The organism is Bradyrhizobium sp. HKCCYLS3013 (assembly GCF_051167615.1).
Taxonomy (GTDB): Bacteria; Pseudomonadota; Alphaproteobacteria; order Rhizobiales; family Xanthobacteraceae; genus Bradyrhizobium.
On sequence record NZ_JBNPTK010000002.1, the window covers coordinates 281,596 to 395,682 of the forward strand.

The following is a 114,087-nucleotide window of genomic DNA, read 5'->3' on the forward strand; positions in this document are numbered from 1 at the left end:
GCGCGGAAATCGTGCATCACCGGGATATGGACGGACTTGGCGAGCGCGGCGGCATCGCCGATCTGCACCGTCAGGCGGCGTTCCGGGCGGTGCAGCACGGTCTGCCCATGGAAGCCGATGATGTCGATGTCCTCAGGCTTGAGCCGGTGCTGCGCCAGGAACGCGGCGATCGCCTCGGCGTGCGCCACCGTCACGGCGCGCTCGGCATCGCGTACCCGCCCGGGACGCGCCTCGCGCCGCTCGATCTGCACCGCATCGGCGAGCGCCTCGCGCAGCAGGCTGCGCTCGGCGGCGCCATAGGCCCGGTAGCCCGTGGGGCCGAGCCTCTTGATCTGCCGCCCGTCGGTCTCGATCAGGGCCACGTCCACCCCGTCGAGCGAGGTGCCACTCATGAGGCCAAGTGCGGTCAGAATCATTGCAGTCGAACCCGAAAACCCTGCCCTGCTTGCCAAGTACGGCCGATTTGAGGTCCCGCCCGGGCCGCGCCCATGCTTGTACAAGCCCGGCGCATCTTATAATGCCACAACGCCCGTATCCGCGGCATGTGCCCTACCGCACCCCACCGCGACATCAGGTCAATACCGTAAACAAATGCTCAGAGTCGCCGACAATGACTGGCTTCAAGTCTGATTTCCTGAACGTGCTGCAGAGCCGCGGCTTCATCCATCAGTGCTCGGATTTCGAGGGCCTGGATGCGCTCGCCGCCAAGGGCCAGGCGACCGCCTATGTCGGCTATGACTGCACCGCACGCTCGCTGCACATCGGCAACTTCCTGACCATGATGATGCTGTACTGGCTGCAGCAGACCGGGAACAAGCCGATCACCCTGATGGGCGGCGGCACCACCATGGTCGGCGATCCCTCCGGCAAGGACGAGACCCGCGCGATGCGCACCGTCGAGGAGATCGAGGCCAACAAGGCCTCGATCCGCGGCGTGTTCGCCAAGGTGCTGCGCTACGGCGACGGCGCGACAGACGCCATCATGCTCGACAACGCCGAATGGCTGACCCAGCTCAAGTGGATCGAGATGCTGCGCGACATCGGCCGGCACTTCTCGGTCAACCGCATGCTGACCATGGACTCGGTGAAGCTGCGGCTCGAGCGCGAGCAGGAGATGAGCTTCATCGAGTTCAACTACATGGTCTGCCAGGCGTACGACTTCGTCGAGCTGGCGCGCCGCACCGGCTGCCGGCTGCAGATGGGCGGCTCGGACCAGTGGGGCAACATCGTCAACGGCGTCGAGCTCGGCCGTCGCATGGGTACCGAGCAGCTGTTCGCGCTGACGACACCGCTGCTGACCACCGCCTCGGGCGCCAAGATGGGCAAGACCGCGCAGGGTGCGATCTGGCTCAATGCCGACCAGTGCAGCCCGTATGATTTCTGGCAGTACTGGCGCAACACCGAGGACGCCGACGTCGTCAAGTTCCTCAAGCTGTTCACGACGCTGCCGCTGTCGGAGATCGAAAAGCTCGGCGCGCTCCAGGGCGCCGAGATCAACGAGGCCAAGAAGGCGCTGGCGGATGCGGCGACCACCTTGCTGCACGGCAAAGAAGCGGCCGACACCGCGGCCGAGACCGCGCGCCGCACCTTCGAGGAAGGTGCGATCGCCGAGAATCTGCCGACGGTCGAGGTCGCCAGGGGCGAGCTCGATGCCGGGCTCGGCGTGCTCAGCGCCTTCGTCAAGGCCGGGCTCGTCGCTTCCAATGGCGAGGCGCGGCGGCAGATCAAGGGGGGCGGCCTGCGCGTCAACGACGTCGCGGTCACCGACGAGAAGATGGCGCTGACACAGGCGGAGCTCACCAGCGAGGGCGTGATCAAGCTGTCGTTGGGCAAGAAGCGCCATGTGCTGGTGAAGCCTGCATAGCCGCATTCGCTTTTGCCTGCTTGTCAGGGAACGCCGAAAGGCGCTCCCATGACGGCATGACGATCAGCGCGCCGCAAGAGCCTGCGCAAGCCGAGGAAAGCCCGACAGCTCGACCACGAACGCACCTGGCGTTCGTGGTGCTGGGCCTGTGCTTCGCGCTGTCGGTGCTCGGCCGCGGGCTGGGAGAAAGCTTTACCGTCTTCCTCAAGCCGATCTCCGACGGCTTTGGCTGGGACCGCTCCGAGGTGGTCTCGATCTATTCGCTGACGGCGCTCGCCGGCGGCCTCGCCGCGCCGCTGATCGGACGGTTGTTCGACCACTCCGGACCACGCGCCGTCTATGCGCTCGGTCTCCTGCTACTCGGCTCCGCCTTCACGGCCGCCGCGCACGCGCGGGCGCTGTGGCAGTTCCAGATCAGCATCGGCCTGTGCGTCGGCATCGCCATCGCGCTGATCGGCAACGTCCCCAACTCGATCCTGCTCGGCCGCTGGTTCGGCAAGAAGCTGCCGACCGCGATGGCGGTGATCTATTCGGCGACCGGCGCCGGCGTACTGATCCTGCTGCCGGGCTCGCAACTGCTGATCGACGCGATCGGCTGGCGCAGCACCTATCAGGCGTTCGGCGCTGCAGCCTTCAGTCTGCTGGTGCCGCTGGCGCTGCTACCGTGGCGGCTATTCGCCGCCGGCGCGCCTCACATCACCAGGCCGATCAGCGACGAGCTCGCTGACGACGCCTGGACGTTGTCGCGCGCGCTGCGCCACCACGCCTTCTGGGCGCTGTTCTCGACCTTCTTCTTCACCGCCATCGGCATGTATGCGATCGCGCCGCAGGTCGTCGCCTATCTGATCGATGCGGGCTTTGCGCCGCTGCAGGCCGCCACCGCCTGGGGCTTCTCCGGCGTGGTGCTGCTGTTCGGCATGCTCGGCGTCTCCGCGCTCGACGGGCTGATCGGGCGGCGGCCGTCGGTGCTGTTCTCCTACGCGGTATCGATCGCAGGAATCCTGATGCTGTGGGCGCTGCAATTTGCGCCGAACATCTTCCTGCTCACCGGCTTCGTCGTCTGCTTCGGCAGCATGATCGGCTCGCGCGGGCCGCTGTTGTCGGCCACCGCGATGAAGATCTTCCGCGGCAGGCGGCTCGGCACCATCTACGGCACCATCACGATCGGCAGCGGGCTCGGCTCGGCGCTGGGCTCATGGAGCGGCGGCGTCATCCACGATCTCACCCACGGCTATGATGCCGTCATTCTGCTCGCGCTCGTCAGCGTCGTCATCGGCATGATCCCGTTCCTGGTCGTTCCAGCCCTTCGCACGTAGTTGGCGGGCGGTCCAAATACGACGTGCTTGCGCGCTCCGAGTGCCGCCCGTCCACATAGTGGACGGCGCGTAACGACCACGCGTTCATGATTAGTAAGCAGCTTGATGATAGTTGTTTCGGCAACAAGAACGACGAGGACGCCGTGACACTGCTCAGCCGCATGAAGTTCCGCACCAAGCTCGCGAGCATGGTGATCCTTGCGATCGCGACGGTGATCGCGATCGTGGCCGTCTCCGGCTGGCTCAGCCGCGCGCGGATGCTGGAAGACCGCATCACCCAGATGCATACCGCGGTGGACCTCGTCTACGGTCTCGCAGAGACGCTGCAGACGGAGGTCGCGGCAGGAAAGATGTCGGTGGACGAGGCCAAGAACAAGTTCCGCTATCTTGCGCGACGAATGACGTTCAACAACGGCCAGGGCTATCCGATCGCCTACAACGCGGCCGATTCGGCGCTTCTGCTGAATGCCGCCAACGAGAAACTGGAGGGCAAGATCCTCGGCACCAAGGACGCCAACGGCGTCATGATCGCCGATGCACAGATCAAGGCCGCCCAGCAGAAACCCGAAGGCAGCACGACCTCCTACCTCTATCCGCGGCCCGGCCAGACCGAGCCGCTGCGGAAGGTCGTCTTCGTCCGCGCCTTCGCGCCGTGGAACATCGTCATGAGCTACGGGCTCTATGTCGACGACATCGAGGCGGACGTCTATGCGCTGCTGATGCGGCTCGCCGGCATCGGCGCGGCGCTGCTCGTGCTGCTCGGCCTCCTGTCCTTCCTGATCTCGCACAACGTGGTCGGCGGGCTGCATCGGCTGAAGGATCGCATGCAGGACATCGCCGGCGGGCGGCTCGAGCAGCCGGTCGCCGAGACCGAACGCGGCGACGAGATCGGCCGCATGGCCGAGACCCTGGAGGTACTGCGCAAGACCGCGATCACCGCCCGCATGCTCGAGCATGAGCAGGCCGCATCCAAGCAGCGCAGCGAAGCGGACAAGCGCGACGCGCTGATCGCGATGGCCGACCGCTTCGATGCCTCCGTCGGCCAGCTCGTGGCCCTGATGGCGTCCGGCGCCGGAGAGCTCGAGGCCACGGCGAAATCGATGACCGGCACCGCCGAGAGCACCAATGCGCGCGCGACCGCCGTCAGCTCCGCCGCGAATGAAGCGAGCTCGCGCGTCCAGACGGTCGCCACCGCCGCCGAGGAATTGACCTCGTCGATCACCGAGATCAGCCGTCAGGTCGCCCAATCGGCCGAGGTTACCGGACGCGCCGTCGAAAGCGCGCGCCATACCGACGGGATCGTCCGCGCCCTGGCCGACGGCGCCAAGCAGATCGAGCACGTCGCCGAGCTGATCTCCAGCATCGCGGGCCAGACCAACCTGCTGGCGCTCAACGCCACGATCGAGGCCGCGCGCGCCGGCGAAGCCGGGCGCGGCTTCGCGGTGGTCGCAGCGGAGGTGAAGAGCCTGGCCAGCCAGACCGCACAGGCCACGCAGGAGATCGGCGACCGCATCGCCCAGATCCAGAACGCGACGCGGGAAGCGGTCGGCGCGCTCGACGGCATCACCCTGACCATCGAGGAGGTGTCCGCGATCGCGGCCACGATCGGATCGGCGATCGAGGAACAGGGAACGGCCACCGCGGAGATCGCGCGCAACGTCACCCAGACCGCGCAGGCCACCCGCGAGGTCACCGCTAATATCGGCGGCGTCTCGACGGCGGCCAACGAGACCGGCGGCGCCGCGAGCCACGTGCTGATCGCCGCCGGCAACCTCTCCAAGCAGGCCGAGCAGCTCTCCCGCGAGGTCGACACCTTCCTTGCTGGCGTCAGAGCGGCCTGACCGCATCGATCCGCTCTGTTGACGTCGCCGACGCGACGGCCGGCAGCATCAATTGTTCGGCGGCAGCTCCGCCGGCGGGTATTGCTGCTTGCCGGTATTGAAATCCATGATCTTGCGCGTCACGCCCGGCAGCATGGCCGAGATCGGATTGATGCGCACCACCGGCTGGCTCGGCGTGCCGACGACCTCGTAGGTCACGCCGAACAGACCTTCATTGCTGCCGCCGAGGAACAGGCCGACGATCGGGATCTGGTTGAACATGTTGTTCAGCCCGTACAGCGGCACGATCGTGCCGGAGGCGCGGACCTGGTTGACGTTGTAGTCGATGCTGCCCTCGATGGTCAGGCCGAGCGTCGGCCCCTTGACCACGCCGTCGCGGATCGAGAGCAGCCCGTTCTGCCGCGTGAACTCGGCGCGCAGCATCGTGAAGGCGATGCCCTGTGACGCGCCCTGGGCCGCACCGGAAGCGGCGCGGTCCAGCGCCTGCTCACCCCTGACGGTGAAGTTGCGAACGATCGCGAGGCCTTCCTTGGGGCTGGAATCGGCCGTCGGCGGCTCCATGGCCAGCTCCAGCTCGCCGCCGGCCATCTTGGAATAGGTGTCGGCGAAGCGCAGCAGCGCACCTGCATCGTTGGTCACGAGATAGATCACCTCGCGGCCCTGGCGGCGCGCGCGCGGATCAGAGCTGGGCGCCTCGCGGCCGACGCGGATGTCGGCCGTGACCGGCGTGTCGCGGCCGACCTTGCCGGTCAGGTTGAAGCTCTTGAAGGCGCCGCCGCGCCGGGAGAGCTTGACGTCGACGCTGCGCAGCGCCTCGCCGTTGAAGCCGGCGACGGCGCCGAGCTTGACCTCGGCGTCGAAGTCGAGATTCGAGCGCGCCTTGTTCTTGTCGGCATCCTTGTTGGTCCCGGAGATGGCGGACTTCAGGAAGCCGCGGCCGTCGAACACGTCGCCGCGCATCGACAGCTTCAGCACGCCGTCCTGGCCGCGCTCGGCCTTGAGCTGCGTCTTGTCGCCTTCCGACGGCGAATAGGTCGGGAAGTTGGCGTTCATCAGGTCGCCGTTCTGGTCGACTTCCAGCGAGCCCTTGATGGAGACGCCACCGCCTTCGATGTTGATGTCCTCGAAGCGGGTCGACTGCTGCTTGGCGACCACGTTGAAGGTGGCCTTGCTCGCCTTGCCCGGATTCTTCACCCAGCCCGGCAGCAAATTGTCGAGCTTGAGCTGGGTCAGATCGGCCTCGACACCGAGCCGGCTGTCACGATCGGCGGAGCCCGCGATCTTGCCGTTGAGCTTGAGCGGCACGTTGCCGGTGATCGCGGTGCCCAGATCCATGCCGAGCCGGGCGCGGCTCGCATCATCGAGGATCGCCTGCATCTTGATGTCGGCGTCGCCCTCGGTCGGCTTGCGATAGTCGAGCGTGGCCGGCTGGCCGTTGATCTTGACGTCGCCCTTCACCTGATAGCCGGCGGTGTTGGCCACGATCTTGAGCGTGTTGGCCTCCAGCTTCTGGTTCATCACCAGCTTGTCGGCGGCAAAGCCGTTGAGATCGGCCGTGACCGCGTAGCTGGTGTCGGCCTTGGTCAGCTCGCCCTTGACCGGCATCGCGAGATTGACGCTGGCCTGGAACGTTCCCTTGGTCTGGTTGGGATCGATCGGCATCGACGACAGATCGTTGAGCCGGTCGGAGGCGAGGATCTCGGCGGCCGCGGCGACCTGGCCCTCGACGCGCATGCGCACCCGCGACGGCGACGGCTTCGGCGCCATGTCCGGCACTTCGAACACGACGTCGGAGAAGTTGAGCTTGCGCCCGGCCGGCGTATCCGCGACGCCCTGCCCGATCGTCACCGTCGCGGTGCGGCCGGTGACATGCGCCTTCACGTCGGCATCGCGCACCGACGGCAGGCCGTCGACCGGATGCACGGTGACATTGGTGGCGACGATGTTGACGTCGAGACCATCGTCGGGAATCGGCGGCCCCTTGCGCGGCAGGTTGCGCGTCGGCGAATTGACCGCGACGTCGATCCGCTGCACCGAGCCGCGCTCGATGCGCTCGATGATCCAGGCCCGCACCTCCGGCACGATCAGCGCCGGCCAGATCCGTTTCATCGCCAGCGCGGGCATCGGCGTCGCGGCGAAGCCGAGCTTCAGCCGCGGCTCTCCGGCATACTCGACGCTGCCGGTGCCGGCGACGCCGATTTCACCGTTGGACACCTCGGCCTGCGTCAGCAGCACGCGCTTGCCCTCGGTGTCGAAGCGGAAGTTGATCGAGATGCGGTTGAAGATCAGCGGTGGCTCGTTTTCGATGGCGCCGAGCAGAATGGTGCCGCCGTTGAGACCCAGCCGCCAGTCGTTCGCGGTGTCGTTCGGCGGCTCGAGATTGGCGTTGAGCGTGATGCGGTTGGCGCCAGAGATCACCTTCAACGGCGCGATCAGCACGCGGCGTCCGGCGTCCCATTCCATGCTGATCTCGGCGGAATCGATCGCCATCGGATAGTCGGGCGTATCGGTGTCGATGATCTTGCCCGCGCCGATGTTGATCTTGCCGCGCAGATAGGTCGGCAACCCGTCGCGCGCGAGCTCGCCCTTGATCTCGCCGGTCATGGGCAGGTCCGCCATGTAGGTGAGATCCTTGAGTCGCATCGCCAGCAGGATGTTGCTGGTGGAAACCTTGTCAGCCTTGATGTCCACCGTGCGCACGCCGTTGGCCTGGGGCCCGACCAGAATGCGCAGCGACCACGGCCTGGCGCCCTCTTCGCCGAGGCTCAGCGCCACCCCGCCGCCGGACGGCCGGCGGAGGCTGAGGCTGATGTTCTCGAACGTCCATTTGTTGCCGCGCTGCTGGTCGTCGACGACCAGCACGCCGTTCTTCAACCCGATCTCGTTCAGGTTCTGGCCATCGAGCCCGGTCAGGCTGAGGCTGTCGAGCCAGTCCAGGCCGGCGAGCAGGCCGTTCGGCGCGGCGGTCGCCGGCAAAGTCGAAGTGGCCGCCGACGGCAGCGGGCCGGCCTGCGGTCCCGGTGCACCAGGCGATGGCGCGGCCTGTCCCGGCCGCGGGAATGTCGGCGGCAGGCCGGCGTCGCGCTTGGAGGCGACGCCCGTCGCCAGCGGCTTGTTGGTCTCACCCGTCGACACCGTGACGGTGCCGTCCGGCGTGATGCGAATCGCGAGCTCGGCGTCGACCAGCTTGAGGCTTTCGGCGCGCAGCTGGCCCATCAGCAGCGCGGCGCCGGACAGCCGCACCTCGGCCTTGGGCGCGCTGGCGACGATGGCGTGATCCTGATCGCGCACGATGATGTCGCGGATCCGGACCGCGATCCTGATCCGGCCGGCGCGCTCGATCTGAGTGCCGCCGACCTCGACGGTGTTGCCGTGGCCGATATTGTCCTCGATCGCCGCCGCGAGCCATGGCGTCGCTATGTCGAGGCTGATCGGGCCCGCACCGAGCCGCAGCCACAGGCCGGCAAATCCGAGCCCGACGAGCAGCATGAGCGATGCCAGCGTGATGACGACCCGCTTGGCCACCCGGCCGCCCGGCAGACGCGGGCGCGCCCCGCCGAATCGACCGGTGCTCCCGCTCGAATCGGGCCGCGACAACAGGCTCCGGGCGCGCTGCCCGACCATCTCGTCGTGCTCGGCGGCAGCCTCATACTGGTCGGCCACATCCCAGTCGGCCTCATCCCACTGCTGGCCCTGGGTGTCCGCTTGCAGATGGGGCCGCTGGGGTGATGTCTGTCTTGCCATTGCCTCTCGGTGCCGGCCCCTCGTGTCCGAAATAGTCGTGCCAATCTGGCCTCGGCCAGATTGGTCGCCGGTGTAGCCCCGCCCGTTCACGCAGCGCGCGTGCTCACTGCCGGCAGGAGTCGATGCCCCAATGATCCCGTCACGCTTCGGCGGGTGCTGTCAACACGCCCGCTGGCGCTTCGCCGGCGGCGCGGACGACGCGCGGAATCCTCGTCACTATACCCCGCCGCCGTCAGGTTTGCCCACCTGCTCGCGCCAGCGGACCGGCGCCTCTCCACCGCCGGACGAAATTTGTGGCGGGGACGTCTGATCCGGAGACGGTACGAGAGTCGTCATTGCACTGTGCTCAACTGCGCTGGTGCTCACGCCTGCTGGTAGCCATGATCTTCGCTTCATCGCAAGAGGCGCAATCCCCTGCGCGCCGCGAAGCACGGATGCCAGATCGATCCCGGGACACCGGACAAGAACCGAGATACTTTCATTTTTGAGCCGCCGAAAGCGACGAAAGGAAGGCGTATGTCGAAGGAATCACGAAAGAAATCCTCCAACCCGGCGTCCTACGGGACGATTGACGGGAACCGGCTCGCCACCGCGGCCAAGAAGGCCACCAAGAAGACGGCCAAACCGGCCGTGACGAAAGCCGCCAAGACGACCTCCGCCAAGACGCCGACCACCAAGACGCCGACCACGAAGGCCGCCGCTGCGAAGGCCAAGCCCGCGGCGCCGGCTGCCAGCGGAACGGGCCTTGCCGAGGGCGCCAAGGCACCCGCGTTCAAGCTGCCGCGCGATGGCGGCGGAACCGTCTCGCTCGCCGACTACAGCGGCCAGAAGCTCGTGCTGTTCTTCTATCCCAAGGCCAATACGCCCGGCTGCACCAAGGAGGCGATCGACTTCACCCGCCTGTCGAAGGACTTCGCCGCTGCCGGCGCCGCAGTGCTCGGCGTCTCCGCCGATTCGGTCAAGGCGCAGGACAATTTCCGCGACAAGCACGATCTCGCGGTACCCCTGATCTCGGACGAGAAGCATGAGATGCTGGAGGCCTACGGCGCCTGGGGCGAGAAGTCGCTCTATGGCCGCAAGTTTCTCGGCATCATCCGAAGCACCGTCTTGATCGGCGCCGACGGCCGCGTCGCCAAGGTGTGGCGCAACGTCAAGGTCGACGGCCACGCCGACGCGGTGCTGGCGGCGGCGCGCGCGCTCTGAGAATGCGCCGGAGAGCGTTGGGGGAAAATTAACCATGCAGGGGTCAAATCGCTCCCGTAAATGACGCCGCCGGAATGACGATCTCCGGCCGGCGCGGGAGTGCCGATGTCGTATCGTTCCGGCCATCACGCCGAATATCCCCAGCACCATCCTCATGACCGCGGGCACGCCCACCATCATCGGCGCGCACCCGCCAGCCATCCGGCGCCGGTCGCGGCCGCATCGCAGAGCGACTACACGCTGGTGCATGCCGGCAAGCAGGTGCGCATCGGCCCGGTGGTGTTCTGGATCGTGGTCGGCACCGTCAGCCTGCTCGGGCTGTGGTCGGCGGCGACTGCGACCTATTTCGCGTTCCGCGACGACGTGTTGACGCGGCTGATCGCGCGCCAGGCCGAGATGCAATACGCCTATGAGGACCGCATCGCCGAGCTGCGCGCCAAGGTCGACCGCGCCACCAGCCGGCAACTGCTCGACCAGGAGCAGTTCGACCAGAAGCTCGACCAGATCCTCAAGCGCCAGACCGCGCTCGAGGGACGTGCCACCGCGCTCGGCAGCATGCCCGACATCACCGGCTCGATCCGCGCCCCGGCGCGTGCGCCGGTCGCGATCGAGCCGCCATCGGCGACAGCCGCGCCAAAACCGTCGCCGATCAGCGACACCGTGATCTTCACCGCGCCGCCGGACCGCGAGGCCCGGCTCGAATCGCGCAGCCCCGTGATGGCGAATGCGCAGCCCAACCCATCGACCAAGCTCGCCGGTGTCGACAACGTGCTGACGCGGCTGACGCGCTCGCTCGACCAGGTCGAGGCGCGGCAGGTCGCGATGCTGTCCTCGGCCGAGGAGACGCTGGAATCGAAGCTGCGCCGGATGCGCGGCGTCATCACCGATCTCGGCCTGGACATGGGCCAGCTCGAAGCGGCCGCGCCAAAGGGCGGCATGGGCGGCCCGTTCGTTCCGGTCAAGCTCGGCGCCGAATCCGGTCCGTTCGAACGCCAGCTCTACCGCATCAACATCACCCGCGCGCAGGTCGAGAAGATGAACCGCACGCTGTCGCTGGTGCCCTATCGCAAGCCGGTGATCGGCGAGGTCGAGTTCACCTCCGGCTTCGGCGTGCGCTCCGATCCATTCCTCGGCCGCCCCGCGATGCACACCGGCCTCGACTTCCGTGCTGCCACCGGCGATCCGGTCCGCGTCACCGCCAACGGCAAGGTGGTGAATGCCGGCTGGGCCGGCGGCTACGGCCGCATGGTCGAGGTCGATCACGGCAACGGCCTCTCCACCCGCTACGGCCATCTCTCCGAAATCAACGTCAAGGTCGGCCAGCAGGTGAAGATCGGCGACATCATCGGCGAGGTCGGCTCGACCGGCCGTTCGACCGGCCCGCATCTGCACTACGAGACCCGCATCGACGGCGAAGCCGTCGACCCGCAGAAATTCCTGCGCGCCGGCGTGCGGCTGAGCGCCGGGTAAGATCGCTCATCCGGCAAGCCGACGCGCGACCAACGCGCAACGGCATTGCGCGATCGCAATTGGTGCTGTTCCGCAGACATGCTAAGCATGCTGCGGGGATTTCAGGGCCGTGCGTCGCATTTCATCACACAGCAAACATCTGACGGGCGCCGTCGCCTGTGCGATGGCCTATGTGCTGGCGCTGCAGGTCACGCTGGCGGTGAGCCTGAACGCCTGGCTGCCGCCGAGCTTCGCCTTCGTATTCGGTGAGATCTGTCACGAGCGAATCGACAACGCTCGAGGGGGCGCCGACAGCTCGGAAGCGCCGGCTGCGGCGTCAGCGGCGCATTGTCCGCTCTGCGTCACCCCGGCTTTCGCACTGCTGCCGCCGCCCGACGCACCCACGGTCAGCCTCCGGCGCGTCCTTGGCGTTGCGTTCGAACCGATCGCGCCCTTGTGGCGCGCGACTGCCGAGGTCGACGCCGGGCACCGGGCGCGCGCGCCACCTCGGCTCGCCTGAGCGGCGGTCGCCGCATCTTCAGACACATCGCTGCGCCACATGCCGCCTCCGCTCTCACGGAGCCGCAGCGTGATGGCACGCACATCTCGGCATCATCAGCCGGGCGCCGTTGGCGCGTGCCCAGCTCCCGATCTCATCCGCAGATATCTGCGCAGCATTCTCCAGAGTTCTCCATGTCGAACGTCCTTTCAGGCTCAAAGCCGCCCACTGCCTCTTTACCTCCGCGACCGATGTCGTCGGCGCTGCTCGCGGCGACAGCCTTGCTGTGCTCCGCCGCTGAACCCGCCAGCGCGCGCCCCGCGGCGTCGCTGCCGACCGTCACCGTCGACCCCGCGCGTCAGCGCACGGCCAAGCCTCGTCCCCGGCCTGCGGCAAGCCGCGAGACTCACGCACCGGCCCCACACGCCACGGAAGCCGCCACGCAGCAGAAAGACACCGGCCCAACAGCTGCAAGCCGCACGCTGCCGCCGCAGGCCGGCTTCGAGCGCGGTCTCTCCTCGAGCGATTCGGCAGGCCTCGTCACCGACCTGCCGGGCGGCGCAGCCTGGGGCGCCGGCGGCGTCTCCAGCCTGCCCGCGATCAACGGCATGGGCGCCGACCGGCTCCAGGTCGCGATCAACTCGATGCTGATCTCGCCGGCCTGCCCGAACGAGATGAATCCGCCGCTGTCCTTCGTCAATCCGGCGATGATCGCGAAGATGCGCGCCTATCTCGGCATCGGCCCGGTCTCGGTCGGCGGCGACTACATCGGCAGCCGCGTCGACGTCACCACCGCACCGCCCGCCTTCGCGGCGACCGACGGCTGGATCGCCAGCACCCGCGTCTCCAGCTTCTTCCGCAGCAACGGCAACGCCTATGGCGTCGATGCGACGGCCACGGCCGCCAACCGCGACACCAGCGTTACCTACACCGGCGGCTGGGTCAGGTCCGGCAACTACAAGGCCGGCGACGGCACCACCGTGAAGTCGACGCTGTACGAGACGCAGAACCACGCCATCAGCATCTCCAAGCGCAGCTTCGGCAACCTGTTCACGTTCCAGGTGGGCGGCCAGTTCATCCCCTACCAGGGCTATGTGAACCAGTACATGGACATGGTCTACAACCGCGGCCTGTTCGCCAACGGCCGCTACGAAGGCACGTTCGACTGGGGCCTGATCGAGGCGTCCGCCTTCGTGCATCAGATCCGGCACACGATGGGCTTCATCGCGCCCGACAAGGTCGCCTCGATGCCGATGGACACCAAGGGCCTCGACGGCGGCTACGCGATCAAGGCGACGCTGCCGGTGTCGGGCCAGGACCTCCTGCGCGTCGGCAACGAGCTTGCGCTCAACCGGCTCGACGACTGGTGGAGCCCGGTTGCCGGGTCGATGATGATGGGGCCGAACAGCTTCATCAACATCAACGGCGGACAGCGCGACCGCATCGGCACCTTCGTCGAATGGGAGCGGCACTGGGATCGGCAGTGGACGTCGATCGTCGGCCTGCGCAACGACATCGTGCGGATGAACACCGGCAACGTCTCGGGCTACAACGCGATGATGTACGGCGCCGATGCCGCGGCGTTCAACGCCGCCGACCATGCCCGGACCGACGTGCATCTCGACGGCTCCGCGCTCGTCCGCTACGAGCCCGACGCGATCAGCCAGTTCGAGCTCGGCTTCGCGCGCAAGACGCGCTCGCCGAACCTGTATGAGCGCTACGCCTGGTCGACCAATGCGATGGCGATGCAGATGATCGGCTGGTTCGGCGACGGCAACGGCTATGTCGGCAACCTCGACCTCAAGCCGGAGAAGGCGCACACCGTGAGCTTCACCGCCGGCTGGCACGATCCGGCGCAGAAGCTGTGGGACGTCAAAGTGACGCCCTATGCCAGCTACGTGCAGGACTACATCGACGTCGACCGCTGCAAAACGGCGAGCTGCCTCGCCAGCAACCCCGCCAACCTGGCGACAAATACCGGCTTCGTCTATCTGCAGTTCGCCAACCACGACGCCACGCTGGTCGGCGTCAATGTCGAAGGGCGCCTGACGGTCTGGGACGACCTGACCTACGGCCACGGCCAGATCCGTGGCCTGATCGGCTACGTCAGGGGCTACCGCACCGACGGCGTCGACCTCTACCACATGATGCCGGTCAACGCGAAGCTCGCGCTCGATCATCATCTCGGCGGCTGGAGCAATTCGGTCGAGCTGCAGCTCGTCGGCTCCAAGAATGTCGTGAGCCAGGTCCGCAACGAGCTGACCACGCCGTCCTACGCGCTGGTCAACCTGCGCACCGGCTACCAGTGGCAGCACGTGCGGCTCGATCTCGGCGTCGACAACCTGTTCAACCGGACCTATGACCTGCCGCTCGGCGGCGCCGATCTGGTCGACTATCAAGTGGTGTCGATGATGGGCTCATCCGCGGCCTACGGCTACGCCGTCAAGGGCCCTGGCCGGTCGCTGAATGCGCGGCTTAGCGTGAACTTCTGACGACGGGCCGGCCCGCGGCGCGAACACCGCGGGCCGGCATGTCTCAGGAGGTTTCGAGCGCGTCGAGGAATCGCGACAGGTCCTCCCACAGATCGCCCGGCTCCTCCAGCCCGATGCTCAGCCGCACCAATCCCTCCGCGGCATTCCATGCGCGCACCGTGCGATCGGCCGTGACATCCATCGGCGCAATCAGGCTGTGGGTGCCGCCCCAGGAGGCGCCGATGGCGAACAGACTGAGATGTCCGAGCGCCGGATAGATCCGCGCGGTAAACTCCGGCCTGATGACGACGCTGAACACCGTGCTCGCAGCCTTGAAGTCGCGCGCGAAGATTTCGTGGCCGGGACAGGACGGCAACGCCGGATGCAGCACGCGCGCGACCGCCGGCGACTGTTGCAGCAGCTCGGCAAACTCACGCGCGACGCGTCCCGAATGCGCCATGCGGACTCCCATGGTCTCGATGCCGCGCAGCGCCAGCGCCGCCTCATCCGGCGACACGCCGATACCGAGAACGCCCAGCACGTCCTTGAGCGCCTTGCGCAAGCTCAGGTCCTTGACGGTGATCGAGCCGAGCAGCAGGTCGGAATGACCGCCGACATATTTGGTCAGCGCCTCCACCGCGAAATCGACGCCATGCGCCAGCGGCTTGAACAACAGCGGGCTCGCCCAGGTGTTGTCGCAGCCGGTGAGCACGCCGCGCACCTTTGCGGCCCGCGCGATGGCCGGAACGTCCTGCACCTCCATCGTTCCCGAGCCCGGCGATTCCAGCCAGATCAGCTTCGTGCTGGCATCGATGAGATCGCTGATGCCGCCGCCGATCAGCGGGTCGTAGACCTCATGCGAAATCCCGCGCGCGGCGAGATAGTTCGCGCACAGATGACGCACCGGCGGATAGACGTGATCGGGGATCAGCACCTTGTCGCCGGGCTTGAGCACGGCGAGCATCGTGATCGCGACCGCGGCCTGTCCGGACGGGACCAGCACGGTGCGCTCGCCACCATGCAGCGCGCTGATCTGCGCCTCCAGGGTCCGCGTCGTCGGCGTGCCATGCAGGCCATAAGTGTAACCGTCGAGACCACGCTCGGCGCGCCGCGCAAAGTCCTGCGGCTCGTCATAGACGATCGTCGAGGCGCGATGGGTCGGAACCGCCAGCGACTTGAAGCCGTCGTGCGACACGGCGGGGTGCTGAACGCAGCGGGTGAGATCGTGCATGGAAACCTCGTGAGACAATGCTGACGGCCATCTTAGCGCAACGGCGCGAGCAGCGCGCTCAGGTGCAAGCACGTACAGAAGTCAAAATCCTTTGTGCTGCGCAGCTAGCGCTTCGCCGGCAGCACGAACACCTGGCCCGGATAGATCAGATCCGGCCGGCGGATCTGCTCGCGATTGGCGCGGTAGATGACTGCGTAGCGCGTGCCCTCGCCGAGGAGCCGGCGGCTGATGTGCCACAGGCTGTCGCCGCGTGACACGGTGATCGTCCTCGCGCCGCTGCGCGCGGGTGACGCGGCAACGTCCTTCAGGTCGGCCGGCGACGCCGATGCAAGCTGCGTGCGCGCGCCGGGAGCACCGCCGCTTCCCTGCCTCTGGCCCCCCGCCGCAGGCAGCGAGGCCGTGGTCAGCGCCTCCGGCACATTCAACGGCACCTCGGCCCGCGCCTGCACGGCGCCGGTCTTGGCATCCACCTCGTCGAGCCGCAGCCGGTCCTTGCCGGCCCAGGCGGCATCCTTGATGGTCGTCGCGACGCGGCCATCTGCACCGGCCGTCGCGGTGTCGACCAGCCGGTCGTTGAGATAGATCCGGACGGTGGCCCCGGGCCGTGCGCGGCCGCCGACGCGCAGATTGCCGTTCGGCTCGAAGTCGACGGCCTCGACCGCGACCGCCAGCGGCACCGATGCGGCCGGCTTCGACAGCACGCGTGTCGGCTGGTCCGGCGCGATCACCGCGACGGTGGCCGGGCGCTTGCCGGCCTCGACCACCACCGCGACGCTCTGCTTGGACGAGATCTCGTGACCATCCGGCTGCTTGGCCCGCAACGTCAACTCGAACGTCCCGGCGGGCAGCGGCGGCGGCACCATGGAAAATTGCCCCGAGCGATCGGCCACCACTCGCGCATGCGGCTCGCCGTTGCGCAGCAACTCGACAGTGGCGCCGGGCGCCGCACGGCCGGCAACGACGGTGTCGCCCGACGGCTCCACGCTGACGACGTCGAACGACGGCCCATCGCTCTCGGCCGCCGGCGGCGCCACCGGCGCCAGCAGCGAAGCCAGTCCGCTGGCCTGTTGCTGCGCGCTGGCGAGCGCTGCCGCGGCTTGGCTCGCGCCGCCCTTGTCTGCCGCACCCGGCTCAGCCGCCGCAGCGCGCTGCGGAGCAGCGGGCGGACCGTCTGTCGGAGCGCTCGGCGCGGTCGCGCCAGTCCGGCTCGCAGACGTCCCCTCACGCTTGAAGATCGGGAGGTCGAGACCGAAGCCCTGAGCGAACGCAATGGCCAGGCCCGCGATCGCGAGCGCCGCAACGGCGCCGCCACCCCAGATCAATCGTCCGCCGTTTCCGATGCTCATGCGGTGATCCGTCCTGTGCAAACGAGGCGCGGAGACGACGGCTCCGTCAGCGGGAATCTTGCTTTGCACATAGCATCATACAGGGCGGAATGCCATTGCCCCCGCGGCTGGGGGCAGCGATCGAGCCGCCCAACTTCCCAGTCAACTTGCGAGGTGTGACTTCCCCGCGCATCGGCAAAGCGCCAATCAGCCGCGAGCCCGCAGTGTCGAACCAGGCCCCCGTTGCAGAGCATGTCTGAGAATGCGGCAGAGCCCGACAATCACAAACTTTCCTATTTCTTTTTTCCAGAAGTCGTGTATGATCCGCGCATCCCGCCTCGTTGCGAGGGGCGTACGCGTCGTCACGGACGTTGGGGCGGGATGCGGTGGACGTGGGCTGCGATGCACGACGGGCATGGCGGCCGCGAACGATGAAGTCGCGTGGTCCTGACCTCCCGATGCTGAGGCCAAGTTCGTGCCGGTGCAGATGCGCTGGTGCGGATGACGGGGCAAGAAAGCCCGGTCCCCGGGGAGATCGCGTATAAATCGTTAAAACCATCGCGCAGGGAATGCCGGTTACGGCTTTGCCTGTGGTACCTGCCGCCTGCATTTTTTTCGCAGGCGGGCCATGGGTGAGGCCTTCACCCGGCATTCCCTGCGCCCTCGTCTCGAGGGCTCGCTGCCGAAAGCTCGGACGCCCGTGCGTCACGAGGGATTTCGCATGCTCTATTGCTGATTGTTTGAGACGGTATCCGGCTCTCGAACCATCGCAATGCACAACGCGTAGTCCTACGGTGCCCATCTTTTACGCAACATTTAACGATCGGACCGCCTTCTCGCGTTCGTCCGAAGTTCAAATTCCGAATCCGATTCAATGGGCAGGTGGAGTTCATATCCGTGCGCAAGAATCTACCGGTCACGACACATGAATACCCGATCACCGACGAGACGCTCATCGTCTCGCGCACCGATCTGAAGGGCAAGCTGACCTATTTCAACGAGCAGTTCGTCGATGCCGCCGGCTTCACTCCCGACGAGCTGATGGGCCAGCCGCACAACATCATCCGCCATCCCGACATGCCGGAGGCGGCTTTCGCCAACCTCTGGGACACGCTGAAGCAAGGAAAGCCGTGGGCCGGCGCCGTCAAGAACCGCCGCAAGAACGGTGACTTCTACTGGGTGCAGGCGACCGCGTCGGCCATCCGCGAGAATGGCGAGATCACCGGCTACACCTCGATCCGCACCAAGCTGCCGGCTGAGCAGCGCGCCGAGGCCGAGAAGGTGTACGGGCTTCTCAACCAGAACAAGGCGCAGGACTACACCATCAGCGCGGGCATCATCCGCCGCCGCTCGGTGTTCGACCGCCTGTCGCTGTTCACGGGTACGCTCAAAGCGCGCCTGACGACCTTGGCCGCGGTGCTGGGCGTGTTCATGTTGATCATCGGCGCAGCCGGCCTGATTTCGACCCGCTCCACCAATGTCGCCATGAAGTCGCTGTACGAGGATCGCACGATTCCGCTGGCGCAATTGTTCGAGATCAACGATCGCACCTTGCAGAACATGTCGTCGCAACAGTCCGCGGCGGCGAACGGCAAGGCCGGAAAGCCGATTGACGGCATCAGGGCGCTGGTGGACGGAAACAGCGCCAGGATCACCAAGGTCTGGGCCGACTACATGGCGAGCTACCTGACCCCGGAGGAGAAGATCGTCGCCGATGCCTTCGCGATCAGGCGCAAGGCCTATCTGGAGGAAGGCATCAGGCCAGGCCTGGCTCTGCTCGAGCAGGGCAAGTTCGACGAAGCGAGCCAGCATATCGCCACCAAGGGGCATGATCTGTTCGAGGCCGCCAAGCACGAGCTCGACAAGCTCGTCGAGATCCAGGTGAAGGAAGGCAAGGCGCTCTACGAGGAGGCCGAGAGTCAATATCTGGTCGTGCTCGCGATCATTTCGGTGATGATCCTGGCGGGCATCGGAATCGGCGCCACGTTCAGCCTGCAGAGCATCCGCGCGGTGCTGCGGCCGCTCAAGGTGCTCAACGACGCGATGCAGAACATCAGCCAGGGCAAGCTCGACAACCGCATTCCGGTAGAGCGCGACGACGAGATCGGCGAGGCGCTGCGCAACCTGCAGACCGTGCAGGCCATCGTCCGCTTCAACAGCGAGGAAGTGAAGGCTGTGCAGCACTCGGCCGAGGTCAAGCGCAAGGCCGGAATGAACAAGCTCGCCAGCGAATTCGAAAGCGCGATCGGCGGCATCGTGCAGACGGTGTCCTCGGCCTCGTCCCAGCTCGAGACGTCCGCCGGCACGCTGACCTCGAACGCGACGCGCTCGCAGGAGCTCGCCACCACCGTGGCCGCCGCGTCCGAGCAGGCCGCGACGAACGTGCAGTCGGTCGCCTCGGCCACCGAGGAGCTGACCTCGTCGGTGACCGAGATCAGCCGGCAAGTCCAGGAATCGGCGCGCATCGCCAACGGCGCCGTCGATCAGGCGCGCACCACCAACGACCGCGTCAACGAGCTGTCGAAGGCGGCCGCGCGGATCGGCGACGTGGTCGAGCTGATCAACACCATCGCCGGCCAGACCAACCTGCTGGCGCTGAACGCCACCATCGAGGCGGCGCGCGCCGGCGATGCCGGCCGCGGCTTCGCGGTGGTTGCGTCCGAGGTCAAGGCGCTCGCCGAGCAGACCTCGAAGGCGACCGGCGAGATCGCCCAGCAGATCTCGGGCATCCAGGCGGCGACGCAGGAATCGGTGTCGGCGATCCGGGAGATCAGCACGACCATCGAGCGGCTGTCGGAAATCTCCTCGACCATCGCCGCCGCCGTCGAGCAGCAGGGCGCGGCGACGCAGGAGATCTCGCGCAACATCCAGGAGGCGTCGCGGGGCACCACCGAGGTCAACACCAACATCGTCGACGTCCAGCGCGGCGCCTCGCAGACCGGCTCCGCGTCGGGAAGCGTGCTGTCGGCGGCGCAGTCGCTGTCGCAGGAGAGCGACCGGCTGCGGCAGGAGGTCGACAGATTCCTCGACAACGTGCGGGCGGCCTGAGCCGTCCCGCTCTCATCGCCCGGTCAGCCGGATCGGGCGCCCCTGACTGATGAAGGCGTAGTGGCCGGCGCCGATGCCGCCGACCATCAGCGCCTCGACGACGGGCTCGGCGATCTCACCGGTCGCGGCCCAGTCGACGACGAAATTGGCGCCGGTGCCGCCGCGGGTGTCCTTGACGGGCACGAAGATCTCGACGGTCGCGAACGGCCTCAAGGCGACGGGCTCGCGCAGATGCGCCTCCACCAGCGTGCCGGCCGTGTCGTAATAGTTGATGCGCCGGACGATCAGAGGCCGCTGCTCGGAGGCGTTGTGGATGCTCAGCGTCACCGAGAAATCGGCCTGGACCCGGCCCGGGGTCATCGCGACGCTGGAATAGACGGGGACGTAGACGGCGCCCGTGACCGTGACGGGCTGCGCCGGAACTGGCGTCAGCGAGCTCGCGAAAGTCGTGGTCACGTCGTCGGCCGCCTGCGCCGCGCCGGCCGCAACAGCTGCGATGAGCAGCAGCGCGAATGCGCCGGTCCGGATGTGACAGATTGCGGGTTTCCTTGCGCGGCGGCCCGACATAAGTTGCCGCCTCGGGGGTTGCTTCATGCATGAACTGATCGGCGACATCACGCTCTGCATCCTGTTTGCGTGGGTGCTTGGACTGGCGGCGCACAGATGGCGCCAGCCCTCGATTCTCGCTTATCTGGTCGCGGGCTTCGCCATTGGCCCCTTCGGCACCGGCTGGGTCAAGTCCCAGGAGTCGATTTCCGTGATCTCGGAACTCGGCCTGATCTTCATGCTGTTCATGATCGGGCTCGAGATCGACCTCAAGAAGATCATCCGCGCCGGCCCGGTGATTCTGATTGCCGGCGGGGTCCAGCTGCTCGGCGGCGCCGCGCTCGGCATCCTGTTCTTCGTCGCGATCGGCATGCGGATGGGCGCCGAGAGCTACGACGCGCTCTATCTCTGCGTCGCCTGCGCGCTGTCCTCGACCGTCATCATCGTCAAGGTGCTGTACGAGAAGCGCGAGCTCGACACCCTGCCCGGCCGCATCACGCTCGGCGTGCTGGTTCTGCAGGACGTGTTCGCGATCCTGTTTCTGGCGGTGCAGCCGAGCCTCGACGACCTCCATGTCAGCGTGATCCTGCTGTCTTTCGCCCGCGCCGGCACGCTGGTCGCGATCGCCCTGTTGCTCAGCCGCTACGTCTTGCCGCCGGTGTTCCACCGCATCGCGCGCACCCCCGAGCTGATCCTGCTCGGCGCGCTGGCCTGGTGCTTCCTGATCGGCGAGATCGCGGAAAGGCTGCACCTGTCGCGCGAGATGGGCTCGCTGGTTGCGGGCGTCTCGCTGTCGACCTTCCCCTACGCGCTCGACGTCACCGCCAAGGTCACGACGCTGCGCGATTTCTTCATCACGCTGTTCTTCGTCGCGCTCGGCATGACCATCCCGATCCCGACACTGTCCGTGGTCGGGCTGGCGCTGGTGATCGCGCTCTTCACGGTGGCGAGCCGGCTGCTCACCACCTTTACGCCGCTCTACATGATGCGGCAGGGCCTGCGCGCCAGCCTGCTGCCGGCGCTCAACCTTGCCCAGATCAGCGAATTCTCGCTGGTGGTGATCCAGACCGGCGCCGCCGCCGGCCACCTCAAGAACGGCACGTCGAGCGCGGCGTCCTTCGCCTTCGTGCTGCTCGCGGTGCTCTCGACCTTCGTCATCGTGCGCTCCGACCCGATCGCGCGGCGAAGCATCCCGCTGCTCAAGCGGATCGGCCTGCGCGACCTCGATTCGAGCAAGGACGGCGAGGCCGGCCATGAGGGCGGGCACGGCGCCGGACGGCCGATCGTTCTCCTCGGTTTCTTCCGCACGGCCAGCGCCCTGCTGAGCGAGATCGAGCGCAACGAGCCGGCGCTGCTGGAACAGATCGGCGTGGTCGATTTCAACCCGGTCGTCTTCCGCACCCTGTCCGATCGTGGCATCCAGGTGACCTATGGCGACATCAGCAATGTCGACACGCTGATCCACGCGGGGGTCGGCCAGGCCGAGTTGATCATCCTGAGCATCCCGGACTCGCTGCTCAAGGGCGCCAACAACGAGAAGCTGGTGCGCCACGTGCGCAGCATCAATGCAACGGCCAAGATCGTCGCGACCGCCGACCTGCTCGCCGACGTCAACGACCTCTACGATGCCGGCGCCGACTATGTGACCGTGCCGCGGCTCAGCGATGCGCAGGTGCTGCTCAACCTGATCCAGGACGCCAGCGCCGGGCTCCTCTCCGAGCGCCGCAGCCAGGCCGAGGCGATGCTCGCCGACCGCCGCGAGGTGCTGCCATGAGCCGGGCGCGTATCCATCTCCGACACAATCTCTGATCCCGCTGGACTTGAATCATGGCAAACACGAGCGTTCACGTCGTCGATCACCCGCTGGTCCAGCACAAGCTCTCCTTGATGCGCGAGCGTGACCGCTCGACCAAGGGCTTCCGTGAGCTCCTGAACGAGATCGGCATGCTGCTCGCCTATGAGGTCACGCGCGACCTGCCGCTCGAGCTCGTCGACATCGAAACGCCGATCGCCCCGATGAAGGCGCCGAAGATCGCCGGCAAGAAGCTCACCCTGGCGCCGATCCTGCGCGCCGGCGTCGGCTTCCTCGACGGCATGCTGGCGCTGATGCCGTCCGCGCGCATCGCCCATATCGGGCTCTACCGCGATCCCAACACGCTGCAGGCCGTCGAGTACTACTTCAAGGCGCCCCAGGATCTGAGCGACCGCACCGTGATCCTGATGGACCCGATGCTCGCGACCGGCAACTCCGCCTGCGCGGCTGCCGAGCTGCTCAAGACGCGGGGCGCCCGCGACATCCGTTTCGTCTGCCTGCTGGCGGCCCCGGAAGGCATCGCCAAGTTCGAGAAGGAGCATCCGGACATCCCGATCTGGACCGCAGCGATCGACGAGAAGCTGAATGACCACGCCTACATCGTGCCCGGTCTCGGCGATGCCGGCGATCGGATGTTCGGCACGAAGTGATCGTGAACGGTTCAGCAGGACGGTCGCGGTGAAAGGCGAATGACACTGAGGATGCGACCATCGATCACCAGCAGCGCACTCCCGATCACCAGCGCACCGCTGATCTCCCGCAACGAGATGCTTTCGCCGAGCACCAGCGACCCGAGGAGGATCGTCGTCAACGGGATCAACAAGGTCACCAGCATCACGTTGGTCGCCCCGGAGCGGCGCAGTATCTGGAAGAACACGATATAGGCGAATGCCGTCGACAGCGCCGCAAGGCCGATGACCGCGAGCCACGTCTGCAGCCCGGGAAGCGGGAGACGCCAGGGCTGGTCGACCGCGCCGGCGATGACCAGCATCATCACGCTCGAAGCCGAGAGCTGGAAGGTGGCGGTTGCGAGCGGCGGCGATTGGGCGAGATGGCGGCGCACCAGCAGCGCGGCGATGCCGTAGCTGAGCGATGCGCCAAGACCGAACAGAATGCCGTAGCCGCCGGCCGAGCCGCCGAGCCCCGATCCGCCTCGCAGGATTACGACGCCGACGAGGCCCACGATCAGGCCCGCAGCCCGCCGGACCGACAGCCTTTCCTCCCCCGCGGCAGCCATTACCACGATGGTGAACAGCGGCGTGGTCGCGTTGAGCACCGCGGCAAGACCGGAGGTGATGAACGTCTGGCCGATCACGATCAAGCAGAACGGCACGACATTGTTGAACAGCGCCACGGCGAGGAACGGCAGCCAACCGACAATCCCCCTGGGAAAACCGAGCCCGCGCAGGCGCGCCACCGGCAGCAGAATAGCAGCCGCCAGCACGATGCGCAGCAGCACCAGCGTCAGCGGCGGCAATTCCTTCAAGGCGAGGCCGTTGAAGATGAACGATCCGCTCCACAGCAGCGAGAGCAGGCCGAGCAGCGACCAGTCCCGCGCGTCCATGCTCTCGTTCTGGGATGTCATCACGGCAACCGTGGTTCAATGTCGGCGTGAACGTTGCAAACAAGGCGGAGCGTGATCCACCCGCTTTCCGTCAGCGTCGCGCTCTACGGCGGGTCTTTCGGCCGCGAGATCAGCTCGATCATGCGGCCTTCGTCCTCATCCGGCATCGCCGCCTTCGCCCGCGCATAGGCGTCGACGGCCGCCTGGGCCATGACTGGGCGCTCACCGAGCAGTTCCTCGGCGAGCTGCAGCGCATAGGCTGCATCCTTGTGACGGAGTGCTGCGGTGAAGCTCGCGTCGGCGAAGTTGCGCGCGACCATGCGCGGGGCGTGGCGCAGCACCTGCGGGCTCGCCGCGACGCCGCCCTGGATCGCCTCGAGCACGAGATTCATGTCGAGCCCGGCCTGCTCGGCGATCGCGAGCCCTTCGGCGAGACCCGCGATCTGCATCGCGCCAAGCAGGTTGTTGATCAGCTTGTAGACGGTCCCGGTGCCCACCGGTCCGAAATGGCGAATGGTCGAGCCGATCGGCGCCAGATAGGGCCGGGCGCGGTCGAGATCGGCGGCGTCGGCGCCGATCAGCAGGGTCAGCTTGCCGCTTGCGGCCGCGTCGGGCAGCCCGGTCACCGGACAGTCGAGATATGTCACGCCGCGCGCATTCAGCTCGCGCGACAGGCGCAGCGTATGATCACGCGATACGGTCGAGCATTCGATCGCAATCGTGCCGACCCGCATGGTGGCGGCGGCGCCATCCGGCCCGAGCCACACCGCGCGCGAGGCGTCGTCATCCGCAACCATGGTGACGACGGCGACGGCATCGATCGCCGCATCGGCCGGCGAGGTCGACCAGCGCGCGCCGCGCGCGATCAGATCCTCGGCCTTTGCCTTGTTGCGATTCCAGACCGCCACGGAATAGCCGGCATCGAGATAGCGACCGGCCATGCCGTGGCCCATCCGCCCGAGCCCGATGAAGGCAACGCGCGCCGCGCTCAATCCACGTCCTCGATTGCGGCGCCCGGCGTCGTGCCGAACGCGCGCTGTGCCAGCGTCGCGGCCATGAACTCGTCGAGATCGCCGTCGAGCACGCCTGCGGTGTCCGACGTCTGCACGCCGGTGCGCAGATCCTTCACCATCTGATAGGGCTGCAGCACGTAGGAGCGGATCTGGTGGCCCCAGCCGATCTCGGTCTTGGCCGCCTGATCCGCCGCCGCCTTCTCCTCGCGCTTCTTCAGCTCGATCTCGTAGAGCCGCGCGCGCAACATGTCCCAGGCCTGGGCCCGGTTCTTGTGCTGTGAGCGGCCGGCCTGGCAGACCACCGCGACACCGGTCGGGATGTGCGTCAGCCGCACCGCCGATTCGGTCTTGTTGACGTGCTGGCCGCCGGCGCCGCCCGACCGCATCGTGTCGACACGGACGTCGGACTCCTTGATGTCGATCTTGATGCTGTCATCGATGACCGGGAAGATCTGCACCGAAGAGAACGAGGTGTGGCGCCGCGCATTCGAATCGAACGGCGAGATCCGGACCAGGCGATGCACGCCGGCTTCCGTCTTCAGCCAGCCATAAGCGTTGTGCCCGGAGATCTGGATGGTCGCGGACTTGATGCCCGCCTCTTCACCCAGCGATTCCTCGAGATACTCGACCTTGAAGCCGTGGGTCTCGGCCCAGCGTGTGTACATGCGCAGCAGCATCTGCGCCCAGTCCTGGCTCTCGGTGCCGCCGGCGCCGGCATGGACCTCGAGATAGGTGTCGAACTTGTCGGCCTCGCCGGACAGGAGCGCCTCGAGCTCGCGCCGCGCGACCTCCTTCTTCAGCTCCTTCAGCGCATTCTCGGCTTCAGTGACGACGCCGGGATCGTTCTCGGCCTCGCCAAGCTCGATCATCTCGATGTTGTCGCTGAGCTCACGCTCGACCTTGCCAATGCCGGTGAGCGAGTCCTCCAGCGAGGTCCGCTCCTGCATCAGCCGCTGAGCTTTTTGGGGGTCGTTCCAGAGATTGGGGTCTTCGGCGAGCTTATTCAGCTCGGCCAGCCTTGCCGTCGATGTCTCGACGTCAAAGATGCCTCCTCAGCAGCCCGACCGACTGCTTGATCTCTTCTACGATTTTCTCGATTTCCGCGCGCATGTCGCTCTCTTCAGGCCGCGGCTCCAAGCGCCGCAGCATCGTCTCTCACAGGGGGATGTAACGGCGCTCGGCGCAAAGCGCAATCGCTCCGCGCCGCAACGGCATCAGTTTCAGCCGGCCCAATAGCCTAATAGAGGCTTCCCGTGCCTGGACGGATGATGAAGCTGCCAGCATCAGGCTGGCCGCCGCTCTGCGACGGCATCACGCGTCCATCGGCGTCGGCGACACCGATGACGGAGTAGTTGTCCGGCGGCGCCGTACCCGGCTTGAATGCTTCCATGATCGTGCGGCCGCCGTCGCCAGGGCTTGCGCGCATGCCCGTCTTGGCATCGACACGGACCAGCTTGATGCCGGCCGGGATCTTGAAGGGCGTGGCCGGCTTGTCGGCCAGCGCGAGCTTCATGAAGTCTTTTGCGATCGGTGCGGCCAGATGACCGCCGGTTGCAGCGTTACCCCGACCGAGCGGCCGCGGCTTGTCGTAACCCATGTAGATCGCGACGGCGAGGTCGGGCGAGAAGCCGACGAACCATGCGTCCTTGGCCTCGTTGGTGGTGCCGGTCTTGCCGGCGATCGGCTTGCCGACCTCCTTCAGCACGGTCGCCGTGCCCGCCTGCACCACGCCCTCGAGCATCGAGGTGATCTGGTAGGCCGTCATCGTATCCAGAACCTGCTCCCGGCGGTCGACCAGCTGCGGCTCGCTCTGGTTCTTCCAGCCGTCCGGGGCGTCGCAGCCGCGGCACTCCCGGGCATCATGCTTGAAGATGGTGTGGCCGTAGCGGTCCTGGATGCGGTCGATCAAGGTCGGCTTCACCCGACGGCCGCCATTGGCGATCATCGAATAGGCGGTGACCATGCGCATGGCCGTGGTTTCGCCGGCGCCGAGGGCGTAGGACAAGTAATTCGGCAGCTCGTCATAGACTCCGAACCGCTTGGCGTATTCGGAAATCAGCGGCATGCCGACGTCCTGCGCGAGACGCACGGTCACCGTGTTCAGCGACAGACGCAGCGCGTTGCGCAAGGTCGTGGGCCCGAGATATTTCCCGTTGGAGAAGTTGTCGGGGCGCCAGACCTGCCCGCCCTGCCCCTGGTCGATCTCGATCGGTGCGTCGACGACCTGGGTCGACGGCGTATAGCCGTTGTCGAGCGCCGAAGAATAGACGATCGGCTTGAATGACGATCCGGGCTGCCGGTAGGCCTGCGTTGCGCGGTTGAACTGGCTCTGGTCGAAGGAGAAGCCGCCGACCATCGCGAGCACACGGCCGGTGTTCGGGTCCATGGCAACCATCGCGCCGGACACTTCGGGCAGTTGCTCGAGGCGATACTGGCCTTCGACCGGATTGCCTTCCTTGTACAGCGGATCGGCATAGATCACGTCGCCCGGCTGCAGCACCTGGGCGACCGACGTCGGCACCTTGCCGCGGCCGTTGGCCGTCGCAGCCCGCGCCCATTTCACGCCGTCAAGCGTGATCAGGCCGGTCTGGCGTTCCTTGCTGACGGCGCCGCCGAGTTCGCGCGGCGGCTGGAAGCCGATGCGGGCGGACTGGTCACTGGTCTCGAGCACTACGGCCATCCGCCAGGGCGAGATGTCGGAGAGCGACTTGATATCGGCGAGCTTCACACCCCAATCACCCGACGTGTCGAGCTTGGAGACGGCTCCGCGATAGCCCTGCTCCTGGTCGTACCTCACGAGTCCGGCGACCATGGCCTTGCGCGCCATGACCTGGATCTTCGGATCGAGCGTCGTCCGGACCGACAGGCCGCCCTCGTAGAGCTTCTTCTCGCCATAGCGCTCGAAGATGTCACGGCGCACTTCCTCGGCGAAATATTCACCCGCGAAGATGTGGGCGCCGGTGTTGCGGCTCGCGATCGTCAGCGGATCCTTGCGCGCCTTGTCGGCGTCGGCCTGCTTGATCCAGCCGTTCTCGAGCAGACGATCGACGACGTAGTTGCGGCGCTCGATGGCACGGTCGCGGTTCCGGATCGGATGCAGGCTGCCCGGCATCTTCGGCAGAGCCGCCAGATAGGCGGCCTCGGCCACCGTCAGTTCGTTGACCGACTTGTCGAAATAGACCAGCGACGCCGCGGCGATGCCGTAGGCGCCGGAGCCGAGATAGATCTCGTTGAGATAGAGCTCGAGAATCTTGTCCTTCGAGTAGGTGCGCTCGATGCGCATCGCCAGCAGCGCTTCCTTGATCTTGCGGGCGAACGACACCTCGTTGGTCAACAGGAAGTTCTTGGCGACCTGCTGGGTGATGGTGGAGGCGCCCTGCGGCCGGCGATTCGAACCGAAGTTCTGGGCGTAGACCACGGCAGCGCGCGCCATGCCGGTGAAATCGATGCCGCCATGCTCATAGAAGTTCTTGTCCTCGGCGGCGAGGAACGCGTTGATCACGAGCTTGGGAACCGCCTGGATCGGCAGGTACAGCCGGCGCTCCCGGGCATATTCACCGACCAGCGAGCCGTCGACCGCGTGCACGCGCGTCATCACCGGCGGCTCATAATCCTGCAGCTGGGAGTAGTCAGGCAGATCCTTGGAAAAATGCCAGATCAGGCCGGCCGCTGCTGCCACACCGACCAGGAACAAGACGGTACCGGCCGCGAACAGGAAGCCCAAAAACCGCACCAGAAAGCGCATCGGCGAATATCCGTTCCAACTCTTGTTTCGTCTCTCGGCTCGGACGCGGCGCACCCACGGGCGCTACCGCCAAAAATCACACGGTCGGCTGCAATGCCGCGTGACCCATGCCAGAGAAACGCATGGTCAAGCCTATCAGCGGTCAAGCCTATCACAAGTCTGCCGAGAAGGAATCCTCACTGATTCCGGGTGCCTCGCAGCACGTTTATACGGATGTTGCTGTGGCCAAACTAGGGCTTTGCGCGTACCGCCATCGGCTTGTCCGGCCTCTCGGGGCCCGCATTGGCAATGCGCTTGGCCAGAAAGGCATCGATCGCCCGCGCCATTGCATCCGCCGTGCGCGACCGCCATGCGTCGGAGACCAGGTTCCCCATATCGCCCTTATTGGAGACATAGCCGAGTTCGACCAGCACGGATGGCACGTCGGGCGCCTTGAGGACGCGGAAACCGGCCGATTTCAGCGGGCGCTTATGCATATGCACCGCCGTCTTCATGTCGTTCATCAGCACACGGGCGAACCTGTTGGAAAACGTGCGTGTTTCCCGGCGGGCCAGATCGATCAGGATGTCGGCGACGTCGGCCGGCTCCTCGGTCAGATTGACCCCGCCGATCTGGTCGGCGCGGTTCTCGGTCTCGGCCAGCCGTTCCGCCTCGACGTCGGACGCCTTGTCCGACAGCGTGTAGATGGTCGCGCCCTGCGCAGTGCCCTCACCCCGCGGCAGCGCGTCGGCGTGGATGGAGACGAACAGAGCCGCCGATTGCTTCTGGGCGATGCGGACCCGGTCTCCGAGCGGGATGAAGGTGTCGTCGTCGCGGGTCATGACCACGCGGAACTTGCCCGACCGTTCCAGCCGGTCGCGCAGCGCCTGGCCGAAGGCGAGCACCAGATTCTTCTCCGGCACCTCGCCGCCCTGCGTGCCGTAGTCGATACCTCCATGACCGGGGTCGATCACGACCACGGGCCGGGTGTCCGGCGGGCCATCCGTCGGAGGGGTGGCGATGGCGACCGTCGTCGGCGGCGGCCGGACTGCCGGCGCGGGGTTCCCTGCGACCGCGACGGACGCCGTCGCGGAACCCGAATCGGCAGGCCTGGCCCGGCTGTCGCTGCCGATGGCGCGGGCGAAAGTCGCCTCGTCGACCTCCTCCAGTTCGAGCACCAGCCGCGGCGGCTGGCCGTTGGCGGCATCCAGCACCGTGGAGTTGGCGATTCGGGCCGGGCCGGTGAGATCGAAGACGATGCGGGACCCACCAGGCATCACCATCCCATAGCGGAACGCCTTCACCAGACCACGGCCGCTGGTCCCGGCTCCCGTGGGCAGATGAAAGCTGACCTGGGGCAGGTCGACGACGACGCGATAGGGTTCGCTGAGCAGGAAGGCTCGAAACGGCACCGTCCGGTCGAGATCGAGCACGAATCGGGTCTGTCGGGAATCGCCGGCGACCCGTGCATCGGTGGCGATCGGGAACCCGGGCCCGACTACGGCAGGCGGAACCTGGCCGACCGGCCCGCTCTGGGCGCGGGCCGGAATGGCGGCCGCGCATAACATTTGCGTGACGCACAGTGACGCGCATCCCAGCAAGGAAAGGTAATTCGCCCGGCCAACTGCCAAATCGATGCCTCCGCGGGATCGTCTTACCGCAACCAATCCCAGGGGTTAATCGCCAAATTTTGTCATTTTCGTTAAAGGCCACCGATTGTTGCGGTTCCGCGACGCTTCGCTTGCGCGACCTGACCATTCCTCGTATGTACGAAGGGCTGAAGGCTAATCCTTACTGCCGGTTGTGTCGCGTTCAACCTCCGGTGAAACGCCGGAAGCTTCGTGATCGGGGTGCTCGGTATCGAGTCCTTGATCGTGGCGGAGATTCCAGCGCCTTTCCGACGCTCCACCAAAGCCTGCGCGATCCCGCGCGGCCGCAACGGAGAGCGGTCACGAGCCGAGTGGCGCCTGTCAGGGCGCCTCCTCGCAGAGACCGCCCGGGCACCAGGTCAGACACGGTATAGCCTGATACCGCGCCCGTGACAGGGTGGGTATTCGATCCAGGCAAGCGTTTCGGCGCAATCTGGCCTTCGGCAACAGAGAAGGCGGCACCCGCTGCCGCCCACATATTCCAGACGGGCCGACGCTTGATGCGCCAGACTGAGTTGCCAACCACGACCAGCGGACGATCCGCGCCGATGCGGGGCCAGACCCCCGCCCGGCCAATCGCCCCGCCGGCATCAGGGTTGGCGCGGCGCGACCAGCTGCGTTTAGGCCTTCCCCTCACCCCCGAATCAGGTGGACCGTCGCGTCATCCGACAGCGCGCCACGCGCTCGCGGCCAATCGCGCCCGTCGCCTCCAAGAGTTCCAATATGCCCAACAAGATGTTGATCGATGCTACCCACCCGGAAGAGACCCGGGTCGTTGTCGTCCGCGGCAACCGCGTCGAGGAATTTGATTTCGAAACGGCCCAACGCAAGCAGCTCCGCGGCAACATCTACCTCGCCAAGGTTACCCGCGTTGAGCCCTCGCTGCAGGCCGCCTTCGTCGAGTATGGCGGCAACCGCCACGGCTTCCTCGCCTTCAGCGAAATCCATCCGGACTACTATCAGATCCCAGTCGCCGACCGGCAGGCTCTGATCGAAGCCGAGGAGCGCGCGCACCGCGAAGCCGAAGAGGAAAGCGAGAACCGCTCCAATCGCCGCCGCAACCGGCACCGCAGTTCACGGCGCCGCGGCAGCGGCGAACGCGTCCAGAGCGAGATCGTCGAGGCCGCCGAGGCGGGCCTCCCTGCCCAGACCGAGGGGCATGAGGCCGACCACGAGGCGCCTGAGCACCACGCCTATGCGCAGGACGATCAGCCGCACGCCGACGCGACCGAGGCGCAAGGCTTCTCCGAGGGCCCGGTCGAGACCCACGACCAGGACGCGCCGGGCGAAGCTCAACAAGGCGCAGCCGACGAATCGCACGGCCATGCCGAAGAACCGCATGATGCCGTCGCCGCGCAGGCCCACGACGCCGCCGAGCAGCCCACTGGCGAAGTCGCGCAGACCGGCGACGCGCCCGCCACCGAGGCAGCCAGCCCCGTCCTCGGAGCGGACGAGCACGCCGACGAGCATGACCATGAGAGCCACGGTCATGACGAGCATCATGATGGCGAGCACGAGCATGATGAGCTCGATCATCACGAGCACGACCATCACGAGCATGATCACGATGAGCACGATCACGACGATGACGTCGCTCCCATGGCCGAGCACGCGGATCACGGCGTCACCATCGTGCCCGGCGACGAGAACGGCTCTGAGGCCGTGTCCGGCGACCACGAGGACGACGAGGACGACGGCGAGGAGATCGAGGAAGAGCTCGTCGAATCCGTCGGCGGCGACGACGTGCTGGAAGAAGTGCCGGAGCGCACCTTCCGTCCGCGCCGGCAGTACAAGATCCAGGAGGTCATCAAGCGCCGCCAGGTGATGCTGGTGCAGGTCGTGAAGGAGGAGCGCGGCAACAAGGGCGCCGCGCTGACGACCTATCTGTCGCTCGCCGGCCGCTACGCCGTGCTGATGCCCAACACCGCCCGCGGCGGCGGCATAAGCCGCAAGATCACCTCCGCGCAGGACCGCTCGCGCTTGAAGGAAGTGGTGCAGGACCTCGACGTGCCCGAGGGCATGGGCGTGATCCTGCGCACCGCCGGCGCCAACCGCACCAAGCCCGAGATCAAGCGCGACTTCGAATATCTGCTGCGGCTGTGGGAAACGGTCCGCGACATGACCTTGAAGTCGCAGGCGCCGACGCTGGTCTACGAGGAAGGCTCGCTGATCAAGCGCTCGCTGCGCGACCTCTACAACAAGGAGATCGACGAGATCCTGGTGGCCGGTGAAGACGGCTACCGCGAGGCGCACGACTTCATGAAGATGCTGATGCCGACCAACGTCCGGGCGGTGAAACAGTATCGCGACGGCCAGCCGCTGTTCTCGCGGATGGGCGTCGAGAGCCAGCTCGACGCGATGTTCTCTCCGACCGTGCAGCTGCGCTCCGGCGGCTATATCGTGCTCAACCAGACCGAGGCGCTGGTCTCGATCGACGTGAACTCCGGCCGCGCCACGCGCGAGCATCACATCGAGGACACCGCTCTCAAGACCAATATGGAGGCGGCCGAGGAAGTGGCGCGGCAGCTCCGTTTGCGCGACCTCGCCGGGCTGATCGTCATCGACTTCATCGACATGGACGAGAAGCGCAACAACCGCTCCGTCGAGCGCAAGCTGTCGGACTGCCTGCGGCAGGATCGCGCGCGCATCCAGGTCGGCCGGATCTCGCACTTCGGCCTGTTGGAGATGTCGCGCCAGCGCATCCGTGCCAGCGTGCTGGAAAGCTCGACCGAGCCGTGCGCGCATTGCGGCGGCACCGGCCATGTGCGCTCGGTATCCTCGGTGGCGCTGCAACTGCTGCGCAGCCTCGAAGAAACGCTGATGAAGGGCGCGACCCACAACCTCGTGGTCCGCACCCGCACCGAGGTGGCGCTCTACGTGCTGAACCACAAGCGCGGCCATCTGCGCGACCTCGAGAACAGCTTCAAGGTCTCGCTCGCCGTCATCGCCGACCCGAGCGTGAGCGGCCAGCAATCCTTCATCATCGATCGCGGCGAGCAGGTGCATACGCTCGAGGCCGCCAAGGCGCTGCTCGCGGCGCAGGCCTCCGCCCCGCCGCTGGTGGCCGAGGACATCTACGACGAGGAAGAACCGTTCGACATCGAGACGGAATCCGAGGTCGAGACCGAGGAGACCGAAGGCCTGTCCGAGGACACGGCCGACGGCAGCGCTGTCGAAGGCGAGCGGGACGGCGCGCGTCGCAAGCGGCGCCGGCGCCGGCGCGGCCGCGGCGGCGAGACCCGCGAGGGCGCGCTGCCTGAAGGAACGGCCGGACTGCAGCCCGCGGAGCCGGGCCCTGCCGCCGACCAGTCAGCCGAGGACTCCGACGGCGAAGACGACGAGTCGGAGGAACAGCCTGCGTTCGCCCAAGGCGAGCAGACGGATCAGCCTGGCGGCGAGCGGCGTCCGCGCCGGCGTGGACGTCGCGGCGGTCGCCGTCGGCGCGGTGGCGCGGAAGAAGGTCTCGCCGCGTCGATCGGCGACGAGCTCGCGCCAGCTTCGGCATCGGAGGCAGAAGCCGCCGTGGCCGATTTCGACGGCAACGGCGCTTCCCACCACGACGAGGAAGAGCCGGCAGAACCCGCGGCGCCGGTCCAGGCGTCGGCCGCAACCGAGGCCGATGAGCCCCTCGCTGGCGCCTCCGCGCCAATGCCCCAGGCTGCTCCCGGTCAACCCGAAGTGCAGCAGACCGAGGCTCCGAAGACGGAATCCGAGAAGACCCCGCGGCGTTCGACGGTTCGCGAGAAGGTCAGCTTCCTCACCGAGCCCAGGCCGGAGAGCGCGGTTTCGGCCGTCAACGTCGCCGAGAGCAGCACGCCCGCTCCGGCTGCCGACGTCGCGGCGTCCGAATCGGTTGCCACCGAGCCGGCGGCCACCGATTCCTCGTCCCCTGCGGCCCCGCGCCGGGCCGGCTGGTGGTCCCGCCGTTTCGGTGGCGGGCAGTAGCCCCCGCTCTCCGACGCTTCAATGCAAAACGCCCGGCCAGATGGCCGGGCGTTTTTCATATGGCGTATGGCGATCGTTCCTGGCCGTGACGACCGGAGGCCGCTCAAGCCACGTCACGGCCGTCTCGACATCCGACGGATCGATCTGCTGATTGAGCCGTCTCTGCAGGAGATCATGGTCGCGTTCGTCTTCCCGCCACGAGACGAACACGGCGGCCGTGCCGTTGCCGGTGATGTTGGTCGGCGCACGCGGCTCGCGCATGAACTCGTCGGTCGAGCACACGATCGCCATGCCCGGAACCAGGGCCGGCTTCACGACCGACAGCGTTGCGGCCAAGGTGACGAAGACGGCAACGTCAACGCCGCTCGTGCCCTTCAATGACGAAGGGTGCACAACCGACCTCACCCGCGCCCTAGCCTAGCCAGCGCGCGATCCGGGCCACCGCCTCGCGCATGTCCTCGGCCGAACGCGCATAGGAAAAGCGCACGAAGCTGCGGCCGTGGATCGGATCGAAGTCGACGCCCGGCGTGGCGGCCACATGGGTCTCCTCCAGCATCCGCTTGGCGAAGTCGAAACTGTCGGAGGTGAAGTCGGACACGTCGGCATAGAGGTAGAAGGCGCCGTCGGCCGGCAGGAACCGGGTCAGGCCGGCCTTCGGGAAACCCTCGATCAGGATGCGGCGGTTCTCCTGGTAACCGTGCTTGATGGCCTCCATCTCGGCCCGGCCGTCGAACGCCGCTTCCGCCGCGATCTGCGACAGGGTCGGAACCGAGATCGCGAGGTTCTGCTGCAGACGCTCGATCGGCCGCACCAGCGCATCCGGCACCACCATCCAGCCGATGCGCCAGCCCGTCATGCAGAAGTACTTCGAGAACGAGTTGATGATCAGGGCCTCGCTCGACAGCTCCGCCGCCGTCACCGCCGGAAACGCGTAGTCCAGACCGTGATAGATCTCGTCGGAGATGAAGCGGATGCCGGCATCGCGTGCGGCTGCAATGACGCCGCCCAGCGCCTCGCGCGACATCATGGTGCCGGTCGGATTGGCAGGGCTTGCCACCAGCACGCCCTTCAGCGGCGTCTTGCGGTGCGCGGCGAGCAGCGCCTCGCCGGTCAAAGCGTGACGGTTCTCCGCCGTGGTCTCGATCAGCACCGGCTCGCAGCCCAGCGCCGTCAGGATGTGGCGATAGGGCGGATAGCCCGGCACGGTCACGGCCACGCGGTCACCGGGCTCGAACATCGCCAGGAACGCCAGGATGAATCCGGCGGAGGATCCCGTCGTGATCACGATCCGCGCCGGATCGATCTCGCAAGCATGCGTCTCGCGATAGTGCCGTGCGATTCGCTGCCGCAGCGACAGCAAACCCAGCGCCGAGGTGTAGTCGATGCGGGCCTGATCGAGCGCGGCATGCGCGGCCGCGATGGCCGCTCGTGGCGCAGCCGCCGCCGGTTGGCCGACCTCCATGTGGATGACATGTCCGCCGCCCGACTCGATCCGCTCGGCCGCAGCCATCACGTCCATCACCATGAACGGTGGAACATTGCTGCGCGCGGACGGCGCCGTCAGGTTGGCGATCCGCTGTTCCAATGTCGGTATCACTGTCGCATCCACCATCGATATCTGCTATTGACCCCGGCTGTCCGGACCCGCTCCGTGAACCGGTCGAGGTCAGCCCATGGGCCTCGTTCGCCGCAGATGAGCCGCATTCCGCCGTTTGGTGGGCAATAGCCCGTCTCGCGCCTCGCGCCAATTGCAAAGATCGCCTGATGTCGCTCCGTATCGTTCTTCGCAAGAAACTGTCCGGCGGGCTTGCCGCGGTCGTCGCGGCGGCCGTGACGCTGGCGCCGCTCGCGCCTGCGTCGGCGCAGCAGGGCAAGGGACCGCCGATCCTGCGCGACACCGAGACCGAGGTGCTGCTGCGCGAATATACGCGGCCGATCCTGCGCGTCGCTGGGCTCGAAAAGCAGAACATCCAGATGGTCATCATCAACGATGCGTCCTTCAACGCGTTCGTTGCCGACGGCCGCCGCATCTTCGTCAATTACGGCGCGATCCTGCAGTCGGAAAATCCGAATCAGCTGATCGGCGTGCTCGCGCACGAGACGGGCCATCTCGCCGGCGGTCATCTCGCCAAGCTGCGCCAGCAGCTCGCCACCGCGCAGACCCAGATGATCATCGCCACCATTCTCGGGGCCGGCGCCCTCGCCGTTGGCGCGCGCGGCGGCGGCAGCGGCCTGGCCAATGCCGGCGCCGCGACGCTGTCGGCCCCGGGCGAGGTCATCCGCCGATCGCTGTTGTCGTATCAGCGCCAGCAGGAGGAGAACGCCGACCGTGCCGGGGTGAAATTCCTCACCGCGACAGCGCAATCGCCGAAGGGCATGTACGAGACGTTCAAGCGCTTCACCAATGAGAGCCTGTTCGCCGCGCGCGGCGCCGACCCCTATCTGCAATCACATCCGATGCCGGCCGATCGCGTCGAGGCGCTCGAGGGCCTCGCGCGCCAAAGCCCCTATTGGGACAAGAAGGACGACCCCGCACTGCAGCTCCGCCACGACATGGTCCGTGCCAAGATCTCGGCCTTCATGGAACGGCCGGACACGGTGGCACGGCGCTATCCATTGTCGGACACCGGCCTGCCCGCCCGCTACGCCAGGGCAATCTCCACCTACCTGCATGGCGACCTGCGCAGCGCCCTGAGCCAGATCGATGGCCTGATCCAGGTGCAGCCCAACAACCCCTATTTCTACGAGGTCCGCGGCCAGGCCCTGCTGGAGGGCGGCCGCCCCACTGAGGCGATCGCCCCGCTGCGCAAGGCGGTGCACCTGTCCAATAACGCCCCGCTCATCGAGATGTTACTTGGTCAGGCCTTGGTGGCATCCGAGAACAAAGCCTACACTGACGAGGCGATCTCGATCTTGCGCGCGGCGGTCGCGCGCGAATCCGAGGCGCCGCTCGGCTATTCCCAGCTCGCGATGGCCTACGGTCGCAAGGGCGATTATGCGGAGGCGGATCTGGCCTCGGCGCAGGCCGCCTTCCTGCGTGGCGACAACAAGACGGCGCGCGAGCTTGCCTCGCGTGCAAAAACCCGCTTCGCGGTCGGCTCGCCGGGCTGGGTCAGGGCCGACGACATCGTCACGGCAAAGCCGCTTTCCGGCCAGTAGGGTGTCGGACAGCGGGGGGTTGGCGCCCGCTGAAGGTTTGAACTACTGCTATCATCCGATCCAGAATATCAGAATACCGTCACGACCATCGACAAGGACCCGATCATTTGACCCAGAGGACCTCCTTCATGCCGTCAGTCCGCACGCTCATTCCCGCGATGTTGCTCGCGCTTTCGCTCTGCGGCGTGCCTCAGCTCGCGTCGGCGGAGAGCTTCTCCGACAGCCAGCGGGGCGAGATCGAGACCATCGTCCGAAACTATTTGATCGCGCATCCCGAGGTGCTCGAAGAGGCGATGGCCGAGCTGCAGAAGCGTCAGACGGCGGCCGAGGCGGCCAAGCACGAGGCCAGCGTCAGCAAGAACGCCGAGACCATCTTCAACTCGCCGCGCGGCGTCGTGCTCGGCAACAAGGATGGCGACGTCACCTTCGTCGAGTTCTTCGATTACAATTGCGGCTACTGCAAGCGCGCGATGGCCGACATGATGGAGCTGATGAAGAGCGACCCGAAGCTGAAGGTCGTGCTCAAGGAATTTCCCGTGCTGAGCCAGGGCTCCGTCGAGGCCGCACAGGTCGCGGTTGCCGTTCGCATGCAGGCCCCGCAGAAATATCTCGACTTCCACCAGAAGCTGCTGGGCGGCCGCGGCCAAGCCGACAAGGCCCATGCGCTCGCCGTCGCCAAGGATCTCGGGCTCGACATGGCGCGCATCGAGAAGGACATGGCGAGCCCCGAGGCCAAGGCGACGATCGAGGAAAACTTCAAGCTCGCCGAGGAGATGGGCATGAACGGGACGCCGAGCTACGTGATCGGCAAGCAGGTCGTGATCGGCGCCGTCGGCGTCGAGGGCCTGCGCGAGAAGATCAGCACGGCCCGCTGCGGCAAGGCGAGCTGCTGAGCATATCTGCCAAAGCGTCTCGCCATCATGGGATCAATCGAAGGCCGGCTGTCTCAGCCGGCCTTCTTCTTTGCCGTGAGCCGGTGAAGAAGCGACAGACCGGTGGCGGCAGCGCCCTCGCCTATCCCTTCAGCCTCATGCCGAGCCGGGTTCGAAGTGCCTCGCGGATGTGCCCGCGTGCAATCGCCTCTGCCCGATCGGGATCGCGGATCGCGATCGCCTCGATCAGCTCACCATGCTCGGCCGCGGCTGTTGCAGCACGTCCTTCGGCCGCAAACGTCGTGGTTCCCAGCAGCGCCGTCGCGACATGCATGTCCTCGAGGGCGGCGTCGAGATAGCGGTTGCGCGCGGCGCGCTGGATCGCACCGTGCATCAGCCGGTTCAGCCGCGCCAGCTCGGCGGCGTCCCCCGCGCTGACAAAGCTCGCATGAATGTCGCGGAGCGCCGCGACCTCGGCCGGCACGGCATATTGCGCGGCGAGCCGGGCCGCGGCGCCTTCGAGAATTTCCCGCATCGCGTACAGCTCGAGGACTTCGTTCTCGTCGAGACTGCGCACGATCAGGCCGCGTCCACCGGCCGGCTGCACCCACCCCTTGGCCACCAGCTTGCCGAAGGCCTCACGGACCGGCGTCCGGCTGACGTTCAGCTTCTGGGCGACCTCGTCCTCCCGCAGCCGATCGCCGGAGCGATAGAAACCGTTCTCCAGCGCATGGCACAGCGCACGAAATACCGCTTCGCCGAGAGAGACGTTGTCACGATCGATGGTGAGCGATGGCGCTTCCGAGGACATGGGGGTCACGATCTCACAACCTCGCTCCGAACAACAGCATATCTTGCATATTTTTGTATACAATAGTATACGATTTCCATGCCCACTGTAGCCCGCACTTCCGTACCCTCTATTGCCGGTCGGCCGATGGCGTGGCTGTGCGACCAAAGCCGATCCAGGGCCTGCCGCCTTGCGTCCGCGAGGGCCTGCGATGACTGATCAGAGCGATATCGCCGACCATCCCCAGACCTACGACGTCGTCGTGGTCGGCGGCGGCAACGCGGCCCTCTGCGCCGCCATTGCGGCACGGCGCGGCGGGGCCTCGGTCATCGTGCTGGAGGCCGCCTCGAAGTTCTATCGCGGCGGCAATACGCGCCACACCCGCAACATGCGCTGCGCCCATGACGCGGCAACCACGACGTTGAGCGGCCCCTACACCGAGGACGAGTTCTGGGACGATCTCCTGCGGGTCACCGAGGGCCAGACCAGCGAGCAACTGGCGCGCCTGATGATCCGCGAGTCCAAGGACATGCTCGACTGGATCGTCGAACAGGGCGTGCGTTTCCAGCCCTCGCTCGGCGGCACGCTGAGCTTAGGACGGACCAACTCGTTCTTCCTGGGCGGCGGCCGGGCCATGCTCAATGCGCTGTATCTGACCGCCGAGCGGCTCGGCGTCGAGGTGCGCTACGAGGCCGAGGTGGTGGGGCTGGAGATCGACGGCAACCGCTTCCGCGCGGCGATCGTGCGGCACGGCGATGGCCGGATGCGCATCGCCGGCAGAGCGCTGGTGGCGGCTGCGGGCGGCTTCGAAGCCAATATCGACAAGCTGGTCGAGGGCTGGGGCGAGATCGCGCGCAACTTCCTGATCCGCGGCACGCCCAACAATCGCGGCACGGTGCTCGACATGCTGCTCGGCGCCGGCGTCGACAGCATCGGCGATCCGACCCAGTGCCACGCGGTGGCGATCGATGCGCGGGCCCCCAAATATGACGGCGGCATCATCACGCGGCTCGACTGCGTCGTGTTCGGCATCGTCGTCAACAACAACGCCGAGCGCTTCTACGACGAAGGCGAGGACGTCTGGCCGAAGCGCTACGCGATCTGGGGACGCCTCGTTGCTGCGCAGCCGGACCAGATCGCCTACATCATCTTCGACGCGAAATCGGCGAACCTGTTCATGCCGTCGCTCTACCCCGCGATCGAGGCGGCCAGCATTGCCGGGCTCGCTGGCAAGCTCGGCCTCGATCCGGACAAGCTGACCGCCACCGTCGCGCATTTCAACGCATCGGTGCGCGACGGACAATTCAATCCCGACATCCTCGACGATTGCCGCACCGAGAACCTGATGCCCCCGAAATCGCATTGGGCGCGCCGCATCGACAGCGGCCCCTACTATGCCTATCCGGTTCGGCCCGGCATTACCTTCACCTATCTCGGCGTGCGGGTCGATCACGCCGCAAAGATGATGATGAAGTCCGGCGGTCCCGCCGACAACATGTATGCCGCAGGCGAGATCATGGCCGGTAACGTGCTCGGCCGCGGCTATGCCGCAGGAATCGGCATGACGATCGGCAGCGTGTTCGGGCGCATCGCCGGCCGGGGAGCAGCGACACATGCAGCGCAGTGAGGCGTTGACCGAGGCGGATCGCCTGATGACGATCTGCAATTCCTGCCGCTATTGCGAGGGACTCTGCGCCGTGTTTCCGGCGATGGAGATGCGCCGCGCCTTCACGGGCGGCGACCTCAACTATCTCGCCAATCTCTGCCATGCCTGCGGCGCCTGCTACGTCGACTGCCAGTTCGCGCCACCGCACGAGTTCGATGTTCGCGTCCCCTCCGTCTTGGCCCGGGTGCGGCACGAGAGCTATGCCGACTATGCCTGGCCGCGCGCGCTGGCGCCGCTGTTCAGGCGCAACGGCCTCGCGGTGTCGCTCATCGCGGTGATCAGCATGGCCGCGTTCATCCTCGGCATCGTGGCCTTCAACGATCCGGCCGCGGTGTTTGCAGGCCGGCACGGCCCCGGCTCGTTCTACGCGCTCATGCCCCACAACGCGATGGCACTGTTGTTCGGCGCGGCCTTCCTGTGGGCCATCATCGCCTTCATCATGGGCGCCCGGGCCTTCTGGAACGACATCGGCGAGCCGAGCTCGACCCTGACGCGGCCACGTCCACTGCTGCGCGCCGTCCGCGACGCAGCCAGCCTGCGCTATCTCGATGGCGGCGGCGTCGGCTGCTACAACGAGGACGAGCGGCCGCGCGACACCAGGCGGTTCTATCACCAGCTGACGTTCTGGGGCTTCATGCTCTGCGTCGCATCGACCAGCGTTGCGACGCTCTACCACTATCTTCTGCACCGTGAGGCGCCGTATCCATTGTGGGATCTGCCGGTCGTGCTCGGCACGCTCGGCGGATTGGGCATCGTGGTCGGCCCGCTCGGACTCTACACCGCCAAGCGCAGGCGTGAGCCTGCGATGATGGATGCGGGCAGTCTCGCCATGGACGTCGCGTTCCTGGCGATGCTCGTGCTCACCGGCGCAACCGGTCTCGCCCTCCTCTTGCTACGCGAGACCAGCACGATGGGCCTGCTGCTCGCGCTCCATCTCGGTGCGGTATTCGCGCTCTTCATCACGATGCCCTACGGCAAGTTCGTGCACGGCCTCTATCGATTCTTGGCTCTCGTCCGCTACGCGCGCGAACGTCACGGCGCGTAGCTCATGCGAGCGCGACTGATCGCCACGATGGTCATGCGGCGTTCATGACCCTGAGCATCCGTTCATAAGGTTGCGATCTGCGACATTTTTCCGGAACGATCGGAGACGCACGGAACGACTCCTACTTCCTGCCGTTGTCGGCGCGGGCAGTGCCAATACGAGGAGGATAGAGGATGACCAATCGCTTGATGGTATCAGTTGCTGCAATCGCGCTCCTGGCGGGTGCAGGTTTTGCTCATGCGCAAGGTGCCGGCGGTGCGGGCGGCGCAGCTGGACAGTCCGGCGGCGCAGCCATGCAGGGCGGTGCGACCGGTGGTGCTGCCGGCGGAGCATCGAGCGGCGGCATGAACGCGCCCGGCGGCGCGATGCATCGCGACAGCGTCTCGCCTGCGGCCGGCGGCGCGTCCGACATGCGCTCCAGTCAATCGGAACAGAAGCCCGGTGCGACCAAGAGCCAGCACGCCGAGGACGGCATGAAGGGCCCGGCCACCAAGGGCGCGAGCACCGAGAGCGACAGCAAGGGCGGCGCCAAGAACATGAAGGCCGAAGGTCGCGAGGGTCGCGACAACAACATGAAGGCCGAGGGTCGCGACAGCAAGACCGGCACCAGCACCAATGCCGAAACCAAGACCGGCACCGAGCGTTCGCAGACCACCACCGGACAGGCCGGCGCCGCTGCCAAGCTCACCACCGAGCAGCGCACCAAGATCACCACGGTGATCCGCAGCCAGCGCGTTGAGCCGGTGACCAACGTCAACTTCAACATTTCCGTCGGCACAAGGGTGCCGCGCGAGGTTCACTTCCACCCGCTCCCGACCGAAGTCGTGACGATCTATCCGGAGTGGCGCGGATATGACTTCATCCTGGTTCGCGAGCAGATCGTCGTGATCGATCCTCACACCTACGAGATCGTCGCGGTTCTCAACGTCTGATCCCGACCAGGCAGGCGACGAGAACGAGGGGCGGGCAGCAATGCCCGCCCCAACCTATTGCGCAAAGCGCGCGCGGGAGCCATCACACGCAACGCGTGCAGTCCCGTGGACAAAGCCGGTTGTTCAGCAATTTCGTACGCTTAAGACGGTTTTTTCGTGTGACGGACCAAGCCTCGGTCAGCCTACCCGGCTGCCGAAAGGCTTCCCCTTGGCGGCTTTGTTACCTATAACGCCGCCCACTGCCGCCACACCGCCGGGATGGGAATGGCCGACGCCGCGCACAACACGATCTATGTCCTCAACGGACCCAACCTCAACCTGTTGGGCACCCGCGAGCCGGAGACCTACGGCCATGCCACCCTGGCAGACGTGGAACGGCTGTGCGTCGAGACGGCCGCCCGCTTCGGCCTGACGGCGGAGTGCCGGCAGTCGAACCATGAGGGTGTGCTCGTCGATCACATCCATGAGGCCCGCAGCCGCGGTGTGGTCGGAATCATCCTCAATGCCGGCGCCTACTCTCATACCTCCATTGCCCTGCACGACGCGCTGATGGGGGTGAAGATTCCCACCGTCGAAGTGCACATCAGCAACATCCACACCCGCGAGAGCTTCCGGCACCATTCTTTCACCGCGAAGGCCGCGTTTGCCTCGATCTGCGGCTTCGGCATCGACGGCTACCGGCTGGCGATTACCGGCCTCGCCGCCAAGATCGGCGCCAAAGCCGTCACGCAGACCGACATCTAGCGCAAGCCTGACGTCACAGTCCTCACGCATCCCAACGTTCCGGATCAGATCATGGCGCCCCAGCCCGACGACAAGACCATCGCGAAATCCGAAGACAGCCAGCTCATTCGCGAGCTCGCAGCGCTGCTGGATGAGACCAGCCTGACCGAGATCGAGCTGGAGCGTGCCGGCCTTCGCATCCGCGTTGCCCGCAACGTGACCGTTGCGGCGGCCGTCCATTCGGCCATCGGAGCCGCCACCGCTGGCGTTCCCGTGGTCGCGGCCGCCACCGCGGCAGCCGCCGGCGCGGACTTGTCAAAACATCCCGGCGTGGTGCCCTCGCCCATGGTCGGCACCGCCTACTGGGCGCCCGAGCCCGGCGCCAAGCCGTTCGTCGAGGTCGGCTCCAAGGTCTCGGTCGGTCAGACCCTGATGATCATCGAGGCCATGAAGACGATGAACCAGATCCCGTCGCCGCGCGCCGGCACGGTGACGCAGATCCTGGTCGAGGACGGCCAGCCCGTGGAGTTCGGCGAGCCGCTCGTCATCATCGAATAAGCGCGACTAGCGGACGGCGACGAGCGAATGGTCCGCCATTCCACGTCCGCCGCTCACTACTCGCCACTCGCGCCCGAGGCACAATGTTCGACAAGATCCTCATCGCCAATCGCGGCGAAATCGCCCTTCGCATCCTCAGGGCCTGCAAGGAGCTCGGCATCTCCACCGTCGCGGTGCATTCCACCGCCGACGCCGATGCGATGCATGTCCGTCTCGCCGATGAAAGCGTCTGCATCGGGCCGCCGCCGTCGAAGGACAGCTATCTCAACATCCCCGCCCTGCTCGCCGCCTGTGAAATCACCGGCGCCGACGCCGTGCATCCCGGCTACGGCTTCCTGTCGGAGAACGCGCGCTTCGCCGAGATTCTTGCGGACCACAATCTGCATTTCATCGGGCCGAAGGCGGAGCACATCCGCCTGATGGGCGACAAGATCGAGGCCAAGAAGACGGCCAAGCGGTTGGGTATTCCGGTGGTGCCCGGCTCCGACGGTGCGGTGACGCCCGACCAGGACGCGATGGCGATCGCCAAGGAGATCGGCTTCCCGGTGCTGGTCAAGGCCGCCGCCGGCGGCGGCGGCCGCGGCATGAAGGTCGCCCACACCGAGGCCGATCTGCAGCTGGCGCTGACCACAGCGGCCAACGAGGCGAGATCGGCGTTCGGCGACGCCTCGGTCTATCTGGAGAAGTATCTGCAGAAGCCGCGCCACATCGAGATCCAGGTGCTCGGCGACGGCCGCGGCGGCGCCATCCATCTCGGCGAGCGCGACTGCTCGCTGCAGCGCCGCCACCAGAAGGTCTGGGAGGAAGGCCCCTCCCCGGTGCTCGATGCGGCCGCGCGCGCCAAGATCGGCAATACCGTCGCCAAGGCGATGCAGGAGCTGAAATATATCGGCGTCGGCACCATCGAATTCCTCTACGAGGACGGCGAGTTCTATTTCATCGAAATGAACACGCGCATCCAGGTCGAGCATCCCGTCACCGAGATGATCACCGGGATCGACCTCGTGCTGGAGCAGATCCGCATCGCCGCCGGCGGCGACCTGCCGATGAGCCAGGACCAGGTCGTCATCAACGGCCACTCGATCGAGTGCCGCGTCAACGCAGAGAACCCGGTCAGCTTCCGGCCCTCGCCCGGCAAGATCCAGCAGTACCATCCGCCCGGCGGCCTCGGGGTCCGCATCGATTCCGCCGTCTACCAGGGCTATGTGATCCCGCCCTATTACGACTCGCTGGTCGGCAAGCTCATCGTCCACGGCAAGAGCCGGGTCGAGTGCCTGATGCGGCTGCGGCGCGCGCTGGACGAGATGGTGGTCGACGGCATCGAGACCACGCTGCCGCTGTTCCGCGCCCTGGTCCGCGAGCCCGCGATCATCGACGGCGACTATCACATCCACTGGCTCGAGCAGTATCTGGCCGGCCAGAAGACCGACTGAGCGGCCGCATTCAGAAAACTGTCATCCGAAGCGGAACCATCCGGCCGCAGCCGCGTTCTGGTGGGTCGGATCAGTTCCGCCAGGGGGCAGTGATTTTCAACGACGTGCGAGTATGCGGTGGCGCCTGAGGTGAGACGAAGGCGCACGCTGGGACAGGTCCTGCTGCTGTCAGCGGGCTTCCTCGTGCTTGTCGCGGTCAGCACGGCGTCGGTTCTGCTGGTCAACAAGGCCCGCAGCGACAGCGCCTGGGTGGTGCACACCGTCGAGGCCGAGAACCAGATCAACGCCCTGCTGCTCGAGGTGCGGCGCGCCGAGAGCGCAGCGCGGGCCTACCTTCTCACCCAGGGACAGGAGTTCCTCAGCGACCACGAGGCGGCCGTGGCGGCGATCGGGCCGGTGCTCGAGAAGCTCCATGGGCTGGTGGCGGACAACCCCGCCCAGGTTGAAAATCTCGCCGCGCTGCGCAGCGTGATCGAGACCCGGCTGTCGCAATTCGACCGCGAAAAGCTGCTGGTCGCGCGCGGCGACCTCGCCGCCGCGATCGCCCTGGTCCGCGACGCGGGCTCGACCAGCAGCAGCAAGACCATGCGCGACACCGCCGAGGCGATGCGTCTCGAGGAGGAGCGGCTGCTGGCGCTGCGGACCGCCAATGCCGATGCCAGCCAGCGGCTCGCCGCCATCGTCACCATCACCGGCTCGGCGCTGGTCGTCGTGCTCGCCATCATCTCGGTGCTGCTGGTGCGCCGCTCGACCCGCGCGCGCGACGATGCCGAGGCACAGCTGCGCGAGAGCAATCTCAATCTGGAAGCCACCGTCGACGAGCGCACCGCCGATCTGCGCGAGGCCAATGAGGAGATCCAGCGCTTCGCCTATATCGTGAGCCACGACCTGCGCTCGCCGCTGGTCAACATCATGGGCTTCACCAGCGAGCTCGACGAACTGCGCAACGATATCTTCCGGCGCATCGCGACGCTGGCGCGGGCGGCCTCCGACGCGCCGCCGCCGGCGGAAGGCACCGAGCCCGAGCTCGAAGGCGCCGACCAGCAGCTGTCGGAGGATTTCACCGAGGCGCTCGGCTTCATCAAATCCTCGATCGCCAAGATGGACCGGCTGATCTCGGCCATCCTCAACCTGACCCGCGAGGGCCGCCGCGAGTTCGTGCCGGTGCGGGTCGATACGCGCGAGCTGATCGAGGGCATCGTCTCGACCCTGGCGCATCAGGCGGCCGAAACCGACACCACCATCCGCGTGGAACCGCTGCCGGCCATCGTCAGCGACCGCCTGGCGCTGGAGCAGATCTTCTCCAACCTGATCGACAACGCCATCAAATATCTCAAGCCGGGCGTTCCCGGCGACATCGCCATTCGCGCCCGCACCAAGCTCGGTTTCGCCATCTTCGAGATCACGGACAACGGCCGGGGGATTGATCCCCGGGATCATCAACGTATCTTTGATCTGTTCCGCCGCGCCGGGACCCAGGACCGTCCGGGTCAGGGGATTGGATTGGCGCATGTCCGCGCGCTGGTGCGCCGGCTCGGCGGAACCATGTCGGTCGCGTCGGAGCTCGACCAGGGCAGCACGTTCACCATCACGCTCCCGATCAACTGGAACGCCTCAAACCGGAATTCAGACCGATGACCATGCCCGTGACGATCATCATGATCGAGGACGACGAAGGCCACGCCCGCCTGATCGAGCGCAACATCCGCCGGTCCGGCGTCAACAACGAGATCAAGCCGTTCACCAATGGTACAGATGCCGTGAAGTATCTGCTGGGTGCTGACGGCACCGGCCTCGATCACAAGGGGCACGCATTGCTGATCCTGCTCGACCTGAACCTGCCGGACATGACCGGCATCGACATCCTGAAGATGGTCAAGCAGAACAGCTTCCTGAAGAGCGCGCCCGTGGTCATCCTCACCACGACCGACGACTCGCAGGAGATCAAGCGGTGCTACGAACTCGGCTGCAACGTCTACATCACCAAGCCGGTCAACTACGAAAGCTTCGCCAACGCCATTCGCCAACTCGGCCTGTTCTTCTCCGTCATCCAGGTTCCGCCCGCCGCATGAGCTCCGCCGCCCCCACGCTGCTCTACATTGACGACGACGCGGCGCTGGCGCGGCTGGTGGAGCGCGGGCTCAAGCGCCTGGGCTTCACGGTGGAACACGCGAGCGACGGCAGCGCAGGCTTGCAGCGGCTGGAGCGCGGCGGCATCGACGTCGTGGCGCTCGACCAGTACATGCCAGGCTTCGACGGGCTCGAGACGCTGGAGCGCATCATGGCGCTGCCCGAACCACCGCCGGTGGTGTTCGTCACCGCCTCGCAGGATTCCAAGATCGCGGTCACGGCCCTGAAGGCGGGCGCGGCCGACTACCTCGTCAAGGACGTGCAGGGCGAGTTCATCCCGCTGCTGCAGGTCGCAGCCGAAGGCGCGGTGCGGCAGGCACGGCTGCAGAAGGCGCGCGACGAGGCCGAGGCCGAGGTGCGGGCGTCACGCGACCGCTACGCGGCGCTGGCGGCCGAGCGCGAGGTCCTGCTGCGCGAGGTCAATCACCGCGTCGGCAATTCGCTCCAGATCATCGCCTCGCTGCTGCATCTTCAGGCCAACTCCAGCAATCAGGACGACGTCAAGGCGGCGCTGACCAACGCCATGGGCCGCGTCGCCGCCGTGGCACAGGTGCATCGCCGCCTCTACACGTCCCAAGACCTCAAGAGCGTGCTGCTCAACCAGTACCTGGATTCGCTGCTCGACGACCTCCGCCGCTCGGCCGAGGGCAACCGGATGTCGCGGCTGACCCTGAAGGCGGAGCCGGTCGAGATCGACCCGGATCGCGCGGTCGCGATCGGCATCGTCGTCAACGAGCTGGTCATGAACGCGGTCAAATACGCCTATCCCGACGGCCCTGGCCCGATCCATGTCGAGCTGAAGCTCGCGGGTGAGGACATCATGCTGTCGATCGCCGACAACGGGGTCGGCCTCAACGCGACCAGCGACCCGCGCTCGACCGGCATGGGCCAGCGCATCGTCAGCGCCATGGCGACCAAGCTCGATGCCAGCGTCGGCCCGGACCCGAACCATGCCGGCACCAAGATCGTCGTCCGATTCCGCTTCGAAAAGCATGCTCCCAAGCCCGCTTCTGCCGCGGTCGGTTGAGCTAGCGCGGACGGAACGCGACCATCGCGCGGCCGACGTCGGCCTGCTATGCTGATCTCATGAATACGCGCGACTCCGCAGCGTCAGAGATCACGCCCGAGGTCCTGCTGCGTGCCTATGCCTGCGGCATCTTCCCGATGGCCGAAAGCGCCGACGACCCGACCTTGTTCTGGGTCGAGCCGGAGCTGCGCGGCGTCATTCCGCTCGACGGCTTTCGCGTCGCCTCGCGCCTGGCGCGCACGGTCCGGTCGGATGCCTTCACCGTGACGGTGAACCAGGCCTTCAAGGCGGTGATGGATGGCTGCGCCGCGCCGCAGCCCGGCCGCGAGGACACCTGGATCAACAAGCGCATCCGCGAGCTCTATAGCGGCCTCCACGCGCTCGGCCATTGCCACAGCGTCGAATGCTGGCAGGATGGCGAGCTGGTCGGCGGCCTCTACGGCGTCAGCCTGGGCCGCGCCTTCTTCGGCGAGAGCATGTTTCACCGCACCCGCGACGCCTCGAAGGTCGCGCTGGTGCATCTCGTCGCGCGGCTGATCGCCGGCGGCTTCGAGCTGCTCGACACCCAATACGTCACCGAGCACCTCAAGACCTTCGGCGCCCTCGAGATCCCGCGCCGGCGCTACACCGTGCTGCTCGAAAAGGCCCTGAGGGGGCCGGCCGCCAATTTCGCCAGGCTGGCGGTTGATCGGCCGATCTCAGGCGCCGAGGCACTCGCGATCATCGCCGCGCGCGGCTGAGCGCCGGTTATCTGAACACTCCGCCGAACGGTCCGCCCGCCTGGGGCGGCGGCGGTGGTGGCGGCACCTGCTGGGTCTGATACTGCTGCGGCGGCGGTGGCGACCTGGGCGCCGCCTGCCGCTGCTGCGGCGGACGCTTTTGCGCAGGCTGCGGCGCCGCGGCCGGCTTCTGATCCGGCGCGGCGCTGACGACCGTGGTCTGCGGCTCTTTGCAGTCGACCAGCCAGATGTCGTAGATCGGGTGCTCGACGCCGTGCAGGCCGGGGCTGGCCGCGAACATCCAGCCCGAGAAGATGCGCTTCACCTCGCCCTGCAAGGTGATCTCGTCGACCTCCACGAATGCGTCGGTGTTGGCGGCCTCGGTGGCCGGCCGCGTGTAGCAGGCATCGGTTTTCACCCGCAGGGCGCCGAACTGCACGGTCTCGCCGATTTCCTCGTCGAAATTGATGATGCGGCCGGTGATCTTGTCGAGCCCGGAGAAGCTCGCCTTCTTGTTGACGATCTTCTGCGCCGGCGGTTCGGTCACGACCTCGTCGCCCGGCTGGATGGTGGCCGGGGTTTGCGGTACCGCGCCGTTCGGCGGGATCGCCGCATTCTGGGGTGCGCCGCGTGGCGGCGCCTGCCGCTGACCGGGCGCAGCCCCCGGCTGGCCGGGCGGCGGCACGGCCGCGACCGGAGGATTGTTCTGTGGCAGGATCGTCGTTCCCGGCGGCGGCGCCAGCGGCTGGGATTGGACCGGACCCGGCAGGGCGGCGCCCTGCCCTGGCGGCGGCCGGGTCGGCGCCGGCAGCACCCGGCCCTGCGGCAGCTCGGGGATCTCCTCCTCTTCCTCGGGAGGCGGAATCGGCTCGCCACGGCGCGGAATGTTGCCCGGCGGGCGCGGAACCGGATCGGAGAAAATGGTACCGATCTGCGCGCGCGCCGGCACGGACAGCGTGAGGGATGTGGCGGCCAGCAATGCCGCGATACCGGTCAGGACGATTGTTCGGTGCATCTCGCGCGGCTTTATCAGGCGAATCGGGGTTCGGGACAATCAAATCGCGTCATGACCCATCCGCCGCTCTCGATCAGCCCTCCCGTTAACATGCCGAATACGGCGGGGAAAGGGCGAGCTGCCAGCACGCCGCGTGCTGGTCAGCCGGTTCATCCAATGAGATAGTCGTGATCAAGAGCCGGACGGAACCGGCGTCAAAGGGAAGGAAACCGATGTCTGATTCGATCCGTCTCGACGGCCGGGTGGCCGTCGTTACCGGCGCGGCCGGCGTCATCGGCGCCGCGACCATGCGGCTGCTGGCCGCGCGGGGCGCCCGCATCGTCGCCGTCGACCGGCGCGAGGCCGATCTCGCCGCCGCGACGGCCGGCCTGCCCGCAAGCGCCGAGACCTTCGCCGTGGCCGCCGACGTCACCGACGAGGACCAGGTCGCGGCCTATGTCCGACAGGCCTGCAATCGGTTCGGCACCATCGACGTGTTCTTCAACAATGCCGGCATCGAAGGCGAGATCAAGCCGATCACGGCGTATCCGCTGGAGGCGTTCCGCCGCGTGCTCGACGTCAACGTGGTCGGGGTCTTTCTCGGCCTCAAGCACGTGCTGCCGGTGATGCTGAAGCAGAACCGCGGCTCGATCATCAACACCGCCTCGATCGCCGGCCTGATCGGCTCGCCACAGATCGCGGTCTACAGCGCCAGCAAGCACGCGGTGATCGGCCTGACCAAGAGCGCATCGTGGGAATGCACCGGCACCAATGTGCGCGTGAACTGCATCTGCCCCGGGCTGATCGAGAGCCGCATGCTGAGCGCGATCATCGAAGGGCGCAGCGGCGCTCCCGTGCCGGCCGACAAGGTCGTCGACCGCGTCCCCGCGCGCCGGCTCGGCCAGGGCGCGGAGGTCGCCGCGATCGTCGCCTTCCTCGCCTCCGATGATGCGAGCTACGTCTCCGGCGCAGCCTACACCGTCGATGGCGGCCGCACCGCCGCCTGACGTCCCTTCCACTCGACCGTCTTTTCAACCCGACAGGTTTTTGCAATGCCCGTGCAACTCGATGCCGATGCCGCTGCCGTCTACAAGGCATTTCAGGAGGCCGGTCGGCCGGCCTATGAGACGCTGACACCGCTGGAGGCGCGGGACTACTACCTGGCCGCGCGCGTCGTCAGCAATCCCGAGCCGCCCGAGCTTGCGGAGGTCAAGGACCTCGCCATCCCTGCCCCGCATGGCGCAATCCCGGCCCGGCTCTATCGGCCAAAAACGGTGCGGCAGACCAACGGTCTTGCGCCGGGATTGGTGTTCTATCACGGCGGCGGCTGGGTGATCGGAAATCTGGACTCGCACGACGTGGTCTGCCGCGCGCTGGCGCACGAAGGCGAACTGATCGTGATCTCTGTCGATTACCGCCTCGCGCCCGAGCACAAGTTTCCGGCCGCGGTCGACGACGCCGCCGCGGCCATACGATGGATCGCCGACAATGCCGCCGCGCTCGGCATCGATGCAGCCAGGCTCAGCGTCGGCGGCGATTCCGCCGGCGGCAATCTCGCCGCCGTCGTCGCGCTCTCGGCGCGTGACGGCAAGGGCCCGAAGCTCTCAGGCCAGGTGCTGATCTATCCGGCCACCGACTTTTCGATGAGCCATCCCTCGCACAGCGAGCCCGAGACCAGCGTGCTGCTGACGCATTCGGTGATCCGCTGGTTTCGCGACCATTATCTCAACAGTGCCGCCGACATCCATGATTGGCGGGCCTCGCCGGCAAAGGCGGAAACCCTGGTCGGGCTCCCGCCGGCTTATGTGCTCACCGCAGGCGCCGATCCGCTGCGCGACGAAGGCGACGATTACGCGCGGCGCTTGCGCGAGGCCGGCGTGCCGGTGACCTATCGGACGCATCCCGGCCAGTTCCACGGCTTCTTCACCATGGGCAAGCTGCTCGACCAGGCCAATGTCGCGGCGCGCGACATCGGCGTCTGGCTGAAGCAGCTCGATCGGCCCGGCGGCATCTGAGCGTTACCGCGCTGAGCTCGGAACACAACGACCCGCGAGTTCGCGGGTCGCGCTCACATGCGGTCGAAGTCGTCTCGTGTGAGATCGGCTTGCTCGCGCTCGAGCAACAGCTACATCCCGTGCAAACCAGCCGGGACGACTGGACAGCCACATCTCATTCCTCGCAGCAGGAGACTCGCGCATGAAGACCGTGAACCTCGCCGACAAGCTGAGCCAATTCTCAGGCCATTGGGACCCGCACGTGGTCGCGGACTACAACGACAATGACGTGATGGTCGTGAAGTTCATGGGAGAATTCCCGTTCCACAAGCATGACACGACGGATGACTTCTTCCTCGTCCTGGAAGGCGAGATGGAAATGGATATCGAAGGTCAGCCCTCGCGAACGGTGAAGGCCGGCGAGTTGTTCGTTGTTCCCAGAGGCGTCGTCCATCGGCCGCGCGCGGCCAAAGAGGTCAAGGTGCTCCTGATCGAACCCAAGGGCGAACCGAACTCAGGCGACTCCGACCGGGTGCCCGCGCCCAAGCCGCGCATCTGACTCGCCGAAAGACGTCAGAGCTTCGGGACCCCGCGAGTTTGAGATATCATTCGGAGCGGACAGGTGAGCAGGATGAACATGGAGCCAACTCTGGAGATTGCGCTGGCTTGGTTCAAGCCCGAGGAGTGGGATGATATCAGGCGTATCTGCCCAGATCTGCACGATACCTACGAAGAATGGCTGACCAGCGTTCAGGAGGTCATCGACACGATCGGCGATCGTCCAGACCAGCGTGTCGTGAAGGTGATCCTGACCGCCGCCGAGCTTCGGACATGGCAGCGTGCGACCGGACGCAAAGTCGATGGCAGGGTTCGCTCCCAGCTTGCCGCCAAGCGCGCGAGCAGGATCCGCAACGAGTCCCCACAGCCGTCTCCCGAGCCTCGTTCTGGCTCAGACGGCAGTCGCTGACGCTTGTCGCTCAGTACGCTCAGGCAGGCCAGGGCCAGTTCTGAGGGCGCAACGGCCGCCCATGCAGCTGACGAAGCAGAGCATCGCCGAAATGTCCGCTGTTTTTGCGCTGCAACCAAGATAGTGTCCCGTCGCCCGCAAGGACGGCCCATGGCCGTCTGGCGAGACCATCCTCCAATAGGATCGCCCCGATGTTCGACCGCTTGACCCACCAACCCGATGACCCCCTGCTCGCTCTGATCGGCATCTTCAAGGCTGATCCGAGAGCGGACAAGGTCGATCTGGGCGTCGGCGTGTATCGTGACGAGGCCGGCCATTCGCCGATCTTCCGCGCTGTGAAAGCTGCCGAGCGCATCATCTGGGAGAGCCAGGACAGCAAAAGCTATGTGGCGCCGGAAGGCGACCAGGCATTCCTCGACCTGCTGTGGTCGATGGTCGGCGGCACGGCCTTGCCGGTCCACGCCGCCGGCGTGCAGACGCCGGGCGGCTCCGGCGCCTTGCGCCTCGCAGCCGATCTGGTTCGCCAGGCCGGCACCGGCAAGATCTGGCTCGGCCTGCCGAGCTGGCCCAACCATGCCGGCATCTTCGCCGCGGCCGGGCTCGAGATCGAGACCTATCCCTACTTCGACGTGCCCTCGCAGACGCTGCAGCTCGACCGCATGCTGGAGGCACTGCAGCGCGCCGCGCCCGGCGACGCCGTCCTGATCCACGCCTCCTGCCACAATCCCACCGGTGCCCCGCTGCGCGCGGAGGATTGGGCGCGCATCACCGCCGTGATCGCCGCGCGCGGGCTCGTGCCGCTGATCGATTCCGCCTACCAGGGATTCGGCGCCGGGCTCGAAGGTGACGCCGCCGGCCTGCGGACGATGATCGCGGCCGTCCCCGAGGCGCTCGTGGCCGTGTCGTGCTCGAAGTCCTTCGGGCTCTATCGTGAGCGCACCGGCGCGCTCTATGCCGTCGCGACGTCGCAGGCAGCCGCCGACACCGCGCGCTCCAATCTCGTCGCGATCGCGCGCACCAGCTACTCGATGCCGCCGGACCATGGTTCGGCGATCGTGAAGACCATTCTCGACAGCTCCGATCTGCGACGCGACTGGAGCGAGGAGCTCGAGTCGATGCGGCTCCGCCTGGCGAGCCTGCGGCGCGGCTTTGCCGAGGCGCTCGGCGGGCGCTGGTCCAACACGATCGCGATCGGCGTCCAGGAAGGCATGTTCTCGCTGCTGCCGGTGACGCCGGCCGAGGTCATGGCCTTGCGCGAAAAGCACGGCGTGTACATGCCGACCTCGGGCCGCATCAACATCGCAGGCCTGAAGCTCGCCGACGTCTCGCGCGTCGCCGGCCTGTTCAAGTCGCTTTGAGCCATCGCCTGCAAGGACCAAGGCCGTGACCGAGATCGTCGCTCAGGAGCGGCACAAGCTCTACGAGGACGCGATGGCGCTGACGCTGGGCACGCTGTTCGTGTCGCTCGGCATGCTCATCTACAGCAAGACGGTGCTGCTGGTCGGCAGCACCGCCGGCCTGTCGCTGCTGTTGAGCTACGTCAGCGGCTATGGCTTCGGCGTCAGCTTCTTCCTGATCAATCTGCCGTTCTATGCGTTGGCCGTCCGGCGCATGGGCTGGCCATTCACGATCCGCACCTTCGTCGCGGTCGGGCTCGTCGCGCTGTTCTCACGGCTGACGGCGTCATGGATCGACATCAGCCATATCGATCCGATCTATGCCACGGTGATCGGCGCCGGCCTGACCGGGACCGGTCTGCTGATGCTGTTCCGGCATCGCACCGGGCTCGGCGGGATCAACATCCTGGCGCTCTATCTGCAGGAGCACTGGAAGATCCGCGCCGGCTATTTCCAGCTCGCCGTCGACTTCCTCATCATGATCGCCGCGTTCTTCGTCATCCCGGTCAACCGTCTGGCGCTGTCGATCCTGGGCATCGTGATCGTCAACGTCATCATCGCGATCAACCACAAGCCCGGGCGCTATATGGCGCTGAGCTGAGCCGCCGGATTTCCAAGCGCAAGGTCGATCGCGCCTAGCCGGCTCGGCCGCGACACGCGCCGGGTGCCGCCTGGGTGCGCTGCACCTTGCCAGACGGCGCATTCCATGGGATGAAAGCTCTGGTATGCCAGCAACCGAAGCAATGGGTTACCGCCTCCGTCCGCCCCTGCGGGGCGCCTGACGGACTCTTCGGTCCGGCTGGATCACCAATAAGAAACGCGAACGCGAAATCTCGAACCGATCTCTGGGGACGACCAAGGCATGGCACGCAACATCCTGATTCTCGGGGCCTCCTACGGCTCCCTCCTCGGCACCAAGCTGCTGATGGCCGGTCACAACGTGACGCTGGTCTGCCGCAAGAAAACGGCGGAGCTGATCAACCGCGACGGCACCGAAGTCCGCATCAAGCTGCGCGACGAGCCGACGCACCGCTCGATCTTCTCGCGCGACCTGCCGGGCAAGCTCGACGCCGCCACGCCGGACAGTGTCGACCTGTCGCGCTACGACCTGGTCGGCCTGGCGATGCAGGAGCCGCAATACACCAACCACACCATCCGCGTGCTTATGGTGAAGATCGCCGAGGCCAGGCTGCCGTGCCTCTCGATCATGAACATGCCGCCGCTGCCCTATCTCAAGCGCATCCCGGCGCTCGCCAATGTCGATCTCGACGAGGCCTACACCAATCCTGCGGTGTGGGAACGCTTCACGCCCGGGCTGGTGACGCTGTGCTCGCCGGATCCCCAGGCCTTCCGTCCGCCGGAGGAAGGCGCGAACGTGCTGCATGTCGGCCTGCCGACCAACTTCAAGGCCGCTGCGTTCGAGGACGAAACGCACAACGCGCTGCTGCGCGAGCTCGAGCGCGACATCGACGCGGTCAGGCTCGACGGCCAGGATGTGCCCGTGAAGCTGAAGGTGTTCGACTCGCTGTTCGTGCCGCTGGCGAAGTGGTCGATGCTGCTGACCGGCAACTACCGCTGCATCACCCGCGGCGAGCCGCAGGCGATCCGCGACGCCGTGCACGGCAACCTCGCCCAGTCGAAATCGATCTACGAGCACGTCGACGCCATCGCGCGCAAGCTCGGCGCCGATCCAAGCGACCAGGTGCCGTTCGAGAAATACGCCAAGGCGGCCGAGAGCCTGCTCAAGCCGTCGTCGGCCGCGCGCGCCGTCGCCGCCGGCGCGCCCTTCATCGAGCGCGTCGACCTTCTGGTGAAGCTGATCTCGCAGCAGCTCGGCATGCCCAACCCCGAGATCGATCAGACAGTGCAGACGGTCGACTTCAAGCTCAACGAGAAGATCGTGGTCGGCGGCTCCAGCGCGCAATGACGCGCGGGCGCCGACATCGTCCGTAACCAGATGTGACTTTGCATGAACGCGCGGCCAACGCATGGTTCGCGCGTTCATTGATTCCCATCGTTCGGAATGAAGATGCCGTCCCTCGGGCCTCTCGCTTTTCCTCTGCAGGCCCTGAGCTGGCTCGGCAATCAGGGCACCCGCGCCATCGTCGCGGTGCTGATCGTGGCAATCGCAGTGCCGCCGCTCGGCGAGCTCACGCGCCCCTACGTCACGCATGCGATCTTCCTGCTGCTCTGCATCTCCTTCATGCGCGTCGACGTCGCGATGCTGACAGCGCATCTGCGCCGGCCTCTGCTGGTGGTGGCCGCGACGGCCTGGACCACGATTGCCGTGCCGGCGCTGGTCGGCGCGATCGCGCGCGTCACGGGCGTCGATGCCGCCGCGCCCGACCTCCATCTCGCGCTGATGCTGCAGGCGACGGCTTCGCCGATGATGGCCTCGCCCGCGCTCGCCGCGCTGATGGGGCTGGATGCGACGCTCGTACTCATCACCTTGGTGACCTCGACCGCGCTGGTGCCGCTGACGGCGCCGCTGTTCGCCTATGTGTTTTTGGGCGAGACATTGTCACTGTCTCCGGCCGCGCTCGGGCTGAAGCTCGCCGCCATCCTTGCGGGCGCGCTGGCTACGGCGGCCGCGATCCGCCTTGCCTTCGGCAGCGACGCGATCCGCCGCCACCGCGCGCCGATCGACGGCTTCAACATCCTCATCCTGTTCGTGTTCGCTTCCGCCATCATGGCGCATTTTCTGGCCGACCTGGCGGCGAGCCCGTTCCGCATGCTGGGACTGGCGCTGCTCGCCTTCGCGGTGTTCTTCCTGCTGCTTGGTACCACGATGCTGCTGTTTCGCGGTGCGGGGCGCGAACGCGCGATGGCGCTCGGCATGATGGTGTCGCTGCGCAACATGGGGCTGATGCTCGCGGCGACCGAGGGCGCGATCCCCGGCACGACCTGGCTGTATTTCGCGATGAGCCAGTTCCCGATTCACCTGGCCCCACAATTGTTGCGGCCGGTCGCCGAGCGCCTGCGCCCGAGGCCGCTTCCATCTGGCGGGACCGATCACGGCTTGATCAGTCCTGCATCGGAATGAGGCAGCGGCGTTTGGCCGAGCCGGCATGACGACGGCCAGCCGCTTACTATCAAGGCCGACATCGTTGTTGCTGGCGTGCATGGCCGGCGCTACGCTCCGCGCCTGTTGGTGCAGGAGGATGATGTGACCACGTCAGACGATCAGAAAATTTCGGAAGACCGCCGCGAAGCGCTGCGCTACGCGCTCGCCATCGGCTCCGGTGCCGCGCTCGCGTCCGCCATGACGGCGACGCCCGCCTCGGCGCAAGCGGCCGACAACACGCTCGACCGCGTCCGCGCCAACAAGGTGCTGCGCATCGCCGTGCTGCCGGGCGAGCTGCCCTATTTCAACAAGGATCTGGCCACCGGCACCTGGTCGGGCTTCTCGATCGAGATGGCCAACGACATCGCCAAGCTGCTCGACGTCAAGCTCGAATATGTCGAGTCGACCTACGGCAATTCGGTGCTCGACCTGCAGGCCGGCAAGATCGATCTCGGCTTCGCGCTCAACCCGACGCCGCAGCGCGCGCTGGTCATCGACTTCTGCGGGACGGTGTTTCCGCATCCGTTCGGCGCGATGCTGAAGAAGGGCATGGAAGCCAAGACCTGGGCCGACATCAACAAGCCGGACGTGAAGATCGCCGTCGACGTCGGCTCGGCCAACGAGGCGGTGGCCCGGCGCTTTGCGCCCAACGCCACGATCAAGTCGCTGAAGTCGCGCGACGAGGTGATGCTGGAGATGGCGTCGGGCCGCGTCGACGTCGTCGTCAACGCACTGATCCTGGGCCTCACCGCGATCGCCAAGAACCCTAACCTCGGCACCTACAAGATCCTGCAGTCGCCGTCGGTCGCCATCCCGTCCAGCATGGGCGTGCGCCGCGAGGCCGACAAACGCTGGCGCGACTTCCTCGCGGTGTGGATCGACTACAATCGCGGCATCGGCCAGATGCGGGAATGGTTCGTCAAGGGCCTGGGGCTCGCCGGCGTCAAGGCCGACGACGTGCCGGTCGAGGTGAATATCTAAGCGAAGCGGCGCTCTCTCCGCCGTCATTGCGAGGAGCGCAGCGACGAAGCAATCCAGGGCTATACGTGCCGCCCTGGATTGCTTCGCTGCGCTCGCAATGACGGCGAGAATGTTGCTACGCCGAGTCTCTCACGCCTTGTCGTACGTCATGCCGCGCTCGAACCGGCGGCCCAGCAGGGTGGCCGGAAACAGGATCGCGAAGTAGATCAGCGCGATGATGGTGTAGACCTCGAGCGGCCGGTAGGTGTCGGCATTGATCAAGGTTGCGTTGTAGACGAGATCCGGCACCGCGATCACCGACACCAGCGAGGTGTTCTTCAACTGCGTCACCGACTGGTTGACGTAGGGCGCGAGCATCGGCTTCAAGGCCTGCGGCAGGATCACGAGCCGCATCATCCGCCACGGACGCAGACCGAGCGCGCGCGCCGCATCCCACTGCCCGCGCGGCACGCTCTCGATGCTGCCGCGTACGATCTCGGCATAGAACGCCCCGGCATAGAGCGACAGCACGGTGACCGCGGCGACATGCGCCGGAATGTTGACGCCGATCACGACCGGGAAGGCGTAGTAGAACCAGATGATCTGCACCAGCAGCGGGGTGCAGCGGAACAGCTCGATATAGCCGATCAGCAGCCAGTCGATGACGACCGGACGGCGCAGCCTGACGATGCCGACGACGAGTCCGATCACCGAGCCGAGCAGGATGGTGCCGAGCGTGTAGGCCATGGTCCAGCCGAGCCCCACCCAGAACAGATGGCTGTACTTGGCGAGGATGGCGAAATCCCAGGTGTAGTTCATCGCAGCTCCGGCGTGACGCGGTCGCGGCCCCTCACAGATACCGGCTCGGAGCAAAGGCGGAGGCGTCGAACGACGGCGCCTCGCCCGCGATCATCGCGGCGATCGCCGCGCCCGTGGCCGGCCCCGTGGTGAAGCCGATATGCTGGTTGCCGAATGCAAGCCACAGGCCGGAATGCCGCGGCGCCGGCCCGATCATCGGCAGCGAATCCGGCAAGGTCGGCCGCGCGCCGCGCCAGGGCTGAGCCACGGCCTCGCCGAACTCGACCACGCCGCGCGCCAGCGGCACCACCTGCTCGAGCTGGGCGAAATTCGAGCGTGCGTCGCGATCGGTCAGCTCGACGCCGCTCGTGACCCGCACGCCGTTCTCCATCGGCGTCATCAGGAAGCTGCCCTCGGCGTCGTGGATCGGACGGTGCAGCATGCGCGCAGGATTGGGCGTGAACTCCTGGTGATAGCCGCGCTCGAACGCCATCGGCACCCGGTAGCCCAGCGACCTGAGAATGTCCGGCGACCACGGGCCGAGCGCAACCACGACATGGCGGGCGCGGATCTCGCCGTCGCCGAGCACGGCGCGCCAGCCGTCGCCATCGGACAATAGCGCCCTGATCTCCGACTGCCGCAGCATGCCGCCCGCGCCCTCGAACATCCGCGCATAGGCCTTGGTCACGTTGCCGGGCGAATCGACCGACGCCGTCTGGCTGTGCAGCAGGCCGACCTTGTAGACCGGCAGCAGGTTCGGCTCGAGCGCGGAAATGCCCTGGCGGTCGAGCAGCTCGCTCTTGATGCCGTATTCGGCCAGGAAAGCCTGCTCCGCCTTGGCCGCTCCGACGGCGTCGCTGCGCCAGGCCTTGAGCCAGCCGGTCTCGCGGATGCGCTGCGGCTCGCCCGACCTGACGATCCAGTCGCGATGCAGCTTCAGCGACGCGCCAATCAGGCCATGCAGGGCGGTGGCACGCGGCCTGACGCGGGACTCCACGGCATTGGCGAGGAAGCGCAGCACCCATTCGACGTTACGTAGAGTCCATGCCGGATCCCAGCGCAGGGCTGCACTCCGGTTGCCGAGATAGGACGGCAGCGCTGAGAACAGCGAGGGTTTATTGAGCGGCAGGATCGAGCCGGAGGACAGAATGCCGGCATTGCCGTACGATGTCTCCTCGCCCGGCGCCTTGCGGTCGACCAGCACCACCGAAAGCCCGCGCTCCCGAATGGCGTAGGCGGAGGAGACGCCGACGATCCCCGCTCCCAGCACGACCACGTCGGCTGTCTGCTGCACGCTCTCCATCGTCACTCGATCCATCTGCTGCTTACATCAGGGTCAGGCCGCCATCGACCGGCAGCACCGCGCCGGTGACGTGGCCGGCGTCTTTCGCCAGCAGGAAGGTCACGGCGGCGGCGATGTCATCGGGCTCGGCGAGGCGCTGTTGCGGATTGGCCGCCGCCGCCGTCTGCCACGCGGCCGGGTCGAGCGAGCCGAGCCGCCCCGCATCCTTGCGCGTGTATCCGGGCACGACGACATTCGCCGTGCCGCCGCACGCAGCCAGCTCGATGGCGAGACATTTCACCAGCGCCTCCAGCGCCGCCTTGGCGGCGGCCGAGGCGGGAAAGGTGCCGCCCGGCACGAAGCGATGCGCGACGAAGCTGGAGATCGCGACGACGCGCGCATCCGCGCTTCGCATGAGGTCGGGGAGTGCGGCGCTGGCGAGCTCATGAAAAGCCGCCGGCATCACGGCGAGCGAGCGGTCGAGCCCGTCGCGCGGCAGATCGCGAAAGCTGCGGCGGTCGGCAAAGCCGGCGGCATGCACCACCGCGTCGATCCGGCCGAACCGCGTGCGGGCCGCCGCCACCAGTTCGGCGCCCACACCCGGCCTTGCCAGGTCACCGCAATGAAACGCGGCTTCGGCGCCGGCCTCGCGGCACGCCGCAGCGACCTCCCGCAGACGCGCCAGACCCGCTTCGTCGGCCCCCTGCCCGTGCAGCATCACGGCCTGTCCCGGCGCGGAGAGGCGGCGCGCCACGGCCGCGCCGATGCCGGCTCCGCTGCCGGTGATGATGGTGACACGCATCGTGCCTCGTCTACCCCTCGGTTTCGCGGGGCGGACTATAGGTCTCACACCTGCCGATGCCAACACGCGGGCGGACATGCACCGATGTCCGCCGCGCGGGTCTGCGTGTCACAGATGTTCGGAAACGTCTAGCTGATCAGCTGTTCAGCATTTGGCGCCGACACTGCACTTGTTGGTCGACTGTGAAATCGTGCCGCCCTTGCCCTGGCAGGTGGCGGCATAGGCATTCACGCAGGCGACCTTCGCGGATGTGCAGCCCGCATGATCGTTCTTCACGCAGATCGTCTCGCTATAGGTCTCGATCGTGCTGCCGCCTTTCTTGCAGACGCACATTCCGGTGACTTCGGCTTTTGCGGCAAAAGCGCTGTCGACACTGCCGAGCGCGGCAGCAGCAAACAAAATCAGGGACAGAAATACGCGCATCGTATCCTCCATGAACAATGGCAATACATTCAGTATGCGCGCTCTGCGCACGAGATACAACTTTAAATTGTTTCAATTGCCATCCACGATCGAGGCTCGCGCCTCCAATCCACTGATGCAGGTCAGGCGGTGAGACGTGCCGCGCGCCGCAGGGCCTGCGGCGGCTGGCCGAAGGCGCGAATGAAGGCGCGACGCATCCGCTCAGGATCGCGAAAGCCGGTCGCCTCGGCCACCAACTCGATCGGCTGATGCGAAGCCTGCACCCGATCGCGCGCCACCTCCAGCCTGAGACGCTCGATCGCCTTCGACGGCGTCGTGCCGGTCTCGGCCACGAAGGCGCGGGTGAAATGCCGCGTGCTCATGCCGGCACGCTCGGCAAGGTCGTCGACCGTCAGCGGCGCATCGAGATGCTCGCGCGCCCAGGTCAGGAGTTCGGCGAAGCGGCCGCTCGGCGCCTTCAGCTCCAGCAGCGAGGAGAACTGCGACTGCCCGCCGCTGCGGCGATGGTACAGCACGAGCTGACGTGCGGTCTTCTGCGCGATCTCCTCGCCGTGATCGTCGGCGACCATGGCGAGTGCGAGATCGATGCCGGCAGTGATCCCAGCCGAGCTCCAGACGTTGCCGTCGCGGACATAGATGCTGTCAGGCTCGAGCTTCACATGGGGGTAGGCGCGCAGGAACTGCCGCGTGCGCTGCCAATGTGTGGTCGCGCGCCGCCCGTCCAGCAGGCCCGCTTCGGCCAGCACGAAGGCGCCGGAACAGATGCTGGCAAGCCGGGTGCCGCGCTGCGCGACCTTGCGAACGAAGTTCAGCGTGCATGTGTTGCGGCTCGCGGCTTCCACACCCTCGCCGCCGGCGATCAGCAGCGTGGTCAGCGCCGACACCGGACCGAATTTGCGCGCCAGCATCTCAGCCCCCGATGACGACCGCACGGGTCCGGGCGTGGCGGCGATGACCCTGATCGATGGCGTGACGCGCGCATAGCGCGCGGCGATCTCGAACACCGAGATCGGCCCGGCGGCGTCGAGCAACTGAAAATCGGGATAAATGAGCACGCCGATCATGGGGATGGCTCCGTGGCCCGCGCTGTCCGGAAACGAGGGAACTTTGGCATATGAGCCATCCAGCGGACCATGCAGAATGACCGCCGTCAAGCACCAGACCTGCGAGCACCGCCATGCCCCGACCGATTTCGATCGCTCTCGTTCTGTTTCCCCAGGTGACCCAGCTCGATCTCACCGGACCGGTACAGGTGTTCTCGAGCGTGCCCGGTGCAACGCTGCACCTGGTCTGGAAGAAGATCGAGCCGATCCCGACCGACTCAGTTCTCACGCTGCTGCCGACGACGACCTTTGCCGACTGTCCGCAGGCGGACGTGATCTGCATTCCCGGCGGCTTCGGCGTCGACGCCATCCTCGGCGACGCCGAGGTCATCGGCTTCATCCGCCGCCAGGCCGAAGGGGCCAGATACGTCACCTCGGTGTGCACGGGCTCGCTGGCGCTCGGCGCCGCCGGCCTGCTGGATGGCTATCGCGCCGCGACCCATTGGAGCGCGCGCGAGTGCCTGCCGCTGTTCGGCGCCACCGTCAGCACCGAGCGCGTGTGCATCGACCGTAACCGGATAACCGGCGGCGGTGTCACGGCCGGCATCGACTTCGCGCTGACCCTGGTGGCGCAGCTGGTCGATCGCCAGACGGCCGAGGCCATCCAGCTCAGGCTCGAATACAATCCGGCGCCCCCTTTCACCGCTGGTTCCCCCGACACGGCGCCGCCCGAGGTGGTGTCACGCATGCTGGAGCGGATCGCACCGTCCCGGAAGCGGCGAATCGAGGCGGCGGAGCATGCGGCGGCCGCCCTCCGGACCAACCCGTCGTAGCGCAGGCTTGCCAGGCTCCCGAAAGCAAAGCGGCCGCCCGGAGTTCGGGCGGCCTCTTCCGATCGGGTCATCTCGCGCGAAATCGAATCAGCCGCCAGGAGTCCAGGGCTGATAATCACCGGTGGCCTTTGGCCTGCGACCGCTGCCCAAGGTCGAGCCGGCCGGGCGATACGCCAGCGCGGTCCCCGTCAGGTTCGGCTGATGCGGCTTTTCCCACTCGCGCGGCTTGTAGCCGTCCTGAGTCGGCGGCACGTCGACCATGTGATGCATCCAGCCGTGCCATTCGGGCGGAATACGGCTCGCTTCGGCCAGGCCGTTATAGATCACCCAGCGCCGCTCGAAATGCAGCACCGGATCGATCTTGCCGCCGGCGGTCCGATAATAGCGGTTGCCCTGTGCATCCTGCCCCACGAGCTCGCCGAAGCGCCAGGTCCACAATTGGGTGCCGAAAGTCTGGCCGTTCCACCACGTGAAGAGCTTGAGAAAGAACTGTTTCATGGGCTTGGGGCCGGTTCTGTGAAGGTCCCGGTTCTGATGCCACCCCGCCCGCATCTTGTCCAGTGTTGCACCGCCTCCGCCCGCGACGATGTATCGGTTCACGGCGGGGAACGACATCCGCGGCCTGCGGTTAGGTCATTTTCCCCCTGATGGAGCGATAACGATGACCAGACTGAAGACGTGGAGCACGGCGGCGGCAGTGGCGCTGATTCTGCCGCTGGCGGCAGCGACGACGAGCTTTGCCCAGGGTCCGGGCGGCGGCGGTCGTGGTCCGGGCGGCGGCGGTGGTGCCGCCATCGGCGGGGGCGGTGGCGGTGCGATCGGCGGCGGCGGACGCGGCGGCTTTGCGGCCGGTCCGAGTGGCGGCGGCATGAGCGGCGGCAGCTTCGCGGGACGCGCAGCCGTTGGCGGTGCAGCGCTGGCGGGTCGCGGTCCGGCGGCCGGCGCCAACGTCGCCGTCAACACGGGTGGCGCCCGCGGCAATTGGAGCGGCGGCAATTGGAGTGGCGGCGGCTGGCATGGCGGCCACCGTGGCGGCTGGCATCACCGCGGCGGCGGCTTCTGGCCGGGCGTCGGCGTTGGCGTCGGAATCGGGTTGGGCAGCAGCTATGCCTACTACAATGATCCGTATTATTACGGACCCGACTATTACTCCGACTACTCGTACTATGACGACTCCGCGCCTGTCGCCGTCGTTGGAACCGAAGGCGTCGACCCGAGCTACTGCGCACGCAGGTACCGCTCGTATGATCCGGCTTCGGGAACTTATCTTGGCTATGATGGCATTCGCCACCCATGCCCGTAAGAGTCTGACGTCGTAGCTACGACAACAGAAGGCGGCGAGGCTATCCTCGCCGCCTTTTTCGTGCCGTATTGTTGTTTGTTTTGTGTCTAATGCGCCACGTTGCAGGCTGATTTTCGCCCATATTTCAAAATGTGCCCCGCGACGTGCAGATGATCGGCCCGTTCCGGTCCAATATCGTTTCAGCTCGTGATTCTGCCCGTTTGGCCGCTTCGCAGGCTTGGTTGATATCAGTTGATGGACACATGGATTTTCGCGGGACTCGCGCAGTGCAAACGCCGCGGGTGAGCGGCTTGGGCCTGCCGCCCGCGAACGCGCCAAGAACTTCGAACAAGGAGGCGCGCCTTGCCGACATATCTTCACCGCTTGGACGCAGCTGCATCGAAGCTCGGAGCATGTGGCTGGCCGCGATTGTCCCCGGCCCGGTGGCGGACATGTCGATGATTGAGAAACGCAGATGACCTATCAGCGCCTCGCATTGGGGCTCGGTCTTGGAACGCTGCTGGCGATCGGCGCCGCGTCCACGGCGCTCGACATCAAGTCGCGCCACGACGCGGCCTGGGTGAATTCATCGCTCGACATCCTGCAGAAGACCTCCGATCTGCGCCTGCTGCTACGCGAAGCGGAAGCGGCCTCTCGCGGCTACGCACTCGTCGGTGAAGATCAGTTCAGGACGGAGTTTGCCGATGTCAGCACGAAAATTCCGGTCGCCATGGCCGAGCTGCGGCGCGCCGTGGCCGACAATCCCGAACCGCTGAAGCTTCTGACCGAGACCGAAGCCCTGGTTGCCCGCAGGGTCGAGCTCGCCGCGGAGCTGATCCGGTTGCGCGCCGCCTCCGATCGTGCGGGGCTCGAAGCGCTCAGAAGCCGCGCCGAAGGCCCGGCGACCATGAGCGAGATCACGGCCCATCTCGACCGTTTCGTTGCCGATCAGCGCGAGCTGCTGACGCAGCGTTCGATGACGTCGAAGGCCACCGGATCGCTGTTGCTCACGATCGACCTGTGCGGCCTCGCGCTGCTGCTGATCATCGCCTTCTACCTCATCCGGCGGACCTATCTCCACGATCGTGCGCTGCGCGCGTCGCTGGTCCGGTCCGAAGCCGAGGCCATCTCGCTGGCGGAAAAGGCCGAGCAGCAGCATCTCGACCTGATCGCCGCCCATGAGAAGCTGCGCCATTCCGCCGAGATCCTGCAGAACACGTTCAACAGCATGGCAGAGGGCGTGCTCGTCATCGATGCCGCGGACACCGTGGTATTCTCGAACCCCGCGGTCGAACATCTGCTTGGCTACAGCCCGGAAAAGAATCTGGCCGACGTCCGCGCGCGCCTCCGCGTCTACGAAAGCGACGGCGTGACGCCTGTCGCAGCCCACGACCTGCCGACGCCGCGAGCCTTGCGGGGCGAGAGCTTCGACCGCCGCGAGCTGATCGTCTACCGGCCCGACCGGGACGAGACGCTGCGACTGATGATCTCCGGCCGCCCGCTGCGCGACGCCGCGGGCGGCATCACCGGCGCGGCGATGGTCTATCACGACATCACCACGGCGCACGAGACCGAGCGGCTGCTGCAGCAGGCGCAGAAGCTGGATGCGATCGGCAAGCTCACCGGCGGCGTCGCACACGACTTCAACAACATGCTGACGATCATTACTGGCACCATCGAGACGCTGGCCGACGAGGTGAAAGACCGCCCCGCCGCCGCGGCGACCGCAGCGCTGATCGGACAGGCGGCAGACCGCTGCACCGAGCTGATCCGGCATCTGCTCGCCTTTGCCCGCAAGCAGCCGCTGCATCCGCGCGACAGCGACGTCAACAGCACGATTCTCGACATCGCAAAGCTGCTGCGTCCGACGCTCGGCGAGCAGATCGAGATCAACTCGATCCTCGAAGACGAGACGCTGATCACGCACATCGATTCGGCGCAGCTCGCCAACTCGCTGGTCAACATGGCGATCAACGCCCGCGACGCGATGCCCAATGGCGGCAAGCTGCTGCTGGAATCGCGCCGGGTGGTGCTCGATGAGGCCTATGCCTCGGCCAACGCCGGCGTGACGCCCGGGCCCTATGTCATGGTCGCCGTCAGCGACACGGGCACTGGCATGTTGCCGGAGGTCCGCGACCGCGCCTTCGAGCCGTTCTTCACGACCAAGGAAGCCGGCAAGGGCTCCGGCCTCGGCCTCAGCATGGTCTACGGCTTCGTCAAGCAATCCGGCGGCCACATCAAGATCTACAGCGAGGAAGGACGGGGCACCACGATCCGGCTCTACATCCCCGTGCCCAAGGGACAGGCTGCGAGCCCTGCTCCGCCCGAGCCGCCGCCGCCGCGCGGCGAGGAGACGATCTTTATCGTCGAGGACGATCCCCTGGTGCAGGATTTCGTCGTGTCACAGTTGCAGAGCCTCGGCTACAAGACCATCACCGCATCGACCGGGGTCGAGGCGCTGGCCAAGATCGACTCCGGCCAAAGCTTCGATCTCCTGTTCACCGACGTCATCATGCCCGGCGGCGTCAACGGCAAGGAGCTCGCCGAGGAGGCGCTGCGGCAGCGGCCCGGCACCAAGGTGCTGTACACGTCCGGCTATACCGACAACGCGATGGTCGAGCACGGCCGCCTCGACCAGGCGGCGCTCCTGCTCACCAAGCCCTATCGCAAGTCGGAGCTCGCCAAGATGGTGCGGCTCGCGCTGGCAGACCCCGCCGATGACGCCCTGGCCGATGATGCGTTGGCCGAGAATGCCTTTTCCGAGGACGTGCCGACGCGCGCTCACTTTTCCTGACTCGACCATCGCGCGGATCGGAACTGCGATCGTCCCGGAGCTCGGCGCCAAAAAATTCCGATGGAAACCTTCCCATGCAGTTGGCAGGACACGACGGCATCCCGCGCCATTGGAGGCCACCGATGATCCGCCGGCGCGTGGTGCTGGGGCTCGGCCTTGGAACTCTGCTCGCGATCGGCGCCGCGTCGACGGCACTGGACATCAAGGCGCGCAACGATACCGCCCTCGTCGAGCACACGATGGAGGTGCTGGAGAAATCCTCCGAGCTCCGCGTCCTGCTGCGTCAGTCAGAAGCGGCCTCGCGCGGCTTCGCCTTGTCCGGAGCCGACCGGTTCATCGCAGAGTTTCAGGAGACGAGCGGACTCATCCCTGCGGCCTGGGCCGACCTGCGAGGGCTCGTCCGGGACAATTCCTCGCAGAGCGAGCGGCTGCGAGCAATTTATGGCATCGTGCAGCGGCGCATCCAGCTTGCCGGCGAGCTGATCCGTCGCCACGCGGCGAACGATCGCGACGGCCTGCAGGCGCTGGCGGCGAGCGCGGCCGGTCCGGCGGCGATGACGACGATCAACCAGACGCTCGACGCCTTTACCGACGACGAGCGCCGGCTGCTGGCGGACCGCGCCACGATCTCGCGACGAACCGGGTCCTGGCTGCTGGCGGTCGACCTCGCCGGCGTCGGCCTGCTGCTCCTGATGTCGGCCTATCTCGTCCGGCGCGCTCGTCTTTCCGACCGGGCGCTGCGCTCGTCCCTCACCCTGTCACGGGAGACCGCGACCTCGCTGGAAGCCCAGGCCGTGCAGCAGCGCAGCGATCTCGCCGCCGCCTATGACGAGCTGCGCCGCTTCTCCGCCATTCTCACGAACACCTTCAACAGCATGGCCGAGGGCGTCCTCGTCGTCGATCCCGAAGGGACCATCATGCTGTCGAACCAGGCGATGGGACGTTTCCTGGGAACGAATGTGGGCAAGACCTTCGCCGAGATGCTGGCCGCAAACCAGTTCTACGAGAGCGACGCCGCCACCCGCATTGTCGACGAGGAGCTCCCGATCGCGCGCGCCTTGTGCGGGCGGTCGTTCGACCGCCGCGAGGTCGTGGTCAAGCCGACCGACGGCCGGCCGCAGTTCCGCCTGATGGTCAGCGGTCGGCCGCTGCGCAACTCCGCAGGCGCGATCAGCGGCGCGGCGCTGGTGTATCACGACGTCACCGACGTGCACGAGACCGAGCGCCTGCTGCAGCAGGCGCAGAAGCTCGATGCCATCGGCAAGCTCACCGGCGGCGTCGCGCACGACTTCAACAACATGCTGACGATCATCACCGGGTCGATCGAGGTCCTGATCGACGCGGTCCGTGACCGGCCGGCGGCGGCCGAGTTCGCGGCCCTGATCGGCAGGGCCACCGATCGCTGCACCGAGCTGATCCGGCATCTGCTCGCCTTCGCCCGCAAGCAGCCGCTGCGTCCGCGCGACATCGACGTCAACGCCACGGTGGAGGACATCGCCAAGCTGCTGCGGCCGACGCTGGGCGAGCAGGTCGAGATCAGGACCGTTCTCGCCGACGAGGATCTCATCGCCCATGTCGACTCCGCGCAGCTCGCGAACGCGCTGGTCAACATGGCGATTAATGCGCGGGATGCGATGCCCGACGGCGGCAGACTGCTGCTGGAGACGGCGAAGACCACGCTCGACGCGGCCGATGCAGCGGCCAATCCCGGCGTCGTGCCGGGCTCCTACGTCATGGTCGCGGTCAGCGACACCGGCAGCGGCATGCCGGCCGAGGTGAAGGATCGCGCCTTCGAGCCGTTCTTCACCACCAAGGACGCCGGCAAGGGCTCCGGTCTCGGCCTCAGCATGGTCTATGGCTTCGTCAGGCAGTCCGGCGGCCACGTCAAGCTTCAGAGCGAGCAGAACCGCGGCACGACGATCCGGCTCTATCTGCCGGCGGCGCAGGCGGCGCAACAGACCGAGCCGGAGCACGAGCAGGCGCTGCCGCATGGCCGTGAGACGATCCTGGTGGTCGAGGACGATCCGCTGGTGCGCGACTTCGTGCTCGCCCAGCTGCAGGGCCTCGGCTACACCACCCTCGTCGCCTCGCAGGCCTCGGAGGCGCTGGCCATCGCCGCGCAGAACGAGCCCTTCGATCTGCTGTTCACCGATGTCGTCATGCCGGGCGGCATCAGCGGCCGGCAGCTCGCCGAAACCATCATGACGACGCGCCCCGCGCTCCCCGTGCTCTACACCTCCGGCTATACCGGCGATGAGATGGTCGAGAACCAGCAGCTCGTGCCGGACGCGCTGCTGCTGACCAAGCCCTATCGCCGCGCCGAGCTTGCGCAGATGGTGCGACGCGCGCTGGACGGCAAGCCGGCTGGCGCTAGCCGCGGGTCGCCATCGCCACCGCGGCCAGCGTGAACGCCAGCGCGGCCACCTGCCCTGCCCCGAGCGGCTCGCGCAGCGCGATCGCGGAGGCCAGGACGCCGATCACCGGCACCGCCATGGTGCCGATCGCCGCCACCGAGGCCGGCAGCCGCGACAGCGCCGCGAACCAGGCGACATAGGCGACGCAGAACTGGATCACGGTGGAATAGAACATCAGCGCCCAGTCGAGCCGGTCGAGCTTCGTCCAGTCGGAATGCTCGACCGCGAAGCCCACGATCACGATCGGCACGCAGCCGATGCCGATCTGCCAGGCCGCCGCCGACAAAGGCGGCAGCCTGATCGGGAGCTTCTTGGCCATCACCGTGCCGAGCGCGAAGCCGAACGCGCCGCCGAGCACCATCAGGATCCCAGGCAGCTTGTCGCGGCTCGCGTTCAGCCCGTTGCTGCCCATGATCGCGGCCAGCCCCGCGAACGCCAGCACCAGCGCCAGCACGCGCAAGAGCGTCGGCCGCTCGCCGAGGATCGGCCAGGCCAGCAGCGAGGCCCACACCGGCATGGTGTAGGCGATCAACGCCGCCTCACCCGCCGGCAGCCACAGCAGCGCCAGTCCCATCAGCACCATCCAGGCGGTGACGTTGAGCATGCCGGCCAGGATCAGCCGCGGCCAGACCTCCGATGGCACGGCAAGGCTCTGGCTGCGGATGACGGCCAGCAGTGCCAGGAGAAGCGCGCCGACCACCCCAGTGGTTCCGCGCAGGGTGAGCGGCGGCAGCACGCCGACCAGATGCTTGGTGACCGGCCAGTTGAAGCCCCAGCCGAGCGAGGTGATGGCGAGGAACATCAGCCCGGCGGGCGTGATCCGCCCGCTGGTCACTGGCTTGTCTGTCATGGAATCACCGGCGCCGTCCGAGGGAGGACGACCTTGCCGGCGTTTTCCCGGCCACACCAGGGATTGTGGGGCATGCCTGCCCCGCGAACGCTCCGTAGGCGCCCGTGAGTCCCGCTGATGCAAGCAAAACACGCCGTTTGCACGCGAATAAATCTGCCCCTGTGAACAGCGGGACGAAGCCCTGTGGACAGCGCTCCGAACAAATTTTTCCGGTTTCGAATCCGCGAGGACTCGCCGATAGTTACGGCCATCACGATACCGGCACACGCCCTGGTTATCCCGTACTTTCCCCCATATTTAGTGTTTGGTTAGGGAACCCCCACTAGTCCTTGACGGGGGAAGCGGAGTCGTCCTAGCTTCCGGCCCGGTTCGGCGCACAGTCATGTTTCGGGTCTGGCCGGCCGCTTCCCTCGAGAGGGTTCGAAGACGACCGCGCCGCCGTCCGTACGGCTGCGGGCGTGGGTCGCCGTCTGCCCTGTGTACCAATCGCTGCGCCGCCGCGCCCCGGCGGGGAACCCACTAGATGTGGGGTCTCCCCTGCAGGGACGACGGAGCAGAGCGGCGGAAGTGACGCGTTGAGAACAGGCGGCGCAGGCAGCGGACGGGCTGCACGCGCCGCGCAGGAAGACGGGGCGAGACGCCGGACAACGGCGCAAGGCCTTCGGCTTCGAGGCTGAACAGATGCGGACCGGGCAACCGGTTGAACTGCGGCGGCAGACGAGTTTCCCGGCAGCGTCCGGGGACTTCCAGCCGCCGCCTTTGGATGCAATGATCCCGGCCGCCAAACGCGGTCCGGCAAGAACAATTGGGGCTCGCGATGCGGATTGAACGGCGCAACACCACCGAAGGACAGTCGCCCTATGCAGGGATCGACTTCCGCCTGACCACGTCCGAGATCAAGAATCCGGATGGCTCCGTGGTGTTCCGGCTCGAGAATGTCGAGGTGCCCGAGTTCTGGTCGCAGGTCGCCTCCGACGTGCTGGCGCAGAAGTATTTCCGCAAGGCGGGCGTCGCCGCGCGCCTGAAGAAGGTCGAGGAAGAGACCGTGCCGTCCTGGCTGTGGCGCGCGGTGCCCGACACCGACGCGCTGGCCGCGCTCCCCGAGAACGAGCGCTACGGCAGCGAGCGCTCGGCCAAGCAGGTGTTCGACCGCCTCGCCGGCTGCTGGACCTATTGGGGCTGGAAGGGCAACTACTTCTCCTCGGAGGAGGACGCGGTGGCGTTCTACGACGAGCTGCGCTTCATGCTCGCCAAGCAGATGGTCGCGCCGAACTCCCCGCAATGGTTCAACACCGGTCTGCACTGGGCCTATGGCATCGACGGCCCCGGCCAGGGCCACTATTACGTCGACTACAAGACCGGCAAGCTGACCAAGTCGAAATCGTCCTACGAGCACCCGCAGCCGCACGCCTGCTTCATCCAGGGCGTCGAGGACGACCTCGTCAATGACGGCGGCATCATGGACCTGTGGGTGCGCGAGGCGCGCCTGTTCAAATACGGCTCCGGCACCGGCTCCAACTTCTCGCGGCTGCGCGGCGAAGGCGAGCGGCTGTCGGGCGGCGGCCGCTCGTCCGGCCTGATGAGCTTCCTCAAGATCGGCGACCGCGCCGCCGGCGCGATCAAGTCGGGCGGCACCACGCGCCGCGCCGCCAAGATGGTGGTGGTCGACGCCGACCATCCGGACATCGAGGCCTATATCGACTGGAAGGTGAAGGAGGAGCAGAAGGTTGCGGCGCTGGTCACCGGCTCCAAGATCAACCAGAAGCACCTGAAGGCCGTGATGAAGGCCTGCGTCAATTGCGAGGGCTCCGGCGACGACTGCTTCGACCCCGAGAAGAACCCTGCCCTGCGCCGCGAGATCAAGCTCGCGCGCCGCGCGCTGGTGCCCGACAACTACATCAAGCGGGTCATCCAGTTCGCCAGGCAGGGCTACAAGGACATCGACTTCCCGATCTACGACACCGATTGGGATTCGGAGGCCTACCTCACGGTCTCCGGCCAGAATTCCAACAACTCGGTGTCGCTGAAGGACGACTTCCTCCGCGCCGTCGAGACCGACGGCGACTGGAGCCTGATCGGCCGCACCAACAAGAAGGTCGTCAAGACGCTGAAGGCCAGGGATCTCTGGGAAAAGATCGGCCACGCCGCCTGGGCCTCGGCCGATCCCGGCCTGCACTTCAACACCACGATGAACGACTGGCACACCTGCAAGGCGTCCGGCGACATCCGCGCGTCCAATCCGTGCTCGGAATACATGTTCCTAGACGACACGGCGTGCAACCTGGCTTCCGCCAACCTGCTGACGTTCTACAACACCGAGACCAAGCACTTCGACGTCGGCGCCTACGAGCATCTCTGCCGGCTCTGGACGGTCGTGCTCGAGATCTCCGTGCTGATGGCGCAGTTCCCGTCGAAGGCGATCGCCGAGCTGTCCTACGAGTTCCGCACGCTCGGCCTCGGCTATGCCAATATCGGCGGCCTGTTGATGACCATGGGCCTGTCCTACGACTCCAAGGAAGGCCGCGCGCTGTGCGGCGCGCTCTCGGCCATCATGACCGGCATCGCCTACAAGACCTCCGCCGAGATGGCCGGCGAGCTCGGATCCTTCCCCGGCTACAAGAAGAACGCCGCGCACATGCTGCGCGTCATCCGCAACCATCGCCGCGCCGCCAAGGGCGAAGCGACCGGCTATGAGGCGCTCTCGGTCGCCCCGGTGCCGCTCGACCACGCCCACTGCCCGCAGGTCTCGCTCGTCAGCCATGCCATCCAGGCCTGGGACGACGCGCTCGCGCTCGGCGAGACCAACGGCTATCGCAACGCCCAGGTCACCGTGGTCGCCCCCACCGGCACCATCGGCCTGGTCATGGATTGCGACACCACCGGCATCGAGCCTGACTTCGCGCTGGTGAAGTTCAAGAAGCTGGCCGGCGGCGGCTACTTCAAGATCATCAACCGCGCCGTGCCCGAGGCGCTGCGCGCGCTCGGCTATCGCGAGAGCGAGATCGCCGAGATCGAGGCCTATGCTGTCGGTCACGGCTCGCTGTCCAACGCGCCCGGCATCAACGCCTCGACCCTGAAGGCCAAGGGTTTCACCGACGAGGCCATCGCCAAGGTCGAGAAGGCGCTGCCGACCGCGTTCGACATCAAGTTCGTGTTCAACAAGTGGACGCTCGGCGAGGAGTTCATCACCAAGCAGCTCGGCGTCTCCGCGGAGGCGCTGGCCTCCCCGACCTTCGAGCTGCTCGCCGCCATCGGCTTCACCAAGCGCGAGATCGAGGCCGCCAACGTGCACATCTGCGGCGCGATGACGGTCGAGGGTGCTCCGCACCTGAAGGCCGAGCACTATGCGGTGTTCGATTGCGCCAACCCCTGCGGCAAGATCGGCAAGCGCTACCTCTCGGTCGAGAGCCACATCCGCATGATGGCGGCGGCGCAGCCGTTCATCTCGGGCGCGATCTCCAAGACCATCAACATGCCGAACGACGCCACGGTCGAGGACTGCAAGGCGGCGTATCTCTTGTCCTGGAAGCTCGCGCTGAAGGCCAACGCGCTGTACCGCGACGGCTCGAAACTGTCGCAGCCGCTCAACTCGCAGCTCATCTCTGATGATGAGGACGAGGACGATGCGGTCGAGTCCTTCTACGAGAAGCCGATGGCCGCGCGTGCCACCCAGGTCTCGGAGAAGATCGTCGAGAAGCTGGTCGAGCGCATCGTCGTGATGCGCGAGCGCGAGAAGATGCCGGATCGCCGCAAGGGCTACACCCAGAAGGCGGTCGTCGGCGGCCATAAGGTGTATTTGCGCACCGGCGAGTATGATGACGGCCGCCTCGGCGAGATCTTCATCGACATGCACAAGGAGGGCGCGGCGCTGCGCTCCTTCATCAACAACTTCGCCATCGCGGTGTCGCTGGGCCTCCAGTACGGCGTGCCGCTGGAGGAGTATGTCGACGCCTTCACCTTCACCCGCTTCGAGCCGGCCGGCCCGGTGCAGGGCAACGACTCGATCAAATACGCGACGTCGATCCTCGACTACGTCTTCCGCGAGCTCGCCGTCAGCTACATGTCGCGCTTCGACCTCGCCCATGTCGACCCCTCCGAGAGCAATTTCGACGCGCTCGGCCGCGGCGTCGACGAAGGCAAGCCGTCGGAGGACGGCCCCAGCCAGCAGGCCGCGAAATACGTCTCGCGCGGCCTGACCCGCTCCCGCACCGACAACCTCGTCGTGATGCGCGGCGGCTCGGCCACGTCCACCGGCGGCTCCGTTCCCTCCCCCCTCGTGGGGGAGGGTCAGGGAGGGGGGCCCAGGATCTCCGCTCTCTCCTCTTCTAGGGCCGGCGACTCCGCCGTCGCCCTGAAGCAGGAGGCGCAGCACGACCTCTCGCCCACCGAGAAGCTCGAGGCCCTGCAATGGAGCAAGGCCGGCACCGCCAACGCGCAAGTCGCCTCCAAGGCCGAACGTCGCGCCGAAGCCAAGGCCAAGGGCTACGAAGGCGAGATGTGCTCGGAGTGCGGGAATTTCACGCTGGTCCGGAACGGCACCTGCATGAAGTGCGATACGTGCGGAAGCACGACGGGGTGTAGTTGAATATAGCGCTTCAGAGGCAGCCGCCAGATTCCAACAAACTGACCAGTTGCCCCACAACCTGTCCGGACTTTAGCCCGGACAGGTTACGATCTTAGCCCGGACAGGTTACGATCAAGGGTCAGTCCGGTTCTACCTCACGCGAGCTCGACTCCTAAGCCAGACGCCCAAATCATTATCCACCACTTTTCAACCTTAGATGCGCATCAATGAATTGTCATTACGACTACCACCTAGTAGTTCTAGTGCTAAGCTTACGCGTTTGAGCACACTCGTGTGCTTGGTCCGGCGGTTCGCCAGACCTCATCTTATTGCGGAGTTTTATTGCCCCGAAAGATAGCAACTCGCTATCGCCCTTCGGGACGCTCCGCTCGATAACGAGTCACTATCTTTCGGGGCTTCAAGGGTAAGCTTGTGTTGCCATATGCTGAGGACCTGGACGCGAATAGAATTCACGTCCAGGTCCCTACAAATGTAATTTTCCTTTGCGGCGGACCTATCTCCAGCCTGTCAGAACCTATTCCGCTGTCCCTACGGGATGCGTTCTACAAAATCATTGACAACCCCATACTTCGAGAGCGCGAGCTCATGCTCGCTGAAGACATAACCAGCGAGATGGTTGCGTTCGACAAGTACAAAAATATTCTTGAGCTTGAGACAGATCTCGCTCAAATCGTCGAGCTCATCATTCTATTCTGCGAAAGCGAGGGCAGCCTAGCGGAACTAGGCGCATTTGCCGTGATAAACGAAATTGCGAAAAGACTCTTTGTTGTTGTTCGGGAAAAGCACTGGGAAGCGCTGTCCTTCATAAAGCTAGGACCACTCCGTCTTATCGAAAATCAGTACGGAAGAGAGTCAATTTACGTCGTCGACGACGACGATATTGGCATGAGGGGCAACTCAGCAAGCGCTGTTAACCCCGCGATACTCAAGGACAGGCTACTAGTGCCTCTAACGGTTCGCCTTGAGAAGCCACGCGAGCCAACCACCTTCGACGCAACCAGGTCTGGCCACGTAATTAAGCTGATAGTTGGACTCGTTCAAGAATATGGCGCGCTGCAACAATCTGAAATTTCTCACTTGCTGCAGATTCTAAACGTAAGCCAGACAACAGACGAAGCCATACAGCGATACTTATTCTGTGCGGAAAAGGTTGAGTGGCTCAAGCGCGTCTCAAAAGGAGCAATCGACTATTTTGTTGCGCTAGCGAAGGCGGACGACGCCGCCGTTATTCACTCAAAAGCCTCAGCGAAAGAAAAACATCGGCCACGTCGACGACTCCTGATTCGAGAGCATTGGCAAAAAACCGATCAACAGAGATTTAGGGCCATCTCTCAGGTTGCAAGAGGCGTTGGCGCATGAGTCCACTAATCAATACACTGATAGCCGAAACCGGGCTGAGCGAGCATGACATACTTAGAATTGTCTCAAATGCACCTCGCAGATACAAGACCTACACGATCCCGAAACGCAACGGAGGCAGACGCATTATTTCTCAACCAGCCCGGGAATTGAAGGCGCTACAGCGGATAGTCGTTAGCGAAGTTCTCTCAAAGCTTCCGGTTCACTCATCCGCAATGGCGTATAGAACAGGATTGTCAATCCGCGATAATGCGGCCGCTCACGTTAACAATGGTCCGATTTTGAAGTTTGATTTCAAAGATTTTTTTCCATCAATCATTGCGAAAGACTGGATTCGTTATTGCAAAGAGAAAAACATATTCTCGGATCCGGGTGACATTGGGATCAGCACTCAACTACTATTTCAAAAGAGTTCCGGTAGCAGCAAATTGCGTTTGGCCATCGGAGCACCTTCATCCCCGTGCGTCTCAAACATTCTAATGAGCGATTTCGACACTAAGATTGCGCAACTTGTGAGCCAAGATCAGGTTACATATACAAGGTACGCTGATGACCTTACGTTTTCAGCAAAACGAACAGGCTTTCTCAACCGCGTCGAAAAATTTCTCAAGCAGGTTCTCAGAGAAGTGGAGAGTCCACAACTTATACTGAATGATTCAAAAACAGTGACCGCCACAAAGAAGTACAAACGCTTTGTGACCGGGCTTGTACTCGCAAATGACAATCACGTATCCCTAGGGCATCATCGAAAACGAAGCATTAGAGCTGCTGTACATCACTATACTCTAGGTAAACTCGATCTCGAAGAACAAGTAAGGCTAGCGGGCATGCTCGCATTTGCTTACGGTATCGAGCCTGCATTTGTAAGTCGGCTCGAGAACAAATATAGTTCCGCTGTTCTTCAGCAATTGAAGACAGTAAAGCTTCCGCCTCGATCATTCTAAACCTGCAAGCATGCGGTGGATCTTCGGAGTCAGTTCTACCGCCTGACCTGATCAGCGCGTTACACTTCGCTAACTCGCCTGCGAGCCCTGGGCTCCACCTCCCTCCCTCCATGCGCCTCCACATCTTCTCCGATCTCCACGCCGACATGGCGGACATCAAGTCGATCGCGGCGCTGCCCGGGGTCGATGTGGTCGTGGTCGCCGGCGATGTCAGTGAGGGGGCGGTGAACGGGTTTGCGCGGCTGCGCGAGATCGTGGCTGCGGACGTGCCGATCGTCATGGTGATGGGCAACCATGAATTTGATCACCGCACCTGCCCTGAGAAGTTGACGCTGGCGCGCGCCGAGGCGGCGCGGTTCGGCGCGCATCTCCTGGAGAACGAGGCGGTCGTGCTCGCGGGCGTGCGCTTTGCGGGCGCCACGCTAGGACAGGCTGCGCGCTTCCCGCGCGCTTTGGTTGACCTGTATCAACAGCGCCGAGGTGAATCCGTATCAAGCTGTCGTCGTCAGAGAAGCGGAGGCAGCATCATGGCCGATACGCAAGCGTCTCTCGTCCCATCCCACGACACCCCCGATCCGCACCGTCAAATCGATTCAGCCGCTTGGGCCGTCTTCTTCATCTGGCTCGGCGTGGTCATGCTCGCCGGGCTTCCCTGGGGCTGGTTCCTGGTGGGCGTCGGCGTCCTCATCCTGGGCGCACAGATGGTGCGGACGCAACAGAGCCTCAAGGTCGACCGGTTCGGCATGGTCATCGGGGTCATCATTCTTGCAGCCGGCCTGTGGGATCTTCTTGCCTTGCCGTTGCCGCTCATGCCGATGATCCTGATCGTGCTGGGCGGATATCTGCTCTGGAAGACGCTTTCGACGACGGAAGCCCGCTAAAGCGGCGCACGAAACGTCAGGAGGCTCGGATGAGCGGGACAGCCCCGTAGGGTGCGGGGCGGTTTGCAATGGTGGGCACGCGCCGCCTTGCGGCGGCGCTTTGCCCTACGGCGCTACTTGAAACACACCGACGTGTCGTTCAGGTCGAACGAATTCCCCGGCATCGGCCGCAGCGGCGTCAGCTTGGGGTTGGCGGTCAGCAGCCGCTTCGAGTAGGCGCCGAGCGCGGCGTTCATGGTGTTCAGCCGATCCTGCGCGTCGGTGCGTTGCAGCGGCAGGGTGATCACCCCTGACGCGTAGACCTCCGCACGTGACCATTGCTGGCCCTGGACGATGCGGCCGACGAGGCGCGACTTCAGGTCGGCGGCGCTGTCGCCGGCGGCGCTCTTGGCCCCGACGACATCAGGCGGCAGCAGGCTGGGGTTGACGATCCAGCCGCGCGGCTTGGCGATGGTGTTGCCGAACAGGATCAGCTCGTCGACGGTGTTGTTCAGCGCCACATAGTCGCGCAGCGGCAGGCTGGCGTCGCCGGTGCCGGTCTCCTGGACATGGCTCGCCAGATGCGGGCCGGTGGCGCAATAGGTGCCGAAATTGAGCTTCACGCTACCGGACTGCAAGGTCATGTAGCTGCCCACGTCGGAGCCGCCCGGGGGCGACGGCGCGTCGTCGCCGCAGAAGGTGCCGTGCGAGGAGGCATCCTGCAGGGAGTGCAGATAGAGCCCGATCCGGGCGATCTGTACCGGCACCGGCGGCTTCCTGGGATCGTCGAACAGCACGCCGGTGGTCCGGCTCTTGTCGTCCAGCCAGGACTTCAGCTGGGTGTAGTCGACATTGCCATTGCTGTTGTCGAGAATCTTCGGCCCGGATGTTACGTTGATCGCCGGCCCGATCGCGTAGTTCTCCAGGAGCGGCACGTTGCCGCTGATCGGGACGTTCGCCAGGCATTTCGGGCCGCTGAAGTTCGACGAGCCGTTCGGCGTGGTATATCCGGCGGTGCACAGCAGGCCCGGGCCGTCGTCGGGCTTCATCGCCCATTGCCTGAGGTCGTACAGCGTACCCTGATAGACGCTGTCGATGGTGATGGGATAGCCGGGCGGCGGATAGTGGAACGGATACACCGCCTGCACGCCGCTGGCGCCGTGCACGTCGGTGCCCTGCCCGTTCGGCGAGAAGTTCAGCAGATAGTGATACAGCGGCCCGTCGGTGGTGTTGTTGGTGCGCTGGAAGCCGTTGAACTTGGCGGTGATGTAGCTGGCGCCCGAATTGGTCGATGTCGCCTGCCCGCCGCACTGGTCGATCGGCGCATATTGTGCGTAGTCGGAATTCTCGTTGTAGGCGGCGATCCAATAGGCCACGTCGGCGCGATAGCCGAGCGCCTGGGCGATGAAATAGGTCGAGTCCGCATGGATCATGCTGCGGCCGGGCGGAATGACGGCGAACTGCACCGCCTCGAGCAGGCAGCCGCGGTTCAGCGCCTCCGCCGGATCCTTGCAGGCGCTGGCCGGCGCGAGACAATTCTTCAGCCCGTCCTTCACGCGCGGGATACAGATGTCCTCCAGGAACGCGTGCGCGGGGCGCGGCGCGGTCAGGCCCCAACCGAGGGCCACCGATGCGGCGACGACAGACATGGTCGACAATGCAAAACCGATGCGCATGAGAAACTCCTTTGGTGATTTGAAATTCAGCCGGCCAGGACTGCGCCATGGCAAAACGCCATGCGCCCGACCGGTGGGTTGAAACGCAGCTCGTCCGCGATGCGCGCATCACGGATTCGGCAAGCCCGATTTGATCCTATATCGGACGATTCATCAACCTATAGTTGCCAAAAATCACCGTTGCCGCGTAGCCCGGATGAGCGAAGCGACATCCGGGTTCATCGCTGGCGCTGCGGCAGACCCCGGATATCGCTTCGCTCATCCGGGCTACGGTCACCGCCACTTCGGATCGTTGATATGGTTGATGTCGTGATCGTCGGCGGTCCACTCGCGGATATGGACCGAGCCGTCGCGCGCGACTTCGATGAGCTTGTTCACGAGATCGGCGTTGCGGACGGAATAGAGATCGAGCGCCTTCTGAAACAGACTCATCTGCTCATCCCGCGTGCCCTTCGGGATCAGGATCACCAGCTCGGCATGTACGTCGAGCTTGGCATATTCCTTCAGGAAATCTCTGCGATTGTCGGTGACGATGATGTAGTCGTTCGCGCTTGCGAACCGCACCAGATTCCAGTCCTGCCAGCCGCTCTTGCCCAGATGGGTGACGTAGTCCGCCTGATAGCCGCGCGCCTTTGCCACTCCCACCAAGGCGCCGCTCAGGCACTCGTCGATCAGGAATCGTTCGCTCAACGGGTGGCTGCCGCGTTCTCCGCCGATCGCCAATCGGCACCATAGGTGACCTCGGCCCAGCGGATCACCGCGTCGATGCCATCGATCGGCAGGCTCGGATAGTCGGCGAAGATCTCCTGCGCCGGATAGCCGGCGCGCAGGTAGGCCAGGATGGTTTCGGCGGGCACCCGTGTCCCGCGAACCACCGGATCGCCGCTCATGACCGTCGGATCACGAACGACCTCTGACCTGACGGCGACCTTGATGGTCATGGCTGCCTTCCTTTCCCGCGGCTGTCATCATAGCGCGATAGGCGCCGGGGGGCGAGACGGGAATTTGGCTTCGTCCAAACACCGGAACGGTGGGCACGCGCCGCCTTGCGGCGGCGCTTTGCCCACCCTACGGTTCACCGCTCGCGACTGCGACCGAAGTGACGTGATCGCTCAGCGCAGCCCGCCGGTCACGTGCAGCGTCTCGCCGGTGACGTAGGACGCATCGTCCGAGGCGAAGAATGCCACCGCGGCGGCGATCTCCTCGGCCTTGCCGACGCGCGCGAGCGGCGTGGCCGTTTCGATCCAGTTGCGCATGTCGCCCTCGTGCAGGCCGGCGGCGACGACTCCCTCGGTCACGATCATGCCGGGATTGATGGTGTTGACGCGGATCTTGCGCGGCGCCAGCTCCTTCGACAGCACCGAGGAGATGGCGTCGACGGCGGCCTTGGTCGCGGTGTAGACGGCGGTGTTCGGCGGCGTCAGGGTGGACACGCCGGAGGAGATGTTGACGATGCTGCCGCCGGCCGGATTGAAATGCCGCGCGGCCTCCTGCGACACCAGGAGCAGGCCGAGCACGTTGACGTCGAACTGGCTGTGGAAGTGCTCCGGCGTGATGCCGTCGAGCGGCGCGAAGGCGTAGACGCCGGCGTTGTTGACGAGGATGTCGATCGGGCCGAGCGCCTTCACCGTCTCGGCGACGATGGTCTTGACGTCGCCGGGATTGGCGAGGTTGCCGCCCACGGCCACCGCCTTGCCGCCCTTGCCGGTGATTCCCGCCACGACGCGGTCGGCGCCCTCCCGGCTGGAGCTGTAGTTGACGGCGACAGCGGCGCCTTCCTCGGCCAGCCGGGCCGCGATCGCGGCGCCGATCCCCTTGGACGCGCCGGTCACCAGCGCCACCTTGCCCTCAAGTCGCTTGCTCATCTTGCTCTCCACATTGCGCCGCCTGCGGCGTTCGGTTCAATCGTTCAGAACTAGTGAACTATTGAACGCGCGCAAGGCCGTCGCTATATGTTTTTCATGGCGCAGCTGTTTCACCCGTCGCGCGAGGACATCACATTAGCGGGAGTGCTGGCCGCCCTCGCCGATCCCTTGCGGCTGCGCATCGTCAGGAGCCTGATGGAACGGAAGGACTGCATGTCCTGCACCGAGGCCGCGCCCTGCCCCGGCATCGCCAAATCGACGCTGTCGAACCATTTCCGGGTGTTGCGCGAGGCCGGCCTGATCCACACCACCAAGCAGGGCGTCGAGCATCGCAACGTCGTGCGCGAGGCCGACCTCAATGCCCGGTTCCCGAAATTGTTGAAGACGATTCTGGGCTACGCGGAGTAGCCGAAACGTAGGGCGGGCAAAGGCGCGCCAGCGTCGGTTTTGTCGGGCACCATTTTGCACGCGCCGTGCCCACCGCCCGCACCCGCCAGCGTCGATGGTGGGCACGCGCCGCCTGACGGCGCCGCTTTGCCCACCCTACGGTTCACTGTCATGCGAGCGCAGCCGTTAGGTCAGATTGGATAGCGCCATTTCAGCGCGCGACGGGCGAAGAAGGCGGCCACCGCGACGATGGCCAAAGCGATCAAATCGGCCTTGAGCGCAGCGGACGGAAAGCGGACGAACATGGGCGTGAAGATCAGCGCGAACAGCGCCAGCAGAAGGCCGTTATAGGTGTAGTACAAGGGCGACTTGAAGATGCCGGTGGGCGCCAGCTCGGCGTGGGACATCGGTTGCGGCAGCAGGAACGCAATCAGCAAGCCGATAAGGTCTGCACCGTCCATGACGTCGACGTTCGTCCATTCTGTGCGTTCGCGCTGATGTGCTCCGCAGGGAGTAGCTGTCTCGCCTGGCCATCACAAGTTCCGCGTGGTCACGCGTCGATCACATCTTCATGTGTCGTCGGCATCCGATGATTGGTTCGACGCCACCGCGCAATGACAAGCTTTGGAGCAAATGCGCACGCCACCGTGCCTGCCGTCGATGGTGGGCACGCGCCGCCTGACGGCGCCGCTTTGCCCACCCTACACGTCACGGGCCGGTCGCGTAGGAGAGCAAGGGCGCATCACTGCGGACGTAGCGACGGAGACAGGAGGATCCCCGCCCCTACTTCTCCTCCTCCATCGTCACCGCGACGGCGCCGATGGCCGACAGCCGCACCTTGTCGCCTTCGACGCCGGCGACGAGGCCCTTGTCGATGAAGTGATGATGCCCCTTGTGGCTGCCTTCGCCGCTGTCCTTTTTGGTCAGCTTGATGCGGTTGCCGTCGACGCGGTCGACGGTGCCGACATGCGCGCCGTCGGCGCCGATGACTTCCATGTGTTCCCTGATGTCCTGCATTGGGGGAGTGCTCCGTGGCTGATGTGGAAGCAGCTTCAACCGGCAGATGGGAGATGTGTTCCGCGACGCGCCTCCGCGCAGACGCAGCCGCAGGGTGGGCAAAGGCCCGCCCGGCTCGATCTCGTCGGCACGCCCCGCCAGCCCACCCTCCGACAGCGTCATGCGCGGCGAAATCCTGCTGCGCCTCGCGGCTGATTTCGCCAACACCATCAGGCTGATCGGTCGTGTCCAGACCTTCCGATAAAAATAAATTACTTTCTATTTTTCTGAATTCATGATTGTCTACGCCCATCCTGGCCCGCCGAGAGGGGCGTATCGCGATCGTCACGAGACGTGGGCCGGAGATGCGGTGGCTGTGGGTGTGCCGCAGCGGGCTCGAGGCCCGCCGACGAACGGCACGCTTGCGGACGTGAAGACGCGTGGTCCTGGCGCCCCGAAGCTGGCGCCAAGTGCGGCGGTGATGATGATCCCGCCGTGCGACGGTGGCTACAAGCCGGACACCGGGGAGATCGCGTTATAAGCGTGAAAACCATCGCGCGGGGAATGCCGGGATGCCTCGGCTGAACCTGTGGTGACTGCCGCCTGCTTATCTTCTGCAGGCGGGCCATGGGTGCGGCCAGCGCCCGGCATTCCCCGCGCCCTCTCCCTTCAGAGGGCCGACGACCGGCAAGGCTCGGGCGCCATCGGCGCCGCGGGATCGCGTCCGCTTGGCCGATGCTAGGCCTTGCGCACGGTGCCGAGGAAGCCCTCCACCGCCACGCGGAAACGATCGGCATCGGTGGACATGCGGCGGACGGAGTCGACCATTGCCGCGCCCGCATTGCCGGTCTGGCGGTTGAGCGCTGCGACCGAGCCGATCGTGTCGGTCACGGCGCGGGTGCCCTGGGCGGCATGCTGGAAGTTGCGCGAGATCTCGGTGGTGGCGGCGCGCTGCTCTTCGACCGCCGCGGCGATCGCCGTCATCTTCTCGTCGATGCTGGAGATGTTGTGGCTGATGGCGCGGATCGCCTCGACCGACTCGCCGGTGGCGGCCTGGATCTCGGCGATCTGGCGGGTGATGTCGTCGGTCGCGGTCGCCGTCTGCGCCGCGAGGTTCTTGACCTCGCCGGCGACCACGGCGAAGCCGCGGCCGGCTTCGCCAGCGCGCGCCGCCTCGATGGTGGCGTTGAGCGCCAGCAGATTGGTCTGCGCGGCGATCGCGGTGATCATCTTGACCACCTCGCCGATGCGGTTGGCGGCGCGGTCGAGCATCTCGACGGTGGCGTTGGTCTGCGCGGCCTTCTCCACCGCCTGGCGCGCATCGGCCGCGGAGGCCTGCACTTGCGCGGCGATCTCGGAGACCGATGCGGTCAGCTCCTCGGTGGCGGCGGCGATGGTCTCGAGATTGCTGGTCGCGGTCTCCGCGGCGCTGGCGACCGCGGCCGTCTGCTCGGTGGACTCGTCGACCAGCTTGCGGACGTCGCCGGCGCTGGAATCGAGCTGGCCGGTCGAGTTGCCCATGCTGACGATGACCGCCTGCACGGTGTCGTCGAAGCTCTTGCAGGCGCTGTCGATCGCCTGCGAGCGCTCCAGCCGGCGGCCCTGGTCGAGCTCGCGCTCGCGCGACAGCCGGTCGGCGGTGGCGGCGCTCTCGCGCAGGCCCTCGAGGGCGGCAGCCATGGCGCCGAACTCGTCGGCATGAGCGAACTGCGGCACCGGGGTCTGGTAGTCGCGCTGGCCGATGCGCTGGATCGCCTGCATCAGGACGCCGACCGGGCGCATCAGGCGGACGCGCACCGCGCGCAGCGCCAGGCCGGCCACCACGAGCGCGGCCAGGAAGGCGAGCGACTGGACGACCAGGCTGCTCAGCGCGGCGGTCCTGATCTCCTCGGCGCGCGCGATCGAGCCGTCGAGCGCGGTCATGCCGACGGCGATGATGCCGGCGAACGGGCCCTGGCAGAACGCGTTCCATTCCGGCGCCGGCATCGCCGGCTTGCCGCTGCCGTCAAACCCCTTGGTGAGCTGGTCCATGCGCTGATGGGCGGCCTCGACCTCGGTGCGCGAGGTCTTCACGGCCCCGGCGAGCGCGGTGCTGCCGCCGCCCGCCAAGAGGTCGTCGAGCCCGGACCAGCCGGCCGCGACGGTGCCGCGCCATTGCGCGACCGCGCCCTTCTGGGTATCGTCGAGCGGCTTGGAGGCGTTGATGTTGGGACGCAGCGCCGAGCACTGCAGGCCGTAGCGGTCACGGACCTGCCAGGCCAGCCGCCGCGCCTGCACCATCTTGGCGATCGCCGGATCGGTCATCCAGGCGCGGTTCGAGACCGCGAGCGAGGCGGCGTTGGCGACGTCCAGCGTCTTGGTCATGGCCTGGTACCAGGCCTGCGTATGCGCCAGCACGCGTTCGGCGCGCGGCTTCGCGGCTTCATCGAACAGCAGCTTGAACTGCGGAACCGTGGCGTCCCAGCTCGATTTCAACCGGGCCAGCAGGTCGTCGCGCTCGGGCATGTCGACGCCGGCGAGTGCGGCGACGATGCCGTCATAGCCCTTGGCCTCGATGCCCTGATATTCGGTGAGCTTGGCGCGCGGATCGTCCTCGCTCAGCAGCACGCTCTGGATGTCGCCGCGATGGGCGCGCATGACCAGGACGTTCTGAAAGATCGCCTTGTCGGCCGCGGTCAAATGCTCCGTCGCGACGCTCTCGCGATAGCGGCCCGCGGCGCCGCTCATCAGGATCGCCGTGGACACCAGGATGCCCGCCGCCAGCACCGACAACAGCACCATCAGCAGAGTACTGACCGATTTCTTCATCACGCGCCGCCCCACACCAGAAAGTGGCAGGATGACGCGATTGCACAAATTCTTCCTTAACCATGGACCGGCACACCGGCGCCCGAGGTAATCAGTTGCCGAAATCCCCTGCTCCACGCCAACAAAAAATGCGCAAGCCGCAACGCGGCAGACGTTGGCGCGCGCTGCGGCGCGATGCGAAGCGAATCGCAGGGCGCGGTGCGCAGCGGCTGGGCCGGACGGTGGGCGCGGCGCCGCGGTGGATCAAGATCACCTGCGGCGCCTTGGTGCTGCTCCTGACCTTCGCGCTGGTCAATCTGGCCTATCACGTCCTGCGCAAGCCGACCGAGCTGTTCGTGGTGACCGGTCATTCGCTCGACAAGGAGCCGGAGGAGACGTGGCGCCAATATGGCGCGCTGTTCCGTGAGAGCTCGACAGGATCGATCACGCCGGAGCTGCTCGCCGCCCTGGCGCAGACCGAGAGCTCGGGCAATCCGGTGGCGCGCACCTATTGGCGCTGGCGCCTCGCGTGGAATCCGTTCGCGCTGTATCAGCCGGCTTCCAGCGCCGTCGGCTTGTTCCAGATGACCGACGGCGCCTTTGCCGACGCCGCACGGTTCTGCATCCGGGAGCACGAGGTGGTCAGCGACGGCTGCGGGTCGCCGAGCCTGTACGTCCGCGCATGGCCGGCGCATGCGGTGGCGCTGACGGTGATCTCGCTCGACCGCCAGGTCGCCGCCGTGCTCGCACGGCAGCCTGGCGCCAAGCCGAGCGCGCAGCAGCGGCAGGATCTCGCAGCCGTCATTCATCTGTGCGGCGCCGGGCCGGCGGCCGGATTCGCGCGGCGCGGCTTCAAGCCGGCCGATGGCGAGCGCTGCGGCGACCATTCGGTCGCGGGCTATCTCGGCCGCGTCAATGCGATGAAGAAGCAGTTTCAGAAGCTCTCGGCGGCGGAGCGGAGCTAGCGCATGGCGCCCGCTCGGCGACATCGAGAGCCCGCCCGGTTCCGCGTTAAGCACGTCGGATTCACTGATGTGGGCAAAGCGCGCCCGTTAAGACATTGGCAACGAACTGCCGCGCATTTTCTCCGTCCCATTAGTACAGGAGTCACCATGTCAGAGATCGGCATTCCCGGCGCGCGCATCCGGTCCTTCATCGAGCGGATCGAGCACCTCGATGGCGAATTGGCGGAGCTGAACGAGCAGAAGAAGGAAGTGTTCGCCGAGGCCAAGGGCGAAGGCTTCGACGTCAAGATCCTGAAGGAGATCATCAAGCTCAGGAAGCAGGACCAGGACGAGCGCGACGAGCACGAGACGCTGCTCGACACCTATCTCCGGGCGATGGAAGCGGCCGAGACCGGGCCGGCCAGCAAGACCCCCGAGCGCAAGGCGGCGTGACGCTGCCGACCGACGAAGGCGCGCGCAGCCGATCCGTGCCGCGCGCTGCCCTCCCCCGGGATTTTTCCTTGCCCGGTTCCATCCGAGCCTCTAACGCTACGCTTCTGCCGCGCCCGAGGATAAGATGACCGACGCAATGACCTGCCCGCAATGCCGCTCCGAGCACGCCTATCAGGACGGCGCGCTGTGGGTCTGTCCCGAATGCGGCCATGAATGGAGCGGCGACGCCGCCCTTGCGGCGGCGGCCGGCGACGACGCCAGCATCCGCGACGCCAACGGCAACGTTCTGACCGACGGTGACAGCGTCATCGTCATCAAGGACCTGAAAGTGAAGGGATCGTCGTCCGTCGTGAAGGGCGGCACCAAGGTGCGCAACATCCGCCTGCAGGAGGCGAGCGACGGCCACAACATCGCCTGCAAGATCGACGGCATCGGCCAGATGAACCTGAAGTCGGAGTTCGTGCGCAAGGCGTAGGGCCTCGTGCTCCCGGAACATTCGCGACGCCATGGCGTTCGGATCAACAACGGGAGGATGGCCATGCTGACGGACGACCAGATCGCGACGCTTTCGGATATCGGCCAGGCAATCGCCTTCTCACCCGGCCGGCAGGACGAACTCGATGGACTGATCCGCGAGGGTTATGTCGCCAAGGACGGCGACATCTACGAGCTGACGGCGAAGGGGCAGAAGATCCTGACCGATCGAGGTGCCGGATTGAACGAGGCCTGACGACGCGGAGGCTCCCAGCACCGGGCGTCGGGGCGTCTATATCAGCGCCACCGGAAGTCTGGCATCAGGCCGGATATCATCCTGGGGATCGACGGTTCGTCTGCGGACGCCCGTGCGAACCGAACTCTGATTCAGCCAATGAACGGCGATACTCCGCCCGAAGCCCCCGAAGCCAATGTCCGCGAGCGCCGCAGGACTGCGCAGGCGCTGCCTGTTATTTGACGCAATAGGCCCCGCTCAGCCTCGGCACTCAGGCCGAACCACGCAACACGAGCAAATCGCCAAATGATCGAGCAGCAAACACGGGCCAGTTGCCGAACGCTGCGTGATCCAAGCAGTGAATCCATCACGCTTCTGTCGCCATGAAGTGACACCCGTAGCAATCCGTCCCGTAGCAGCACGACCTGGATTCATCACTTGGCATGAACTCTGCTTTCTCGATCCTGACCGGGTCCCACTCTTTGGAGGCAGAATCAACGTGCTCGTCACTCTCGTCGCAATGCTATGCAACGGCCAGCTCTGCATGGAGAAGGTCGTCACCAACAGCGAGATGTCCGGCATCACGATGACATCCTGCGCCGTCAGCGCGCAGATCGGAATCGCAGACTGGATGTCCAAGGGTCCCTATCACGAGTGGCATCTGCAGAGTTACAAGTGTGTCGCCGGCAAGTACGTGCCGAAAACCAGCGCCTGATCCGCTTTGTCCGTCCGGCCGGCGACCGGATATCCGGGGCCGGCCGGACGGAGGAGCTCTGCACGGCTGTCGAATGTTCGACCCCAGCCGCGTCGCATTCGGGACACCGCAGCAAAAAACTGCTGCCGCTCGCATGCAAACGAGCCCCGAAGCGGCGAATTCGATGCGCAATTGCGCTGGCCCGCTTCGTGCAATGCACCCTCGCGACAATGAGGGATGACGTCATGCCATTCTACAGCTTCCATTGCGCTGCCTGCGCAGAGGATGTCGAGTTGCTGATCGGGATGTCTGAAAAGCCTGTCTGTCCGACCTGCGGCAGCCGCAAGCTGACCCGCCTGCCCTCGCTACCGGCGCCGCCGGCGCGCAGCCCCGGCCTGATCAAGGCCGCGCGCAGCCAGGCAGCACGCGAGGGGCACTTCAGCAACTACAGCCGCGCTGAACGGAAGAAACGCTGACCCGGTCGGGGGGCCGGCGCTCAGCCTCAATCCGATGTGATCTGCACCTCCGGCACGTCATCCTCGGGATCGTCGATGTCGAGGCCGTCCTCCTCGTCCAGATCGATCCCGGAGAGGCAGATGTCACCGTCGTCGATCACAAGCTCGACCACAGACAACGTCCGGCCCTGACAGGGCCCAATGAAGCATTGTCCGGTATCGAGGTCGAACTGGGCACCATGCTCGCCACAAACGAGGAAATTACCTTCCTCGTCCATGAACTCGCCCGGATGCTTGTCGAGGCGGGCGCCCTGATGCGGGCAGGCATTCTCGAAGCCGTAGAAGTTGTTGCCCTTGCGCGTGACCAGGATCGGCCAAGGCTTGGCGCTGCCGTCGGGCTCGCGGCGCTGGAGAACAAAGCCACGCGCCGCGCCATCGTCCACCTCATAGGTCGCGCAGATCGCAAACAGCGTGCTCATCGTCCGCCTCTTCTCGCCTCGCTTGGCGTTTTGGCGCATCCGCGACATCGCAGGCGCGCTGAAGAGGCTAGCAGCAAGCAGCATGCCAGCCAGTGCCTGACAGGCAGATCGTGGGCCTCAGGCCGGTGGCATGCCGAGGCGGCCGATCCCGGGAAATTTCAGCGCCGGCCGGCGCAAATCGACGCCGAGAACTCCCCCGAAGAAGTTCAGCTCGACGCCCTCGATCCAGCCGACGGTGACACCGAGATAGCCACCGAGCGATACGAACAGACCGGTCCCGGAGGCCGTGCGCCCCCACCAGCCGTCAAAAGGGAAGTCCTTGCCGATTGCGGTCGGCGGCAGCACGGCGTTCAGCTCAGGAACCGCGTGCAGCGCCGCCTGCACGAAGGTGTTCGAATTCGGTCCCGGCCAGGCATTGTAGTCGCCATAGGCGCGGAAGCGGTAGTTCTCGATCACGCTGCGGATCCTCGGAATCACCCGCTCGGCTTCTTCGCCGTCGACGGCCAGCACCGTCTCCGGCAACGCGCCGAACCAGCGACCATCGGGCGCGAAGCCATCGACCCGGATCGGCTCACCCCACGCGGTGTAGTCGTAGCGGGTATAGCGCGGGCCGCCCTTCTCCTTCACGACGATCCAAGTGTGGACCGCGAAGATGCCACGCCAACGCACCGTGCGCGCAGCAAATACGCGGACCACCGCGTCGGCATGCTGAGCTGGCGATGGCAGCAGGCCCGCGCTCGAACGGTCCGCGGTCTGCCAGCTGCCGCGGCGATCGCCGCGCAGATAGTTCGCGGCCGACAGCGAGATGGGCACGAAGATGAGCAGCAGGAAAGCGAGCACGGGCTTTTTCACGATAGGCGAGAACAATGGGGAGGCATCGAGGAATGACATCCATGTAGTCATCGCACCCGCCGTCGCCAGCGCCGGCCTGCACGCCGCCTTCACAATCCGGACACCACGCCAGTGCTGAAGACTCAGTGCCGGCGGAAACCACCGCCCGGGCCGGAACGCCCGCCACCGCGAGGGCCGCTGACGCCCACACGCGCAGCACCCATGGCGGGGCCGCCCCCGATATGCGCCAAACCGATTTGCGGCGAAGTCCCGATCATGCGCATGCCGCCCATCTGCGCGCGGGCGCTCTGCGGCGCACCGCTGCTTCGGCTCATCAACGGCTGCACCATGGGTGGCGTTGCAACTCGCGCGGGACCAGCAGCCACGACCGGAGGTGCGGCGGGGCCGGCGGCCGTCGCAGGCGGCACACGACCTTGCATGCCCGAAGGCGGTCCGGATCGTTGGCCTGTGCCGGCGACCGCGCCCGGCTGGATCACCCCGCCGGGACCGCGCCCCGGCATCCCCGGGGTCATGCCAGGCTGAGGCGGATTTTGCGCCATGACCGGCGGATGGCGATGCCAGTAGCGGTTCCAGAACGCATGCCGATGATACCAAGGCCGGCCGAAATAGAAGCTGCTCCAATAGGTGGTCAGCGTGAAGCCGACAGTCGGCACGTACTCGACATATTCTGGCAGCTCAACGTACTGCTCACGATACAGATAGGCGAGCGTCCGCGCCGCGACCCAGCCGCGTTCGCCTCCGAAGCTGACATCGCACCACGCGCCGCCTTGAATGCAGCCATGGATGGTGATCCTGGCACCGGCCGGAATGCGCTCGACGACGGGAAAACCGGGGCCCGGCCCTGCGCGCATGGTGGCCGCGGTACGCACCAGGCCCGGCGCAGCCACCGCCAGCGAGGCGGGCGTGGCAATCAACAGCGCAGCAACGAGACACGTTCTGAGTTTCACCACGGGCACCCTCCTGTCTGTTTGCCGGAGCGAACTCGGGCGCGAGACTCTCGTGCCCGCATGCGCGGCTCAGGCATCCACTTTACAGGGATGGTCGCAGACTATCGCGGCAACCTCACGGCGCTCCGTTGTCGGAGAGGAGTTGCGCTGCTCCACCGAGACCGCGGCGAAATGCTTCGTCGAACGTCACGCCACGGAATTGCCACCGGTCCTGCTTGCCGGCGCGATCGAGGCGCCATTGCGTGACCCAGCCCAGTTCGGCATCGTCCCAGGTGAGATCGCCAAACAGCATGACATCGGCTCCGGGAAACCACGACGCGACCGCCGCGGGCTGGACATCGTTCAACTTGGTGCGCTCAATAGCGGCCTTCGAGACCTCGGAGGCGCTTGGCAGAGCGATCTCGAGCCCACGCTTGACAGCCGCTGCGCGCAGCGCGTCGCGCTGCAGATCGGACCTCCGGTCGTCGGATGCAACGAAGAAAGTACGACCGCCCGACGTCATCGTCACAATCAGGGCAATCGACGGGCGCGGCGCCGGCCACGGCTTGATGTTCAAGCTCGCAAGCAACTGATCGATCCGCGCGCGATCGAATGACACGGTCAGGTCATATGGACGGTCGCGCGTGCCCTGCTCGTCATGCTTCGGCTTGCCCGACATCTGATCGTGATAATCGAAGCCGGTGACGAACTCCGCGGCCCGCGCCTCGAGTGGTGCGAGCCTTGCATCGTTTCTGAGCTGAAATGCACCGGACACCTTGATCAGCACGTCTTCCAGACATGCTGCAAAGGCCGCCCGACGATTGTCCTCGCCCTGACCGGTCACGACCGTCTGCGCCTGGTACAGGTCGGTCGGGGCCGCAGTCGCAATAGTGCAGTTCCCGACGACCATCATCATCCAGAGCCCGAGACGCCATACGCCCCGTCCGCGGAGAGCACCGCACTGTCTCATCGCGCCCCTCGATCCGGCTATGACGGCTATTTCTGCCGATCGAGCTTGACGATCGTCGGTGTGGCGGCGTCAGACGTCGAGAACGTCACGCGATCGCCGGCGTGGATGTTCTCGATCATGGCGTTGTCCTTGATCTTGAACTCCTGGGCTGCTCCGGACGTGTTGGCGCCGACGGTTCCATCGGGAATGCGCTTGATCGCGATCGTGCCGTTGAGACGGTTGATCCCCGTGACCATGCCCGCCGTACCCTGCTCCGCTGCCAGAGCGGGCAGAGTTCCCACAAACATGGCGACCGTCGTCAGAATGATGCCAACTGCTCTCATCGCTGTTCTCCTGCCTTGCTTTTCGCGGCAAACAAAACACCACGAATTCTTTGGTTCCCCGAAAGGCCGCAACCCGAGCCACACTCTGTGAATCGCCGCTGCAGATCCTTATGTCGGCCGATGCGGACGACACGAGCTCGAGCAAGGCGCAACCGCATAGCCTCATCGACCGGCTGCCCTCATGTAATGATTTGCACGGGTTTGTCATCACTCCAAGGCGGACCAGAGTCTCTCCGCGCGCGCAGGATCGACCGGACCTGTCACGTCGAATTCATCAATGCGTCATGTTGCGCCTTGACAGCGCCGGCCGCCGGGAGGACGATCATTGCTGTCGTCCATTGCGGTAGCCGTTCAGGGTGCCGATGATGTTGGAACGACGACGATCCATCTGATTGCAGGGAGGTTCAATGACTCCACCTCCGTACCAGGCCCGCTGAGTGCGACGGTAATCGCTCGGACCATCGCATAGCGGCAAATCACGAACGGCACGCCGGGTCGCGGCTTTGTGGGCTGCATCAGCGAGGCATGGCCCCTTGCCCACCCGGCGCTGTGCCGTGAATCTGGATCATCGGATCAGTGCGAACTCGGCAGCTCTCATTTGGGGAGCTGTGGTTCTGTGGTCCTCCCACGCGCCTCCAAACGCAATCCATCGTCAACGCAATCCGTCGTCAGCCAATCCGTCGTCCGCGTAGTCGATCGTCAACCGAGGCACGGCGGGCGCATAGGCCACCCGCCGCTCGCGTCGCACAATGCCGTAGCTACTTGGCTGTAGCTACTTGGCCGCAGCTACTTGCCGTAGTCGTAGAAGCCCTTGCCGGTCTTGCGGCCGAGCTGGCCTGCGGCCACCATTTCCTTCAGCAACGGCGCCGGCCGATACTTCGGATCGTTGAAGCCATTGTAGAACACCTCCATCACCGACAGCATCGTGTCGAGACCGATCAGATCGGCCAGCGCCAGCGGACCGATGGGATGATTGCAGCCGAGCTTCATGCCCTCGTCGATGTCCGCCGCGGTCGCAATGCCTTCCGAATACGCGAAGATCGCCTCGTTGATCATCGGGCACAGGATGCGGTTCACGGCAAAGCCCGGGCTGTTCTTCGCGGTGATCGCGACCTTGCCGATCCGCTTGGCGAAATCGGCGGCGGCCGCATGGGTCGCATCCGAGGTCTGCAGGCCGCGGATCAGCTCGAGCAGCGCCATCATCGGCACCGGATTGAAGAAGTGCATGCCGATGAACCGGTCGGGCCGATCGGTGGCGGTGGCCAGCTTGGTGATCGAGATCGAGGAGGTGTTGGTCGCGATCAGCGCCTCGGGCTTCAGGCCGGCACAGAGGTCCTTGAGGATCTTGAGCTTCAGCTCCTCGTTCTCCGTGGCGGCCTCGATGACGAGGTCGCAGCTCGACAGCTTCGCCTTGTCGGCAGTGCCGGTGATCAGCGACAGCGCCTTGTCCTTGTCGGCGGCCGTCATTTTCTCCTTCTTGACCAGGCGATCGAGGCTGGAGCCCACCGTGGCGAGCCCGCGCGCCACCGCCTGCTCGGAGATGTCGACCATGACGACCGGCACGCCCGCGGCCGCGCAAACCTGCGCGATGCCGTTGCCCATGGTGCCTGCTCCGATGATGCCGACCGTCTGAATCATTGCCGCTTCCTCTCAGTCTCTTCCGCGGGGACCGCCCCGTCCTGCGCCGTTGCTTAACAGGCTATCGGCCCGCGGGGTAGACCCAACGCAAGGGCTGAGAACGGGCCGGCTGCCCCGCGGTTCGCCGGCATCGGGAAGCGGGCGCATCCGGCCAGGGCTGGTCCGCATGCACAGGAACGGATGCAACCTGCTCTGGTTGGTCTCGTGCCCGCCGAGACGAGTCGCGCCCGCGGCACGGCATCGGGCGTCCCCGAGCGTTTCGACCCAATGACGCGAAGAATGGAGGAGGACATGGGACTGGCTCAATACGCCATCGTCGCGGTCGACGATCATTGGAGCGTTCTGCATGACGGCAACGCCCATGGCGACTACGCGACCAAGGAGGCTGCGTTCGAATCCGCTGCATCAGCCGCGACGCTGGCCATCAAGCAAGGCCACGAGGTGCATCTCAGCGTTCCGGGCAATGACCCAGATCGATCGAACAACTAATCAGCACCACGACGCTGTCGTCTTGTTCCAACAGGACCTCCAGGGATAGTGAACTGCACGCTAACGTGTGTTAGCGACACAAGGCCGACAGGCTCGCAGACTCCTGTTTGAAGCAACAGGAGTTCGCCATGAGCGTCACCCGGAACCGGCGTAAGCAGACAGTGTCGTTCGGCCAGCGGCTGCAGCAGGCTGCAACAGCTGCCCGCGAAGCGGCAGCACGTCTTCCCGTAGGCCCCGAGCGCGACATCATGCTGAAGAAGGCGATGCAGGCGGAGACGGCGGCGCATATCAACGAGCTGTTGAGCGCACCGGTGCTGCACGCCGCCGAGCGCTAGAGCGCGCGCCGTATCGTCTGCTGCGGCTTTGAAAGGAACCCGAACGCCCTCACGACGCTTTGCTTTCGAGGTCTGGTCTCGGCGAGAGGACGATGATGGCCCGGGTCGTGATCGGCACATCGGGATGGCACTACGGGTCCTGGCGCGGCGCGTTCTTTCCGCCGGGACTGCTGATCAGACATCAGCTGCCCTACTACGCCAGCCAGTTCGAGACCACGGAGCTGAATGGCGTGTTCTACAGGACGCCGACGGAAGCTGCCGTCCGTGGCTGGCGCGATCAGACCGGGCCCGATTTCGTTTTCGCCTGGAAGGCCTCCAAGTTCATCACGCATTGGAAGCGCCTCTCTGCGCGCTCGGTCAACAGCATCGCGCTGATGGAGAGCCGGCTGTCGCTGCTCGGCGACAAGGCTGGCCCCGTGCTGTTCCAGCTGCCGCCGCAATTCGAAGCGAATCGAGAACGGCTCGAGTCGTTTCTCCCGCTGCTGCCGACGCACCGGCGCTACAGCTTCGAATTCCGTCACCCGAGCTGGTACACACCGGCGATCATGCGCCTGCTGAGGGACGCGAACATCTCGCTCTGCCTGTCGGACCATCACGACGCGCCGGCGCCGTGGATGCGGACGGCCGATTTCGTCTATGTGCGCGGCCATGGCCCGGGCGGCCGCTACAAGGACAACTATCCGGACGCGACACTCGAAGCCTGGGCCAAGCGCATTCGCGCCTGGGCGTCGCACGGCATCGACGTCTACGTCTATTTCGACAACGACCAGAAGAGCGCGGCGCCCGCCGACGCTCTGCGGCTACGCCGGCTGCTCGCGGCATCTTCTCACCAGGCACGCCGCGCCGCGCGCGCCAGTTCGTCGGGACATCGTGCACATCTCTCGGTTTAGGTCTGCAACCAACGAGAGGAACGACCCATGCGGCTCACACGCGTCACGCTCGGCTGCCTGGTGCTGGCCGGCCCTGCCCTCGCTCAATCAGTCGGCGAAAAGACCGGGGTGAATTCGGCGCTCGGCATTGCGCCGAGCACCGAGGACTTCGTCAAGCAGGTCGCCATCAGCGACATGTTCGAACTGCAATCGAGCCGGCTCGGCGAAGGGCAACACGCTGGAGAAGAGCTTCGCCGCGCAGATGGTCAAGGATCACACCAGGACTTCGACCGAGCTGAAGAGCATGGTCGAGAGCGGCAAGGTCAAGGTCCAACTGCCCGCCGCTGTCGACAACGCGCATCAGAGCAAGCTCGACAAGCTGAAGGCAGCGAGCGGCAAGGACTTCAGCTCGGATTTCGACGACATGCAGATCAGCGCCCACAAGGACGCGGTGTCGCTGTTCGAGCGCTATGCGAAGGGCGGCGACAATCCGGCGCTGAAGGACGGGGCCGGCAAGACCCTGCCGGCCCTGCAGCATCATCTCGACATGGCGCAGACCCTCGACAAGGGCAAGTGAGCGAATGATATGAGCGCCGGTCCGAGCCGGCGCTCATGATGTTGGAATGCAGTGCCGTGCAGTCCCGTCGTCACGCGGCGCGCACGGAGCCCAGGAAGCGCGCGACCTCGCGCTTCAGGCGGATGCTTTCGCCCGCCAGCGATTGGGCCGCATTCAGCACCTGCGCCGACGCCTGGCCGGTGGCGCTGGAGCCGCGCTGCACATCCGTGATGTTGGCCGAGACCTCCTGCGTGCCACGGGCCGCCTGTTGGATGCTGCGCGAGATCTCCTGCGTCGCCGCGCCCTGCTCTTCCACCGCGGATGCGATCGTCGAGGCGATCTCCGACATCTTCTCGATGGTTTCGCCGATATCGCGGATCGCGTTCACCGACTCCTGCGTGGCTGCCTGGATGCCGTTGATCTGCTGGCTGATCTCGTCGGTGGCCTTCGCGGTCTGCTCGGCCAGCGCCTTCACCTCGGAGGCCACGACGGCGAAGCCGCGCCCCGCCTCGCCTGCGCGTGCCGCCTCGATGGTGGCGTTGAGCGCCAGCAGGTTGGTCTGGCCGGCGATCGAGTTGATGAGCTCCACGACGTCGCCGATGCGGGCTGCGGCCTTGGCAAGCTTGCCGACACGATCGTTGGTACGCTGCGCCTGCTGCACGGCCTCATTGGCGACGCGCGCCGAATCCTGAACCTGGCGGCCGATCTCCGTCACCGACGATGACATTTCCTCCGTCGCTGATGCCACCGACTGCACGTTGGTCGAGGCCTCCTCGGACGCCGAAGCGACGGTGGTGGCGAGCCGCTCGGACTGCTCGGCCGTGGTCGTGAGCGTTCCTGCCGAACTCTCGAGCGCCGTCGATGCCGAGGACACGACATCGACGATCTCGCTGATGACGGCCTCGAACTCGCGGGTGATCGTATCCACCCGCTGTCCACGCTGGATCTTGGCCTCCGCCTCGCTCGCTGCGGCCCGGTCTGCCGCCTTCTTCGCCAGCAGTGCATCCTTGAACACCTGCAGCGAGGCGGCGAGCGTGCCGATCTCGTCCTGCCGATCGCTGGCCGGAACGACAACGTCGTCACGGCCAGCCGCGAGGTCGCCGACCACGCCGGTCAGCGCAGCCAGCGGCGCAATCACGCGACGGCGCAGCATGAAGGTCACGACGCCGAGCATGCCGAGCAGCGCGAGCACCGCGCCGCTGCCGATCCCGAACATCACCAGTGCATCGTCCCGCGCCGTCTCGGCGCGCGTCCGTGCCTCGGCCAGCGCATTGTCGCGAACGGTCAGGAATTTTCCGATCGGCGGCACGACGGTGCCGCCCAACTGCTCCGGTGACAGCGTGTAGCCGGCATTGCTGCGCGACGCCGCGATCTCCTTTTCGATCAGTCCCGCAGCGTTGTTGAAATACGCTTCGACCGCCTCCGACATCGCCTGCGCGACCTTCGGAGGATTGCCGAGTTGATCGATGCTCGACTCGATCCGTTCGCGATCGACCTCGATCCGGCCTTGCGCACGATCGATGTTGGAATACTCGGCCGGAGCCAGCGGACGCTTGGCGCCGAGCGCCGGGGCCAGCATCGCGGCGCGGCCGCCGGCCGTGATCCGCAGATCCTGCGTGATGCGCGCAATCGACAGCAGCGGCGTCAGCGATGCATCGGCGGTCGCGACGCGGTTCTCGAGGCGGTTGAGCAGCGGCTCGACCGATTTCAGCACGTCGGTCAAGCCGGGCAGGAATCCCTTCATCGCAGCCGGGTCGCGCGCATTCAGCGGCAATCTCACGGCGCGGTCGACCATCGTGCGCACGTCGGTGAGCTTTGCCTTGGCGGCGTTCAGTCCGTCGAAGATGGCTTGGCTGTCGGAGAGCGTCTCAACGGCCGCTTTCGCCTTGGCGAAGGCGGCGTCGGCCTGCTGCCCGGCCTTGTCGACGGCGTCCAGCTGCACAGGAGTGGCCGGAACGTCCTGGAACATCGGCGTGACGAACGGCGCCCGCAATCCCGCGACGGCCTGGCCTGCAAGGAGCACGGCAGCGAACGCGTCGACTGACTTGATCGCTTCGGTTCTGCTCGCGTAGGCGCGATAGTGAGATACCAGCACCTCGCCTCCGAGAACACAGGCAAGCGCCGTGACCGAGAGCATCGATACCGCAAAGAGCTGACCGACTCGCATCGTGCATTTCCAGTTGATTGTTTCGGTCAACTTAGGAAGCGCAGTCTAAGAGGCTATTAACTTGCGCAGGCACGCCGCCGAGGGCAAATCGTCGCGGCCGCACGTCGATTCCCGTATTTTCACGGGCCTCGACAGTGATTCATCATCGACTTTCATGAGAGTTCGACGACAGAAGCGCGCAGTGCAGGTCGGACTCGCGCGATGTCGCTCATGCTCCGACCATCGCGCGATGGCGAAATCATCACCGAGATTGCGGCAGCAGACCCACGCACATCGACAACGCGTTGGTTCCTTGCGCAGGTGCAGAAAGATCAGCGGTCAACGCGGTATCATGCTAACATAAGTTATTGAAGTCGCGCCGCTTGGAACCCCAATAAACTAATTCGGGGGAACCACTCTTTGAGTCATCTGGTCCGCAAGCTTGAGAATTTCGTCCGCCTTTCTGCGGCCGACCGCCTGATGCTCAACCGCGCTGCGGCTCAACGGGTAAGGACCTTCGCGCCACGCACCGACATCGCGCGCGAAGGCGAGAAGCCCAAGGACGTGCATCTGATCCTGAACGGCTGGGCCTGCCGCTACAAGCAGCTCGAGGACGGCCGCCGCCAGATCGTCTCGTTCTTCCTGCCCGGCGATATCTGTGATCTCAACATCTTCATCCTGCGCGAGATGGACCATTCGATCGGCACCATCACGCCGGTGTCGATCGCCGATCTGCCGCGCGAGTTCTTCGACGAGATCAGCGCCGGCTATCCGCGCATTGCAACGGCGTTCTGGTGGGAGACACTGGTCAACGCCGCAATCCAGCGCGAATGGACCATGAATCTCGGGCAACGCACGGCGTCCGAACGCATGGCTCACCTGTTGTGCGAACTGTTCTTCCGGCTACGCCTGGCGGGCCTGGCCGACGACAGCAGCTGCAGCTTCCCGCTCACTCAGGCCGATCTCGCCGAGGCGACAGGCCTGTCGAAGGTCCACGTCAACCGCACGCTGCAGGAACTGCGCGCCAGCAACCTGATCGTGCTCAAGGGCAAGATGCTGGTACTTCCGGACCTCGAGCGCTTGATGAGCGCCGGCCTGTTCAACGCGAATTACTTGCATTTGGACCGCGAAGGCCGTCAGCTCGATGCGAATGAGTGAGAGGTTCGGAGCGCTGGCGCTTGCGCTATGCTGACTGTCTCGGCACTCTGCCGGGGAAACGGCGATGGTCGAACAGCGCATGGTGGACGGACCCTTCGAGCAGGAGATCGTGCAGCGCCTCGGGCTGATGCCCAACCTGTTCAGGTCGGCGCCGTCTGCGCCTGAGGCGACCCGACAGCTCTGGCAGTTCGCCAAATGCGCCTATCTCGACACCCCGCTTCCGGCCCTTTTCAAGGAGCGGCTCGCCGTCCATCTGTCGCGCCTCAACCGTTCGCCTTATTGTCTGACCCGGCATTTCGGATTTCTGGTTGGATCTGGCAAGCCCGCGGGTGACTCGACGTCCCGCCCGGAGCCGATCGATCGGGCCCGTCACCTGCTCGCGCGGCCGCTCGCGGATCCCGCGCGCACCGCGGCGGCGCTCGACCGGCTCGAACTCATCCAGCCCCCGCTCGACATCCCGGAGCCGGGCAGCGACGGTGAGGCGGACCTGTTCGAGGCCGCGTCGGTGCTGTTCATGCAGCGTGCTGATTTCGACCGCTCGCGGCGCGCAATCCGACATGCCTTCGGCGACACCAGGTTCGATCTGCTGGCGGCCTTCCTCGCCTATCTGCGCACAGCCCATTTCTGGGCCGATGCACACCTGCTCGCGATCGATTCGGACGTGCTTGCCCTCGCACGGACCGATCCCGAGCTCGCCGTCTGCCTCGGCTGCAGCGAGCTGCCGGAGGCCGGGCCGTCCGCACGGCAGCCGCATTCGAACGGCAGCGATGCCAGCGACCATCGGCTGCGCCGCCTCCTCGAGATCGATTCGGTCGGCGTGCTGTTCTTCGATCATGCAGCCGGCACCCTGGTCGACGCCAACGAGGCCTTCTTGGCGATGACAGGCTATTCGCGTCAGGACATCGACAGCGGCCAGCTGACCTGGAAGAGCCTGACCCCCCCGGAATGGATGGGTACATCGAGCGACCAGATCGAGCTGCTGCGGCAGACCGGCCGGATCGGTCCCTATGAGAAGCAGTATTTTCGCAAGGACGGCGAACGCGCCTGGATGATGTTCGCCGGCCGTGACCTCGGCGACGGCACCCTGGTCGAGCTCGCGATGAACATCGACGACCGCAAGCGCACCGAGGCCGCGCTGCGCGACAGCGAGGCGCGTTTCCGCCAGTTCGGCGAAGCATCCTCCGACGTGGTGTGGATCCGCGATGCCGAGACCCTGCACTGGGAATATCTCAGCCCCGCATTCGAGACGATCTATGGCGTGCCGCGCACCGCTGTGCTCCGCGGCGACCATCTCGCATCGTGGACCGAGCTCATGCTGCCGGAGGACCGGCCCCGCGCCGTCGAGAGCCTCGAGCGCGCCCGGCGCGGCCAGCGCGACAGCCTGGATGTCCGTATCGTCACGCAGCCGGACGACGTCGCGCGCTGGCTGCGCATCCGTAGTTTTCCCATGGTCGACGAGCTGGGACGGGTGCAGCGCATCGGCGGCATCACCCAAGACATCACGGCGCTGGTCTCGGCCTCCGAGCACCAGAAGCTGCTGCTCGCCGAGCTGCAGCACCGCGTCCGCAACATGCTCGCCGTGATCCGCTCGATCATCCGCCGCACGGGCGACTCGAGCGACAGTGTCGAGGATTTCGCCAGTCACCTCGAAGGCCGCATCACGGCGCTGTCGCGCATCCAGGCGGTCGTCACGCGCGATCCCCTCGCCGGTTTCGATCTGGCGGAGCTGATCGCCGATGAGCTGCGCGCCGGAGCCGCGCGCGAGGACAGGCAATTCTCGCTGTCGGGCCCCCAGGTGCGGTTGAGGCCGAAGGCGGCCGAGAGCATCGGGCTTGCCATGCACGAGCTCGCGACCAATGCGCTGAAATACGGCGCGCTGACCGTGCCGCGGGGCTTCATCAGGATCGAATGGCGGCTCGATGAGCGCGACGCGGCCGACTGGCTGGTCATCGACTGGACCGAGACCGGCATGTCCGGCCGTCCGCTGGCTGCGCAGCGCCAGGGCTTTGGAACCGTGCTGCTGGAACAGATGCTGCCGTACGAGGTCGGTGCCCGCGTCGTCCGGCGCTTCGAGCCGAGCGGCCTCTGCTGCGAAATCCGGCTGCCCACCGGCGACATTCTCAAGCGTTGACGGGCCGATCGAAGCGTCGTTCCGCAGCACCGGTCGGTCACAATGGCCGAGGATCTCGCCGGCACGGCGAACCGCCGTCGGCATAGCCTTCGCGGTGCATTCGGGATATGCTCCGCGTGCGGCCTGAGGTGGAGGTCGCAGGGGTCGCGCAACCGCCATGCCTTCGCCTTGGTTTAGGCGGATATGACCAAGGGTCGATGAGATTGGGAATCAGCCGAGCGTCGACGCGACGGAACGATGATGGGACGTTCCTGAGCATGCGGCTCTGGCCAAGATGGATCACCGTGAACATGCAGACGCGTGGGCACGAGGGACAACCGGTATCCAGGTTCTGTGCTGATGCGGCTGGAGAGGCCGAACGTCTTGTGGCGCAGTCGTCATCCGACGTTGGTGTCACGAGGCGTCAGTACGATGCAGCGTGAGTACGCGAAGCGTTGGTGCACGAGGCGTTGGTAGGACGACGCATCGGAACAGAGCCGAGCGCCGCCTGCGAGGCGGACGACAACGGAGGACGGAGCGTCAATGCTTGCAACGACGACCAAAGACGGCGATCAGCAGCCTCATGCCGTGATCGATCCCGAGATCGTGCTGGCGGCCCGCGCCGATCGCACCGCCGCCGAAGCGGACAGGCGCAGCTCGCAACGGCCACCGGATGTACCCTCGCCGAAGATCGACCCTGACTACAGGACGCAGGCGACGAGCGACTTCGCGGTCACCGGAGAGCGCAGCACGTTCGCCACCTGGGCCGTGCGCACCATTCTGGCGGTGCTGTTCGCGGTCGGCAGCGCGGTCGCCGCAGCCGCCTGGCAGAGCTATGGAGACCAGGCCCAGGAGATGATCGCGCATTGGATGCCGCGGATCTCGCTGGCATCGAACACCGACAAGGATGCCGCGGCACAGCCGGCCGCGACCGCGCCCCAGCAGACGGCCGCAGAAGCGCCGGCTGAGGCGCAGGAGCACGCAACGAGCGCGGCTGGCGCGACCGCGTCGCAGGAGCAGGCGCAGTTGCTGCAATCGATGGCCCACGACCTGGCTGCCTTGAACCAGCAGATCGGCGAGCTGAAGACGAGCCTCGCACAGTTGAAGGCCGGGCAGGAGCAGATGGTCCGCGACATGGCGCGGGTCGCCGAGGCCAAGTCCAGCGACAGGCCCGCCGAGCGGCCGAGCGAGCGGACCGCGGAAGCACGGTCGTTCGATCCGCGCGCCATCGAGCAGACGATCCGGCCGCGCCCGGCCCCGCGCCCTGCGACGGCGGCCGTGACCCCGGCACAGCCCGGAGCAGCGGTGCCGCACCGGCCGCGCATGCCGCCGCCGGCTGCAGCTAACATGGTACCCCCGCCGCCCGCTCCGATGCCGCTGCCGTCGGCGCCGGTCGATCCGGACCAGCCCGTGGTGCGTCCGCCAATGCCGGTGCGCTGAGGGATCCGCACAGGCGCCCGTGCCGGTCCGCGCCGATTGGCGCGGGGGTGATCGATGCCGTCGATCCACTTGTCGCGACGCGGCTTTCCGAGCTAAGGAGCTGCGCCTGACAATGCGCATCCCGAGGGGTTCATGAGCCTGACCGATCCGACCATCCTGTCCGCCTCCGACCTCGCAGACCGCATCGCGATCCTGCGCGACAACATCCGCCAGATCACCGAGCAGGCCGCCTCGCAGTCGGGTGCCGCCGACGAGGAGCGCAACGCCGACCGCCTCGCGCAGCAGAGCGAGGAGCTCGACGTTCTGCTCAAGGAGCAGGAGCGGCGGCTGAACAAGTAGCCGGCGGCCCCTTCGATCAATTCGCGCGTGCTGCACTGCGCTCGTTGTTGCCCGGGCTTTGGCCACAGGCTAGCCTCACCGAAAACAAGCGGGAGGTAGCCAGAGGATGCGAAACGGTCTGCTCTACACGTCAACCCTTGCGACATTGACCATTGCGGCATTGCTGGCGGCCCTGACACCGGGCAGCGCCGAGCCACGCCACATGTATACGACCATGGTGCTGGAGGCGTTCGCCACCAAGGTCGAATGTCCCGGCGTCGACGTCGTCTATCAGGATCTGGTCCAGAAGGCGCAGGACATGAAGATGCCTGACGGCACGACCGAGAAGGTGCGCAAGGCGATCGCCTATATGCACACCGGCGGCAAGATGGGCGAGAAGCAGGACGACGATCTGATGGCGGAGGTCGCCGTCGCCACGCAGGCCATCGACATGGATCAGCGCCGCCTCGGCATGACGAACTGGTGCGAGGAGCAGAAGAAGACGCTGGCCGGCTTCATCCGTCCCAAGGGCTGAGCCGGGCTCGCGGCGCAGGCACAGCACAGCTCTCGCGGCGGCCAGGAACCAGGATGGCCGCTGCCGCTTGGCCGTAGCGGCTGCTGCGTAGCAGATGTCCAGCCCGGAGCGAGCCATGCGCATCGAAACCGCCTTCCTGTTCGACCTCGACGGCACGCTGGTCGACAGCGTCTACCAGCATGTGCTGGCCTGGAAGACGGCGCTGGATGCCGAGAGCATCGAGCTCTCGGTCTGGCGCATCCACCGCAAGATCGGGATGAGCGGCGGCCTGTTCACCAACCAGCTGCTGCGTGAGACCGGCTATGCCATCGAGCCCGAGCGGATCGAGCGGCTGCGGAAGGCGCATGCGGCGGCCTATCAGAAGCTCGGAGGCCAGGTCCGCCCCCTGCCCGGCGCCCGCGAGCTGCTCGGCTTCCTGACCGATGCCGGCATCCCCTGGGCGATCGCGACCAGCGGCAGAATGGAAACGGCGGCCGTCAATCTCGCCGCGCTCGGCGTCGATCCCAAGACCAGCGCCGTCGTGACCCGTGACGAGGTCCGCTACGCCAAGCCGGATCCCGATCTGTTTCTCGCCGCCGCCGCCCGCCTCGACATGCCGATCGAGCGCGCGGTCGTGGTCGGCGACAGCATCTGGGATATGCTTGCCGCAACCCGCTGCCGGGCGCTCGGCGTCGGCCTGTTGAGCGGCGGCTACGGCTCAGAGGAATTGCGCCAGTCCGGCGCCATCCGAGTCTACGAGGACCCGGCCGACCTGCTCGACCACATCGACGAGGTCGGCGGCCGGCGCTAACTCCCGCCAGTCAACTCTGCGGGCCCGACAGCGAGATGTCGCGTTCGGCGCGGAACACGTTGGCGTAGAGGTTTGCGATCCACTGGCGCCCGGTCGAGGTCATGTTGAGATAGCGGATCTCGGTCTGGATGTGCGGCGCGACGCTGTTCCAATAGAACTGCGGATAGCGGTTGACGATGTCGGCCGGCGACTCATAGCCGAGCTGCCGGTTGATGCCGACCTCCTCGAACTCGTGATACAGCGCGTTGGCCTTGCGGATGTAGTTGGGGTCGCCGAGCTGTCCGATCAGGTCGGCGGCGCGCACGATCGACTGCTCTTCGTCGAAGTGCTGGCCGGCGAGCGGCGGAAAGCGCGTGCCTTCGATGGCGCGGGCGATGCGGTCCTTGTCCAGCGGCGCCATGCCTTCGATGCGGTTGATCACGTACAGTTTCGAGCGGTCGACGTGATACGGCATCAGGCTGGCATCGGAGGAGCCGCGCGGCAGGCAGATCTTGCGGCCGCCGCGATCGACGACGAAGCCGTTGACATCGTCTTCCCTGAACAGGCCGCGGACATAGCCGATGTCGTGAAGCAGGCAGGCCAGGATGACGTGGACGTAGTCGTCCGCCGTCATGTGGCTGTGCAGCGCACGGCCGCGCAGGATCTCGTGGCCGGCCAGCGTCACCAGCAAGGTGTGCTCGACGTTGTGATACAGCGCATCGCTGTTGCCGATGCATTCCAGCGCAATGCGCGCAGCCGCCGGAAGCATCTCCGTCAACTGGGTATGAGACGATCCGAAACGGCGTCGCATATAGGAGCTGAGGAAACGCTCCAACGCCGCTGCCGCGAGCTCCGGTAAGGTCATCATCGCCGCTGCCCTGCCTCAGACAGCCCTAACACAACGTCAAAAGACATAACGCCCGAAAACACAATCACGATAACGCGGCTCGTGGAACGACTGAGACGTCACGATACGGCTCGGGGCGGCCAGCTTCGCACGGACACGCACGAGATCGGCACCCCCGGGGCGTCGAGCACCTTGGCCGACGAGCATAGCCCAGGTTGCGGATATCGGCCACACCCGGACGAGCGCACACCGGAAAACTGCGGGCCGAGCGGCTGAACCTGAGCAGCTCACGTTCACTCGCCGCGGCCCGTTCCCCTCGCAGGACGAAGCGAGCGGAGATCGTCGTGCGGCCCGCCGGACTAGCGTCCCCGGACCGGCAGCGGGGGCCGCGGCGGTCGCGTCTCACCGCGATAATCCCGTCGCCGCGCAGCAGGACGACGGGCCGGCGCGGCTGCCGGCGCATCGACCGACTGCAGATAGGTGCTCAAGGCCGACGCGGCGTCGTCGCTGCTGGTGTAGTGCTTCTGCAGGAACAAATAGAGCGTCAGGCGGAAGCGTCCCTTGGCGAGCCCACGTGCCGAGCGATGACAGGTGGCGCAGCTGTCCGCGAACAGCCGCGCGCCGGATTTACCGGCATCGAGATTTTCCGCCCGTGCACCGCTGATGACAATCAGCAGCAGCAGCACGGCCGATCCAACAAGCCCCAGCTGCGCTCCGGCGCGCCTGCGCTCAGGCGACATCAGCCTGCGGGCTTTCCTCGGCCTGCGCACCCAGCGCATCGAGATCGACCAGCGCCGGATCGTCGGGCATCGGCTCGCTCTGCTGCTGTCCGCCGCCATGGACGTGCATCAGCGTCTGCACCCGGCGCGCGTTGAGATAGTCGACGTGCTGATGCGCCAGCGCCAGCGGCAGCAGGGCCTTGGGCAGCGCGGTCATGGTAAAGGCGGCGACGCGCTTCACCTCCTCGCCCTCACGCCAGGTCAGCGGGCTCAGCGTATAGATCATCTGGCGGTCGGTCTCGGGCGCCGGCAGTTGCCGCATCTCGGGCGGCGCCAGCAGGGCCACGTTGATGTTGCCGGCCCGCGTGCGGCTCGCGGCCGCGCGCAGCTCCCAGCAGATCAGCTCCGCGGCGGACATCACCTCGCGCCGGATGTCGTCGACATCGGACGCGAAGCGGCTGGCCTCGCTCAACGCCGCGCGGCCGCGCGTCACCGCATCGACGAGCGCCGCCGCACCGATCTCGAAGCGCGGAACCGCCTGCTCGATCGCGGTGGCGACGGCCTCGATGTCGTTGGCAGCGCGGTCGCGGTCGCGCTGCGCCACCGCGTCGGCGAAGGCGCGTTCGGCCAGGATGATCTGCTCATCGCATTCGGCGACTGCTGCGCGCAGCGCCTTGGCCTTCTGCTCGACGGCCTGCATCTTGGATTCGGCGCGATCGAGCTGCCCGTTGCTGGCGCCGGCCTTGGCGAGCCGCTCCGCGGCGACCTTCTTCTCGTCCAGCGCCGCCTCGGCGACGCGGAGACGATCCGTCAGCCGCTGCCGCGCGGCCTGCTTGTCCTTCAGCGCACGCTCGAAGATCTCGACGGGGCTCAGCTCACGCTTGAAGAAGACCATGGCAATAATCCCTGGACGGCGGGCGCGCCGGCAAACGTTGGTCGGCGAATCCACCGCCGAATCATGTTGCCCGATTCTTGCGTGGAAAATGGGTCGGAAACCAGGATGAGATGCGGCACACGTTTCCCTTGACGGAACGTATCCACCGCCGGCTGCTGCGGACCAGAGTCGGTCGATCCGGCGGAACGCGCGGCAATATTCGGTAAAATGGAATCCGATGTCAGCTCTGGTGCGGGCCGCGCATCATCCGCATCGCATCCGAGATGTGGCGCCATTCGCGGGCCTCCTCGGCCTCGCCGCTGGCTTCGCATTGCTGCGCCTTCTGCGCAGCCTGCGCGACGGCCGAGGCGCCGTGCATCTCGAGCATCTGCCGGGCGATCGCGTGGATCTGGACTTCAGACATCATGTCGAGCTCCTGTCGCCGGATCGAATAACTCAAGTCAACTTTCTCCACACCGATGCGTTCCGTGAGATGGATCACTGCGGGCCCGGTTCCCCAGGCTTAGACTTCTCCCCGTAATTTACCTTACGTGATCAATCCGATTTCGCGTGCGCCGCCACGCTGTTACTCCTGGCTGAGATTCGCCGGATGGCGATTGAGGAGACGGACATGACGCAGGTCTTCTTCCACTGCTCCAATCCCGAGGAGTTTCTCGTCGATCGGCGTGGAACCGCGGTCGTCGATCTCGCCGAGGCCTGCGATCACGCCGAGCGCGTCATGCATTCGCTGATTTCCTCCGAAAGCGACGAGGATTGGCGCGACTGGGTACTCCACATTTCCGATGATCTCGGCGAGGAAATCATCGCCATGCCGTTCACGTCGGTGCTCGGCGCGATGCATTGAACGACGCTGCGCGCCATGCCGCGGCGCTGAGACATTGTGTCCGCATTAGGGTTACCGGTTCCCTGACAGGTTCCACTCCTCGCATTCTTCTCGCCACATTTGTCCGCCATTTCGGCGCTGTTGCGACGGAGGGGACATCTCATGACCAGACTGCTGGCGACCGCGGCCTTGGCGCTGACACTGACGGCATCGGCGGCGATGGCCGACGAGCACCGCGGCGGCGATGCCGCGCTGGGCGCCTTGTCGGGCGCCGTCGTGTTCGGACCGGTTGGAGCGGTTGCCGGCGCCGTTGTCGGCTACACGGCAGGTCCCTCGATCGCGCGCTCCTGGGGCTTCCGCCGCTCGCGCGCGGCGCGGTCACAGCAGGTCCGGCGTCCGGTCAGGGACAGCCAGGCTGCGATGACCGAGTCTCAGCAGCAACCGCAGGCCGCGCCGCGCAGCGCACCATCGCCTGCACGGACCATCGCTGTCGCACCGCCGGCACCACGCGGTCCGGTGGCGCCGCCGGTGCAGACACTCGAGTAGCTGACTAATCAGTAGCCGCGGGCGCGATCGACGACGTTCAGCAACGGCTCGCCGCGCAGCAGCCGCCGGGCATTCTCCGCGACCTGCTGCGCGATCACCTCCCAGGATGCGATCGCCGCCATGTGCGGCGTCACCAGCACGCCCGGCTCGCGCCACAGCGCATGGTCCGCGGGCAACGGCTCATGCGCGAAGACATCGAGCACGGCGCCGCGCAGATGGCCGCTGCGCAGCAGCGCGACCAGATCCTCCGTCACCAGGTGCTCGCCGCGGCTGCACAGGATCAGCGCGGCGCCCTTGGGCAGCCGGCCCAGACGCTCGGCATCGAGCAGCCCCACGGTCGAGGCCGTCAGCGGCAGCAGCGAGACCAGGATCTCCGTCTCGCCCAGGAAGTCGTCGAGCGCAGCGGCGCCGCAATGGGTCCGGACGCCGGCGAGCGCCTTGGGCGAGCGCGACCACGCGCTCACCGCAAAGCCCAGCTCGACCAGACGGGTCGCGGCCGCGGAGCCGAGCTCGCCGAGCCCGAGAATGCCGACCCGACGGTCCCTGGCGGCACGCTGCTCGTAGCGCCGCCACACGCCGTTCCGCGCGTTGCCGACGGCGCGATCGAAATCGCGGTGGAAATACAGCGTCCCCCACAGCACGAACTCGGTCATGGCCGCCGAGATGTCGGGATCGACGATCCGGCACAGCGGCACATCCGGCACGGTGGAATCGGACAGGATATTGTCGACGCCGGCCGCGATCGAATGCATCAGCTTCAGCTTCGGCATCGCCGCCAGCGCACCGGGCTCCGGCTTCCAGCACACGGCAAGCTCGGCGTCGCGCGCCGCGGCTTCCGGCCATGACGCGACGGTCACGCCCGGCAGCTCGCGCGCGAGCAGCGCCCGCATCGGATCCATCAGCCCGGGACGGCTGAGAAGCGCGACCGTGATCATGCCGGCCGCAGCCCGCACCATTGCGCGACGAACATCGCGATCGACAGCGTGGTCTTGCGCACGCTGTCGAGATCGACGCGCTCGTCGAACGCGTGCGGACCGATACCATAGGGACCGTAGCACAGCGCGGGAATGCCGTAGTCGACCTGATAGTAGCGGGTGTCGTTGACCGCCGTGGACAGCCGCACGTCTAGCGGCTGCTCGAACACGCGCGCATGCACGTCGGCGAGCGCGGCCTCCGCGGCGCTGCCGGGCTCGCACACGGCGGGATCGGCCTGGAAGCCGCTCCACACCAGCTCGACCGGATTCTCCGACAGGAAGCTGTCTGCGGCCTGCGCTATGGCGAGACATTGCTCGATGCCGGCCATGGCCTGCGCCGGCGTCTCGCCGGGCAGCACGCCGAGCCGGCAATCGAGGTCGCACCACGCCGGCGTCGAGCTGGCCCAGTCGCCGCCCTTGATGATGCCGACGTTGAACTTGATCGGATCCTTGACCGCGGCGAACCACGCGTTCGACTTGGCGCGCGCGTTGATCTCCCGGGTGTGCTCCTGAAACGCGCGGATCAGGTGCATCGCCGACAGGATCGCATTGGTGCCGGTCTCGGCGTAGGCGACGTGCACCGGCGTGCCGCGCACGCGCAAGCGAAACCAGATCGCGCCGACCTGGGCGCGGGTCAGCGTGTGGCCGGTCGGCTCCGGGATCAGGCAAGCATCAGCCGTGTAGCCGCGCAAAAGAGTCGAGAGCGCGCCGTTGCCGGTGCTCTCCTCCTCGGTCACCGTCTCCAGGTGAATGCGTCCGTCCGGCACGAAGCCGGCCGCCTTGATCGCATCGAGCGCGAAGATCATCGCGGAGACGCCGGCCTTCATGTCCTGGGCGCCGCGCCCGATCATCCAGCCGTCGCGCACGATCGCCTCATAGGGCGGGTCGTTCCAGAGATCGGTCGGCCCTTCCGGCACGACGTCGACGTGGCCCTGCAGGATCAGGCTCCGGCCCTTGCCCGCTCCGTCGAGCGTCGCCACCACCTGCTGCGAGCCGTCGAGTGCGATGCCGTCCATCGGCGCCGCCTTGGGATGGCGCATCAGGTCGACATCGCCCAGGCTGAAGCGGTCGACCTGATAGCCGCGGCTCGCGAGCTCGCGCGCCAGCCAGTCCTGCACCGGCGCTTCCTCGCCGCGCAGGCTGCGGAACTGCACGAGCTGCTGCAGGAAGGCGACCTGCTTGGCGAAGTTGGCATCGACGGCGGCGGCGAGCCGCTCCATCACGTCATTCGGCACAGCCGCCGTAGCTTCAGTCACGTTGCAAACCTCCAGCCTTCCCGTTCACCTCGGCCGCACGTCAGGCGGCCAGGCATTTCTCCAGGATCGCGAGCCCTTCGTCCACGATCTCGTCCGATGCCGTCAGCGGCACCAGGATGCGAATGGTGCTCGCGGTGACGCCGCACGACAACAGGATCAGGCCGTTCTCGTGCGCCACGCGCGTCACGCGCTTGGTCATTTCCGCATCCGGCTCGTCGCTGCCGCGCTGCTTCAGGATATCGAATGCAACCATTGCGCCAGGACCGCGCGGACCGGAAACCGGAACCAGCGTGTTGGCGCGCGAGAAGCGCGCGATCGCCGCGCGCAGCCGCTCGCCGATCGCATTGGCGCGGTCGAGCAGCTTCTCCTGCTCGAACACGTCGAGCACGGCGAGCGCCGCCGCGCAGGCCAGCGGATTGCCGCCATAGGTGCCGCCGAGGCCGCCCGGCTCGGCGGCGTCCATGATCGCGGCACGTCCGATCACGCCGGACAGCGGCATGCCGCCGGCGAGACTCTTGGCGACGCAGATCAGGTCCGGCTGCACGTCGTAGTGCTCCATCGCGAACATCTTGCCGGTGCGGCCGAAGCCGGTCTGCACCTCGTCGGCGATCAGCACGATGCCATGGCTGTCGCAGATCCGGCGCAGGCCCCGCATCAGCTCCGGCGGCGCCTGGTGGAAACCGCCCTCGCCCTGCACGGGCTCGATGATGATGGCCGCGACCTGCGAGGCGTCGATGTCGGCCTTGAAGATGAAGTTGATGTAGGACAGCGTGTCCTCGACCGTCACGTTGCTGCCGGCGATCGGAAACGGCGCGTGCCAGACGCCGGGCAGCGGCGGCCCGAAATGCTTCTTGTACGGCATCACCTTGCCGGTCATCGCATTGGCGAGCGCGGTACGGCCGTGGAAGGCGCCGGTGAAGGCGATAATGCCGCTGCGGCCGGTGGCGGCGCGTGCGATCTTGATGGCGTTCTCGGTCGCCTCCGCGCCGGTCGTCAGCAGGATCGACTTGGCCGGCCCCGAAATCGGCGCCAGCGCGTTGAGCCGCTCGCTCAGCCGCACATAGGGCTCGTATTGCAGCACCTGGAAGCAGGTGTGGGTGAAGCGGTCGAGCTGTGCCCGGATCGCGGCAACGACATGCGGATGGCAGTGGCCGGTGTTGAGCACCGCGATGCCGCCGGCGAAGTCGACGTAGCGCTTGCCCTCGACGTCCCACACTTCGCTGTTGAGGGCGCGGTCGGCAAACAGCGGCGTCGCATAGCTCACGCCCCGGACGACGGCCTCATGACGTCGCGCCAGCAGTTCTTCGTTCGCAGCAAAATTCGCAACCATGGCTCAACTCCTCGTCGGAAAATCGAGCAGAAGGCTAAGCCGCGAGCCGTCGCGATCAATCAGCTTGTTCCTGACGACAGGTGCCTGCAATGCACCAGACCCAGCAGGATGAGCGCGCAGCTACGCGGCGAGCACATTCTTCAGCCACGCCCGCAGCGCCACGATCGCGGGCTCGTCCCAGCGCTCCCGGAGCGCGACGAGCTGATAGGCTCCCATGTGGAGTGCCGATGGGATCACCTCGACCAGCGCACCGCTGCGCAGATCATCGGCGACCAGCACCTCGTTGGCGAGCGCGACGCCCTGGCCGAAGCGGGCGGCTTCAATGGCGAGATGCGCGTGCCACAGCCGCTGCCCGCGCAACGTGACCGGCTCGCGATACCCCGCCAGCTCGAACCATTGCTCCCATTGCGCGGTGGACTCCTCGTGGATCAGCGAGGCCCTGGCGAGGCCCGGGAGTGTCGCGATCGCCGGAAACCTTGCCAGATAGGCCGGGCTTGCGACCGGGAATACGCGTGGGCGCACCAGCTCCTCGGCGACCACGCCGCCGCTCCGGTCGATCGCTTCGGCATAGACGATCTCCGCATCCGCCTCGCCGCGCTGCAGGTCGGGGTGCGCCAGCGTCGGCTGCAGATTGATGTCCCAGTTGCGTGGCGGGCCGCTCAGCTCGGGCAGCCGCGCCAGCAGGCGGCGATTGGCGAGGCCCGGAATGCACCAGATGTTCAGGGTCGGACGCGCCACGGGCCGCACCGACATCGTCGCGCGGGCGATGATGTCGAAGGCCTGGCTGACCTCGGCATGGAACTGACGTCCGGCATCGGTCAGCGCGAGGCCCCGTCCCTCGGCGCGCACCAGCGCCACGCCCAGGCTGCGCTGC

100 protein-coding genes and 2 pseudogenes (2 of these 102 cut by a window edge) are annotated in these 114,087 nt (G+C 66.2%); 59 read left to right on the plus strand and 43 right to left on the minus strand.

Annotated features, from left to right (window positions below):
* A protein-coding gene (locus ACQR1F_RS05410; protein WP_315800137.1) for an anhydro-N-acetylmuramic acid kinase crosses the window boundary here: on the minus strand, nucleotides 1-416 show its 5' portion. The gene continues 688 nt to the left of window position 1, outside the view; 416 of the gene's 1,104 nt are visible here — the first part of the coding sequence; its start codon is at nucleotides 414-416; its stop codon lies beyond the left edge, outside the window.
* A 194-nt stretch (nucleotides 417-610) separates the two neighbouring features.
* On the opposite strand from ACQR1F_RS05410, the gene tyrS reads away from it, so the two are divergent.
* The 3 genes from tyrS to ACQR1F_RS05425 all read left to right on the plus strand — a co-directional run bounded on the left by tyrS (nucleotide 611) and on the right by ACQR1F_RS05425 (nucleotide 5,021).
* Nucleotides 611-1,864, plus strand: a complete 1,254-nt coding sequence (gene tyrS / locus ACQR1F_RS05415; protein ID WP_434892165.1) for a tyrosine--tRNA ligase — start codon at nucleotides 611-613, stop codon at nucleotides 1,862-1,864.
* A 56-nt stretch (nucleotides 1,865-1,920) separates the two neighbouring features.
* A complete protein-coding gene (locus ACQR1F_RS05420) occupies nucleotides 1,921-3,180 on the plus strand; it encodes an MFS transporter (RefSeq protein WP_434872740.1) in 1,260 nt (419 codons plus the stop codon).
* 143 nt (nucleotides 3,181-3,323) lie between these two features.
* A complete protein-coding gene (locus ACQR1F_RS05425) occupies nucleotides 3,324-5,021 on the plus strand; it encodes a methyl-accepting chemotaxis protein (RefSeq protein ID WP_434912638.1) in 1,698 nt (565 codons plus the stop codon).
* Nucleotides 5,022-5,069: 48 nt separating this feature from the next.
* Here ACQR1F_RS05425 and ACQR1F_RS05430 read toward each other — a convergent pair whose 3' ends face one another.
* Nucleotides 5,070-8,765: a YhdP family protein gene (locus ACQR1F_RS05430; RefSeq protein ID WP_315800141.1), complete on the minus strand. Its 3,696-nt coding sequence runs from the start codon at nucleotides 8,763-8,765 to the stop codon at nucleotides 5,070-5,072.
* 516 nt (nucleotides 8,766-9,281) lie between these two features.
* Between ACQR1F_RS05430 and ACQR1F_RS05435 the strand changes: the two genes are divergently transcribed.
* From ACQR1F_RS05435 to ACQR1F_RS05450, 4 genes are all read left to right on the plus strand, one after another.
* Entirely contained in the window at nucleotides 9,282-9,968 is a 687-nt protein-coding gene (locus ACQR1F_RS05435) for a peroxiredoxin (RefSeq protein WP_315800142.1), read from the plus strand.
* A 105-nt stretch (nucleotides 9,969-10,073) separates the two neighbouring features.
* Nucleotides 10,074-11,438: a M23 family metallopeptidase gene (locus ACQR1F_RS05440; protein WP_316178936.1), complete on the plus strand. Its 1,365-nt coding sequence runs from the start codon at nucleotides 10,074-10,076 to the stop codon at nucleotides 11,436-11,438.
* Nucleotides 11,439-11,547: 109 nt separating this feature from the next.
* Nucleotides 11,548-11,937: a hypothetical protein gene (locus ACQR1F_RS05445; protein ID WP_315800144.1), complete on the plus strand. Its 390-nt coding sequence runs from the start codon at nucleotides 11,548-11,550 to the stop codon at nucleotides 11,935-11,937.
* Between the two features lie 230 nt (nucleotides 11,938-12,167).
* A complete protein-coding gene (locus tag ACQR1F_RS05450; RefSeq protein WP_434912639.1) occupies nucleotides 12,168-14,408 on the plus strand; it encodes a TonB-dependent receptor domain-containing protein in 2,241 nt (746 codons plus the stop codon).
* Between the two features lie 43 nt (nucleotides 14,409-14,451).
* Here ACQR1F_RS05450 and ACQR1F_RS05455 read toward each other — a convergent pair whose 3' ends face one another.
* Together ACQR1F_RS05455 and ACQR1F_RS05460 are read right to left on the minus strand one after the other, a co-directional pair.
* The gene (locus ACQR1F_RS05455; protein ID WP_315800146.1) at nucleotides 14,452-15,618 is read right to left on the minus strand and encodes a trans-sulfuration enzyme family protein; all 1,167 of its coding nucleotides are present in this window, start codon (nucleotides 15,616-15,618) and stop codon (nucleotides 14,452-14,454) included.
* Between the two features lie 104 nt (nucleotides 15,619-15,722).
* On the minus strand, nucleotides 15,723-16,964 hold the full coding sequence (locus ACQR1F_RS05460) for a LysM peptidoglycan-binding domain-containing protein (RefSeq protein WP_434912640.1): 1,242 nt from the start codon (nucleotides 16,962-16,964) through the stop codon (nucleotides 15,723-15,725).
* A gap of 876 nt (nucleotides 16,965-17,840) precedes the next feature.
* On the opposite strand from ACQR1F_RS05460, the gene ACQR1F_RS05465 reads away from it, so the two are divergent.
* Nucleotides 17,841-19,991 carry a methyl-accepting chemotaxis protein gene (locus ACQR1F_RS05465; RefSeq protein ID WP_315800148.1) on the plus strand — a complete coding sequence of 717 codons (2,151 nt, stop codon included), beginning with the start codon at nucleotides 17,841-17,843 and terminating at the stop codon, nucleotides 19,989-19,991.
* A 12-nt stretch (nucleotides 19,992-20,003) separates the two neighbouring features.
* Here the strand turns inward: ACQR1F_RS05465 and ACQR1F_RS05470 are convergent, their stop codons facing one another.
* The gene (locus ACQR1F_RS05470) at nucleotides 20,004-20,558 is read right to left on the minus strand and encodes a DUF3124 domain-containing protein (RefSeq protein ID WP_434839476.1); all 555 of its coding nucleotides are present in this window, start codon (nucleotides 20,556-20,558) and stop codon (nucleotides 20,004-20,006) included.
* 25 nt (nucleotides 20,559-20,583) lie between these two features.
* Between ACQR1F_RS05470 and ACQR1F_RS05475 the strand changes: the two genes are divergently transcribed.
* Nucleotides 20,584-22,311, plus strand: coding sequence for a cation:proton antiporter (locus ACQR1F_RS05475; RefSeq protein WP_434912641.1), 1,728 nt, complete (start codon nucleotides 20,584-20,586; stop codon nucleotides 22,309-22,311).
* A gap of 53 nt (nucleotides 22,312-22,364) precedes the next feature.
* Nucleotides 22,365-23,000, plus strand: coding sequence for a uracil phosphoribosyltransferase (upp, locus tag ACQR1F_RS05480; RefSeq protein WP_315800151.1), 636 nt, complete (start codon nucleotides 22,365-22,367; stop codon nucleotides 22,998-23,000).
* A gap of 11 nt (nucleotides 23,001-23,011) precedes the next feature.
* Here upp and ACQR1F_RS05485 read toward each other — a convergent pair whose 3' ends face one another.
* The 5 genes from ACQR1F_RS05485 to ACQR1F_RS05505 form a co-directional block, all read right to left on the minus strand.
* Nucleotides 23,012-23,935 carry a DMT family transporter gene (locus ACQR1F_RS05485; protein ID WP_434912642.1) on the minus strand — a complete coding sequence of 308 codons (924 nt, stop codon included), beginning with the start codon at nucleotides 23,933-23,935 and terminating at the stop codon, nucleotides 23,012-23,014.
* A gap of 83 nt (nucleotides 23,936-24,018) precedes the next feature.
* Nucleotides 24,019-24,906, minus strand: a complete 888-nt coding sequence (locus tag ACQR1F_RS05490) for an NAD(P)-dependent oxidoreductase (protein WP_316215716.1) — start codon at nucleotides 24,904-24,906, stop codon at nucleotides 24,019-24,021.
* Nucleotides 24,903-26,037, minus strand: a protein-coding gene (prfB, locus tag ACQR1F_RS05495; RefSeq protein ID WP_315737783.1) for a peptide chain release factor 2 whose coding sequence is annotated in 2 segments (ribosomal slippage) — nucleotides 24,903-25,967 and nucleotides 25,969-26,037 — 1,134 coding nt in all. Because the reading frame shifts where the segments join, the coding sequence is not laid out codon by codon here. The genes ACQR1F_RS05490 and prfB overlap by 4 nt, the downstream gene beginning before the upstream one ends.
* 127 nt (nucleotides 26,038-26,164) lie before the next feature.
* The gene (locus tag ACQR1F_RS05500; protein ID WP_315800153.1) at nucleotides 26,165-28,672 is read right to left on the minus strand and encodes a penicillin-binding protein 1A; all 2,508 of its coding nucleotides are present in this window, start codon (nucleotides 28,670-28,672) and stop codon (nucleotides 26,165-26,167) included.
* A gap of 230 nt (nucleotides 28,673-28,902) precedes the next feature.
* Nucleotides 28,903-30,219, minus strand: coding sequence for an N-acetylmuramoyl-L-alanine amidase (locus tag ACQR1F_RS05505; protein ID WP_434845986.1), 1,317 nt, complete (start codon nucleotides 30,217-30,219; stop codon nucleotides 28,903-28,905).
* A gap of 804 nt (nucleotides 30,220-31,023) precedes the next feature.
* On the opposite strand from ACQR1F_RS05505, the gene ACQR1F_RS05510 reads away from it, so the two are divergent.
* Nucleotides 31,024-34,245 carry an Rne/Rng family ribonuclease gene (locus ACQR1F_RS05510; protein ID WP_434872731.1) on the plus strand — a complete coding sequence of 1,074 codons (3,222 nt, stop codon included), beginning with the start codon at nucleotides 31,024-31,026 and terminating at the stop codon, nucleotides 34,243-34,245.
* 111 nt (nucleotides 34,246-34,356) lie between these two features.
* On the opposite strand, the pseudogene ACQR1F_RS05515 reads toward ACQR1F_RS05510, so the two are convergent.
* Both ACQR1F_RS05515 and ACQR1F_RS05520 read right to left on the minus strand, forming a co-directional pair.
* Nucleotides 34,357-34,620, minus strand: a pseudogene (locus ACQR1F_RS05515) (dicarboxylate/amino acid:cation symporter); the annotation flags it as partial.
* Between the two features lie 37 nt (nucleotides 34,621-34,657).
* Nucleotides 34,658-35,857 (minus strand): pyridoxal phosphate-dependent aminotransferase, encoded by a 1,200-nt coding sequence (locus ACQR1F_RS05520; RefSeq protein WP_315800157.1) that lies wholly within the window; start codon nucleotides 35,855-35,857, stop codon nucleotides 34,658-34,660.
* A 152-nt stretch (nucleotides 35,858-36,009) separates the two neighbouring features.
* Between ACQR1F_RS05520 and ACQR1F_RS05525 the strand changes: the two genes are divergently transcribed.
* Together ACQR1F_RS05525 and ACQR1F_RS05530 are read left to right on the plus strand one after the other, a co-directional pair.
* Complete coding sequence (locus ACQR1F_RS05525; protein ID WP_315800158.1) at nucleotides 36,010-37,404, plus strand: M48 family metalloprotease; 1,395 nt, start codon at nucleotides 36,010-36,012, stop codon at nucleotides 37,402-37,404.
* 128 nt (nucleotides 37,405-37,532) lie between these two features.
* Entirely contained in the window at nucleotides 37,533-38,297 is a 765-nt protein-coding gene (locus tag ACQR1F_RS05530) for a DsbA family protein (protein ID WP_315800159.1), read from the plus strand.
* 121 nt (nucleotides 38,298-38,418) lie between these two features.
* On the opposite strand, the gene ACQR1F_RS05535 is transcribed toward ACQR1F_RS05530, so the two are convergent.
* Nucleotides 38,419-39,087, minus strand: coding sequence for a GntR family transcriptional regulator (locus ACQR1F_RS05535; RefSeq protein WP_315800434.1), 669 nt, complete (start codon nucleotides 39,085-39,087; stop codon nucleotides 38,419-38,421).
* Nucleotides 39,088-39,277: 190 nt separating this feature from the next.
* On the opposite strand from ACQR1F_RS05535, the gene tcuA reads away from it, so the two are divergent.
* The 10 genes from tcuA (at nucleotide 39,278) to aat (ending at nucleotide 49,320) form a co-directional block, all read left to right on the plus strand.
* Complete coding sequence (gene tcuA, locus ACQR1F_RS05540; protein WP_434912643.1) at nucleotides 39,278-40,693, plus strand: FAD-dependent tricarballylate dehydrogenase TcuA; 1,416 nt, start codon at nucleotides 39,278-39,280, stop codon at nucleotides 40,691-40,693.
* Nucleotides 40,680-41,777, plus strand: a complete 1,098-nt coding sequence (gene tcuB / locus ACQR1F_RS05545) for a tricarballylate utilization 4Fe-4S protein TcuB (RefSeq protein ID WP_434872728.1) — start codon at nucleotides 40,680-40,682, stop codon at nucleotides 41,775-41,777. Before tcuA ends, tcuB begins: the two co-directional genes overlap by 14 nt.
* A 173-nt stretch (nucleotides 41,778-41,950) precedes the next feature.
* Complete coding sequence (locus tag ACQR1F_RS05550; RefSeq protein ID WP_434912644.1) at nucleotides 41,951-42,709, plus strand: DUF1236 domain-containing protein; 759 nt, start codon at nucleotides 41,951-41,953, stop codon at nucleotides 42,707-42,709.
* Nucleotides 42,710-42,973: 264 nt separating this feature from the next.
* Complete coding sequence (aroQ, locus tag ACQR1F_RS05555) at nucleotides 42,974-43,453, plus strand: type II 3-dehydroquinate dehydratase (RefSeq protein WP_434912645.1); 480 nt, start codon at nucleotides 42,974-42,976, stop codon at nucleotides 43,451-43,453.
* A gap of 51 nt (nucleotides 43,454-43,504) precedes the next feature.
* Nucleotides 43,505-43,990, plus strand: a complete 486-nt coding sequence (accB, locus tag ACQR1F_RS05560; RefSeq protein WP_315800164.1) for an acetyl-CoA carboxylase biotin carboxyl carrier protein — start codon at nucleotides 43,505-43,507, stop codon at nucleotides 43,988-43,990.
* A gap of 83 nt (nucleotides 43,991-44,073) precedes the next feature.
* On the plus strand, nucleotides 44,074-45,423 hold the full coding sequence (gene accC, locus ACQR1F_RS05565; protein WP_315800165.1) for an acetyl-CoA carboxylase biotin carboxylase subunit: 1,350 nt from the start codon (nucleotides 44,074-44,076) through the stop codon (nucleotides 45,421-45,423).
* A 117-nt stretch (nucleotides 45,424-45,540) separates the two neighbouring features.
* Entirely contained in the window at nucleotides 45,541-47,061 is a 1,521-nt protein-coding gene (locus ACQR1F_RS05570) for a sensor histidine kinase (protein ID WP_434912646.1), read from the plus strand.
* Nucleotides 47,058-47,495, plus strand: coding sequence for a response regulator (locus ACQR1F_RS05575; protein ID WP_172109443.1), 438 nt, complete (start codon nucleotides 47,058-47,060; stop codon nucleotides 47,493-47,495). The genes ACQR1F_RS05570 and ACQR1F_RS05575 overlap by 4 nt, the downstream gene beginning before the upstream one ends.
* Nucleotides 47,492-48,580: a sensor histidine kinase gene (locus ACQR1F_RS05580; RefSeq protein ID WP_315800167.1), complete on the plus strand. Its 1,089-nt coding sequence runs from the start codon at nucleotides 47,492-47,494 to the stop codon at nucleotides 48,578-48,580. The genes ACQR1F_RS05575 and ACQR1F_RS05580 overlap by 4 nt, the downstream gene beginning before the upstream one ends.
* A gap of 59 nt (nucleotides 48,581-48,639) precedes the next feature.
* The gene (gene aat, locus ACQR1F_RS05585) at nucleotides 48,640-49,320 is read left to right on the plus strand and encodes a leucyl/phenylalanyl-tRNA--protein transferase (protein WP_315800168.1); all 681 of its coding nucleotides are present in this window, start codon (nucleotides 48,640-48,642) and stop codon (nucleotides 49,318-49,320) included.
* A gap of 7 nt (nucleotides 49,321-49,327) precedes the next feature.
* Here the strand turns inward: aat and ACQR1F_RS05590 are convergent, their stop codons facing one another.
* The gene (locus ACQR1F_RS05590; RefSeq protein ID WP_315800169.1) at nucleotides 49,328-50,314 is read right to left on the minus strand and encodes a DUF2155 domain-containing protein; all 987 of its coding nucleotides are present in this window, start codon (nucleotides 50,312-50,314) and stop codon (nucleotides 49,328-49,330) included.
* 212 nt (nucleotides 50,315-50,526) lie between these two features.
* Between ACQR1F_RS05590 and ACQR1F_RS05595 the strand changes: the two genes are divergently transcribed.
* The 9 genes from ACQR1F_RS05595 (at nucleotide 50,527) to ACQR1F_RS05635 (ending at nucleotide 58,696) form a co-directional block, all read left to right on the plus strand.
* Nucleotides 50,527-51,300: an SDR family NAD(P)-dependent oxidoreductase gene (locus ACQR1F_RS05595; RefSeq protein WP_316180775.1), complete on the plus strand. Its 774-nt coding sequence runs from the start codon at nucleotides 50,527-50,529 to the stop codon at nucleotides 51,298-51,300.
* 45 nt (nucleotides 51,301-51,345) lie between these two features.
* Entirely contained in the window at nucleotides 51,346-52,308 is a 963-nt protein-coding gene (locus ACQR1F_RS05600) for an alpha/beta hydrolase (protein ID WP_434912647.1), read from the plus strand.
* 181 nt (nucleotides 52,309-52,489) lie between these two features.
* A complete protein-coding gene (locus ACQR1F_RS05605) occupies nucleotides 52,490-52,846 on the plus strand; it encodes a cupin domain-containing protein (protein ID WP_315800172.1) in 357 nt (118 codons plus the stop codon).
* A 72-nt stretch (nucleotides 52,847-52,918) separates the two neighbouring features.
* The gene (locus ACQR1F_RS05610) at nucleotides 52,919-53,254 is read left to right on the plus strand and encodes a hypothetical protein (protein WP_315800173.1); all 336 of its coding nucleotides are present in this window, start codon (nucleotides 52,919-52,921) and stop codon (nucleotides 53,252-53,254) included.
* Between the two features lie 191 nt (nucleotides 53,255-53,445).
* A complete protein-coding gene (locus ACQR1F_RS05615; RefSeq protein ID WP_316180780.1) occupies nucleotides 53,446-54,612 on the plus strand; it encodes an amino acid aminotransferase in 1,167 nt (388 codons plus the stop codon).
* Between the two features lie 25 nt (nucleotides 54,613-54,637).
* Nucleotides 54,638-55,252 (plus strand): YitT family protein, encoded by a 615-nt coding sequence (locus ACQR1F_RS05620; RefSeq protein WP_316215707.1) that lies wholly within the window; start codon nucleotides 54,638-54,640, stop codon nucleotides 55,250-55,252.
* A gap of 261 nt (nucleotides 55,253-55,513) precedes the next feature.
* Entirely contained in the window at nucleotides 55,514-56,578 is a 1,065-nt protein-coding gene (locus tag ACQR1F_RS05625; RefSeq protein WP_315800176.1) for a ketopantoate reductase family protein, read from the plus strand.
* A 102-nt stretch (nucleotides 56,579-56,680) separates the two neighbouring features.
* Nucleotides 56,681-57,694, plus strand: a complete 1,014-nt coding sequence (locus tag ACQR1F_RS05630) for a Na+-dependent transporter (RefSeq protein ID WP_434912648.1) — start codon at nucleotides 56,681-56,683, stop codon at nucleotides 57,692-57,694.
* A 123-nt stretch (nucleotides 57,695-57,817) separates the two neighbouring features.
* A complete protein-coding gene (locus ACQR1F_RS05635) occupies nucleotides 57,818-58,696 on the plus strand; it encodes a transporter substrate-binding domain-containing protein (protein ID WP_434912649.1) in 879 nt (292 codons plus the stop codon).
* Between the two features lie 129 nt (nucleotides 58,697-58,825).
* On the opposite strand, the gene ACQR1F_RS05640 is transcribed toward ACQR1F_RS05635, so the two are convergent.
* From ACQR1F_RS05640 to ACQR1F_RS05660, 5 genes are all read right to left on the minus strand, one after another.
* Nucleotides 58,826-59,494, minus strand: a complete 669-nt coding sequence (locus ACQR1F_RS05640) for an amino acid ABC transporter permease (protein WP_315780581.1) — start codon at nucleotides 59,492-59,494, stop codon at nucleotides 58,826-58,828.
* A gap of 31 nt (nucleotides 59,495-59,525) precedes the next feature.
* The gene (locus ACQR1F_RS05645) at nucleotides 59,526-60,776 is read right to left on the minus strand and encodes an NAD(P)/FAD-dependent oxidoreductase (protein ID WP_434912718.1); all 1,251 of its coding nucleotides are present in this window, start codon (nucleotides 60,774-60,776) and stop codon (nucleotides 59,526-59,528) included.
* 22 nt (nucleotides 60,777-60,798) lie between these two features.
* Nucleotides 60,799-61,557, minus strand: coding sequence for an SDR family NAD(P)-dependent oxidoreductase (locus tag ACQR1F_RS05650; protein ID WP_316180786.1), 759 nt, complete (start codon nucleotides 61,555-61,557; stop codon nucleotides 60,799-60,801).
* Nucleotides 61,558-61,701: 144 nt separating this feature from the next.
* On the minus strand, nucleotides 61,702-61,992 hold the full coding sequence (locus tag ACQR1F_RS05655) for a hypothetical protein (protein ID WP_316180788.1): 291 nt from the start codon (nucleotides 61,990-61,992) through the stop codon (nucleotides 61,702-61,704).
* A 110-nt stretch (nucleotides 61,993-62,102) separates the two neighbouring features.
* On the minus strand, nucleotides 62,103-63,044 hold the full coding sequence (locus ACQR1F_RS05660; RefSeq protein ID WP_434907572.1) for a GlxA family transcriptional regulator: 942 nt from the start codon (nucleotides 63,042-63,044) through the stop codon (nucleotides 62,103-62,105).
* A gap of 113 nt (nucleotides 63,045-63,157) precedes the next feature.
* Here ACQR1F_RS05660 and ACQR1F_RS05665 point away from each other — a divergent pair, with 113 nt between their 5' ends.
* Nucleotides 63,158-63,856 carry a DJ-1/PfpI family protein gene (locus ACQR1F_RS05665; RefSeq protein WP_434907571.1) on the plus strand — a complete coding sequence of 233 codons (699 nt, stop codon included), beginning with the start codon at nucleotides 63,158-63,160 and terminating at the stop codon, nucleotides 63,854-63,856.
* An 87-nt stretch (nucleotides 63,857-63,943) separates the two neighbouring features.
* Here ACQR1F_RS05665 and ACQR1F_RS05670 read toward each other — a convergent pair whose 3' ends face one another.
* Nucleotides 63,944-64,354: an NADH:ubiquinone oxidoreductase subunit NDUFA12 gene (locus ACQR1F_RS05670; RefSeq protein ID WP_315800436.1), complete on the minus strand. Its 411-nt coding sequence runs from the start codon at nucleotides 64,352-64,354 to the stop codon at nucleotides 63,944-63,946.
* Nucleotides 64,355-64,517: 163 nt separating this feature from the next.
* On the opposite strand from ACQR1F_RS05670, the gene ACQR1F_RS05675 reads away from it, so the two are divergent.
* The 3 genes from ACQR1F_RS05675 to ACQR1F_RS05685 all read left to right on the plus strand — a co-directional run bounded on the left by ACQR1F_RS05675 (nucleotide 64,518) and on the right by ACQR1F_RS05685 (nucleotide 70,340).
* Nucleotides 64,518-65,159, plus strand: a complete 642-nt coding sequence (locus tag ACQR1F_RS05675; RefSeq protein WP_434912650.1) for a BA14K family protein — start codon at nucleotides 64,518-64,520, stop codon at nucleotides 65,157-65,159.
* A 454-nt stretch (nucleotides 65,160-65,613) separates the two neighbouring features.
* A complete protein-coding gene (locus ACQR1F_RS05680) occupies nucleotides 65,614-67,932 on the plus strand; it encodes a CHASE3 domain-containing protein (protein WP_316215699.1) in 2,319 nt (772 codons plus the stop codon).
* Between the two features lie 122 nt (nucleotides 67,933-68,054).
* Nucleotides 68,055-70,340 (plus strand): CHASE3 domain-containing protein, encoded by a 2,286-nt coding sequence (locus ACQR1F_RS05685; protein WP_434912651.1) that lies wholly within the window; start codon nucleotides 68,055-68,057, stop codon nucleotides 70,338-70,340.
* On the opposite strand, the gene ACQR1F_RS05690 is transcribed toward ACQR1F_RS05685, so the two are convergent.
* A complete protein-coding gene (locus tag ACQR1F_RS05690) occupies nucleotides 70,303-71,196 on the minus strand; it encodes a DMT family transporter (RefSeq protein ID WP_434912652.1) in 894 nt (297 codons plus the stop codon). The two genes, ACQR1F_RS05685 and ACQR1F_RS05690, sit on opposite strands and share 38 nt — an antisense overlap.
* 817 nt (nucleotides 71,197-72,013) lie before the next feature.
* On the opposite strand from ACQR1F_RS05690, the gene ACQR1F_RS05695 reads away from it, so the two are divergent.
* The 4 genes from ACQR1F_RS05695 (at nucleotide 72,014) to ACQR1F_RS05710 (ending at nucleotide 78,965) form a co-directional block, all read left to right on the plus strand.
* Nucleotides 72,014-75,781: a vitamin B12-dependent ribonucleotide reductase gene (locus tag ACQR1F_RS05695; RefSeq protein WP_434912653.1), complete on the plus strand. Its 3,768-nt coding sequence runs from the start codon at nucleotides 72,014-72,016 to the stop codon at nucleotides 75,779-75,781.
* A gap of 411 nt (nucleotides 75,782-76,192) precedes the next feature.
* Complete coding sequence (locus tag ACQR1F_RS05700) at nucleotides 76,193-77,140, plus strand: retron St85 family effector protein (protein ID WP_434912654.1); 948 nt, start codon at nucleotides 76,193-76,195, stop codon at nucleotides 77,138-77,140.
* Nucleotides 77,137-78,084 carry a retron St85 family RNA-directed DNA polymerase gene (locus ACQR1F_RS05705; RefSeq protein ID WP_434912655.1) on the plus strand — a complete coding sequence of 316 codons (948 nt, stop codon included), beginning with the start codon at nucleotides 77,137-77,139 and terminating at the stop codon, nucleotides 78,082-78,084. The genes ACQR1F_RS05700 and ACQR1F_RS05705 overlap by 4 nt, the downstream gene beginning before the upstream one ends.
* 110 nt (nucleotides 78,085-78,194) lie before the next feature.
* Nucleotides 78,195-78,965, plus strand: coding sequence for a metallophosphoesterase (locus ACQR1F_RS05710; RefSeq protein WP_434912656.1), 771 nt, complete (start codon nucleotides 78,195-78,197; stop codon nucleotides 78,963-78,965).
* Between the two features lie 113 nt (nucleotides 78,966-79,078).
* Here ACQR1F_RS05710 and ACQR1F_RS05715 read toward each other — a convergent pair whose 3' ends face one another.
* The 4 genes from ACQR1F_RS05715 to ACQR1F_RS05730 all read right to left on the minus strand — a co-directional run bounded on the left by ACQR1F_RS05715 (nucleotide 79,079) and on the right by ACQR1F_RS05730 (nucleotide 82,485).
* Nucleotides 79,079-80,620, minus strand: coding sequence for a hypothetical protein (locus ACQR1F_RS05715; protein WP_434912657.1), 1,542 nt, complete (start codon nucleotides 80,618-80,620; stop codon nucleotides 79,079-79,081).
* A gap of 273 nt (nucleotides 80,621-80,893) precedes the next feature.
* Nucleotides 80,894-81,310, minus strand: a complete 417-nt coding sequence (locus tag ACQR1F_RS05720; RefSeq protein ID WP_434912658.1) for a DUF5615 family PIN-like protein — start codon at nucleotides 81,308-81,310, stop codon at nucleotides 80,894-80,896.
* A complete protein-coding gene (locus tag ACQR1F_RS05725) occupies nucleotides 81,307-81,561 on the minus strand; it encodes a DUF433 domain-containing protein (protein WP_315800195.1) in 255 nt (84 codons plus the stop codon). Before ACQR1F_RS05725 ends, ACQR1F_RS05720 begins: the two co-directional genes overlap by 4 nt.
* Before the next feature lie 171 nt (nucleotides 81,562-81,732).
* A complete protein-coding gene (locus ACQR1F_RS05730; RefSeq protein ID WP_316236601.1) occupies nucleotides 81,733-82,485 on the minus strand; it encodes an SDR family NAD(P)-dependent oxidoreductase in 753 nt (250 codons plus the stop codon).
* Nucleotides 82,486-82,581: 96 nt separating this feature from the next.
* On the opposite strand from ACQR1F_RS05730, the gene ACQR1F_RS05735 reads away from it, so the two are divergent.
* Nucleotides 82,582-82,893: an ArsR/SmtB family transcription factor gene (locus ACQR1F_RS05735; RefSeq protein ID WP_315800197.1), complete on the plus strand. Its 312-nt coding sequence runs from the start codon at nucleotides 82,582-82,584 to the stop codon at nucleotides 82,891-82,893.
* A 170-nt stretch (nucleotides 82,894-83,063) separates the two neighbouring features.
* Here the strand turns inward: ACQR1F_RS05735 and ACQR1F_RS05740 are convergent, their stop codons facing one another.
* The 3 genes from ACQR1F_RS05740 to ACQR1F_RS05750 form a co-directional block, all read right to left on the minus strand.
* Entirely contained in the window at nucleotides 83,064-83,333 is a 270-nt protein-coding gene (locus ACQR1F_RS05740; RefSeq protein ID WP_315800198.1) for a hypothetical protein, read from the minus strand.
* Between the two features lie 322 nt (nucleotides 83,334-83,655).
* On the minus strand, nucleotides 83,656-83,889 hold the full coding sequence (locus ACQR1F_RS05745) for a DUF2171 domain-containing protein (RefSeq protein ID WP_315800199.1): 234 nt from the start codon (nucleotides 83,887-83,889) through the stop codon (nucleotides 83,656-83,658).
* Nucleotides 83,890-84,606: 717 nt separating this feature from the next.
* A complete protein-coding gene (locus ACQR1F_RS05750; protein ID WP_434912659.1) occupies nucleotides 84,607-86,676 on the minus strand; it encodes a methyl-accepting chemotaxis protein in 2,070 nt (689 codons plus the stop codon).
* Between the two features lie 128 nt (nucleotides 86,677-86,804).
* Here ACQR1F_RS05750 and ACQR1F_RS05755 point away from each other — a divergent pair, with 128 nt between their 5' ends.
* The 6 genes from ACQR1F_RS05755 (at nucleotide 86,805) to ACQR1F_RS05780 (ending at nucleotide 89,931) form a co-directional block, all read left to right on the plus strand.
* Nucleotides 86,805-87,620 carry a transglycosylase SLT domain-containing protein gene (locus tag ACQR1F_RS05755; RefSeq protein WP_434912660.1) on the plus strand — a complete coding sequence of 272 codons (816 nt, stop codon included), beginning with the start codon at nucleotides 86,805-86,807 and terminating at the stop codon, nucleotides 87,618-87,620.
* Nucleotides 87,621-87,767: 147 nt separating this feature from the next.
* Complete coding sequence (locus ACQR1F_RS05760) at nucleotides 87,768-88,052, plus strand: DUF2312 domain-containing protein (RefSeq protein ID WP_315712263.1); 285 nt, start codon at nucleotides 87,768-87,770, stop codon at nucleotides 88,050-88,052.
* A 124-nt stretch (nucleotides 88,053-88,176) separates the two neighbouring features.
* A complete protein-coding gene (locus ACQR1F_RS05765) occupies nucleotides 88,177-88,527 on the plus strand; it encodes a zinc ribbon domain-containing protein YjdM (RefSeq protein WP_316215682.1) in 351 nt (116 codons plus the stop codon).
* Nucleotides 88,528-88,590: 63 nt separating this feature from the next.
* Nucleotides 88,591-88,782, plus strand: a complete 192-nt coding sequence (locus ACQR1F_RS05770) for a hypothetical protein (protein ID WP_434912661.1) — start codon at nucleotides 88,591-88,593, stop codon at nucleotides 88,780-88,782.
* A 478-nt stretch (nucleotides 88,783-89,260) separates the two neighbouring features.
* Complete coding sequence (locus tag ACQR1F_RS05775) at nucleotides 89,261-89,476, plus strand: hypothetical protein (RefSeq protein ID WP_316215681.1); 216 nt, start codon at nucleotides 89,261-89,263, stop codon at nucleotides 89,474-89,476.
* Between the two features lie 224 nt (nucleotides 89,477-89,700).
* Entirely contained in the window at nucleotides 89,701-89,931 is a 231-nt protein-coding gene (locus ACQR1F_RS05780) for an FmdB family zinc ribbon protein (RefSeq protein ID WP_316180817.1), read from the plus strand.
* Between the two features lie 26 nt (nucleotides 89,932-89,957).
* Here ACQR1F_RS05780 and ACQR1F_RS05785 read toward each other — a convergent pair whose 3' ends face one another.
* The 6 genes from ACQR1F_RS05785 to ACQR1F_RS05810 all read right to left on the minus strand — a co-directional run bounded on the left by ACQR1F_RS05785 (nucleotide 89,958) and on the right by ACQR1F_RS05810 (nucleotide 95,098).
* The gene (locus tag ACQR1F_RS05785) at nucleotides 89,958-90,389 is read right to left on the minus strand and encodes a Rieske (2Fe-2S) protein (protein WP_315800204.1); all 432 of its coding nucleotides are present in this window, start codon (nucleotides 90,387-90,389) and stop codon (nucleotides 89,958-89,960) included.
* Between the two features lie 117 nt (nucleotides 90,390-90,506).
* Nucleotides 90,507-91,229 carry a DUF3750 domain-containing protein gene (locus ACQR1F_RS05790; RefSeq protein ID WP_315800438.1) on the minus strand — a complete coding sequence of 241 codons (723 nt, stop codon included), beginning with the start codon at nucleotides 91,227-91,229 and terminating at the stop codon, nucleotides 90,507-90,509.
* Between the two features lie 134 nt (nucleotides 91,230-91,363).
* Complete coding sequence (locus ACQR1F_RS05795; RefSeq protein WP_434912662.1) at nucleotides 91,364-92,191, minus strand: SH3 domain-containing protein; 828 nt, start codon at nucleotides 92,189-92,191, stop codon at nucleotides 91,364-91,366.
* A gap of 112 nt (nucleotides 92,192-92,303) precedes the next feature.
* Nucleotides 92,304-93,083 (minus strand): DUF2066 domain-containing protein, encoded by a 780-nt coding sequence (locus tag ACQR1F_RS05800; RefSeq protein WP_434912663.1) that lies wholly within the window; start codon nucleotides 93,081-93,083, stop codon nucleotides 92,304-92,306.
* An 80-nt stretch (nucleotides 93,084-93,163) separates the two neighbouring features.
* Nucleotides 93,164-93,460 carry a copper-binding protein gene (locus ACQR1F_RS05805; protein ID WP_434912664.1) on the minus strand — a complete coding sequence of 99 codons (297 nt, stop codon included), beginning with the start codon at nucleotides 93,458-93,460 and terminating at the stop codon, nucleotides 93,164-93,166.
* A gap of 786 nt (nucleotides 93,461-94,246) precedes the next feature.
* Nucleotides 94,247-95,098 (minus strand): 3-hydroxybutyryl-CoA dehydrogenase, encoded by an 852-nt coding sequence (locus tag ACQR1F_RS05810; RefSeq protein WP_315800207.1) that lies wholly within the window; start codon nucleotides 95,096-95,098, stop codon nucleotides 94,247-94,249.
* Between the two features lie 291 nt (nucleotides 95,099-95,389).
* On the opposite strand from ACQR1F_RS05810, the gene ACQR1F_RS05815 reads away from it, so the two are divergent.
* The 4 genes and pseudogenes from ACQR1F_RS05815 (at nucleotide 95,390) to ACQR1F_RS05830 (ending at nucleotide 97,368) form a co-directional block, all read left to right on the plus strand.
* Nucleotides 95,390-95,587: a hypothetical protein gene (locus ACQR1F_RS05815; protein ID WP_315755672.1), complete on the plus strand. Its 198-nt coding sequence runs from the start codon at nucleotides 95,390-95,392 to the stop codon at nucleotides 95,585-95,587.
* Nucleotides 95,588-95,715: 128 nt separating this feature from the next.
* Entirely contained in the window at nucleotides 95,716-95,922 is a 207-nt protein-coding gene (locus ACQR1F_RS05820) for a hypothetical protein (protein WP_315800208.1), read from the plus strand.
* A 95-nt stretch (nucleotides 95,923-96,017) separates the two neighbouring features.
* Nucleotides 96,018-96,812 (plus strand): DUF72 domain-containing protein, encoded by a 795-nt coding sequence (locus tag ACQR1F_RS05825; RefSeq protein WP_434912719.1) that lies wholly within the window; start codon nucleotides 96,018-96,020, stop codon nucleotides 96,810-96,812.
* 27 nt (nucleotides 96,813-96,839) lie between these two features.
* Nucleotides 96,840-97,368, plus strand: a pseudogene (locus tag ACQR1F_RS05830) (DUF4142 domain-containing protein).
* Nucleotides 97,369-97,438: 70 nt separating this feature from the next.
* Here ACQR1F_RS05830 and ACQR1F_RS05835 read toward each other — a convergent pair.
* Entirely contained in the window at nucleotides 97,439-99,514 is a 2,076-nt protein-coding gene (locus ACQR1F_RS05835) for a methyl-accepting chemotaxis protein (protein ID WP_434912665.1), read from the minus strand.
* A 399-nt stretch (nucleotides 99,515-99,913) separates the two neighbouring features.
* Between ACQR1F_RS05835 and ACQR1F_RS05840 the strand changes: the two genes are divergently transcribed.
* From ACQR1F_RS05840 to ACQR1F_RS05865, 6 genes are all read left to right on the plus strand, one after another.
* Nucleotides 99,914-100,651 (plus strand): Crp/Fnr family transcriptional regulator, encoded by a 738-nt coding sequence (locus ACQR1F_RS05840; RefSeq protein WP_315712288.1) that lies wholly within the window; start codon nucleotides 99,914-99,916, stop codon nucleotides 100,649-100,651.
* A gap of 64 nt (nucleotides 100,652-100,715) precedes the next feature.
* A complete protein-coding gene (locus ACQR1F_RS05845; protein ID WP_434839446.1) occupies nucleotides 100,716-102,782 on the plus strand; it encodes a PAS domain S-box protein in 2,067 nt (688 codons plus the stop codon).
* Nucleotides 102,783-103,304: 522 nt separating this feature from the next.
* Nucleotides 103,305-104,201, plus strand: a complete 897-nt coding sequence (locus ACQR1F_RS05850; protein ID WP_434895200.1) for a hypothetical protein — start codon at nucleotides 103,305-103,307, stop codon at nucleotides 104,199-104,201.
* A gap of 132 nt (nucleotides 104,202-104,333) precedes the next feature.
* A complete protein-coding gene (locus tag ACQR1F_RS05855) occupies nucleotides 104,334-104,540 on the plus strand; it encodes a hypothetical protein (protein ID WP_315800212.1) in 207 nt (68 codons plus the stop codon).
* A gap of 106 nt (nucleotides 104,541-104,646) precedes the next feature.
* Complete coding sequence (locus ACQR1F_RS05860; protein ID WP_315800213.1) at nucleotides 104,647-105,054, plus strand: hypothetical protein; 408 nt, start codon at nucleotides 104,647-104,649, stop codon at nucleotides 105,052-105,054.
* A 115-nt stretch (nucleotides 105,055-105,169) separates the two neighbouring features.
* A complete protein-coding gene (locus tag ACQR1F_RS05865; RefSeq protein ID WP_316215676.1) occupies nucleotides 105,170-105,844 on the plus strand; it encodes an HAD family hydrolase in 675 nt (224 codons plus the stop codon).
* A gap of 10 nt (nucleotides 105,845-105,854) precedes the next feature.
* Here ACQR1F_RS05865 and ACQR1F_RS05870 read toward each other — a convergent pair whose 3' ends face one another.
* The 4 genes from ACQR1F_RS05870 to ACQR1F_RS05885 form a co-directional block, all read right to left on the minus strand.
* Complete coding sequence (locus ACQR1F_RS05870; RefSeq protein WP_315800215.1) at nucleotides 105,855-106,691, minus strand: HD domain-containing protein; 837 nt, start codon at nucleotides 106,689-106,691, stop codon at nucleotides 105,855-105,857.
* Between the two features lie 338 nt (nucleotides 106,692-107,029).
* Nucleotides 107,030-107,410, minus strand: coding sequence for a cytochrome C (locus ACQR1F_RS05875; protein WP_434912666.1), 381 nt, complete (start codon nucleotides 107,408-107,410; stop codon nucleotides 107,030-107,032).
* A complete protein-coding gene (locus tag ACQR1F_RS05880) occupies nucleotides 107,400-108,284 on the minus strand; it encodes a hypothetical protein (RefSeq protein ID WP_316215675.1) in 885 nt (294 codons plus the stop codon). Before ACQR1F_RS05880 ends, ACQR1F_RS05875 begins: the two co-directional genes overlap by 11 nt.
* A gap of 220 nt (nucleotides 108,285-108,504) precedes the next feature.
* Nucleotides 108,505-108,687 (minus strand): hypothetical protein, encoded by a 183-nt coding sequence (locus ACQR1F_RS05885; RefSeq protein ID WP_315741166.1) that lies wholly within the window; start codon nucleotides 108,685-108,687, stop codon nucleotides 108,505-108,507.
* 207 nt (nucleotides 108,688-108,894) lie between these two features.
* On the opposite strand from ACQR1F_RS05885, the gene ACQR1F_RS05890 reads away from it, so the two are divergent.
* Both ACQR1F_RS05890 and ACQR1F_RS05895 read left to right on the plus strand, forming a co-directional pair.
* The gene (locus tag ACQR1F_RS05890) at nucleotides 108,895-109,128 is read left to right on the plus strand and encodes a DUF6894 family protein (RefSeq protein ID WP_315800218.1); all 234 of its coding nucleotides are present in this window, start codon (nucleotides 108,895-108,897) and stop codon (nucleotides 109,126-109,128) included.
* Nucleotides 109,129-109,269: 141 nt separating this feature from the next.
* Complete coding sequence (locus ACQR1F_RS05895) at nucleotides 109,270-109,653, plus strand: hypothetical protein (protein WP_316215674.1); 384 nt, start codon at nucleotides 109,270-109,272, stop codon at nucleotides 109,651-109,653.
* An 8-nt stretch (nucleotides 109,654-109,661) separates the two neighbouring features.
* On the opposite strand, the gene ACQR1F_RS05900 is transcribed toward ACQR1F_RS05895, so the two are convergent.
* The 4 genes from ACQR1F_RS05900 to ACQR1F_RS05915 all read right to left on the minus strand — a co-directional run.
* Nucleotides 109,662-110,588: a 2-hydroxyacid dehydrogenase gene (locus ACQR1F_RS05900; RefSeq protein WP_434912720.1), complete on the minus strand. Its 927-nt coding sequence runs from the start codon at nucleotides 110,586-110,588 to the stop codon at nucleotides 109,662-109,664.
* Nucleotides 110,585-111,883, minus strand: a complete 1,299-nt coding sequence (locus ACQR1F_RS05905; RefSeq protein WP_434912667.1) for an ArgE/DapE family deacylase — start codon at nucleotides 111,881-111,883, stop codon at nucleotides 110,585-110,587. Before ACQR1F_RS05905 ends, ACQR1F_RS05900 begins: the two co-directional genes overlap by 4 nt.
* Nucleotides 111,884-111,923: 40 nt before the next feature.
* Nucleotides 111,924-113,213: a 4-aminobutyrate--2-oxoglutarate transaminase gene (gabT, locus tag ACQR1F_RS05910; RefSeq protein ID WP_434912668.1), complete on the minus strand. Its 1,290-nt coding sequence runs from the start codon at nucleotides 113,211-113,213 to the stop codon at nucleotides 111,924-111,926.
* A 120-nt stretch (nucleotides 113,214-113,333) separates the two neighbouring features.
* Nucleotides 113,334-114,087, minus strand: the 3' portion of a protein-coding gene (locus tag ACQR1F_RS05915; RefSeq protein WP_434912669.1) for a LysR substrate-binding domain-containing protein. It continues 134 nt past the right edge of the window; the window shows 754 of its 888 coding nt (coding positions 135-888); its start codon lies beyond the right edge, outside the window; the stop codon is at nucleotides 113,334-113,336.

Bases quoted from the DNA above. Each gene is read 5' to 3' on its own strand.
- ACQR1F_RS05725 (WP_315800195.1), bottom strand. From the start codon at position 81,561: ATGACCATCAAGGTCGCCGTCAGGTCAGAGGTCGTTCGTGATCCGACG.
- ACQR1F_RS05695 (WP_434912653.1), top strand. From the start codon at position 72,014: ATGCGGATTGAACGGCGCAACACCACCGAAGGACAGTCGCCCTATGCA.
- ACQR1F_RS05470 (WP_434839476.1), bottom strand. From the start codon at position 20,558: ATGTCGGGCCGCCGCGCAAGGAAACCCGCAATCTGTCACATCCGGACC.
- ACQR1F_RS05460 (WP_434912640.1), bottom strand. From the start codon at position 16,964: ATGAGCATCGGAAACGGCGGACGATTGATCTGGGGTGGCGGCGCCGTT.
- ACQR1F_RS05500 (WP_315800153.1), bottom strand. From the start codon at position 28,672: ATGCGCTTTCTGGTGCGGTTTTTGGGCTTCCTGTTCGCGGCCGGTACC.
- ACQR1F_RS05875 (WP_434912666.1), bottom strand. From the start codon at position 107,410: ATGTCGCCTGAGCGCAGGCGCGCCGGAGCGCAGCTGGGGCTTGTTGGA.
- ACQR1F_RS05455 (WP_315800146.1), bottom strand. From the start codon at position 15,618: ATGCACGATCTCACCCGCTGCGTTCAGCACCCCGCCGTGTCGCACGAC.
- ACQR1F_RS05590 (WP_315800169.1), bottom strand. From the start codon at position 50,314: ATGCACCGAACAATCGTCCTGACCGGTATCGCGGCATTGCTGGCCGCC.
- ACQR1F_RS05820 (WP_315800208.1), top strand. From the start codon at position 95,716: ATGAGCGTCACCCGGAACCGGCGTAAGCAGACAGTGTCGTTCGGCCAG.
- ACQR1F_RS05430 (WP_315800141.1), bottom strand. From the start codon at position 8,765: ATGGCAAGACAGACATCACCCCAGCGGCCCCATCTGCAAGCGGACACC.
- accB (WP_315800164.1), top strand. From the start codon at position 43,505: ATGGCGCCCCAGCCCGACGACAAGACCATCGCGAAATCCGAAGACAGC.
- gabT (WP_434912668.1), bottom strand. From the start codon at position 113,213: ATGGTTGCGAATTTTGCTGCGAACGAAGAACTGCTGGCGCGACGTCAT.
- ACQR1F_RS05475 (WP_434912641.1), top strand. From the start codon at position 20,584: ATGCATGAACTGATCGGCGACATCACGCTCTGCATCCTGTTTGCGTGG.
- ACQR1F_RS05690 (WP_434912652.1), bottom strand. From the start codon at position 71,196: ATGACAGACAAGCCAGTGACCAGCGGGCGGATCACGCCCGCCGGGCTG.
- ACQR1F_RS05825 (WP_434912719.1), top strand. From the start codon at position 96,018: ATGGCCCGGGTCGTGATCGGCACATCGGGATGGCACTACGGGTCCTGG.
- ACQR1F_RS05440 (WP_316178936.1), top strand. From the start codon at position 10,074: ATGTCGTATCGTTCCGGCCATCACGCCGAATATCCCCAGCACCATCCT.
- ACQR1F_RS05735 (WP_315800197.1), top strand. From the start codon at position 82,582: ATGGCGCAGCTGTTTCACCCGTCGCGCGAGGACATCACATTAGCGGGA.
- ACQR1F_RS05760 (WP_315712263.1), top strand. From the start codon at position 87,768: ATGTCAGAGATCGGCATTCCCGGCGCGCGCATCCGGTCCTTCATCGAG.
- ACQR1F_RS05675 (WP_434912650.1), top strand. From the start codon at position 64,518: ATGACCAGACTGAAGACGTGGAGCACGGCGGCGGCAGTGGCGCTGATT.
- ACQR1F_RS05685 (WP_434912651.1), top strand. From the start codon at position 68,055: ATGATCCGCCGGCGCGTGGTGCTGGGGCTCGGCCTTGGAACTCTGCTC.
- ACQR1F_RS05450 (WP_434912639.1), top strand. From the start codon at position 12,168: ATGTCGTCGGCGCTGCTCGCGGCGACAGCCTTGCTGTGCTCCGCCGCT.
- ACQR1F_RS05580 (WP_315800167.1), top strand. From the start codon at position 47,492: ATGAGCTCCGCCGCCCCCACGCTGCTCTACATTGACGACGACGCGGCG.
- ACQR1F_RS05755 (WP_434912660.1), top strand. From the start codon at position 86,805: ATGCGCAAGCCGCAACGCGGCAGACGTTGGCGCGCGCTGCGGCGCGAT.
- ACQR1F_RS05670 (WP_315800436.1), bottom strand. From the start codon at position 64,354: ATGAAACAGTTCTTTCTCAAGCTCTTCACGTGGTGGAACGGCCAGACT.
- ACQR1F_RS05850 (WP_434895200.1), top strand. From the start codon at position 103,305: ATGCTTGCAACGACGACCAAAGACGGCGATCAGCAGCCTCATGCCGTG.
- ACQR1F_RS05710 (WP_434912656.1), top strand. From the start codon at position 78,195: ATGCGCCTCCACATCTTCTCCGATCTCCACGCCGACATGGCGGACATC.
- ACQR1F_RS05745 (WP_315800199.1), bottom strand. From the start codon at position 83,889: ATGCAGGACATCAGGGAACACATGGAAGTCATCGGCGCCGACGGCGCG.
- ACQR1F_RS05785 (WP_315800204.1), bottom strand. From the start codon at position 90,389: ATGAGCACGCTGTTTGCGATCTGCGCGACCTATGAGGTGGACGATGGC.
- ACQR1F_RS05900 (WP_434912720.1), bottom strand. From the start codon at position 110,588: ATGATCACGGTCGCGCTTCTCAGCCGTCCCGGGCTGATGGATCCGATG.
- accC (WP_315800165.1), top strand. From the start codon at position 44,074: ATGTTCGACAAGATCCTCATCGCCAATCGCGGCGAAATCGCCCTTCGC.
- ACQR1F_RS05610 (WP_315800173.1), top strand. From the start codon at position 52,919: ATGAACATGGAGCCAACTCTGGAGATTGCGCTGGCTTGGTTCAAGCCC.
- ACQR1F_RS05860 (WP_315800213.1), top strand. From the start codon at position 104,647: ATGCGAAACGGTCTGCTCTACACGTCAACCCTTGCGACATTGACCATT.
- ACQR1F_RS05810 (WP_315800207.1), bottom strand. From the start codon at position 95,098: ATGATTCAGACGGTCGGCATCATCGGAGCAGGCACCATGGGCAACGGC.
- ACQR1F_RS05680 (WP_316215699.1), top strand. From the start codon at position 65,614: ATGACCTATCAGCGCCTCGCATTGGGGCTCGGTCTTGGAACGCTGCTG.
- ACQR1F_RS05625 (WP_315800176.1), top strand. From the start codon at position 55,514: ATGGCACGCAACATCCTGATTCTCGGGGCCTCCTACGGCTCCCTCCTC.
- ACQR1F_RS05740 (WP_315800198.1), bottom strand. From the start codon at position 83,333: ATGGACGGTGCAGACCTTATCGGCTTGCTGATTGCGTTCCTGCTGCCG.
- ACQR1F_RS05535 (WP_315800434.1), bottom strand. From the start codon at position 39,087: ATGTCCTCGGAAGCGCCATCGCTCACCATCGATCGTGACAACGTCTCT.
- ACQR1F_RS05870 (WP_315800215.1), bottom strand. From the start codon at position 106,691: ATGATGACCTTACCGGAGCTCGCGGCAGCGGCGTTGGAGCGTTTCCTC.
- ACQR1F_RS05525 (WP_315800158.1), top strand. From the start codon at position 36,010: ATGTCGCTCCGTATCGTTCTTCGCAAGAAACTGTCCGGCGGGCTTGCC.
- ACQR1F_RS05890 (WP_315800218.1), top strand. From the start codon at position 108,895: ATGACGCAGGTCTTCTTCCACTGCTCCAATCCCGAGGAGTTTCTCGTC.
- ACQR1F_RS05770 (WP_434912661.1), top strand. From the start codon at position 88,591: ATGCTGACGGACGACCAGATCGCGACGCTTTCGGATATCGGCCAGGCA.
- ACQR1F_RS05595 (WP_316180775.1), top strand. From the start codon at position 50,527: ATGTCTGATTCGATCCGTCTCGACGGCCGGGTGGCCGTCGTTACCGGC.
- ACQR1F_RS05805 (WP_434912664.1), bottom strand. From the start codon at position 93,460: ATGAGAGCAGTTGGCATCATTCTGACGACGGTCGCCATGTTTGTGGGA.
- ACQR1F_RS05730 (WP_316236601.1), bottom strand. From the start codon at position 82,485: ATGAGCAAGCGACTTGAGGGCAAGGTGGCGCTGGTGACCGGCGCGTCC.
- ACQR1F_RS05660 (WP_434907572.1), bottom strand. From the start codon at position 63,044: ATGATCGGCGTGCTCATTTATCCCGATTTTCAGTTGCTCGACGCCGCC.
- ACQR1F_RS05715 (WP_434912657.1), bottom strand. From the start codon at position 80,620: ATGCGCATCGGTTTTGCATTGTCGACCATGTCTGTCGTCGCCGCATCG.
- ACQR1F_RS05435 (WP_315800142.1), top strand. From the start codon at position 9,282: ATGTCGAAGGAATCACGAAAGAAATCCTCCAACCCGGCGTCCTACGGG.
- ACQR1F_RS05705 (WP_434912655.1), top strand. From the start codon at position 77,137: ATGAGTCCACTAATCAATACACTGATAGCCGAAACCGGGCTGAGCGAG.
- ACQR1F_RS05645 (WP_434912718.1), bottom strand. From the start codon at position 60,776: ATGGAGAGCGTGCAGCAGACAGCCGACGTGGTCGTGCTGGGAGCGGGG.
- ACQR1F_RS05780 (WP_316180817.1), top strand. From the start codon at position 89,701: ATGCCATTCTACAGCTTCCATTGCGCTGCCTGCGCAGAGGATGTCGAG.
- ACQR1F_RS05895 (WP_316215674.1), top strand. From the start codon at position 109,270: ATGACCAGACTGCTGGCGACCGCGGCCTTGGCGCTGACACTGACGGCA.
- ACQR1F_RS05575 (WP_172109443.1), top strand. From the start codon at position 47,058: ATGACCATGCCCGTGACGATCATCATGATCGAGGACGACGAAGGCCAC.
- ACQR1F_RS05750 (WP_434912659.1), bottom strand. From the start codon at position 86,676: ATGAAGAAATCGGTCAGTACTCTGCTGATGGTGCTGTTGTCGGTGCTG.
- ACQR1F_RS05880 (WP_316215675.1), bottom strand. From the start codon at position 108,284: ATGGTCTTCTTCAAGCGTGAGCTGAGCCCCGTCGAGATCTTCGAGCGT.
- ACQR1F_RS05630 (WP_434912648.1), top strand. From the start codon at position 56,681: ATGCCGTCCCTCGGGCCTCTCGCTTTTCCTCTGCAGGCCCTGAGCTGG.
- ACQR1F_RS05615 (WP_316180780.1), top strand. From the start codon at position 53,446: ATGTTCGACCGCTTGACCCACCAACCCGATGACCCCCTGCTCGCTCTG.
- aroQ (WP_434912645.1), top strand. From the start codon at position 42,974: ATGGCCGACGCCGCGCACAACACGATCTATGTCCTCAACGGACCCAAC.
- ACQR1F_RS05420 (WP_434872740.1), top strand. From the start codon at position 1,921: ATGACGATCAGCGCGCCGCAAGAGCCTGCGCAAGCCGAGGAAAGCCCG.
- tcuA (WP_434912643.1), top strand. From the start codon at position 39,278: ATGACTGATCAGAGCGATATCGCCGACCATCCCCAGACCTACGACGTC.
- aat (WP_315800168.1), top strand. From the start codon at position 48,640: ATGAATACGCGCGACTCCGCAGCGTCAGAGATCACGCCCGAGGTCCTG.
- ACQR1F_RS05855 (WP_315800212.1), top strand. From the start codon at position 104,334: ATGAGCCTGACCGATCCGACCATCCTGTCCGCCTCCGACCTCGCAGAC.
- ACQR1F_RS05550 (WP_434912644.1), top strand. From the start codon at position 41,951: ATGACCAATCGCTTGATGGTATCAGTTGCTGCAATCGCGCTCCTGGCG.
- ACQR1F_RS05605 (WP_315800172.1), top strand. From the start codon at position 52,490: ATGAAGACCGTGAACCTCGCCGACAAGCTGAGCCAATTCTCAGGCCAT.
- ACQR1F_RS05600 (WP_434912647.1), top strand. From the start codon at position 51,346: ATGCCCGTGCAACTCGATGCCGATGCCGCTGCCGTCTACAAGGCATTT.
- ACQR1F_RS05510 (WP_434872731.1), top strand. From the start codon at position 31,024: ATGCCCAACAAGATGTTGATCGATGCTACCCACCCGGAAGAGACCCGG.
- ACQR1F_RS05815 (WP_315755672.1), top strand. From the start codon at position 95,390: ATGGGACTGGCTCAATACGCCATCGTCGCGGTCGACGATCATTGGAGC.
- ACQR1F_RS05845 (WP_434839446.1), top strand. From the start codon at position 100,716: ATGGTCGAACAGCGCATGGTGGACGGACCCTTCGAGCAGGAGATCGTG.
- ACQR1F_RS05655 (WP_316180788.1), bottom strand. From the start codon at position 61,992: ATGGAGGATACGATGCGCGTATTTCTGTCCCTGATTTTGTTTGCTGCT.
- ACQR1F_RS05530 (WP_315800159.1), top strand. From the start codon at position 37,533: ATGCCGTCAGTCCGCACGCTCATTCCCGCGATGTTGCTCGCGCTTTCG.
- ACQR1F_RS05765 (WP_316215682.1), top strand. From the start codon at position 88,177: ATGACCGACGCAATGACCTGCCCGCAATGCCGCTCCGAGCACGCCTAT.
- ACQR1F_RS05865 (WP_316215676.1), top strand. From the start codon at position 105,170: ATGCGCATCGAAACCGCCTTCCTGTTCGACCTCGACGGCACGCTGGTC.
- ACQR1F_RS05665 (WP_434907571.1), top strand. From the start codon at position 63,158: ATGCCCCGACCGATTTCGATCGCTCTCGTTCTGTTTCCCCAGGTGACC.
- ACQR1F_RS05835 (WP_434912665.1), bottom strand. From the start codon at position 99,514: ATGCGAGTCGGTCAGCTCTTTGCGGTATCGATGCTCTCGGTCACGGCG.
- ACQR1F_RS05505 (WP_434845986.1), bottom strand. From the start codon at position 30,219: ATGTTATGCGCGGCCGCCATTCCGGCCCGCGCCCAGAGCGGGCCGGTC.
- tcuB (WP_434872728.1), top strand. From the start codon at position 40,680: ATGCAGCGCAGTGAGGCGTTGACCGAGGCGGATCGCCTGATGACGATC.
- ACQR1F_RS05520 (WP_315800157.1), bottom strand. From the start codon at position 35,857: ATGGTGGATGCGACAGTGATACCGACATTGGAACAGCGGATCGCCAAC.
- ACQR1F_RS05485 (WP_434912642.1), bottom strand. From the start codon at position 23,935: ATGACATCCCAGAACGAGAGCATGGACGCGCGGGACTGGTCGCTGCTC.
- tyrS (WP_434892165.1), top strand. From the start codon at position 611: ATGACTGGCTTCAAGTCTGATTTCCTGAACGTGCTGCAGAGCCGCGGC.
- ACQR1F_RS05800 (WP_434912663.1), bottom strand. From the start codon at position 93,083: ATGATGATGGTCGTCGGGAACTGCACTATTGCGACTGCGGCCCCGACC.
- ACQR1F_RS05650 (WP_316180786.1), bottom strand. From the start codon at position 61,557: ATGCGTGTCACCATCATCACCGGCAGCGGAGCCGGCATCGGCGCGGCC.
- ACQR1F_RS05885 (WP_315741166.1), bottom strand. From the start codon at position 108,687: ATGTCTGAAGTCCAGATCCACGCGATCGCCCGGCAGATGCTCGAGATG.
- upp (WP_315800151.1), top strand. From the start codon at position 22,365: ATGGCAAACACGAGCGTTCACGTCGTCGATCACCCGCTGGTCCAGCAC.
- ACQR1F_RS05640 (WP_315780581.1), bottom strand. From the start codon at position 59,494: ATGAACTACACCTGGGATTTCGCCATCCTCGCCAAGTACAGCCATCTG.